Here is a 115,343-nt window from a genome sequence, read left to right as displayed (position 1 = left end):
AGTGGAAATTTGGGCCTTCTCTATTCCGTCGACATGCTCCATGAGATATTTAATCTTGTTGCCGTAATCCTGAGGAAGGCAGTATCCTGTTGTGTCAGGGATATTTACTACGGTGGCACCTGCTTTAATAACAGCCTCGATGACTCGTGCAAGATATTCGTTATCAGTACGTCCGGCATCCTCGGCGTAGAACTCCACATCTTCCACATACTTCTTGGCGTATTTGACTGCTGACACAGCCCAATCGAGAATCTCGTTGCGGTTTGAGTTGAACTTGTACTTTATGTGGCTGTCGCTTGTGCCCAGACCTGTGTGTATGCGCTTGCGCTTGGCATATTTCAGACTCTCGAAGGCTACGTCAATATCTTTTTCTTTGGCACGTGTCAGTGCACAAATAGTTGGCCATGTCACTGCCTTGCTGATTTCAACAACCGAGTTAAAGTCGCCCGGACTCGATATTGGGAATCCAGCCTCAATCACGTCTACACCCAACTGTTCAAGCTGTTTTGCAACCTGAATCTTCTCCACAGTATTCAGCTGACAGCCTGGTACCTGTTCGCCGTCGCGGAGTGTCGTGTCGAAAATGTAAAGTCTCTCACTCATATACTATATCTTTTAACTGATTAATCTTGTCGATGGATATTAAAAAAGCCTTTCACACTGCGGAAGTGAGAAAGGCTTCATATATCTTATACGTTAGATTAAATGCATACCCTATCACTTCCGCCTACTCTATGAAGTCGGATGCTAATAATAATATGCAAGTTCGTCAGATTATACATTTACTTTAATTTCTTTTATTTACGGGCACAAAATTAAACAATTAATATGAAACTGCCAAATAATCTATTACTTTTTTAATGATTATTCTTATAAAACTCTGATTTTAATTGAATATTTGTCTTAAATCAATAAATACCCACCATTGATTGATGGCAAATGGGCCTATATGCAGGAAGCCTGCTCCCTTGGCAGGGAACAGGCTCCTATGTTTGTTTGGAATAGTTGTTTTTGTTGTTAAGCCTCAGGCGTTGTCTTTGCGGCGTAATCCTCAGGAGAAAGCACAGAGACCTTGCTCTTGTTGAACTTACCCTTGTGGAAGTAAACGATACCGTCGGTAAGAGCGTACAGAGTGTCGTCCTTGCCCTGAGCCACATTCTCGCCTGCGAAGTGCTTGTTACCGCGCTGACGGACGATAATGTTGCCTGCGGAAATCTTCTGACCGCCCCAGATCTTCACACCTAAACGCTTTGAAGCTGACTCACGACCGTTGCGTGAACTTGTCTGACCTTTCTTATGTGCCATTTCGTGTCCTCCTTTTTTAAGCGTTAATTGATTTTACCTCTACCTGAGTGAAGTGGGTACGGTGACCGTTCTTCTTGCGTGAATCCTTACGGCGCTTCATCTTGAAGACGACGACCTTGTCACCCTTGACAAGAGGATTTACGACCTCAGCTACTACTTTCGCACCATCAACAGTCGGTGCGCCTACTGTTACGGTTCCATCGTTGTCGACGAGCAGAACCTTGTCAAACTCAACAGTCTTGCCTTCCTCGGCATCCTTGATATGGTTGACAAAGAGCTTCTTGCCCTCTTCAACCTTAAACTGTTGACCGTTAATTTCTACAATTGCGTACATTATTTATTTATTGTAAAACGGGTTTCACCGCCAGGCGTCAGGAGCATCACCTGCACTTTTACCAGCCTAAACGGCATAAATCGGATGCAAAGGTACTAATTTATATGGTAACGACAAAATAATAATCCGAATTTTTATCGCTTTAACATACGGTTCTTTCATTTAAATTTTGACTGACATGGCATGATTGTCGTTCTGTCTCCGCTTTATCGCAGAATCGCTTATTGCGGTAAAAATCTGATAGTCAAGGGTAAAGCATCCCCTACCCAAGCCGGATGTAGCTCAGAAGTTATTATATATCCCTCAAAATCAACCGCCAAGCTATTAATCCCTTATAGGGAAGAAAAAGTTGCATCCGAGATGATAAAAGTGCGTAATTATTTGGTTGTTAGCGAATTATTTTGTACCTTTTTAGTGTAACTGCCGAAAGCCATCCAGGCTATCTCCGAGGCGCGCGACAAAGGCGACCTCAGCGAGAACTTTGAGTACCATGCCGCCAAGCGCGAACATGGACAAATACTATGGCGTATACATTTCCTTCAGAAAATACTGTCGAACGCGCGCGTTATGCCAGCTTCACAGATGGAGACCGATACGGTGCAGTCGCTTACGAAGGTGGAACTCCTGAATGTTGCCAACAACAAGACCATGACTTACACTATTGTGAGTCCGCATGAGGCAAACACCAGGGAAAGGAAGATTTCCGTAAAGTCGCCTATCGCCAAGGCATTGTTGAACAGAAAGAAAGGCGAGGTCGTGGAGGTTCATGTCCCCGTGGGACTTATAAAGCTAAAGATAGTAAACATCAGTCGATAAAATACAAAAAAAAGAGCGGCGGTACCGATGCAAGGTGCCGCCGCCATTTTTTAATGTCTTATCTTATGATATATTTTTTGCCGTTGATGATGTAAACACCCGACTTCAGGATGAATGACGCGGCTTCAAGACTGCCCACACGAGCGGCGACACGGCCGTTGAGGTCGTAGACGGTCAGCACTCCCGTGGCCGATGACGTTACGTTGCTGAGGCCAGTGGCTATGCCCGTCTTGGTGTAGTAGCCTCCGTTGGTGAAGGCGAATGTAGACGTCTGGTTGTCGCCATTGCCGTTGTTGTTCCAGATGATGTTCGCCGGCATGTCGGTGAGGGTACCGGTGTATATCCACTCCCAGATGTCATAGCCGTCAGAAGACTTCACGTCCAGCTTCGTGGCCTTGTCGCCAGGCCATGCGACGGTGTTGTAACTGTTCTTGTCGGTCCATACCCAGGCGTGGATGTCGCTCCATCCACAGTTGTTCACGAAGTAAGCGTGGATTTTCTGGTTGTCGGATTTTGTGTAGGTGGCGGTCTTCACGTTCGACACCTTACCGTCTTTGAGGGCTCCGACCTTCAGTGTCGTGGTCTCGGTGAAGGTGAACGTCTTAGTATCGGCAAACGTGTTGCTGTTTGCTGTAGGCTCCGTGCCGTCGGTGGTGTACACTCCCGTGGCGTTCTTCACCGTGGCAGTGACGGAAATGTTGTCCTTGAATGATGTGGAGCCTTCAGAGAGAGCCACGCTGATAGCGTCTGGATTTGCTGACACCTCGTGGTCCCAAGTACCGTCTACATAGTATCCGTGGTTCTTGTATTCCAGGTCGGCACTCTGACTGCCGCCTGCCGGGATGAAGATGACCTTTGATGGCATCGACGACTCGGAACCGTCGTACGTCCATTTGTAAATCTTCTTTCCGCTGGCATTCACTCCCATATATTCCATGTTAGGCTTCTTGTCCCAAGCACCACCGGTGAAGTTGGCCTTGTCGTTCCATACCCAGATGGCAACGGAGGAGGCGTCGGTCTCATAGAACACGCTCTTCTCGTCGGCGGTGACGGAAGGAGTGTACACGCCGACCTTCTTATAGGTCTGGCTTCCCGTCTTCTCCGCAGAGCCATCCTTAGGAGTGGCACCCCAGGTAACGGTGTATGTGGTGCCGGTGTCGTCGCCCTTGCCGATGGTGAACGACGTGTTGCCGGTAACGTTGACCTTCTCTCCGCCGTTGATGCTGTACCATGCGCTGGTGCAGTTGACGAGTGAGACGTTGACGGTGAGGCTCTCGCTGGTGAACGATGTGCCTGCCGGTGAGAAACTAAGACCTGCCGAGCCTACTGCATCCTCCGGGCCAATCCACTTCTCTGCACCTCCATCAGTGGCGAGTCCGCTGTTGTCGGCAGAACCGGCGGTAGAGGTGTAGAGGAACGGACCGTCCTCGCCAATCTTTCCGGGGCCGTTGAGAACGTAGACACGTGCGTTGCCCTGGTTGGTAGGGCAGGAGACGGTGAGCGTACCATTGGTAACGGTCTTAGTGTCGCCCGTCACGCAGTCGGAATATGTGCCGTTGGGGATGTTTGAGAACGTCGCTGTGCCAGCCTGCTGGGCCACACAGACGTAGCTGTTCTCGCCGTTGGCGTTATATGCCTTTGACCAAGCCCATCCTGAGGTGCTGGACTGTTTGGCGTACTGTCCCTTGCGCAGTGCCGGCACAGCCTGGCGGATGCGGTTCAGACGCTCCAGATGTTTTGCCAAAGGATGGTTCAGGGTCTTCTCGACTTGTCCTGAGGCGGTGAACTGTCCGAAGTCGCTGGCGCTGACGTCGCCCTCTATGTTCTGTCCGAAGTAAGCACGACCGGTGTCGGAGAGAGGACCGTTAGGACCATTGTCGATTTTCTTTCCTGCCTGGAACTGTACCTCAGAGCCGTAGTAAAGACATGGTATACCGCGGAAGAGGAACATCCATGTGAGGTTCTCGGCCCACTGCTCCGTGCTGCCTGAGAAACGGATGCCGTCGTTGGGCTGTGGACCGTAGTCGTGGGAGTCGACATAAACGACATTCCATGTGGCATCGTTGTACTTATTGTCCTCGTCGGTCATTCCCCATACAGAGCCAACGTTAGAGAAGTTGTAGTGGACAGGGAAGTCGATTACGTTGAATCCTGACGACTGCGAGTAGTCAGGAGTGTGGTAGGCACCGTTGACGAGCCATGCGTTGTTGCTCGTGCCCTTCGATGCGTCATCATTAGTGCAAGTAACCATGTTGCCCAGTGGGGCTGCACCCTCCTTCACTGTCTGGCTTGCCCACCATGAGGCGTCATACTTCTTCCACTCGTCTTCGAGTGTGGAGCTGGACTTCCATGTGTAGTAATAAGGTGAGAGTATGGGCTGATCACGGTATGTCACACCACTGTAACGAGCGCAGACCTCACCGTACATATAGAAAGGTGATGGCTTGGTCTGACCTGCCAGAAGTCTTTTCGATGCGTATTTCTCACCGAGTTCCTTGAAACGTGGGATGAAGGCGGTGTTGAAAGTCAGCGGAGCAATATGCCCGGAAGTGTCGATACGGAAGCCGTCGACACCCATCTCGATGAACTTCTCATAGCACTCGATAAGGTATTCGTCGACAGCTGGGTTTTCGGTGTTGAGGTCCACGCAGTCGCCTGCTATCTGTCCCCACCACCGTGTGGGCTCATCCCAGTTCCATGCGGTTGCCACGTGGTGCCAATAGTTGTTTTTGTCGTGGTTCTGCCCGTCGGTATTCTTCATCAGTGCCAGCCGTGACTGGTACTGTGCACTACCGGCCATGCCGAGATAGTCGGAGGGAAGCACGTTGTAGTCGGGGAGCATGCAGTCGTTGATGGAGGCCTGGTTTCTGATGTCCTCGTCTCTTGTGAACTCATGCATGAGCTTTGCCTCACCGAAGTTGCCGGTGTGGTTGAGCACGATGTCGAGGATAATCTTTATGCCCTTGGCGTGTGCCGCCTTGATGAGCTCCTCAAACATTTGATTGCCTGTCTTGTTGGCATCCTCACCGGTGACGCCCTGGTAGCGGCAGTCGACCTTCGAGAAGTCGGAGGCGTGATAGCCGTGGTAGTCGTAGCCGGAGGCATTCTGCACCACGGGGGTTATCCAGATTGCGGTGAAGCCCAACGCCTTTATATAGTCGAGCTTGTTGATGAGGCCCCGGAAGTCACCGCGCCAGCACGGGTCCTTGGTGGAAATCTGCGCGGCCTGGTTGTCCCAGCATAGTACGTTGTTGCCTTCGTCGCCGTCGAAGAAGCGGGTGGTGATGACGAAATAGATACTCTCGTCGCGGAAGTCAGTGCGGTTCTGACTGAAGTTGCCGTTGTCGGCACTCACGTTCAGCGATGTGAGCCATGCCAACAGAGTCAGTAAAAGAGCGTGAAAAGTTTGCTTCATAAGAATGAATGTTGAGTTAGTTAAGTTGTTGTTATTGAATACTGTTCGCAAAGTTACGATGAAAAGAAAACTGATATAGGTCAATAATTGCAAATTTTTCTATTTTCTTAATGCAAACGTTTGCCTGTTAAAATCCCTTGCTATTGTCATGATAATTATCATTAAAAAGGTATTTCAGTATAAAAATCAGCAAAAAAGGGTACGGTTCTTTCATTTAAATTTTGACTGACATGGCATGATTATTGCTCAGCTCCCGTTTCTCCGCATAGATGCTATTTACGATAAAGGTCTGATAGCCAATGGATAAAGCATCCCCTACCCAAACCGGATGTAGCTTAGGAGTTATTATATATCCCTCAAAATTAACGACATCTACAGACTAAGAAGAGAAATAGCATAGGCCAAGCTGTTCTTGGCGTAAGATGCAATGGCAGAGAACTTGACTTTCAAGAGTTCTTTCTTCTTTCTGATTGCCTCTGGCAGGTGCTTTTTGGAGGCTATGGTGTAAATGATATAAACTAGTTTCTGGATAGAGTCCAAGTTTTTAGCAGACTTGGTTTCTTTTCTCTTTGTGCTGTCTTGGCTCATTCTTGCATCCAGCGTCCAATGCAGATTGTTCTCGATTCCTCAATACATATCTCTGCTGTCAGCGAACATATCTTCAACGGCCTACGAACATATCTTCAACGGCTCACGAATATATCTTCAACGGCCTACGAATATATCTTCAATGGCTCACGAATATATCTTCAATGGCTCACGAAGGTATCTTTAATGGCTCACGAAGGTATCTTCAGCGGAATAAGGACATAATATCGGTTAATAAGTAAGTGCGAGGGCATGGAAGCGCATCCTCTTCTGAGAAAGAAACCGAAAGTGCCAACTTACTCAGACCTCGTAGGAACATGGCCGTTTGATAGTATCGACGTGTCAGCTCTGTTTCGCAAAAATCTTAAATCGATTGGGAAAGTCATCTGAAGAGTGGAGGTGCAATTATTATGCTGTGTCTGCCAAAAAGCTTAAATGAAAGAGCCTTAATAGCTTTAACATGAATAAATGCTATATTAATAATGTATAGTGACGGATGTGACTCCAATCACTATGTCATTCGACAAAGTTCTGATAACTATCGACTTTAATTGCTTATGCTTGTCTGTGGGAATCTTTATGTGAACCAACTTGTCGTTGGGAAGCCAATTGTCTGGATTGACAAGAGATACTATTGAGTTGGAACCGTCGGAATAAACGATAGATATGGTGCCATTGATAATATGGCTTTGCATCCAGTTGGTTGTCCCGAACAGCGATAAATCCAGATATTTAGCTTTAGCACCTATGGGAATCTCGACACTGTCGGGATAATTGTCCCACAATGATGTGAATACTACGTTGGTAGTATCGGTTAAGGTCGGCTTGTAATCGGTTGAGCACCAGTCGCCTGCGCCTTGTACTGGAATTTCAAGAGTTGTCACATCAGGGCGCGGTGACATGTAGCGGTTGTTGTAAAGGTCACAAATACGTGCGTTGAATAATCCTCCCAAATTTACTTGTTTGGTAGGGTTCCGGCCGCAGGTATTCTTCTGTGGGACGACATTATGGGCAGTTTGATGCTCCACCTCATGGTTTTTCGCTACAAAAAGTTGCTGATAAGCCGTAGTATCGACAACTATTTGCAGATGCTGTGGGAAATGCTGCTCTATGTCGTACACCCCCCTACCCTTTTTATATTTGTACGAAATATACGGCAAACTTATTGATACAGAGTCCCAAGACGCGGGAAATCCAGGCCTAATGTAGCATTTCCCGTTTAGAGCATCGGGGATGATTCCGAACAATCCCTGAATGATGGCTCTGGAAGCAATTCCGATACAGTCGCCGAAATCGCGATAACACTCTCCTCGTTGCTCGTCCTCGGTAAGCAGTTGTCCGTAGTTTCCGGGGCTGTGACCGTAAACCATATTGTCGAGCATGGTGTTTCGGAGCAGCTCATAGCCACGTTCCTTGTCGCTGCACTCGAAGAAGGCGAGAGCCAAATGGTAGTTTTCTGCTGCCACTACGTTGTTTATGCTCCATGCATAAGGCTGCCAGTCGGATGTCCGATAAACGTAACCGCCCCACGATGTAGGCACCTTTAGCCCGTCAATAGCGCTGAAATCGAGCGGAAAGCGCAGTCCCTCGTCTATAGGAGTGTAATACGACCACAGAGCGGCATCGGTATGAACACGCCGAAGCCCCATTTTATCCTTATATTCAGCCCAATGATTCAGACTGTCAACCCACAGCTCACGCTTCATGGCCTGCGCTATAGCATTGGCTTCTGCGTCGAAAAAGGAACCGTCCTCGCCAATCATCTTGGCAATTTTAGCCGCCAGCCGGTTGGCCCTGTAATTATAGGCAGATGAATGAGTTACGGCTCCCCCGCTATAGTATAATGCATCGGAGGCCCAAATGCACGCATAAGCATCATAGAGGTGGTCGCCATCGGGGTCGAAATTGCGCTTTTCCCATTCCAGCGATGATTTTATGACCGGCCACATCCTACGCATTAGAGCCGTGTCGGCATCATATTCGAAATGCCAAAGTAGTTCGTCGATGTAGACAAGGTTCATATCGTAATGATTCAACTTACGGTTTGAAGTAATATAGCCGTTCGAGTACATCTGTGTGCCCCACTTCTTTTCGGCCCTGGCAAGATTTTTCGATGAGTCCTGAGTGGGGTGAGGATATATCGGCTGAACATCCTTTATCTGTTCGTCGGCATAATACTGAAAATGGCTTTTGGCTCTGTCCTGCCATCCGAGGATATCTCCAACATAAGCTCCGCGCCATCCCGGAAGCTCATTCCGCCACCCTACAGCACCATGAAGGAACGTACTGCCATTCCACAGTCCGTTGGCAGCATAAGGAAGAGCATTCAGCGCTGCGTTGACAAGAGGGTCTGGAGTAGATACAGTGACGCCTCGGTTAATGGAGTTAGCCTGTAATGCCTTTAGGAAATCATTGAGAGGTGTTATCGTAAGTGAATCAGTACCAATGAGTTTAATAACGAAAGGCTTGCAAGACATTTTCCCAAAATCGACTGTCTTTAACGCTGTCGATGGGTCGAAAGCATCGGCGGGGTCGACACCCATATCACCATTGCGGCTCATCTTTGGAACTTTGACATTGCTGACGACGGCTTTCAAGTTTGGAACATCGTCGGTGAAAGACGGAAAGAAAGCGAAGTAAGCTCCATCGGCAGAATCTTGAGACGGAACAACAATGATCCGCGCAGGCCAGGAACTCTCGTAAGTGCGCATACCGTCGACGTAGCGCGACTTCCACACCATCGAGTCGGCAGGTATGTCTCTGCCATTTGCATTTATGAAGAAACGTATATTGCGTTTGACCTTTTTCGTGTATATACCGAAAATGGGGCGGTCGGAAGTCTCTATTCTATAGCCAGAAGTTCCGCAATATAGAGCCCTCGTATACTTATTGGTGCCTGCAACCGACGTAAAACCGTCATTCTCAGCATAATACTGCATCACTGGTGCCACCTGAGCCGATAGCCTCAGTGGCACAACAGCTAACAGTATTAATGCTGACAGTACACCTTTAAGTAGTTCCCTCATCGCTGATAATCAATGGATTAGGATGGTTATTTGTCCTTGGCAGGAAGAATTTGATGAATGCCTTGCTCCCGATGAGTTATCTCCACCTCGATTCCATACTTGTGGTTGATATGCTCAGCAAGATGCTGGGCGGAGTAAACAGAGCGGTGCTGACCGCCGGTGCACCCGAAACAGAACATCAGCGACGTGAATCCGCGCTGGATGTACCGTTCCACATGATGGTCGGCAAGTTGATAAACGGGCTTTAGGAACTCGATAATCTCTCCGTCGTCCTCCAGAAAACGGATTACCGGCTCATCGAGGCCGGTGAGTTTCTTGTAGGGCTCATAGCGTCCAGGGTTGTGTGTGCTGCGACAATCGAAGACATATCCACCGCCATTGCCGCTCTTGTCCTCAGGAATTCCCTTGCGGTAAGAGAAGCTGTAGACATGTACAACGAGCGGACCCTTACCGTCGTATTTGGAGAATGTAGCAGGACCGTCGAGCGGATTACCTTTATATATATCGTTGACAGCCGTCTTCAGTCCGTCGGCACGCGATATGGCCGGTTCGTCGATGACCGTAAACTGCGGTAATTCGGTCAGACGGCGCAGGACATCCATGAGATAGGGATAAGGGAAAATCTTCGGGTCCATCTTGAGAATGTCGCGGAGGTTCTGAATGGCCGGTGGAATGGAGTCGAGAAAATGTTTCTTCCGCTCAAAATAACCGCGGAACCCGTAGGCACCAAGGACTTGCAGTGTGCGGAACAGCACAAACAGCGCCAGGCGTCCGGCAAAATGGCGTACACTTGGGACCTCAGTATAATGCGACAGACTCTGATAATACTCATAAACGAGTTCGCGGCGCAATTTGAACGAGTAGTGAGCACTCGCCTGCCATAGGAACGATGCTACGTCGTAATAATAGGGTCCTTTTCTTCCGCCCTGAAAATCAATGAAATACGGATTTCCATCCTTGTCGACCATGATATTACGAGCCTGAAAATCGCGATAGAGAAACGACTCGGTTGGCTCCGATGTGAGGTCACGCGCCAACATGCGGAAATTAGCCTCGAGTTTCAGCTCGTGAAAGTCGAGTTCAGTAGCCTTGAGAAAACAATATTTGAAGTAGTTGAGGTCGAAGAGCACACTGTCCATATCGAATTCTGGCTGTGGATAGCAGTTCGACCAGTCGAGTCCGCGTGCACCACGAATCTGGACGTTCGGCAGTTCGCGGATAGCCTTTTTCAGCAGCTCCTGCTCATGGAGATTATACCGACCTCCTGCCTCCCGTCCTCCGCGTATGGCATCGTAGAGCGATATCGTGCCGAGGTCGGTCTGCAGATATCGGGTCTCGTCGTCGCTGACAGCTATTATATGCGGTACTGGCAGCTGGCGCTTGGCGAAGTGACGCGACAGATAGATGAACGCGTGGTTCTCGTCACGGCTTGTGCCGATGACACCGATGACATGGCTGCCGTCCTCGCCCCAGAGTCGGAAGTATTTACGGTTACTGCCTTGGCCGGGAAGTTCCTCAACATCCTTGGGCTCGCAGCTGTAATGTCTTTTGTATAAGTCTATTAATTGTTTCATCGTTTACAAATAATGTTCATGGCAGCTCCTGAGTGTTATTTCCGGGCCGCTTTTTTATGGTCCAGGCCACTACGCCCCATATCACAAGAGGGTCGCTGACAAAGAGTTTTATTGGCTCGTAGTGCTTGTTGGCTGGGACAAGTAGTATGTATCCATCCTCCTTATGAGCAAGGTCAAGGTACTTGATGGTGAACTCACCGTCAATATAAGCCACGATAATGTCACCGTGGACGGCCTCTATGGAGCGGTCGACGACAACGATATCGCCATCGCATATCCCTGCGTCGATCATCGAGTCGCCTTTTACTCTGGCGTAGAAGGTGGATTCGGGATGCCGGATAATGTCATGATTGAAGTCGAGCGAATCGGACATATAGTCCTGGGCCGGACTCGGGAATCCTGCCTTTATGCCTCCGGTGATAAACGGAATGGCCAGTCGCGACTTAAAATCGCCGGTGATGATAACAAGGTTACTGCTCATCACGCATTTTCTTTTTCTCCTTTATCCTGTCGTCGAGGATACAGAGAAAGTAGTCGACGACAAACAGAAGAAGCATAATGCCAAGCGACATTAAGAACGAACCATCGGTGAGATAGTAAATCCCACCCATCAGAGCTAAGAAGAACAGCGTGTGCTTCCAGTCGAGTTTTATTTTCCTCATCACTTGAAATGATAAATTTTGGGTCCAAAGGCGTTCATTGAAAACCTTAATTCGGTACAAAAGTAATAAAAATAGCCATGACCTCAAAAAAAATATTGTTTAATTAATAATTTATAAATAAATTCATTATATTTGCATTCGTAAAAACTGTTCAATGCAATGATACCTCAAATAACAAACAACTAATAATGTTACTACTTATGGAGAATATCCCAATAGTTTTCTGGCTGGTACCCATTGCGTCGGTGTGCGCATTAGGTATGGCATGGTACTTCTTCAAGACCATGATGAAAGCCGATGAAGGAACACCGCGTATGATAGAGATTGCTGAGCACGTGCGCAAGGGTGCCATGGCATACTTGAAACAGCAGTATAAGGTAGTGCTCATCGTTTTCATTGTCCTCGCCGTGATATTTGCCATTATGGCTTACGGCTTCAACGCCCAGAATCCATGGGTGCCGTTTGCTTTTCTCACCGGTGGATTCTTCTCGGGGCTGGCCGGATTCTTCGGTATGAAGACGGCTACTTATGCCAGCGGGCGCACCGCCGAAGCTGCCCGCCACGGTCTTGACAAGGGTCTGAAGATAGCTTTCCGTTCCGGTTCCGTGATGGGACTTGTCGTTGTCGGACTGGGACTGCTTGATATAGCACTGTGGTTCCTTGTCCTCAATGCTTTCTACAGTGGGAAAATGCCTACAACAGAGATGCTTATCACCATCACGACGACAATGCTCACCTTCGGTATGGGTGCGTCGACGCAGGCCCTCTTTGCCCGTGTGGGCGGCGGTATTTATACCAAGGCAGCCGATGTGGGTGCCGACCTCGTAGGTAAGGTTGAGGAAAACATCCCTGAGGACGATCCCCGCAATCCCGCAACTATCGCGGATAATGTCGGTGACAACGTCGGTGACGTGGCCGGAATGGGTGCCGACCTCTACGAGAGCTACTGCGGAAGTATCCTCAGTACAGCCGCTTTGGGCGCTACAGCCTTCGCTTCGTCGACTGCCGAGGGCATGCAGCTCAGGGCCGTCATAGCTCCAATGATAATAGCTGCGGTCGGCGTGTTCCTCAGTCTGTTGGGAATATTCCTCGTCAGGACCAAGGACGGGGCGTCGATGAAAGACCTTCTCCACTCGCTTGGACTGGGCACAAACACGGCTGCCATCCTTATAGCTATCGTTACATTCCCTATACTGTACGCTCTCGGTATTGAGAACTGGGTGGGTGTGAGTTTCTCGGTGTTGTCTGGACTTGCCGCCGGTGTCATAATCGGTCAGGCTACAGAATACTATACATCGCAGAGCTATAAACCAACACGCGAGATATCGGCTGCATCGAAGACAGGTGCTGCCACGGTAATAATAAAAGGTATAGGCACAGGAATGATTTCAACATGTATTCCGGTGCTGACTATCTCGGTGGCTATCATGCTCAGCTACCTCTGCGCCAACGGTTTCGACATGTCGATGAGTGCAGTGTCAATTCAGCATGGCCTCTATGGCATCGGTATTGCGGCCGTGGGAATGCTGTCGACACTTGGTATCACCCTCGCTACCGACGCTTACGGTCCGATAGCCGACAATGCCGGTGGCAACGCAGAGATGAGTGAGCTCGGTGAGGAGGTGCGCAACCGCACCGATGCCCTCGACGCTCTGGGCAATACCACTGCTGCCACGGGTAAGGGATTTGCCATTGGCTCGGCGGCTCTCACCGCTTTGGCTCTGCTCGCGTCGTATATTGAGGAGATAAAGATTGCCATGCACCGTGTGGGCGAGACCATGACCAACGTAGCCGGCGATACTATCGACGCAGCTCAGGCCACCATACCCGACTTCATGAACTACTTCCAAGTGAACCTTATGAATCCGAAAGTGCTCGTCGGAGCATTCATCGGAGCCATGGCCGCATTCCTCTTCTGCGGTCTGACAATGGGGGCCGTGGGACGCGCAGCCGGGAAAATGGTTGAGGAAGTCCGCCGTCAGTTCCATGAGATAAAGGGAATCCTCGAAGGCAAGGCCACTCCCGACTATGGTCGTTGCGTGGAGATATCGACTCAGAGCGCACAGCACGAGATGATTATCCCGTCGCTCCTTGCCATCATTATCCCTATTCTCGTGGGTGTGATCCTTGGAGTCAGCGGTGTTCTCGGTCTCCTTGCCGGCGGTCTTGCAGCCGGGTTTACCCTTGCCGTCTTCATGGCAAACGCCGGGGGAGCATGGGACAACGCTAAGAAATATGTAGAGGAAGGCAACTTCGGCGGAAAAGGCTCTGAATGCCATAAGGCAACTATCGTGGGCGATACCGTCGGCGATCCCTTCAAGGATACCTCCGGGCCTTCGCTCAATATACTTATCAAACTGATGTCGATGGTCAGTATTGTAATGGCTGGCTTGACCGTTGCATTTATGTAGAACAGGTAAAACTCTTAAACAACCACCGGGGACAGCACACGAAACTGGCTGTCCCCGGGTTAACATTAGGAAAACAAATAATTATGTCAGAAACAGGACAAACAGGAAATCAGAATTTGACTAATCAGCAGAATCCACAAGGCAATGCCGGCAGCGGCATTGGACAAGGCTACGGTGACGGGCAGGTGCACCATCACCACCATCATCATGACGGCCCGACCGACGGTCATCACCACCATCATCATTCGTCGGGCTATTATGGCACGAGGGGGCACCGGCGGCGGATAATTATGAAGAATATACTATTGTTGATCGCAATTATCCTCGCAGCATTAGTTGTCTGCGTAGCGTTATTCGTAAGAGCCAACACATAAATAAGAGTTCAACACATTATTTATATTATGAACCAAATTACGTCTTAGCAGCAGTTTGAATCACCGCACGGATGCGGATTCAAGTAGTCACTGTGGCGGGAAGATGTCGGTTCCAGCTGTAGCGAGGGGCAGATTCATAGTTCTTGTAGACGAGCTCTTAAATTGGAGAGTTATCGGTTAAGAATGTGAAATATATTTACAGCAAATCAATACATGCCATTTGAGCCTCTAAAACGGTCCGTTTCAGCTTGCGAAACGGACCGTTTTGCATTACGAAATGGGCCGTTTCGCAACGCAAAACAATAGGTTTTGTAAGTCGATGATTGTCAGTTGGTTATGCGGGAGGGGCAAAAATGTTCTCGTGCTGAAATATATTGACAGTATGGCTTGGCGGTCATGCTACAGTTTTTCAAAGAAGTGTGGCAACAGGATTAACGTTGAAATGGTACACTCCGTTAGTAAAGACGAAGCCCATTGCGGCATCTGACTTCATGAGTTTGTACATGTCGATGGCAACATGGCCCATTGTGCGCCGCAGGTTTATCTCAACCATAGGATGAACAGCGTGATTATCGGTTATCAGCATGTCGACTCCCAACGGCCCTGTGTACTTGCCGGCGAGCTCAGAGCTAAGCTCTTTTTCCAACGTGTGGCTTAGAATGAGTAATTTCTTCTTAGGAAGCAACGGTGAAATTAACTTTGCCTTGTCTTCCTCGGAGGCTATAATATTGCCTTCGTAGAATCCTGAGCAGGTTGAGAAGAGGGATAGACCGCGATAGACAACGCGGTGACCGTCGGAGTAAAACTCCATTCCCAAATCGGCTATATTTTTATATCTCGGCTCAACCATGATTCCTCCTTGTTTCGCTATAGTATTGCGAATCCAGTTTTCCGTTGCGGTGTCGATGCTGTCAGCTATATAACGGACTCCACGGCCGCTGCTGCTCCATGGCTCTTTGACGACGATGGCTTGATGGCGTGACAGCAAGTCGTTAACTTCATCGACGGTTGAGGCATACCACGACTGGCCTACCATGGGGCCCACGGCACTGATGAGGCCGCGGTCGTCCATCAGTTCGCGGAGTAAGAATGATGAGAATCTGCGGTTGCTGAGCGCTCTGATGGTCGAAAGCTGGTCGGAGTCGGGCAACGACAGGGATTCGAGGCCGTTTCTGGTAAGCTGGAAAAGTAATGCACAGTCCCATCCCCACGGTTCGATTTGGATGTCATTCGGCAACTTGTGGAGGGCGTGCAATGTAACGAAATTTACGTTATCGCTGACGGTTGCTAATGGCTGTGAGGATATTGAGCTCATAGTACTGATGGCATCGGTAAGCAGTTGGCGGGCTTTAGCTACGTCACCGACAAGCACAAAGTCGCCTTTGTCGGCCCAGAGGGCTGGCAGAAAGCCACAATCCTCGCGCAGACGACGCCCGGCTCGTGGAGCAGTAAAATACTTGTCGTTGCGCGCTAAAGCAATGTCATGCTCGGGATTAAAGATGTGGAGTTTCATTCTTTCTACTGTAAGTTTTTTAAACGTTGGCAATACAGTGTGCAAAAATAATAAAAAAATATATTTTTTGCAATATAGAGTTTGCAAATAACAGAAGAATGTATTAACTTTGCACCTAAGAAAATAATATGAAGCGGTAAAACGCTCCAAAGAAATGCAATAAAGCTAAGACTAAAGCTAAAACAACAACATGGAAGCTTTCTTTCGAACTCATACTTATCTCGTAGAGCACACCAATGCACCTGTCCACCGCACCCTTATGGATGAGATAGACTGGAACGACCGTATGATAGGCATTCGCGGTTCGAGAGGGATTGGAAAGACCACTTTTCTGCTTCAGTATGCCAAGGAACACTTCGACCCACGCGACAGGCAATGTCTGTATGTAAATATGAATAACTTCTACTTCCAGGGTCATGGCATCTGCGATTTTGCCGGCGAGTTCTATAAAAGAGGTGGAAGAACGCTGCTCATCGACCAGGTGTTCAAACAGCCAAACTGGAGCAAGGACCTTCGACTCTGCTACGACTATTATCCCGGACTGAAGATAGTTTTCACCGGTTCGAGCGTGATGCGTATGCAGGACGACTTCCCGGAACTCAGTGGTATCGCTAAGATATACAGTCTGAGGGGATTCTCCTTCCGTGAGTATCTTAACCTTATGACAGGCAGTAACTTCAAGGCTTGTACGCTTGACGATATTCTTACCGACCATAAATATATCATCAAGCATATTTTGCCCGACCTGAGTCCGCTGAAATACTTCGATGATTATCTTCATCACGGATTCTATCCGTTCTTCCTTGAGAACAGAAATTTCTCGGAGAATCTGCTAAAGACGATGAATATGATGACGGAGGTGGATATCCTTCTCATCAAGCAGATAGAACTGAAATATCTTGCTAAGATTAAGAAACTCTTCTACGAACTCGCTATCGGGGGCCCGAAGGCTCCAAACATCAGCGAGCTTGCTAAGGATATAAATACCAGCCGGGCCACGGTGATGAACTATATCAAATATTTGGCTGAGGCAAGACTGGTCAACATTTTATATCCCGTTGGAGAGGAATTCCCTAAGAAACCCGCCAGGGTCATGCTTCACAACACCAACCTCCAGTATGTCATATATCCTCTTACGTTCACTGAGCAGGAGGTAATGGAGACATTCTTCGTCGGCACGCTGAGGAAAGAGCATCAGGTGAACGTTGGAGCAAAACCGGGATACTACATCATCGACAACAAGCATAAGTTCAGAATATGCGACGCAACAAACCATAAAGTGCGATATTCCAATGATGTTGTATATGCCAGATACCACACGGAGATAGGCGAAGGAAACAAAATCCCGCTGTGGTTGTTCGGATTCTTATATTAAAGTAAACAAAACGACGATTTAATATCGGACGAATTATTCAAAAACATTATAAACAATATTCATTTTAATAAGTAACAAAATGGCTAAAGAAAAAAAGTTTGTGACTTGTGATGGTAACACCGCAGCCGCTCATGTAAGCTACATGTTTACTGAGGTTGCAGCCATCTACCCTATCACACCGTCTTCTCCAATGGCTGAGCACGTCGATGAGTGGGCAGCCAAAGGCCGTAAGAATCTCTTCGGACAGACTGTATCTGTTCAGGAAATGGAATCTGAGGGTGGCGCTGCCGGTGCAGTGCACGGATCTCTGCAGGCTGGTGCTCTCACATCAACCTACACGGCATCACAGGGTCTGCTGCTTATGATCCCGAACATGTACAAGATTGCAGGTGAACTGCTTCCTTGCGTGTTCAACGTTTCAGCTCGTACACTGGCTTCTCACTCGCTGTGTATCTTCGGTGACCACCAGGATGTTATGGCTTGCCGTCAGACTGGCTTCGCTATGTTCTGCTCGGGCTCTGTTCAGGAGGTCATGGATCTTACCGCTGTTCCTTATCTCGCTACTCTCGAGACTGAGATTCCGTTCATCAATTTCTTCGACGGTTTCCGTACATCTCATGAGTATCACAAAGTTGAGGAAATGGACCAGGAGGATATCCGCCCACTGCTCAACATGGACTACGTAAAGCGTTTCCGCGACCGTGCACTCACTCCTGAGCGCCCTGTAACACGCGGTACTGCTGAGAATCCTGAGACTTTCTTCACTCATCGTGAGGCTTGCAACGAGTACTACGATAAGGTCCCGGCTGTTGTTGAGAAGTATCTTGGCGAGATTTCGAAGATTACTGGCCGTGAGTACCACCTGTTCAACTACTATGGTGCTGCCGACGCTGAGAACATCATCGTTCTCATGGGTTCGGCTACAGAGCCTGCACGCGAGGCTATCGACTACCTCAACAAGCAGGGTAAGAAGGTCGGTATGGTGGCTGTTCACCTCTATCGTCCGTTCTCTGTAGAGGCTATCCGTAAGGCTATTCCTGATACTGTTAAGCGCATCGCTGTTCTCGACCGCACAAAGGAGCCGGGAGCTGAGGGTGAGCCGCTCTATCTTGATGTTAAGAGTGCTCTCTACGACGATCCACGCAAACCTCTTATCGTTGGTGGTCGCTATGGCCTCGGTTCTAACGATACTACTCCTGCAAAGATTGTGGCTGTATTCAACAACCTCGAACTGCCGGAGCCAAAGAACCACTTCACTGTAGGTATCGTCGATGATGTGACATTCACTTCACTTCCTGAAGTTCCTGAGATTCCTATGGGCGGCGACTCGCTCTTCGAGGCAAAGTTCTACGGACTTGGATCTGACGGTACTGTAGGTGCAAACAAGAACTCTGTACAGATCATCGGTAACAATACCAATAAGTATTGCCAGGCTTACTTCTCTTACGACTCAAAGAAGTCGGGCGGTTTCACATGCTCGCACCTGCGTTTCGGCGACGATCCTATTCACTCAGCTTATCTCGTGAATACTCCTAACTTCGTTGCTTGTCACGTTCAGGCTTACCTCCACATGTATGATGTAACCCGTGGTCTGCGTGATAACGGTACATTCCTGCTGAATACTATCTTCGATGGTGAGGAACTGGTTAACTTCATTCCTAACCACGTAAAGAAGTACTTCGCTAAGCACAACATCAAGGTTTACTATATCAACGCAAGCAAGATCGGACGCGAGATTGGTCTTGGCAACCGCACAAATACTATCCTGCAGTCTGCATTCTTCCGCATCACGAAGGTCATCCCTGAGGATCTCGCCGTTGAGCAGATGAAGAAATTCATCGTGAAGTCTTATGGTAAGAAGGGTGAGGATATCGTCAACATGAACTATGCAGCCGTAGACCGTGGTGGCGAATACAAGGAGCTGACCGTTGATCCGGCATGGGCTAACCTGCCAGAGGATGAGGCTAAGTCTGACGACGCTCCTAAGTTCGTTAAGGAACTCGTTCGTCCTATGAACGCACAGGCCGGCGACCTTCTGAAGGTTTCTGACTTCGTTAAGAACGATACCGTTGATGGAACATGGCAGAACGGTACTGCTGCTTTTGAGAAGCGTGGCGTTGAGGCTATGGTTCCGGTATGGAATCCTGAGAACTGTATCCAGTGTAACAAGTGTGCATTCGTTTGCCCGCACGCTGCTATCCGTCCGTTCGTCCTCGACGACAAGGAGGCTGAGAGCTTCAAGGGTACTACTCTCGAGGTGAAAGCTCCTAAGGCTCTGAAGGGTATGCACTTCCGCATTGAGGTGTCTGTTCTCGACTGCCTTGGCTGCGGCAACTGTGCTGATGTCTGCATGGGCAAGAACCGTGAGACCGGCGAAAAGGCTCTGAAGATGGTTCCGTTCAATGTCGACGCTCCTGATATGGTTGAGGAGGCAAAGAACTGGGATTGGCTCGTTAAGAACGTGAAGTCAAAGCAGGATCTTGTGGATATCAAGCAGAGCCCGAAGAACTCACAGTTCGCTACACCTCTGTTCGAGTTCTCTGGAGCTTGCTCTGGTTGCGGTGAGACTCCGTACGTTAAGCTCATCTCTCAGCTCTTCGGTGACCGTGAGATGATTGCCAACGCAACAGGTTGTTCTTCAATCTATTCAGCTTCCGTTCCGTCAACTCCATACACAACAAACGAAAAAGGACAGGGTCCTGCATTCGACAACTCACTGTTTGAGGACTTCTGCGAATTCGGTCTCGGTATGGCCCTTGGAAACAAGAAGATGAAGAGCCGCATCACAATGCTCCTCAACGAGAAGATTGCTGACGACAAGACATCTGACGAATTCAAGGCTGCTGCACAGCAGTGGATTGATAATCAGAACGATGCAGAGGGTTCTAAGGCTGCTGCCGCAGTTCTGAAGCCGCTCATCGAGAAGGATGCTGCTGCCGGCTGCGATGTTGCTAAGGAACTGAAGACTCTTGATCACTATCTCGTTAAGCGTTCTCAGTGGATTATCGGTGGTGATGGTGCTTCTTACGATATCGGTTACGGCGGTCTCGACCACGTGCTCGCATCTGGTGAGGATGTCAATATCCTCGTTCTGGATACTGAGGTCTACTCTAACACTGGTGGCCAGTCGTCGAAGTCTACACCTCTTGGCGCTATCGCACAGTTCGCTGCTGCAGGTAAGCGCGTAAGTAAGAAGGATCTCGGTCTGATGGAGACAACCTATGGTTACATCTATGTAGCACAGGTTGCTATGGGTGCTGACAACGCTCAGACACTGAAAGCAATCCGCGAGGCAGAGGCTTATCCAGGGCCATCACTTGTCATCGCTTACGCTCCTTGTATCAACCACGGTATCAAGGGTAAGGAAGCTGACGGTAAGAAGCGTGGCATGAACCGCTCTCAGCACGAGGAAGAGTTAGCTGTACAGTGCGGATACTGGCATCTGTGGCGCTTCAATCCGGAGCTGGCCAAGGAAGGCAAGAACCCGTTCCAGCTTGATTCTAAGGCTCCTAAGTGGGAGAACTTCCGCGACTACCTCATGGGTGAGGTTCGTTTCGCTTCCCTCAAGAAGGTTCGTCCTGAAGAGGCTGAGGAACTCTACGCCGAGACTGAGAAGGCAGCTAAGCGCCGTTACCAGTCTTATATCCGTAAGAGTCAGGAAGACTGGAGCGAGTCTATCTAATCTCTGGTGATACTTTCGTGAGTCTGATGGTATAGAATTTGGATTCTTATAATTAGGGTTGTTATTCTAATTCAATTTGAATCAAGATTCAATCCAATAGATTCCACTAATACTCAAGGCCTCAGCTTTTTAGCTGGGGCCTTTATCTTAGGTAACATCTCGAATCGGTAAATTAGTCCAGTTGCCCTCTTCCTTATGTTAAAGGAATACAAATCTTTAATCAATCGTATGAAATATGAAAAATAAATTGTAAGTTTGCGGCATATAATAGCTATGACTTCGATTGATTGTAAGCAAGACAATAGTTTTTTGAGTCATAGACAACGAGTTGTTGTAAAGATGACAACGAGTTGTTAAGACGTAGATATACATTTGTTGAAACTAAGATAAGGAGATGTTAACCCAAGTTTGACGCTCTAATGTTTTTTTTCAGAATTTTTTCCAGTGTTTATAGGGGTTTGCGTGGTCAAACTGCTCAAAATCGCAATGTAGAACACAGCAATGTCGTAGGGATTGCTTATCTTTGCGGCATGAATTTTACGTCCCAAATACGTTACAACCCACAGACGTGTAAAGACGAGAAGTATTACCGTCTGAAGGAGTCCTATCGCGATGCCAGCGGTAGGGTATGTACTTTGATATTGCTCAATGTCGGGTTTATACATGACCTATCCCCAGAGCAGATAAGAGATGTTGCGCGTGGACTGACGTATCTGTACAATCACCAGAAGGATGTCCAACTTTGGGATGAGAAACTGCAAGGTTACTCGGAAGTGGTTCGTGACAGAGTGCATGCGTACTGGGCCAGACTTGTCGAGGAGGAAAAACTTGATATTGTGGGCAACGCCTACGAGAGAAGCAAGTCCAAGGCCAGGAAACGGATAGATGTTGACACTATGAGGCATACAGACGCAAGGGAAGTCGGCTGCGAATGGCTATGCCTGCAAACGATTCGTAAACTTGGTCTGGATACATTTCTCCGTTCTTTGGGATGGTCTGAGGACAAGGTGAAGGTCACTTTGGCCCATCTTATTACGAGGGCGGCCTATACTCCGTCCGAATTAAAGTCAATATCCATTATAAAAGAGAACTCTGCAGTGTGCGAACTCCTTGACCTTCCTATGGCCAAAATAACTCCAAGGAGGATATATCGAGTTGCCGATGACCTTTATTCCATAAAGGATAAGCTTGAGAAGTATCTTTGCCACAAGACCGACGACCTCTTCAAACCGACCAACCGCATTATGCTCTTCGATCTCACCAACTTTTATTTTGAGGGACGCAAGACCGGCAGCAAGAAGGCTGCCTTTGGCCGTTCAAAGGAGAAACGCAGCGACTGCAAGCTGCTTGTCCTCGCGCTATGCATCAATACTGACGGCTTCATACGTTACAGTGCGGTACTGGAAGGCAATACCGCCGATCCAAAGTCACTTCCCAACATGGTGGACGAGCTTATTGCTGAGAATCCGGCCAAATGTCCCGATAACGAGGGAGTGCTTGTAGTCATTGACGCAGGTATCTCAACTGAAGATAACCTCAAGACTATAAGGGACAAAGGATACAACTATCTTTGTGTATCCCGCAAAGCTCTTACCGAATACACCACCCCCGAGAATGCTCCCAAAGTCACAGTTTGCGATTGCTTGAAGCGCGAGATAACGCTTCAACGCGTAACAACGGCCAAGAATGACGACTGTTACCTCAAAATAGACTCTCCTGCAAAAGCGTTGAAGGAAGAATCCATGAACCGCAAATTCCGTGAGCGTTTTGAGGAAGGGTTGAAAAAAATCAGAAAGAGTACCCAATCAAAACACGGGATAAAAAACTACGGCAAGGTACAAAACAGGATCGGTGCCCTGCAAGGAAAATATCCCTCTATAAGCCGATATTACAATATAAAAGTTGAGGATGACGGACACGACAAAGTCGCTTCTATGACATGGGAGGTCAACATCCCGGACAAGGTGGAATACGGAACATACTTCCTCAGAACCAATGTGAAGAAATTAGATGAGGAAACGACCTGGAACTACTATAATCTTATACGTGAAATAGAATGCTCCAACCGGCAGCTCAAAACCGACCTCAGCCTCAGGCCCATATACCACCAGACTGACAATAGGGCAGACGCACACCTTTTCTTAGGGCTGCTGGCTTACTGGATAGTAAACACCGTGCGCCATCAGATGAAGGTTGCCCGGCGAAAGCAAGGCAAGGATGAGCATGGGCGGGAGCGTTCGACACCGTACTGGTCGGAGATCATGCGGATCATGAAGACTCAAAAAGCAGTTACTACCACAGCAGTAAATGCGCTTGGAGAGGCTGTCGAGACCAGACTGTGCAGTGTGCCTACAGATAGTGCAGCTGAAATCTACGAGTTGTTGAAAATCAGTAAAGTGCCATTTAAAAAAATAAAAATCTGTAGAACACAGTAGGACTTTTTAAAAACACTAAATTGCTGATACAGAACAACTAAGCAAAATACGATGTCAAAGTTGGGTTAATATGAAGAGATTATTATTCGCATTGGTTTTAGCGTGTGCTGCTCTCAACGTTAGTGCACAAAGCAACCGTACTGTTGAGACTCAGAAAGACCGCTATGGTCACGTTACAGGGACTGCTACGACGACAACGGACAGTCGTGGAAACAAGACTACAGTATACAAGGACCGCTATGGGCACATCACCGGGCAGAGCGAGTCACGGCAGCAATATAATGGCGAAACGGTCACTACCTTCAAGGATCCCTATGGTCATGTGACTGGATCGAGCGTTTCTAAGCCATCATATAATGGCACAAATACCACTTACAAGGACAGGTATGGGCATATTACCGGTAGTAGTTCTACAAAAACAAGTGGTAATAGTACTACAACGACCTACAAAGACCGGTACGGTCACATTACCGGTTCATCAACAACAAGATAAGATGATGCCATAAATTGTTGAGAGAAAGACAGTTGAAGGCCTCAAGTAGCACAGATGTCTACTTGAAGCGTTTGAATTGTTTCTGCTTCTCATCATAAATAAAGCCATGATTTTGGAGATAATTTCTCAACGCCTTAGGGTCGCGATTGTAGCAATAGCAAAGAGCATCGAGTGAATCGAACTCTTCATCGCGCAGAAACATGTTAATGGCCGAAACAAGTATTGCGGGGTCGTTTGGCAACTTTTCCATAATAATTGAGATTGGTTTATAATTTAAATTTTATTGTTATCCTTTACAATTCCTATCGTTATTCTTTTTAATCTAAGGAAATTCCCTCTGCAATATGCTGTTGATAATATATTGAGCAATAGCATATTGCAGAGGAAGCTCTTTTAAGTCATTGTGACAATCTTACGCTGCGAAATTCTAATATTATGAGTCCAAAGCTTAACAGGGATTCCGGCAGCATCATTTCAGTCACAAGAATAATCTACATCCTAATTTGATTCGGTATCTTCCTGAGTCTCAGCTACTTTACTGATAGTCATCATGTACTTCTTCAGATCTTTGCGCTGGCTGCTTGTTCCGATGTATATTTCATAATCACCCGGGATAAACCGCATTGTGTTTGTTGCCGAATCCCAGAGTTCGAGGTGCTCAGTGTCGGTGTAAGCGACATCAACAACCTTGCTTTCTCCTGGCTGCAGGAACACACGTTTATATCCCCGGAGAGTCTTAATAGGACCATTGGTATCGGCCGGACGACGTATATAAAGCTGAACTACCTCAGAACCAGCCACTTTACCGGTGTTGGTTACGCTGACCATGAGATGTCCATTCTTGAACTCTTGAGGCTTTACGTCGAATGTCGTGTAGCTAAGTCCATAGCCGAATGGGAACAGGGCATTTCCTTTAAAGTACCTATAAGTGCGGTTAGCCATACTATAGTCCTCAAAATCAGGCAGGTCGCTGTCATGACGGTAGAACGTTATGGGGAGCTTTCCGCCAGGATTATAGTCGCCATAGAGAACGTCTGCCACAGCTCTTCCGCCCTGTTCTCCGGGATACCAGGCCTGGAGTATTGCGTCGGCGTTGTCGGCTTCAGGTTCCAATCCTATGGCAGAGCCCGAGCAATTGACGTAGATTACAGTTTTGCCGGCATCATGCAGCATTTTGATCATATCCCTTTGAACTTGCGGAAGCTCAATGCTTGTGCGGTCACCGCCCCTGAATCCCGGCTCGTCGACTTTCATCTCCTCACCCTCAAGGCTTGGTGATATTCCACCGACGAAGATAACCTTATTTATATTACCGATTTGCGCGAGCAGCTCTTCTTTCGTTTGCATAGTCTTATGGACGATGTCAAACTGCATCACTGCAACGTCTTTCTTCTGGAAATAGTCAATCTGGATGTTGTATTTCTTTCCGGCAACGACATCAATCTCCCTATTGATGTTTTGGATACGTGCTCTTGACTTCCACTCGTTGGCCAATGTATCTCCATTGACGATAAGACGTACTCCGTCATCGCAATGAATTGAAAGTGAGACCTTTTGGCTTTCTTTAGGCGTGAAAGTACCTTTATACCTTGCGCTTATCGAATCGAGATTCACTCCGGGAGCAAAAACGGTAGCACCTCCGTTGCTGAGGTTGATAGCTGTCGTCATCGTCTGTGTCCTGACGGGCTTTCCTGTCATTGTCATATTGTTCCAATATTCGGCTGTCATTCCCTTTCTGCCGTTGGAAGTTATCTCGTCGAAAAGGCTTGTGCTTACTCCGTCGTCTCTTGTCAGACCACAGCCCTGGATATACTTGATATTGGGATTCTTCTCCCTGATACCCTTTAAGATAGTTATTGTCGATGTAGGATAACCTGAGTAGTTACCCCACTGCATTACGGAGTCGTTCGCATTAGGGCCCATAACGATGATGTCGTTATCGCCCTTTGCCAGCGGCAGTACATTATTCCAATTCTGAAGAAGGACCATCGACTCACGTGCAATATTCAGAGCCAGCTGCTTATGATTAGCGTTGGCAACCACCGACATTGGAATCTTTCTATAGGTATTGTCCTTTTCGTTGTCGAAATCGCCAACTTCAAAGCGGGCCTGCAACAGTCGCGTTACGCTTGCGTCAATCTGTTTCTCAGTGATTTTACCTGCCTTTATAGCTTCCGGCAGATTTTTATAGTTACTTCCACACTCCACATCAGTTCCGGCAATAACCGCTTTAGCCGATGCGTCCGCAGCATTAGCACTCACACCGTGGCGTCCTGGAACCCAAAAGTCGCTGATAGCCGAGCAGTCGGAGACGACCATTCCCTTGAATCCCCACTCGTTGCGAAGAATTTTCTGAAGATAATTACTGTTGCCACAGCACGGGTCGCCGTCGATTCTCTGGTACGCACACATTACTTCAGCCACTTTCCCCTTCTGGACCAAGGCTTTGAAAGCCGGTAGATATGTTTCCCAAAGGTCACGTTGCGAGAGATTCTCGAGATTCAGTGTATGTCGGCTCCATTCCGGTCCGCTGTGCACAGCGAAGTGCTTTGCGCATGCAAGGAGCTTCTTGTATTTGTATCCCTCACTTCCCTGCAATCCGCGGACCACCGCCAAGCCCATGCGTGTAGTGAGGAACGGGTCTTCACCGTATGTCTCCTGCCCACGGCCCCAACGCGGATCGCGGAAGATATTGATATTCGGGGTCCAGAAAGACAGTCCCTGGTATCTCTCGATATGTCCGGACCGTATAGCCTCGTTGTTCTTTGCTCTTGCCTCATCGCTGACTGCGGTAAACACTTTGTTGACTAACGACTCGTCGAACGATGCTGCCATACCGATGGTTACGGGAAAGACGGTAGCATATCCGTTACGTCCCACTCCGTGCAAAGCTTCCGACCACCACTGAAACTCGGGAATTCCCAGTCGCGGAATGGCCGGCGAACGGTCCATCATGAGACTTATCTTCTCGTCCAGAGTCAGTCTTTTGCAAAGATCGCGAGCCCTCTCTGATGTGGGGAGATATGTCACTTGATAAGGATAACGCTGTGCGGTAGCGTATGATGCGGCAAATAAAGTAAATAAGAAGATTGTAAAAAGTCTGATTTTTTTCATTGTTTAGTATTTTAGTTAAAAGAAAATATCCTCACCAGTCGCCATCCTTGACGGAGACAGATGAGGATTATACTTGTGTTAGGTCCCACAGAAGAACAATATTATCAGTTGGGCCGTAAAGATTCGTAAGAACATGCTCAGCGGGTAGACAGTAGAATATCCGATGGCAGAAGCCTCACCGTTGCATACGGAGTTGGCGTAAGCCAGTGCAGGAGGGTCAGTGTAAGTACCTGAAATCATTCCCATGATGGTGAAGTAGTTGAAGTTATACTTCTTGCGGGCGAACGGAGCTACAATCAATATCGGGATGATAGTGATGAGGAATCCCGTTCCCACATATTTCAGTCCGTCGCCGGACACTACAGTTTCCCAGAACCCGTCACCGGCTTTGATTCCCACCGATGCGAGGAAGAGTACCAATCCGAATTCTCTCAGCATCATGTTAGCTGATGTTGTCATATAAGTGTTTAATCCAATTCGATATCCCCATCTTCCAATGATGATGGCGATGATCAGCGGTCCGCCGGCAAGTCCAAGTTTCAATGGCACCGGCATTCCCGGGATAGCAAATGGCAGGCTTCCGAAGATGATACCCACAATGATGCCAATGAATATTGTGGCAATATTTGGCATATTGAGTTTGCGCTCCTGGTTACCCATAAGCTCAGCCACGCGGTTTACATTTTCCTCCGGTCCCACAACAGTAATGCGGTCGCCAACGTGGAAGTGGTGACTTCGGCTGGCAAAGAGGTCCATGCCCTGACGCGTGATTCGGGTTACGTTGACACCGTAAAGACTTGAGAAGTGAATCTTTCCGAGACTCTTACCGTTCATTGCAGTGTTGGTGACGAGAATCTTGCGGCTTACCATTGGCTGCGACTTCTCATCCTCAACCCAGTTGGCATCGATAGTTGGACCGATGAAAGCCTGAATAGCCTCGGCATCGCTCTCTGCGCAAGCTATAAGCACCTCGTCGCCCATCTCAAATTTAGTGTCCCGCTTCGGGAGGCTCAGCTGTCCGTCGTGCAATATACGTGTGCAGACGATATCGCGGTTGAGGAACCCCGAAATCTGCTGCAGTGTGCGCCCTGCGATATACGCATTGGCAACTTTCAGATACATCATATGCGGTTTCTCGTGCGGGTCGGCAGCCTCCATCTCTTGGATTTTCTCGTTCTCCTCATCGAAATCGACATGGCATAAGAACTTTACAGCAAGCGATGCTCCGATGATTCCGAGCACACCCAAGGGGTAAGCACATGCATAAGCCGATGCAAGGTTGAAGTTGACACCCTTCGGGAAGACGCTCTGCAGAGCCTCCTGAGCAGCTCCAAGTCCAGGTGTGTTCGTTACGGCACCATAGAGCGTACCGACCATCATTGGTAGATTTTTCGGGTCGGAGGTGTTGAAAAACAAGTAGTAACATCCGAACATCACGAGAATGTTCAATAAGATAGCAGCACATGCCATCAAGTTCAGTTTGATACCTCCGCGTCCGAAACTCTCAACGAAACCCGGTCCCACCTGCAGACCGATCATGAAGACGAACAGTATAAGTCCGAAATCCTGAAGGAAGTTCATTGTTGCGACAGGGGCCGTGAAACCGATGTGTCCAGCAAGAATTCCCACGAAGAGTACGAACGTTACACCTAAGGAAATACCACCGATTTTAATTTTGCCAAGAAGTATGCCGATAGCAATGACGAGCGAATAGAGCAATGCTATGTGGGCAACAGAATCTTGAGCCGTGAATAAGTCAATTAGCCAGTTCATTTGAATTTAAATTTTCGTAGTGCAAAGGTAATAATTTTATTCATATCTCTTGCAATGTTGGTCATTTTTTTATACTTTTGCAATCATAAAATAGAAGAATCAATGAAATACAGCGTCAAGTGCAGCCACTGTGGCAAGGCTTTCGTTGCCGAAACAGACGAATATGGTGTGTTCAAATATCGTTGTCCTTATTGCAAGGGCATCGTTACTTGTCGATTGAGCAAGCCCGACAATCTCACTGTCGAGGCCAGCAGCGTCATACCGGTTAGGGACGACCAGCTGTCGCTACCCTACTATTCGTCGATGCCCTTTGTGGATTCGAGGGTCATCCATCCGTCGGTAGAGGCCATTAAGAGTGCCGGACGGACTGTGGAGAACGTAGGAAAGAAGTCGAAAACCACACTGACAAAGGTTCTCGACCATATAGAAGTGTTCTTCGGTTGGTCGGGCTCGCGCATCTCGCGGTTCCGCAAGGAGTATGATGATGCCGATCTGTGGCTGTTCTTCGGTTTCAGCATTCTGTTTATTCTGTTCGTTTTCTTCGGTCTTTACATTTTGGCCGGCTTAACGAAGATTCTTGCAGCGAGCCACAGCGCAGCCTTCAAGTACTGGTTGGAATTCAGAAATTGGTTTGGAAACATATTCTGATATTCTCCCCCTTTAATCTTGATTCTTACATTAATAAAATGTATTGAAAATCCAAGATAACACGAACGGAGACTCTGAATTATCTTTACAGCATTATAATACATACCATTTCAGCTTGCAAAACGGTCCATTTCGCGAGCTGAAATGGACCGTTTTGCAAGCTGAAATGGACCGTTTTGCAACGCCAAATGGCATGTTCTTGTAAGTCGTTGGTTTTCAGTACATAACGAGATTGGTGTTGAGCGGAATGTGGTTTGAATTAATTTTACATCCCGTTGTTTGATTCTGCACTTCCCGTCATTTGCTTCTACCCATCATCCAAGATAACGGCGGATTGTCATTATCTGTTGGTGAAGTAGCGCATTATGGTGCTCATGAACGGTGTTATCTCACGTTTATGCACCCTATTATATTTGTCGACCGACTCAGTTGCGTAGAGAATGTAAAGTCTTTTCTGAGCCCGAGAGATTGCAACGTAGAACTTTCGTGCATCTTCATCATCCTGTTTCTTCGTTGAGTTGACGTAACTCGGGTACCGGCCATCGGCAGCGTCGAAGACGATAACGTTGTCAAATTCGAGTCCTTTGGCCTTATGAACCGTCGTGACGTAGATATTCTCCACGATACTCTTAGAGTTGCAGAAGTCGGCTTCTTTCAGGGTGTCGAGGTCAATGGAGTATCGCGACAGTTGGTCTATGAGCGGACTGTGGCGGAACTCATCCTCAACGACATCATTAGTGACGTAAGTGAGGAACAAGTCGAACTTGGTTATTGGCTGGATATATTCCTCGTCGACAAAAGATTTGTAAGCTTCTTTCAGCTCTTCTACTATCGGAGGCTCTGTACTCGTTGGCAAGTTGTAGAGCTTATCGTATGTCCGCTTGAATATTTCAGAATAGTTGCGCCGGAATTTATCGGTCAACGGAATCACTTTCGGGTGGTTGATGAAAGCTGTCTGAGCCTCAGCTATTTCCTTTGCACACTGATAGCTGAAAGCGAGGAGGCTCACCGTAGCCGCAGTATCGTCGATGGCCTGATGCGAGTTCTTTCCTTCGAGTCCGTAGACGGCGAGCAACGATTCCAACCGATAGCTCGTCAGATTCGGCTTTAGGAGACGCATCAGCTTTAGGGTATCGAACACTCGCAACGTCCTTTCGCTAAGGCTCTTGCCGCAATATCGCTTCATGTTATTGTCGAGGATATTGTAATCATAATTGACATTGTGGCCCACGATAGTGCAGTCGCCAACGAAGTCGAGGAACATCTTTATGGCCTCAGCGTGCGAGACCAGGCCGCCGTTAGCCTCCTTCTCCTTATAGAGGGCATACATTGGATTAACCTTGTCGCCGAGTTTTTCTGGAATGGTCTTGTCGGTTCTGACGTATAAGTCTAATGGCTCTCCAATCTGTTGACCCTTCCGCGTGCGGATAGCCGATATTTCTATGATATCATCGCTGAAGACATCAAGTCCCGTGGTCTCGGTATCGAATACTACAATGTCCTTGGATTCGTAATCACGGATGAACTCCATAACGTAAGTGCTTCTGTCATAGAGCAGAAAGTCGGTGGGAACAATAGATAGTTGTCTTAGTTTCCGAAGGAATCTGCGGGCCAAGGAGTTCGTCTGAAACACTTTCAACCCTTTTAAAATCCGCGCCCAACTGATGAAATTATTCTCATTGCTGACAACATTGACGTGCGCGAGAATCAGTTTCATCTCGTTGGTCGAGAAGAGGTCCTTTCCCGACACTTTGAAGTGCTTCAGTCCCTCGGCAGCCAATTCCTCACTGATTTTGTCGGCATCGCGATTCGAGTTGACGATGACGGCCGTTCGCTCCCGCGGATTGTTGTCGACGAACGATTTCGACAGTTCCGCCACCTTTACGATTTCCTTGTCGACGGTTGTCGTCGAAACGATGCACAAGTCATCTGGAGCCGCTTTCACTATGCGGTCGCTTGTGGGCAGAAAGTCGCGGTTTATTTTCAGGGTCTTCTCGGCATAATCGTTGAATACATCGAGGAGATAGCTCGGTGAGCGGTGGTTCTTTGTCAGATGATGGATATTCCCTTTACAGCGCATACGCAGTTCCATCAGCGTCTCCATCTTTGCTCCCATGAACGAGAATATGGCCTGCTGCTCGTCGCCAAGGTACATGACGGTGAAGTTGTCGTCGGCAGTAATCAAGTCGACTATTGCTAACTGCATCTCGTTAAGGTCCTGAACCTCATCGACTTGTATCCAGTGGTAGTAGCTCAGCTTTCTCTCGCTCTCGGGTTTTGCCTTATCCGCTTTGTAAACGTCGTAAGTCTTGAGCAGTAGGTCCTCGAAGTCGAGCATGTTGTTCTCCGTCTTGTACTTTTCATACATGCTTGCGTAATACATTTTCAATGCTACGTTGCGCACGAATTTCCGCGTGTCGGGGTTTAACCGTGGTGCGTTGGCATCGTCAATGTAGTTGTAAGCATGCTTATAGATTTCGAGCATCGACTGAGTGTTGAACTCATAGTTCTGCAATTCGCATATCTTCTTCAGTCCCTGTCGGTTTTCCTCTGTCAGCGCCTCAGGATGCAGCAGCACCTTCAGCGGGTGGTTGTGCTCAAGCTGGTACATGAGATGCTGGAAGAAGATTATCTCCTTGTAGACCCGAAAACGGCGCCAGTCGCCCATAACCGTCTCGTCGTCCTCATGCAAATAGTCGGCAATGATGCTCACCGCCTCCTCATCATCGATTATTGACGAGTCGGCACTGATCATCTCCGACTCAAAGAGGAATTTGGAACAGTAGCGATGGACGTTTCCAACCTGCAGTTCGTCGACCGACGGATCATTGATTCGTAGTCTTATCCGGTTCAGCATCTCCCTTGATGCACGGTTGGTGAACGTCATGCAAATCATGTCGTCGTAGCCGACACCATGGTTATGGGCATAGCAAATGCGCTCAGCGAGAGTGTGAGTCTTGCCACATCCCGGAGGGGCAAGCACGAGATGGTATCCCCCACGTACCGTTACGACCTTGTACTGGCTTTCGTCCAACAGGCCCTTATTCATCATTCTGTCCCCTTCGGGATATGTATTCTCTACTTCTGAGTGCATCGTTTGATGGATTAAATTTCACGGAGAATGTCGCGAGGGGGTGTCAGCATTCTCATATTTTTAATTACAGACACTTCCTAATGTCCTTCTTCTGTTCCGGAATCGGGTGGATTGCTCTTCCTCTGGGATTCGGCCATACGCGCAAAATGATGCGCAACTACCCGCAGATGATTACAACAAAATGCCGTAAAAACAGCAAAAACCGCCACAAACGGAACGGAAAGGGGCGAAGGCTTGTCTCAGCCCCACCCCATTCCGTCTATCGCTTGTTGCGGTTCCGTTGTCTTCCGCCATTCGACTGACCTCGACGGCCCTCATTGGCGGTGGCGTTTGAGGAGTTAAACTTATTGAATTTTGCTCCTTCGCTATGATATTTTCTGTCCTTATTGTTGCTGCGGCCCCTTCCGCTGCGCCAAGGCTGGTCCGGGGTACTGCCTATGGCTTTATCGTCGTAACGCACGTTCGGGTGACGTCCGGCCGTCGGTTTGCGGTCCTTGGCATTATGATGCGCGTTTGCGTTGGCCGACGGATGATAGTTGTTCTTTCCACCATAGAGTTTCTCTATGAGGTCAGGACGGCCAATGCGTCTGAGCTCATGCTCGATATTTCGGCGTTCCTCGGGTTTATACCAGAAGAAGAATTGCCGTTGGGCGAGCTTCTCCTGCGGAGTTTTGGCCGAGAATACGGGCTCGAGAGTATAAGGGTCGTAACCCGTATACCAGGCCTCGGTAGAAACGGTCATCGGCGTTGGCGTGAAGTCCTGCACCTGCTCAAGATGGAAGTCGAGGTCCTTTGTTATCACCGCTAATTCAGCCATGTCCACCTCGTGGCACCCTGGATGAGAAGATATGAAGTAAGGAATTATCTGCTCTTTCAGTCCCTCCTCACGGTTTATTCGGTCGAAGACGCGTTTAAACTCATAGAATTGCGAGAACGACGGCTTTCGCATCAGTTTCAGCACGCGGTCGGAGGTATGCTCCGGTGCCACTTTCAGTCGTCCGCTGACATGCTTGACGATGAGCTCGCGTGTGTAATCCTCTGCTGCCTTGTTACTTGCCTCGTCGTTGCCACGATGGAGGAGCAGGTCATATCTTATTCCGCTGCCGATGAAACTCTTCTTCACCTCCGGCAGAGCGTCGACGGCATGGTAGATGTCGAGCAGCTTGCTGTGGTCGGTGATAAGATTGGGGCAGACAGCCGGATTGATGCACGACGGGCGCTTGCACTTCTCGCAGGCCTTGAGGTTCCGTCCGTGCATTCCGTACATATTGGCTGATGGTCCGCCGAGATCTGAGATATATCCCTTGAAGTCGGGCATGTGGATAATCTGCTCCACTTCGCGAAGGATACTCTTCTTCGATCTGCAAACCACAAACTTCCCCTGATGGGCCGAGATGGTACAGAACGCGCATCCACCGAAGCATCCGCGATGCAGCGTCACGGAGAATTTTATCATCTCGTAGGCCGGTATCGTCTTGCCGCGGTATTTAGGATGCGGCAGTCGGGTGTAGGGAAGATCGTAGGCCGCGTCGAGTTCCTCGGTTGTCATTGGCGGGTAAGGAGGATTAACCACAACATACTCACCGTCAACGGCTTGGAGGATGCGCTGGGCATGCATCTTGTTGGATTCTTCCTCGATATGTCGGAAGTTTTCGGCCTCAAACTTTTTGTTCTCCAAGCACTCCTCATGGCTGTGGAGAACGATGTCGGCATCGGTAATTCCACCGGGGATATCCTCTTCCTTACTCAGATAAGCCGTCTGCGGAATATCCCTTAGTTGAATTATCTTCTTCCCTTCGGCCAAAGCCTCGCAAACAGCTACCGTATTCTTCTCGCCCATACCGTAGAGAATCATGTCGGCACCGCTGTCGCAGAGGATGCTCTTCCTGACCCTGTCCTGCCAATAGTCATAATGTGTCAATCGCCGCATCGAAGCTTCGATACCGCCCAATATTACTGGGACATCGGGAAAGAGCTGTTTCAGGATTTGGGTGTAGACAATCGAGGGATAATCCGGCCGCATGTCGTGGCGAGAGTCTGGGCTGTACGCATCGTCGTGTCTCTTTCGGCGGTTGGCAGTGTAGCGGTTAACCATCGAGTCCATAGCCCCCGGCGATACGGCGAAGCACAGCCTCGGCTTCCCCAGCTTCTTGAAGTCACGGTAGTCGCCGTGCCAGTCGGGTTGCGGGACTATGGCCACCTTGAATCCTTTCGATTCCAGCACACGGCCAATCACCGCGGCTCCGAAAGCCGGGTGGTCGACATAAGCGTCGCCGCTGAAGAGGATGACATCGAGCTGATCCCATCCGCGTAACTCCACCTCCTTCTTCGTTGTAGGGAGGAAGTCGGTGAGCAAGTATCCCCGTGTTCTGTTGTCGCTGTTGCCGTTTGCCATCAATCAGTCACCTCGTTAGGATCAGGGTTGTCGTCGGCAGGAGCATCGTTGCCGTTAGTCTTCAGCCATTCGCCATACAGACTTACAAGATTCTGGAGTCCAATGGCTTTCATATTCTGGTTGTAGATGACATCGAGACATAAGTCGAGCAAGTCGTTGTCCTTGACATTTGCCGACTCCAGGAGACCTCTGACATTGAGTTTCAACTTGTCGAGAACCTCCTCGTTTATTATTCCATTTGAATCGATGAGACCATCGAGAAGAGAGTATTTCCGGATGGTTTTCAGATGTTTCTCACTGATTTCTATGCTTCTTGTTCCTGAAGCGTTGGCTGTAATCTTTGTCATAGTATAATGATTTTTTTGATGTTATTTCAGTATGAATGCCATTATCCCGCGCAGAATAGCGCTTTTCGTTTTCGCGTCTTTGATGCACTCTATCGGGAATCCCATTGTAAAGGCCTTATAGTCAGAGCCGTCGTAGGCCACGGCCGCACTGGTGCCGTCGGCATACTTCATGGCGCAGTAGCCTCCGTCGGCAGCGTTGAGAACGTCGGCCGACACCGCAGCATAATGGCTCTCGTTCACTATCCGCCACACATTCATTGTCTGGCCCATCCCTGTGACTGTTGGATTAACCTGGTCGCGGTTCTGTCCGTTGTAGCTGACTTTGAGGACCCTGCCGAGGAATGCCGTCTCCTGGTCAGATGTCATGTCGCTGCCTATATAAGCACCGCTGACGAATATCCGGCCATGATTCCGAACATAGTCCTCGATCTTCCTCTGTAGCGTCGTGTTGAACGATTTATAATGAACCAGCGAGTGGCTGTCGTCCTCCTCCAGTCCGTTGATGAGGTCGACGGCATCGTAGTCGCTGAGTCGCACCGTTCCGTTCTCGACGGCATCAGCCGAACAACTGACGATATTGTAGCGCCCCGTTGTTGCCAGTGCCTGAGCGTGTTCCGTCGGGTAGTCGAAAGTATTGCCCATAATGAAGATTCCTACGAGCTCGTCACCGCCATAGCCGAGGGCTGCGCTGCCCTCCTTTCCCATCATCGTTCGGTCGTAATTGGTTTGGAATCCGTTCCATCCCGCATACTTGCCATAGGGCACACCGGGATCGGCGTTGAAGTCGAAACCCTGCTCCAGGTCGTTGTCGATGATTGCCGGTGACGAAAGTCTGTGGAAGTTGTTGACTATGAGGATGTTTTTCCGCGCCGACTTGTTGTAACATGCCGCGAGCTCCTCCGTAGGGAAACTCTCGCCACCATCGTTGGCGGCCGTAACGCGGAAACGGTATAAGCTGCCTGGCTCCATGTCGAGAGTGAAATTCGTAGCGTTGACCTTTGTGCCATTATCGAAGTCGCCATTGTTGATGGCCGTATAAACAATGTAGCAGCTTGGCTTTGCTGTTGGCTCCGTAGGATCATTGACCGGTTGCCACCGAAGTTGGATGCGGCCCTTCGATACTAACGAAAGACTGAAATGGTCGGGAGCCAACGGCTGAATGGTGTACGGCGTGGAGTGCAGCCGTGAGACGAATTTTACGATCTGCTTGTAGGCTGCTCGCGCCAGTGTGAACTTGAAGTTCGGGTCCTGTCCAAACTTCATGTCGTTGAAATTCTGATGCGAGAGAACTTCGAGGATAGCTGATGGCACCTCCGGTCTGCGGCATTCGTTGTAATTCTTGTCCCACACACCGCGCACCGTCCATGAAGTGTTAAATCGTGCACTGACATCGCTTTTTATCTGATCTATAAGTCCTTGGGCGAAGGTCTTAGAAACACTCCTCGACAGTCCAGAATTCAGACTCTTGTCGCCCTTGTAGTCTGTAGTGCAGATACTTAGCGTTCCTGTCAGCGATGCGTCCTTGGCATAGCCTGCATCGCTGTGTACGGCCAATGAGAGCTCTATAGGTACTTTCAGTCCCTCGTTGCTTGGCACGTAGACGCTTCCTCCGGCCAGCCAGTTGGTCATCAGCGACCGGCAGTTGATGTCGTCGTTGTAGTCGTTCTGCCCCTGATAGACACTGACGACCTCACGCGGTGCACCATACCATTGGGCGCTGTACCGTGCTCCTTCGAGGCATCGGGGCATTCCGCTTACCTCACCGCCCCTCTCGATATTTCCCATTCCACCGCCGAAGCGCACGGCATCGGTAGTGACGAAGCCTTTAGAGGAGCTGTGGTTGGACACTACAACCCTGTTGAACTCGGAGCTGCCCTTATCGAAATTAAATGTGCCGAGGTAGACCCATGTGCCGCCGCCCATCGTCTGATTGACGTGGAACGTCGTTGCCTGCCCCTTATGGTATACGGTGTATTCGGCATCGTCGACGCTCTTCTTCACCGTATTGTAGCTTACGTAGACGGCATACTGCCCCGACTCGGTGAAGTAAGGCTGATAGCTCGCCATCGTCACGCGTTTTCCCTTTGTCGTCTTCACCTTCCGCGCCGTGCCCTTGGTGAAGGGATTCTCGCCGTCGGCATAGGTACCCTCATGAAACGCAAAACCGGCTGCGGCCGTGGCCGACCACTTCTTGGCCCCATACTCCACATATCCCCTGTGGCTGCCGTCGTTGTCGACGATGACCTCATTCTTCTGCCAGTCGCGCTCGCGTGGCGAGAACACCACGGCACCGGCATTCTCAAGCATCGGGATGAGATAAGGTGTCACTATTGTCTGGGTGTATAAGTCCTCAGTCGTTCCGAAGAGATTCGGGCGCTGCCACTTCCATTGCCCCTTCGACGAGTCGTAATATCGGCCGTGGCTCGACCATATTGATATGTGACGGTCGTAGAGACCCTTGCTCGCCGTCAGCTGCCTCGACACGTTCTGCACCCATGGCTGTCCCTTGTAGTCGGTTGAGCCCCAAGAGGTTGTCACTGGCTTGACCGACCGCGATTCGCTTGCAATGTCCTGGAGGGTCCTGCCGTCCGAGATTACAACAATATCATATTTCCTGTATTCAGCCGGAAGTCCCTTGCGCAGCAGCTTATATAGTTTGTTTACCGTACGTGAGTCTATCTTCTCCTTCGAGACCGAATCGTCGAGTCTGACGGTCAGCGATTCCATGTCGGCATTAGTCTCATACGACATCAGCTTCGGTACCGACACACCGCTGCCCGTCGGCCATTCGATCTTCTTGATGGCCGTCTCCACAGCCGTCCCTATTCTGCTGTCACGGCTTTGGGCTGAAAGTCCGAGGGCTGCGGCACAGAAGAGAAAGAGTATAGTTGTACGTTTGTTCATAGTTTCCCAATAGTGAATTTTTCGGGGTGCTTGCCTTTGAAATCCTTAAAATACAGTTTTACGTCACGTATGTTTTTCTCGTCGTCGCCCTCCGGAGTCATCGCCATGGTGCATCGTATGAGCTTCTTCTCGTAGTCGACACCATACAGCAATATCGGGATTCCGGCTTTCTTGGCGATATAGTAGAACCCTAATTTCCAGTCGGGATTCAGCGAGCGGGTGCCCTCCGGTGTTATGCAGAGGGCAAATCTCCTTGCGCTGCGGGCCTCGTCGGCCAAGCGGTCAGTGAGACTCGTGTGCTTGCTCCTCCACACCGGGATGCCGCCCATCCGACGGAAGATACCGCCCAAGGGCCAAAAGAACCACTCCTTCTTCATGAGGAAGTTGATCTTCATGCCTTCGGAGCATGCGTAGAGCTGGCCGATGAGGAAGTCCCAGTTGCTCGTGTGAGGAGCAAGACAGATAATGAACTTGTCGGGGCGGACCACGGTGACATCCTTTGTCCACCCCATACATTTATATAAGAGCCATCCACAAAATTTCTGCAACATAGATGTAGAATTTATGCGATGGTTGATATCTGGTCGATGATGGCCGATGCTTGCTTGTTGAACTCGGCGATGAGGTCCTTGTAGTATGCCTTTGCGGGCATGCCGGGTTCGGGGTGGGAAACGCGGCAGATGAAGTTCTCGTTCATCTCGACGATAGAGGTGAGCAGCACTTCGCCATTCTCTTTCTGTTCCTTAGCACTATAGTACGTGGCACTTGCACACTCAGCGAACAGGTCAGCGCAGATATTCCGTATGGCCTTCTTTAATTCTCGTTTGTTTGACATAATATTGATGTTGAATTTAACTTTTCGCTTATTTGGATTCAAAGATAGGAAAAATCTTCTGAAACTCTTGTCAATATTTCGAAAAATTATCCTAAAACGTGAAATTAATTCTCTAAGCTTCGGTTTTGTCGAAGAAAAAAAGTACTTTTGCAGATAAATGAAGAAAGAATGATTATCAATAAAACTTAAATATTCATTGCAAAAGAAGAAACTATCATCAATCTAACTATAATACGCATGGAAAAAAGTATCTTAGAAAAAATCCGTTCCGAATACAAGCCTAAGCTTCCTCAAGCTCTCAAGGGAAACGTCAAGGCCGTTGAGGGGGAGCCCACTAACAGTGTTCGTGACCAGCAGATTATCAAGAGTCTGTTCCCAAACACCTACGGTATGCCTATCGTAAGATTCGAGCCCGGCGAGGAGACAACGCATCATGCCATCAACGTCGGTGTCATTCTCAGTGGCGGACAGGCCCCCGGCGGACATAATGTCATCTCAGGACTCTTCGACGAGATTAAGCGGCTGAACCCCGAAAACAGACTCTTCGGATTCCTCCTCGGACCCGGCGGACTCGTATCGCACGAGTACATGGAGATAACTTCCGAGATCATTGAGGACTACCGCAACACCGGAGGATTCGACATCATCGGGTCGGGAAGAACAAAACTCGAGACTGAGGAACAGTTTGAGAAAGGACTGCAGATTCTCAACAAGCTCGACATCAAGGCTCTCGTCATCATCGGCGGCGACGACTCGAACACCAACGCCGCTGTCCTGGCTGAATACTACAAGGACCATGGCGACGGCATACAGGTCATAGGCGTTCCGAAAACTATCGACGGCGACCTGAAGAACGACCAGATAGAAACGAGTTTCGGATTCGACACTGCAACAAAGACCTACAGCGAGCTCATAGGAAACATCGAGCGCGACTGTGCATCGGCGCAGAAATACTGGCACTTCGTGAAGCTCATGGGACGGTCGGCATCGCACATCGCACTCGAGTGTGCCCTGCAGTGCCATCCTAACGTATGTATCGTCTCAGAGGAGGTGCAGGCCAACGACGACTCGCTCAACGACATCGTCGACTACATTGCCGGTATCGTAGCCAACAGAGCCGCCCACGGAATGAACTACGGTGTGGTGCTGATACCGGAAGGACTCATCGAGTTCATACCGGCCATCGGACGACTCATCAGTGAGCTTAACGACCTCCTCGCAGAGCATGGAGATGAATACAAGCATCTCGATAAAGCCGAACAGCGAAGATACATCCTCGAGCACCTCAGCAAGGACAACGCCAACACCTTCGAGACCCTGCCATACGACGTGGCACGGCAGCTGAGCCTCGAGCGCGACCCACACGGAAACGTACAGGTGTCGAGCATCGAGACCGACAAGCTACTCTCGAGAATGGTGGCTGCCAAACTGCGCCTGTGGAAGGAGGAAGGAAAGTTCAAGGGACACTTCCACACCCAGCACCACTTCTTCGGCTACGAGGGACGTTGCGCTATTCCCTCGAACTTCGATGCCGACTACTGCTATGCCCTCGGAACAAGCGCAGCACAGCTCATTGCCAACGGAAAGACAGGATACATGGCTGTGGTGAAAAACACTACGGCACCGACTGACGAATGGAGAGCTGGAGGTGTACCAATAACAAGCATGCTGAACCTCGAACGCCGTAACGGACAACTCAAGCCGGTCATCAAGAAGGCTCTCGTCGACCTCAACGGACGTCCGTTCCAGGAGTATAAGCGCCACCGCGACGAGTGGGCTGCCATGACATGCTTTGTCTATCCCGGACCAATACAGTACTTCGGACCAGCGGAGGTGTGCGACACAACGACAATCACCCTCCAACTCGAACACCAATAATGGCACACGTCACTACGACAGTGCAAAAAAACTTCTTTTAACGACAAAAGAAAATGTCCAAACCCCAAATACCTCCGTTCTTTGGCAAGTGGCCCAAATGGGCCATCTGCCTTTCCGGCGTGGCGATAGTGGTCATCTACGTTTGGGCATTCTATTATTTCTTCGTAGGACCGACAGGATTCCGCTGGAGAGCCATATACGGCGATCCGCACTATCCTGACGGCTACGAGATACGGGGCATAGACATCAGCCACCATCAGGGCACCATCGACTGGGACAGGCTGCGCAACGCCATGATTAACGGTTCACCGGTGAGATTCGTAATCATAAAGGCTACGGAGGGTGACAAGCATCTCGACGAGAACTTCGAGCAGAACTTCAACCTCGCAAAGGAAAACGGATTCATTCGTGGTGCTTACCACTATTTCAGTCTCACTTCGTCGGCCCGCAAGCAGGCTTATTTCTTCATCTCCCATGCCAATCTGCAGCCAGGCGACCTGCCACCGGTGCTCGACATTGAGAGGAAACCGCAGGACAAGAGCATCGAGGACTTCCAGCTCGATGTGCTCACATGGCTCCACATCGTCGAGAACAAATACCACGTGAAGCCGATAATCTATACCTATTCGAAATTCAAGGATACCTATCTGTCCGACGAGCGATTTGACGGCTACCCCTATTGGATTGCCCACTACTACGTCGACAAGATGGAGTATCGCGGGCAATGGAAGTTCTGGCAACACACCGATGCGGCCACTCTGCCGGGAATAAAAGGATATGTCGACCTCGACATCTACAATGGCAGTTTCTACGACCTTGAACAGCTCCTCATACCATCGGAGAACAGCAACGACGACAGTGAGGAAATAGACACCGTAACCATCGATGACGACTCCGTTGAGTTCGATGGCGACTGAGTGCCACCATTGCAGGCTCAGGCAAAGCAGTACTTTCTGCATTATAATCCACTGATATCTAAACGCCAGCCTCATTCTGCAACTCATAGTGCCACGATTACAGGACTATTCAAAGCAGAATTGTCTGCATTATAACACATTGATATCTAAACGCTTGCCTCATTCTGCCACGCATCGGAGTGGCAGGTTTGTCCATACACTGTCAGCTGCATGATAATTGTAGGCCTTGGATAGCGATTAGACTGGTGAATAGGGTTTAAACTACCCCCTTTTCTGCATGGACGGGGATAAATCCCGCCCTATTATCTGTCAGCCTCCGTTCACGATGAAACTTCTCAGCTTCGTCTCTGTCCGCTGTCCGAGATGATTTTCCCCCATTTTCTTTGTTGCCTCAATTCGAAATATTCCATTCCCCATGTTCGTTTATCGGCCTCCATTCCGAAATATTCTATTCCCCCCATGTTCGTTTGTCTGCCTCCATTCCGAAATATTCCTTTCCCCATGTTCGTTTGTCTGCCTCCATTCCGAAATATTCCATTCCCCATGTTCGTTTGTCTGCCTCCATTCCGAAATATTCCATTCCCCGTTTTCATTTGTTGGCTTTCATTCGAAATATTCCATTCCCACATGTTCGTTTGTCGGCTGCTTTCGATGTTCCCACAAAGTTATTACATCTTTTTTGCTCCTCAAAATTTCAACCGTTTATTACCGTTAAAATCCGTTAACAGCTGCCCCGAAATCATCATTTTCCTCCTTATTGTCCTTATAGCAGCTGCCGGTCAAGCGGTTATCGTATTGCTGCCTATAATTTCCCATGGTTTCCTATCGAGTCCTATAGTAGCCAATCGAGTTTTATGGTTGCCCTATAGTTTCCTATGGTTCCCTATCGAGTCCTATGGCAGCCTATCGAGTCCTATGGCTTACCTATTCAGTTCTATGGTTGCCTATAGTTTCCTATGGTTTCCTATGCCTGCCTATGCTGGCAAAGGGAGCGGTAAATTTTACAAGGCCGCCCCCGTTTTAGGGCCTCCTATCACGGCAATGGGGTGAACGATTTGTTCACCCCTGATTCTATCTCCCCGTCTTTCTCTATAGCCCGGATGTCTCCGAACATCTCCCCCAAACGCAACAACGCAACAATGCAACATTTATAGCTATCGCATGTATACAAAAATCAGAATTGTTAAATAAGAAGAAATAATAAATAATGATATAAAATATTGATTATTAATTATATATACTATATTATAATATATAATAATATAATATATTTTTACTCTATAGTCTCATTTTGGCCCTCTTTGCTCCTATATCGAAACGGCCTTATGCGACGTTGCGACACTGCGACGTTGCGACGCAAACCCGACTGACAATCTCTTCAATGCCCAGCGTCGCAACGTCGCAGTGTCGCATAAGGTGCTTTCTGATGTCGGGAAAATGCAGAATGTAAATAAAGAAGAAAATATTTATTATATTCAAAAGTGAAGCAGTGAATAATGAGCAGGGATTAATAAGCAATGGGCACATCCGTCCTGCGCAAACAATAAACACGCGGCAGGCGAATATTTTTTTCGCCCCTCGCAAACCATAAAGATAGAAAAATGATGTTTATCGGCCACTGTTAACAGATTTTAACGACAATAAAGGGCGGAAATTTAGAACCGGCGTTTTTGTTTGCTACCTTTGCTGACAGAAGAATCCCCTGCTAAAAACTCCTCTCCCCTCCGCGCGGTCCCCCATCGCTACGACAATCATATATTCCAGCCGTTTCCCCCCTGCTAAACTATGCGCAAGGATAGTTTTCTATAGGGTGCTATAGACGCAATAGACGCTATGGACGCTATAGGCACTATAGAAACTATAGGAGTTATAGACACTATAGACGCTATAGGTGCTATAGAAACTATAAACGCTATAGATCCATGAAATATAATATCGCCAAGTGAGGCGACGGTAAAAAAAAGCCGCCACCCATACGTGAGCATGAATGGCGGTTTTGAGCTAAAAGATCAATGCTGTTATGAATTGGTGACGCGCTCAAGCCATTTGGTCATTGCGGCCATCACCAGCATGCTGATGCCACAGACAATGGCGAAGACGAGCCAGCACTCCCATAACGGCAGCTTATTGTACATAAGCGGACCAAGCCACAGGAAAGCGTTGCCAACGGCGGTGGCTCCGAGCCACAGTCCCTGGCAGAGCCCCTGCAGATGCTTAGGTGCTACCTTCGATACAAAGCTCAACCCCAATGGCGAGATGAACAGCTCGGCAACGGTAAGGAAGAAATAAGTGAGGATGAGCACCCACGGACCCTCTTTTAGTCCTTCCCTCACCGATGGAGCATACGACGTGAATGTCTCGGCTGACGGATAGTTGTTGGCTATTGAGACAACCATCAGCAGGAGATAGGCCAGTCCGGCGATTCCCATACCGAGAGCAATCTTCCGCGGAGTGGTGATAGGGTGGCCCTTCTTGGTGAAGTGGTTGAAAAGGAGCATTATCAGCGGTGTGAGGGCGATGACGAAGAACGGGTTCACGGCCTGCCATATCTCCGGCGGAATGGCATCGGTCTTGACGAAGTCGCGCGCGAAGAAGCTCAGGCTCTGTCCGTTCTGGTGGAACGAGAACCAGAAGAACACCGAGATGCCCAATACGGCGAAGAGGGCGTACATGCGCTGGCGTATCTCCTTGGCCATGGCCACACGCTCCTCCGGGGTGTAGTCGACATTAGCCACCGCCTCGTGGCGTCCTGGCATTGGGAACATGTGTTTCGACTTCATGAATATGGCGAGCGAAATGAGCATCATCACGACGCTGGCAATGAAGCTCAGATGGATTCCGGTGTTGAAGACATCGAGATACTGCGGACAGAAGTTTGCCAGGTCAGCCACATTGCCCCCCACCTGATGTGTAAGCTCCGTAAGACTGCTGAGGTCCTTCTGACCGATATTTCCGTTGGCGTTGATATACTCATGGCAGAGCCGCGGCAGGTCGGCATTGTAGAGCCATCCGTGGCTCTTGAGCCAGAAGGAGCGCAGCACCGGAGCGATGAACGGAGCGAGCAGCGCGCCGACATTGATGAAGACGTAGAAGATCTGGAATCCGGCATCGCGCTGTCCCTGTGCCCATTTCAGCTTTTCGGGACCCTCCTTGGCAGCCTCAGCCTCGAAGTCGTCGTACATCTGTCCGACAATGGCCTGCAGATTGCCCTTGAAGAGTCCGTTGCCGCATGAGATGAGGACGAGGGCGAAGATGGTGAAGGCCAGCAGATACGAGTTGTTCTGCGGTGTGGCCATGACGGGGACTGACAGACAGACATATCCTAACGACATGATGATGAGTCCGCTCTCGATAGTACGCTGATAGTTCTGCGTGCGGTCGGCGATGATACCTCCGACAAGACTCATGATGTAGATGGCAGCGAGGAAGAATCCCGAGATAAGGCTCGACGTCTCGTCGCTAACTCCGAACTTACTGCAAAGGAAGAGCGTTAGCACGGCAATCATGATATAATAGCCGAATCGCTCACCCATGTTGCTCAGGGCGGCCTGTAGAAGACCCTTAGGATGATTTTTGAACATTTTCGATATTGTTTTTTAGTTTGTGGTTATTTGCTTAAGTCGACAAGCCATGTGGCTTTTATTACGATGTTTCCGATGTTGCTCTTCGAGAAATAATCACGTTTCGACGAGCCGTAGATATTTCCCAGACCGTAGTAGTAGCGTGCCTCGAGCATCCACCGTCCGATGTGGCTGTTGGCATATTCGAGACCTGCTCCGGCGGCAATGCCGTAGTCGAATTTATTCTCTACTTTCATCGATTCCTGCTCTACGGTGGTATTCGACCGTCCCGACTGTGCATCGAGATTCGGTGAGTCGTAGTTGCGGTCGGTACTCTCGCTGAGGAGAATGCCTATCTGCGGTCCGGCCTGGATGAAGAAGTTGAACCCGTTGTTCTCGCGTCCCCATGCCAGATGTGCGAAGACGGGAATCTGAATGTAGTTCAGTGTGCGCGAGTATTTCTCCACGGAACCGTTGGTGTTGACTACGGGGTTGTCGTTGGCATCGCGGATGTCCTCTTTCCATCCTATGGCAGCGAAGTTCACCTCACCGGCAATGGAACAGATAGTGGAGAAATACTTTTCGCTGGTGTATCGCCACGACAGTCCTCCAGTGAGACCCACGTGCTGTCCCTGCGACACACTCGGGTCGAAGCCCACACTCGACAGTGCTGCTCCGGCGTTGGCTCCTATGGAGAAGGTGTTGCGGTACTTGCCGATCTGTGCCGTCGACGTCAGCGGAACGACAATCAGCAGCGTGGTAAGGGCAAGACGGATGGGATTCTTCATTCTGTTGTATGTGGTTGAAAGATTCATTTTTGTTTTTATGCACTAAATATATTTCACCATTGTCAATCTACCTCCTTCGACTCAGTATGTGAGGCTGTCCATGGTGCCGTCGGTCTTGAAACGGATTATCTGGAATATAGAGTTCTGGTATCCGCCTTTGCCCTCGCGCTTGAAGATGAGCCGGCTCTGCATCGGCTTGTAGCCGGTGTCCTGCTTGGCAATGCCGTTGAAGTCGGTACCGTATTTGCTGATGCCCCGGACGAAGAACATGGTGTGGTCGAAACCGAGCAGCGCCATCCGCGGCAGACAGTCGGGGTTCATGCCCTGTCCGTAGCGGGCTTTATACTCGTGCTCGAAGTTCTCCACCCTGTCCGATGTACGGCTGAAGTAGTAGGTAGTGGGTATGTGAACATTATACTTGAAGAAGTAGCTCTCGAGGTTGGGCTGATAGATGAACCACTCGTTGTAGCCGTAAGTGGAGATGCGCAGCGACGGGTATTCTTTCTTCAGCGAGTCGAGTTTGGCGCACAGTCTCTCGAGGGGCTTGTAAGCTCCAGAGTTCAGGACGATGACGTTGGCTGTCGTCGACGAGAAGTGCTTGGCGAAATCGCCGAGGGGAGTATTGAGGTTGGTTATCTCCGGTTTTATGCCTTTCCCTTCGAGCACCTCGCGGAGGGCTTTGGTGAACGCATATTTGCCGTCGGACGGTGTATTAGTGTTGACGAATATCGGGCGGTAACCCTGAGCGAACCGCTCAATGAATGCTCCTATGCTGCGGCCGGAGAGCGCTGCGTCGTCCTGATAAATCTGATAGACGTAGGGATTTGTGGTTACATCATCGGCCGATACCGAGAACGGCATAACCAATTTTATGGCGTTTTTGCGGCAGAAATCAGCGAGCGGACGCACCTGCGATGTGTATAACGGTCCGAAGATGATGTTCTGCTTGGCTATAGCCGGATTATGGGCCAGGACACTGGTGACGACCGAGTCCTTGTTGATGTTCCAGAGGTTGATTTCGGTCTTTATACCCTCCTTGCTGAGCGAGTCGAGCGCAGCCCTCACACCGCGGTAGTATTCCACCATTCGTGTGCCCTCACTGCTGTGGTCGAGGAACGGCAGCATGATGCCGATTCTGATTGTCGACAGCCTGTGAGCAGCGGGTTTGGCCGCGCTCTGCGGTGCAGTCTTTGCAGCGCTGCGAGCCGATGATTTGTCGGTGGCTGCTGTGGTCTTTGCAGGCAGAGTCTTCCCAGTGGCTGTAGAGCTCTGAGCATCATCCTTTGAATAGGGGATGAAGATTACGGCACCCTTCTTCAGCTCGTAGCCTTTCTCTCGCATCTCTGGATTGGCGTTGAGCAGTTCGTCGATAGTGATGTTATAATTGCGGGCAATGCCGAAAACCGTCTCATGACGTTTCACCTTGTGGATGTCGCGCCACTGAGTAGTGCCCTGGGCTGATGATTCCAGGGATGTGGCTATGAGCAAGGCAGCCAAGGCTATATGAATAATATGTCTCATTATTGAATTTGGTATTTAATGAATTCAATTGCAAAAATAATAAAAAGTAGGAAATATAACGACATAAGTCTCCTTTTTTTTGTAATTTTGCCGAAAACTACAGTAGCATGACAAGAGTAAGACTATTTATCATCATTATTTTGACGACAATAATAATCCCGTCGGTAGCTGTGGGACAGAGTATCAACCCCACAGGAACATACCTCGACGACAACGGCGACTCGGTGACGATGGCCCCCGGCGACAGCTATTCGGGTTCGGCGCCATTGGCTGTCCACTTCGCTGCCAACCCCACGGACCTCGACGGCTACAGTGCTTATTACGAGTGGCGGTTCTACTCGGAGAAGGATACCTCCACCCCACTCTACACGCGTTATGATGAGAACACCGACTTCACCTTCACCCAAGCGGGCTCATTCAGGATTTACCTCATCGCGAGGTTCACAAGGGCCGACGGCGACACTGTGGAATATACCGAGGACGACCTGGCACCGATAACGGTGTCGATAAGCGAGAGTGAACTCGTCATGCCAAACGCGTTCTCGCCAAACGGCGACGGCATCAACGATGTCTACAAGCCCAAGACCGGCTATAAGAGTATCGTAAAGTTCGACGCGTACATCTTCAATCGCTGGGGAGTGAAACTCTTCGAATGGCATGATCCATCGACGGGATGGGACGGAACATACAAGGGAACACCTGTAAAGGACGGTACCTACTTCTGCCTCGTTAAGGCTGAGGGCGCTGACGGAAGAAAATTCAACATTAAGAAGGACGTTAACCTCCTCAGAGGCTACACTGAGGGTACTACGGTTACTCAATAGCAACGACAATGGACAACAATATACAAGTTTATGGCGCACGCGTCCACAATCTGAAAAATGTGGACGTTCTTATTCCACGCAATTCGCTGACGGTATTTACCGGGCTGTCGGGGTCGGGCAAGAGCTCGTTAGCTTTCGACACTATCTATGCTGAGGGACAGCGCAGGTATATAGAGACTTTCTCGGCCTACGCACGCAACTTTCTCGGCGATATGGAGCGCCCTGACGTCGACAAGATTACCGGACTGAGTCCTGTCATCTCGATAGAACAGAAGACGACGAACAAGAATCCGCGGTCGACGGTGGGCACGCAGACGGAGATTTACGACTACCTCCGACTTCTCTATGCCCGCGCCGGAGAGGCTTACAGCTACACTACGGGCGAGAAGATGGTAAAATACACCGAAGAGAAAGTTGTCAGCATGATTCAGCACGACTATGCGGGGAAGAAGATACTCATCCTCGCACCGCTCGTCCGCAACCGTAAGGGCCACTATCGTGAGCTCTTCGAGCAGATGCGAAAGAAGGGCTATCTCTACATCCGCGTTGACGGCGAGGTTAAGGAGATTGTCCGCGGAATGAAAGTCGACAGATATAAGAACCACAATATTGAGGTTGTTGTCGACCGGCTGAAACTCGGTGAGATGGCTGAGGGCACCGTCGATGAGCGTCTGCGGCAGTCGGTGTCGACGGCAATGAAACAGGGCGAGGGTCTGGTGATGATTCTCGACAACGACACTAATGAGGCTAAATTCTTCTCGAAGCGGCTGATGGACCCGGTGTCGGGATTGTCATATAAAGATCCGGCTCCGAACATCTTCTCGTTCAACTCACCCGAAGGTGCGTGCCAACGGTGTCAGGGAATGGGACGAGTGAGCGTAATCGACATCGACAAGGTCATTCCCGACAAGAGCAAGAGCATCCATGATGGTGCAATCATTCCTTTAGGGAAATACAAGAATCAGCTCATCTTCTGGCAGATAGAAGCCATCCTGCAGAAGTATGGATTCACTATTAAGTCGCCGGTCGAGAAGCTGTCGGACGAGGCCCTCGATGAGGTCCTCTATGGATCACTCGAGAAGGTGCGCATCGATAAGGAAGTGGTCCACACATCGAGCGACTACTTCACTGATTTCGATGGAGTTGTAAAATATCTTCAGAGCATCTTGGAGGACGACGACAGTGCCAAGGGCAAGAAGTGGGCCGCGCAGTTCATTGCTGAGAAGGAATGCCCCGAGTGCCATGGTATGCGGTTGAATAAAGAGGCTCTGTCGTATAAGATTTGGGGCAAGAACATTGCTGAAGTAGCTAACCTCGATATTGCCGAGCTCAAGGACTGGCTCGACCACGTTGAGGAGCACATGGACGACAAGCAGAAGAAGATTGCTGCTGAGATTGTAAAGGAATTGCGGAAGCGCGTGGGCACCCTCCTCGATGTGGGACTCGACTATCTTTCGTTGAACCGTCCAAGTGGCTCATTATCAGGCGGTGAGAGTCAGCGAATAAGACTCACGACACAGATTGGCAGTCAGCTTGTCAACGTTCTTTATATCCTCGATGAGCCGAGTATCGGACTCCATCAGCGCGACAACGTCAAACTCATTAACTCGCTCAAGAAGCTGCGCGATCTCGGCAATACAGTCATTGTCGTGGAGCATGACGAGGATATGATGAGAGCCGCCGACTGGATTATTGATGTGGGACCGAAAGCCGGACGAAAAGGTGGAGAAATCGTATTCCAGGGCACTCCAGCTGATATGCTGAAGACTCACACGCTGACAGCTCAATATCTCAACGGCGAAAAGAAAATAGAAGTTCCGGCTCAGCGGCGTAAGGGCAACGGCAAGAGCATTACGCTCCACGGATGCCGTGGCAACAACTTGAAGAATATAGATGTAGAGTTTCCTCTCGGCGAACTCATCGTTGTCAGCGGTGTGTCGGGGTCGGGAAAGAGCACCCTCATCAACGATACCCTGCAACCGATTCTCTCGCAGCATTTCTATCGCAGTCTGAAAGCTCCGTTATCGTACGGCAGCATCGATGGAATCGACAATATTGATAAGGTTGTCAACGTAGACCAGAGTCCTATAGGGCGGACTCCGCGCAGCAATCCAGCTACATATACTGGCGTATTCACCGACATCCGTCAGCTTTTCGTAGAACTCCCTGAGGCTAAGATAAGAGGTTACAAGCCCGGTCGATTCTCGTTCAACGTCAAAGGCGGACGTTGTGAGGCCTGCGGAGGCAACGGCTACCGCACCATCGAGATGAATTTTCTGCCCGATGTGACCGTTCCTTGCGAGGTTTGTCAGGGCAAGCGCTATAACCGTGAGACTCTTGAAGTGAGATACAAGGGCAAATCCATCGCCGACGTACTCGATATGACGGTGAATATGGCTGTGGAATTCTTTGAGAATGTTCCGAATATTCTACAGAAGATAAAGACTCTCCAAGATGTCGGGTTGGGATATATCAGGCTCGGACAGAGCTCTACTACCCTTTCCGGCGGTGAGAGTCAGCGCGTGAAGCTTGCCACGGAATTATCGAAACGTGATACCGGTCGCACTCTCTACATCCTCGATGAGCCGACGACGGGACTCCACTTCGACGATATCCGCGTTCTCATGGAGATTCTTCAGAAGTTGGTCGACCGTGGCAACACGGTGATAATCATTGAGCATAACCTCGACGTAATAAAACTTGCCGACCATATTATCGATATGGGACCCGAAGGAGGAAGAGGCGGCGGACAAGTGGTTGTCAGCGGTACACCTGAAGAGGTTGCTGCAAGCGGTCTCGGATTTACATCGAAGTTCCTCAAGAAGTATGTTTAGATGTCTTGTGGTTTCAATAGAATATGATGCAGATGTTTTCGATTTCATCGGAATCAAGCTATGGAATTTCCCGATTTCATCGGAATCAAGCTATAGAATTTCCCGATTTCATCGAAATCAAGCTATGGAATTTTCCAATTTACATTGGAATAAAACTATAGAATTGGAATAAAACTATAGAAGTTTCAGAATTCATCGAGATTAATCTTCAGCGATTCTGATTTACAAAGAATTACGTATGGTTCCGGCCTTCCACACAACATCACGGAAGGTCGGAATCATAGTTTTAGTACAGAATCATTCCGTCGGCACAGTCCTCTTTAGAACCGTGAGCTCAAAGTCCTTACCGACACTTATCCCGTTAGAGCTCAGAATGTCGACAACGGTGTCGTAGGCCATAGCTGGATTATTGTTTTTGTCGCTCAGATGGCACAGCCACACGTGTTTCAGTCTGCTTGACGCAAACTCTGCAAGAGCCTCTCCACACGCTTTGTTGCTAAGATGACCGTTGGGCCCTAAGATGCGGCTCTGAAGAACCAATGGATAAGGGCCATTCTTGACCATCTCAACGTCGTGATTGGCCTCAATAACGAGGTAATCGGTGTCGCTGATTATCGGCCCCATCTCTTCCGTAATATGTCCGCAGTCGGTGATGATGGTAAACACCTCACCGTCAGCCACAATCTTGTAGCCCACGTTGTCGGAACTGTCGTGTGGCACATTGAAAGCCATTACCTCGAAACTGCCAATCTGCACCTTGTTGTTCTTCTCGATAGTCTTAGCAAGAATGGGCTCTATCTTCTTCTTCACCATCCAGTTTCTCGTCACTCCTTTGTGAACCAAATCTGTGGCCCACACCGGTATATGATAAGTGCCGCTCATCGACCCCACCGATTTTATGTGGTCGGCATGGTCGTGGGTGAGCAGAATGTTGTGAATGGTGCCGATGTTGATTCCGTAGTCGGCGAAGTGCTTCTTCAACTTTCTTATTCCTACGCCAACATCTATTAATAGAGCATCGTCGTCCGACGACAGCAGATAGCAGTTTCCGCTGCTGCCACTACCAAAAGAGATGAATTTCATTCCCGTTTAAATGATTAAAATAAGGCTGGCTCCTTGCGGAGTCAGCCCTACGATGCAAAGTGTGATGAAAAATCCCGCCAAAATGATTGTGAGTATGGCGGAATGGGATTAATCTTACTTATTGTTCTTCTCCATGTCAGCCTTCAGCTTAGCAAGAACGTCGAGATCGCCGAGGCTTGTACCAGCCTGTACGTTCTCAATCTTCGGAGTGTCGTTCTTGTGAGCCTTGTGCTCGTGACGTGGCTTATAGTCGTCCTTGACATCCTCGAATGTGCGAGAATGAGAGAGGATGATGCGACGAGTATCCTTAACGAACTCGATGACGACGAATGGCAGATGCTCGCCGAGCTGTGCCTGTGTGCCGTCCTGCTTAACGAGGTGCTTAGGAGTAGCGAAGCCCTCACCACCCTCATCGAGAGTGATAACTGCGCCCTTGTCCATCGACTCAGTGATTGTTCCCTCGTGAACAGAGCCCGGAGTATAGATGCTCTCGTACTTGTCCCAAGGATTCTCCTCGAGCTGCTTGTGGCCGAGGCTCAGACGACGGTTCTCCTTGTCGATCTCGAGAACGACAACGTCGATGTCGGCACCAACCTTTGTGAACTCTGATGGGTGCTTGATCTTCTTGGTCCAAGAGAGGTCGCTGATGTGGATAAGACCGTCAACACCTTCCTCGAGCTCTACGAAGATACCGAAGTTAGTGAAGTTGCGGACCTTAGCAACATGCTTAGAACCAACAGGATACTTAACCTCGATAGTCTTCCACGGATCCTCCTTGAGCTGCTTCAGACCGAGGCTCATCTTGCGCTCGTCGCGGTCGAGGCTCAGGATGACAGCCTCTACCTCGTCGCCAACCTTAAGGAACTCGTTGGCTGAACGCAGATGCTGGCTCCAAGACATCTCAGAGACGTGGATAAGTCCCTCAACACCCGGCTGAATCTCAACGAATGCGCCGTAGTCGGCCATGACAACAACCTTACCGTGAACGTGATCACCAACCTTGAGGTTTGGATCGAGGCTGTCCCATGGGTGCGGTGTGAGCTGCTTCATACCGAGAGCGATACGCTTCTTCTCCTCGTCGAAGTCAAGGATAACGACCTTAATCTTCTGGTCGAGCTCTACAACCTCATGAGGATCGCTTACGCGGCCCCAAGAGAGGTCTGTGATGTGGACGAGTCCGTCGACACCACCGAGGTCGACGAATACACCGTAAGAGGTAATATTCTTGACAGTACCCTCGAGGATCTGACCCTTCTCCAGGTGAGAGATAATTTCTTTGCGCTGTGCCTCGAGCTCGGCCTCGATGAGAGCCTTGTGAGAGACAACAACATTGCGGAACTCCTGGTTGATCTTGACAACCTTGAACTCCATAGTCTTGCCTACGAATACATCGTAGTCGCGTATTGGGTGGACGTCAATCTGTGAGCCCGGAAGGAATGCTTCGATGCCGAATACATCGACAATCATACCGCCCTTAGTACGGCTCTTGATGAAGCCCTGAATAACCTCGTCGTTCTCCAGAGCCTCGTTGATCTTCTCCCAGCTCTTCTGCAGACGAGCCTTGCGGTGAGAGAGAATCAGCTGACCCTTCTTGTCCTCCTGGCTCTCAACGTAGACCTCTACCTTGTCGCCCGGCTTCAGATCAGGGTTATAACGGAACTCTGCTGCAGGAATGATACCATCGCTCTTGTAGCCGATGTTGACGACTACCTCTTTCTTGTCGACGGAGATAACTGTTCCCTCGACAACCTGGTGCTCCTGAATCTTCTTCAGAGTCTCGTCGTAGGCCTTCTCCTGGTCTTCTTTGCTGGTTTCAACTTTACCGCCATTCTCGAACTCGTCCCAGTCGAAATCGGCTAAGGGCTGAACGTTCTTGACGTCTTCTAAATTTGCCATAAATGTTTAATAAAAAATTTTTAATTAATAAAGTTAGACTTTATATTGATAATTAATGATGTAAAGGCACTATTTGCCTTACGGGGCGCAAAGGTACTAATATTTTCTGAAACTCAACTACTTATTTTGTATTTTTTCTAAGAAAACTGCATTTTTCTCCGTTTGTTCCCCTTTTTCGGCCGTTCTTCATTAATTTCCTCATCATAAAGGACTTATATTGTCCGATGGCTGGAACATCCCGACGGATCCCTACATATTTATATTATCACTTATGGTAGCTGCTACCGAAACAACGACACATTCCGATGTTGTGCCATAGATTCGCGATGAAGTTTATCTGTGTTGATGATTAAATGTAAAGAATTATCCGGTCTTAATCGAATTTCATTTATTTCGGTTATGTGCTGATTCACAATGACTTACAAATTCGGCCTGTTTTGCGTTGCGAAACGGTCCGTTTTAGAGTGCGGAACGGTCCGTTTCATGAGCCGAAATGGACCGTTTCGCAATGCAAAATGGCATCAATCACAATGCTGTAATGAAAATTCATATCATTCACTTGGTTGCTGCGGAATGCCGCGGTCTCCGTTCACCCCAGCACTGTCGGCCGTAACCATTGTATTTAATCTCTATTTACCTACAGCATCAGCCCTTGTTATTGTCTTTCGACCTCGATTTTTTCGACACGATCAGCCGCTGCCATAGCCATGTTCTCTACTTTCGGCTTCTTTTATCCGTTGCCGCAGCTTTTGTTTTCTTGCTGCTGGTGCGCTTCTTAGCCGCTTTCTTCTTTATTCCGAAGAAGTCCAGGATGTTGCTGAAGTCCTTTTTCAGCACAAAGCCGACACCCTGTGTGTTGAGCGAGTTCCTCGTGAAGTATCTGTCGTTGGTCTGGTTATACACCCTAAGAGAGATATTTCCATTCGGTGTGAGCAAATATCTGAGGTCGAAATCGCCGATGAACGACGAGTTGTTCGTTGTCACTTTATCGCGATAACCGAACTGTCCTTGGAAGAACAGACGGTTGTTGAGCATGCGGCCGGAGAGCAGTCCCTCATATTCGGCGTCGCTGAACCCCTCGTCACCGGTGGAGATGTTGGCCCCGATATTCCAGTTGGTGTTGTGGACGACGCTCGACAGTATCGACGACAACTGCTGCGAGAGCGTTCCCGAAAGGACACTCTGCATCGCCAACGATGTCTGATTCTGCGATGCCTCACGCTCTACCTCAGCATTGTTGTTTCCCGGATTATAGAAGCGTCCGACGGCAAGCAGATAGAGAACTTGCTGGTTTAGGTCGTCCTCCGAGTTGATTACCGAGCGCACCATCTGCTGCACATCGGTGGAGAGCGTCGGGAAGTCGATGCCGAAGGTTATTGTCGGTTTCTGCGGTGTGCCGATAATATTCATCAGACAGTTCACGCGGATGTTTGACGATGTAAAGCTGCGTCCCATCTGCAAGTCGGAAAGACTCACGCCATTGACCGTATATTGCGCTTTGAGGTTCAACCGTGCGTCGAAAGGATTGCCACCGAAGACCACCGACGACCCCGGCTGAAACTCGAAAGCTTTCTTTACGAGGTTCTGAATGGTCATCGTATATTTGCCATATTCCACATTGTAGTTGCCGAACATCTGGAAAGCGCCCTTATTAAAATATGTGGCTCTCACGACACCATCGCCGTGGAAATCCATGTGGTCGCCAGTTGTCTCGTCCATCAGCACCCGCAGTGTGAAGTCGGGAGTGGTGTTGACAATAAGATTCATGACGAGATCGCCGGGAATATCGTCGTCGTCATCATCGTCAGTGCCCTTACGCCCCGGGGCACCGCTCAGCCCCTGCGATTCCACAGCAAAAGTGCTGTCGGTCTTCGGTGTCACATCATTCCAGTGGATGAACGAGTTGTCGTCGAGCGACCCGCTGTATCCAGCGTCGTACTCCATGAACGACTTGCCAACAGGGGTGATATTGGCGTTGATGGTTGTCTCCCCCGCCCTTCCAATGATATCGCAGTGGCCCTTGCCGTAGATGACACCGCGGAATGTCCTGTCGTCGAACTCCGGAAGATTGAGACACAGCAGGTTATCTGCATCGAGATGAATGTCGAACGTCATCTTGTGGAGCTCCTTGTGATGGATTGCTCCCGTGACAACTCCGATGTGGCCGTCGCGGTCGTAAACGGTGTCGTTGGCAAACTCAATCTCGTTTGGAACCATGTGTATGAGCGACTTACGCATGGTGTAGGTCGTATTCGTCTGCTTTATGGTTATATCGCCGTTGCCATAGACATCGCCCTCAAGATTGACATGCGACAGGTCGCCAAAGATGCGGCACCAGCCGTCGCCGGTGGCTTTCACATCCTTCATAACAGCTCCGGCAAAACCCTCGAGAAACTGCAGTCTGGTGCCGTGAACCATCATCGGGAGGTCGATGTAATTGTCCTTTATCGACACGTAGCCGTTGATGTCGGTATAACAGCCGGGACCATCGTCGGCCGTCGAGTTTATCGTTATCCGACCCGTCGAGCTGTCGTAGTTGGCTTTGGCATGGAGAGTGCCGAATTCACCGCCCTGGAACCGGAAATCGGCAACGTCGAAGTCGGCGTAGGCCTTGGGATTCTTGAAGAACGACTTCACATATCCCTTACCCGTCACGTTGCCGGTGAACGTAACTGAATTGAATCCCACGATGTCGAGGACATACTTCAAGTCGATATTTCGGAAGTCGACGAGTAGAGAGTCGTTCTCGTGGCCGCTCGTCTGACCATTGACCGTCACATACTGATTGCCGTTTGAAACCACGAAATGATCGATGTTCAGACGATTGTGCTGATAGTCGAAGTGCGACGGTTGAACCGACAGATGGATTGTGTCGAAGACCTCCTCCGACGGCAGTATGTCGACGCTGGCACCAAGTCCATTCGACGAGGTACTGAACAGTCGTGCCTTGGCATGGATATTACCATAATTGTGGGTACCGGCTTCCAGATCCCAGTTGGCGTTGATCCGCACATTATCGTCGAAAATATCGGCATTCAACGCTAATGCAAGAGGTGAACCGTTGTCGTTAACACGCTGACCTCTAACATGTAAGAGCAGACCACGACCGATGCCGCTCGCGGCATTGTCCGGTGCATCGGACAGATTCGACTTTGAGCCGAGATTAACTTCAACATCCTTTATGCGATTGCCATTGTAAACAACGTCGGGAGCCGAAAGATTGAAGTTGATGTCGTTGGCCGCATCGTTAACCGCTCCACGGAAATCGACCGGACCATTGACGTTCAGCTGAATACCGAACAACTGGCGAAGGAGCTGTGCGCTGGCCATTCTGCCATAGAATGAGTAGCTGTTGCCTGATGGCTTATGACCGGAACCGATAACGCTCGGCAGATCCCGGCCCACGACACTCGCGATACTGTTGGGAAGATTCTGATAGTCGAAGATGCCTTTTATATGAAATTCGCCGAAATCACCGATGATATCAGCACTGCGCTTGTTAAAATTATTGCTAACGGCAGTGTGCAGATTACTGATGTTGCAGTTCGTTCCACCACCGATGGCCGAGAAGTCGGTGACATCGAGTGTTCCGTTCAGATGATCGAGGTCAGCACCTGCAAGATAAGCTTTAGCCGTCAGCGAGAATGTTCTGTCGCCCAAGGCATTAGTCAGTTTCAGTCGGTTGGGATTGAAATTTCTTACTTCCACCGTAGCCTTAACATTATTACGGCTCACCATTCCGTCGACCGTCAGCTTGCCGTTAGGGTCGTTGATGGAGGCCTTACCCGCAAAAGCAGCGTTGGCGAGTGTGCCGTCGACGGCAATATTGCGGTAGCTGTAGCCCTTATAATCGAATCGGCCGACGAGTCCTTTGGCCGTGACCTCAAGAGCTGTGAACTTGAATGGCGACGGGATTCGGCCCTTGGCGCTGACGTCGGCAACCACCATTCCGAAGTCGTCGTTGTCGAGAATCCTCCCGAGGTTAATTCCCGGAGTCTTGACAGCGGCATCGAAAGCGGGTCCCGACATGTAGGCTTTGAACGTCACATTGCCAGCTGCCGACCGCAGAAGTCCCTCGGCGGCCAACCGTCGGCCTTGTCCCGAGGCTTTTCCCGACAGCGTGAAATCGCCGAGATTGACCAGTTCCTTCGGGAGGTTGATTTTATGGCGCTGTAGATTCCTCGCTACATATTTGATGCCATCGGCACTCGTCTTCAGTTGTGAGGCCACAAACGACCACCGTGGAGTGCGTCCGAGATTATCGACGCGGCCTTTACCACTAACGATAATGCTCTGATCGTCAGTGGATATTCTTAACCGCGTTAAATCAACGCTGCTGCCAGTACCCCTGACTTTAGCCTCGATGTTGAAGCGATTGGAGAATCCGCGGAGCGTGGGGTCGAGGAATCCCAAATCGGAGGGAGCCACGGTGCTGCGGTCGAGGGTGGCGCTGAACCTCAGCGACCGTCGGTCCACCGTCTTCCCCTTCATCTTGTAGTCGGCTCTTACCAACGGCAGGGAGATGTCGGTGCGTGGCAGCGAGAGCTTAAAGTCGGTGGCTACAGCCGAACGGCGGTCGACCTTCAGCCGGAATTCAAGATTGCGCAGGTCGAGTCCCGACTGCTCCTTGAACGACAGACGCTTTATGGCTGCATCGAGGCTGTTGTCGGTGATATGGTTGATTAGTATGTGTGCGCTTAAATTGCTTACTGTCAAGTGGTTGACATCGAGCGATTCAAGCTTTTTCTTCGAGTAGTCGTTCCATCTCACTTTACCATTTCTTATCACAAGCGATGATATGCACAGGTCGAGTGGAGTGTGCGTCGATGAATTCTTCGATTTCAGCGAGTCGACGACAAACTGGAAATTAGTTTGTCCGTCGGCCTTCTGCTTATACATATTGGCGTCGACACCGAAGAGCTGCGCCGACGAGATGGAAATGCGTTTTTCGAGGAGTGGGATGATATCCACCTTCGCCGCCAATCGTGTGGCGAAGAGCATGGGCTTGTGCTGTTGGTCATAAATATGGACATCATCGATGACGAGACGGTTGAGGAATCCGATATCCACGCGCCCTATCTCCACCCTCGTTCCGAGTTTTCCGGCCAGTGCCGAAGCAATCTCTGAGCCGACGATGCCCTGAACGTATGGAATATGAAGTAGAATGGTGACGAGTAGAAACAAACCCGCCACGGTCCATAATATATAATTAACTATCTTCTTAATTAGTCGCATTTAAAAGCCAACAAAGGCAGCGCAAATATTCGAAATTGCTGCATTGAGTTTGCAAAGCTACAAAACTTTTAATAAAATAGGAAAATATTAGGCCAAAAAGCACCATCATTACGTTTTTTTTTATATTTTTGCAGCAACTATTCGTTAGCAAGTAAGATTTATTATCAACTAATTGACCAAAAATATGGTAAATGTTATCAAGTTACACAAAGGCTTGGACATTCGACTGAAAGGAGCTGCAGAGGATTCGACGTTCTCTGCTGGCACCGTCAGCCATTATGCTTTGCAGCCCGGCTCTTTCGTTGGTCTCACCCCGAAAGTAGTTGTCAAGGTTGGCGACAAAGTGCTTGCCGGAGATCCTTTGTTTGTAAACAAGCAGTGTCCCGAGGTCCGTTTTGCCTCACCTGTTAGTGGAACGGTCACAGCCGTTGTCCGTGGCGACCGCCGCAAGGTTCTCGCGGTGGAGATTGACGCCGACGCTGAGCAGAAGTATCACGACTTTGGCAAGAGCGACCCCGCGGCCCTCGATGCCGAAGGAGTGAAGAAGGTGCTTCTCGAAGGCGGTTTATTCGGATTTATCAATCAGTTGCCTTATGCCGTGTCGACGACCCCCGATACTGCGCCTAAGGCAATTTTCGTTTCGGCACTCCGCGACATGCCCCTCTCGGCCGACTTCGAGATGGAGCTCAAGGAGCCGTCGGCAGCCTCCGACTTCCAGTGTGGTCTCACTGCTCTGTCGCGCATTGCTCCCGTCCACCTCGGTGTGGGCCGTCATCAGCAGGCCGGCGCTCTATTGAACGCCCGCGATGTCGACATCAACGTCTTCGACGGTCCTTGTCCTGCGGGCAACGTCGGAGTTCAGGTTAACAATATCGACCCCGTCAACAAGGGCGAAGTGGTGTGGACCGTCGACCCCACGGCCGTCATCTTCTTCGGCCATCTGTTCAACACCGGTAATGTCGATATGACCCGCACCATTGCCGTTGCCGGCAGCGAGATGAAGCAGACGGGATACGCCCGCGTAAAGGTTGGCGCAAAGATCGGCGAGGTGCTCGGCGATAATGTCAAGACCGACCGCCACGTGCGCCTCCTCGACGGCAATCCGCTCACTGGTTGCAAGACCACGGCCGACGGCTACCTCGGTGCCCACACCTCGGAGATTACGGCCATTCCTGAGGGCGACGACGTCAACGAGTTTGCTGGTTGGATAATGCCGCGGCTCAAGGATTTCTCCACGTCGCACAGCTATTTCAGCTGGCTCTTCGGCCGCAGCAGGAAGTACGATCTCGACGCCCGCATTAAGGGTGGTGAGCGCCACATGATAATGAGCGGTGAGTACGACCGTGTGCTGCCAATGGACATCTACGGCGAGTACCTCATCAAGGCCATCATCACCGGCGACATTGACAAGCAGGAGCAGCTTGGCATCTATGAGGTTAGTCCTGAGGACTTTGCGCTTGCCGAGTTCGTCGACAGCTCGAAGTTGCCCTTGCAACAGATTGTCCGTCAGGGTCTCGACACACTGAGAAAGGAAAATGCATAAAAAATCTCGAAAGTCAGAATACAGAAAATATGAGTCTTAGAAATTATCTTGATAAGATACGCCCGAAGTTCGAAGAGGGAGGAAAGCTCCACGCTTTCAAGAGTGTCTACGATGGATTCGACTCTTTCCTCTACGTTCCTTCGGAAACATCGAAGAGCGGTGCGTCCATCCACGATGCCATCGACTCGAAGCGTATCATGAGCATTGTGGTAATAGCAGTTTTGCCGGCGATGCTCTTCGGAATGTACAATATAGGATATCAGAACGCTGTCTACGCCGGCAAGCTTGCTGACGCTACATTCTGGGGAATGTTCTTCTACGGATTCCTCGCGCTGCTGCCAAATATCCTCGTGTCTTACATCGTGGGCCTCGGAATAGAATTTGCGTGGGCACAATGGAAGAAGGAGGAGATTCAGGAGGGCTATCTCGTGTCGGGAATACTCATCCCGCTCATTCTTCCGGTGACGATTCCTCTGTGGATGCTCGCTCTGGCAGTGGCCTTCTCGGTAATCTTCGCCAAGGAAATCTTCGGTGGAACGGGAATGAATATCTTCAACCCCGCTCTCGTGGCGCGCGCGTTCCTCTTCTTCAGTTATCCGAGCAAGATGACCGGCGACATCAGCGTGTGGGTATCGCAGAAGTCCATCTGCGGACTCGGATTCAATGTCGGTCAGATTCCCGACGGTCTCACCACGGCCACTCCTCTCGGACAGATGGCACAGGGAGCCGCTGTTCCGTTCAATACCGACTGGGTGACGGGCCTCATCCCCGGTTCCGTCGGCGAGACATCAATCATCGCCATAGCCATCGGAGCCGTCATTCTGCTCTGGTGCGGAATAGCAAGCTGGAAGACCATGCTCAGCGTCTTCGTCGGAGGTGGTGTCCTTGGAGCCATCTTCAATGCCACCGGCTCTCTGTCGCTGCCGTGGTATGACTATCTCACCCTCGGTGGATTCGCTTTCGGTGCCGTATTCATGGCCACCGACCCTGTGACGAGTGCACGCACCGAAACGGGAAAGTGGATTTACGGATTCCTCATCGGCGCCATGGCCGTCATCGTGCGTGTCCTCAACGCCGGCTATCCTGAGGGAATGATGCTTGCAATACTCTTGGGTAATATGTTCGCACCGCTGATCGACTACTGCGTCGTAGAGCGCAACATCAGCAAACGCGCTAACCGCTTAAAAAACAAATAAGGAGGAGAGCATATGAAAACTAACAGCAATTCATACACGATAATTTATTCTACCATTCTCGTAGTAATTGTGGCATTCCTCCTGGCTTTTGTCTTCCAAGCACTGAAACCGGCGCAGGATGCCAACGTAGCCCTCGACCAGCAGAAGCAGATTCTCTTTGCCCTCAATCAGGACCGAAAGATGAGCGACAGCGAGGCCAAGGCTAAATATAAGCAGCTCATCGTTGCCGACGACATTATCGATGCCGACGGCCACGTAGTCACCAAGGGCAGCCAGGGTGGCACCGAAGCGGGCTTCAAGCTCAACAGCAAGGATGCCAAGGAAGGACGGCTGGCCCTCTACCGCTGCAACGTCGACGGCAAGGTGAAATATGTCATACCCGTCTACGGCAACGGACTGTGGGGACCCATCAGCGGATATATAGCCATCAACGACGACAAGGCAACGGTCTTCGGCGCTTACTTCAATCATGAGAGCGAGACTGCCGGACTCGGTGCCGAAATCAAGGACAACCAGCAGTGGCAGGCTCAGTTCAAGGGCAAGCACCTCTTTGCCTCCGACCCGCAGAAGATTGCCCTCTCCGTTGTCAAGCATGGCACCGCGCAGGGCGATAATCAGGTTGACGGTGTCACAGGAGCAACCCTCACGTCGAACGGTGTCTCCGAGATGCTGAAGGCTGACAAGGGCGGACTCCAGCCATACGTTAAATTCCTTAATCAGAAGTAATCATGAGCTTATTTTCAAAACAGAATAAAAAGGTATTTACCGAGCCGCTGAACATCAACAACCCTATCATGGTTCAGGTCCTCGGTATCTGTTCCTCGCTGGCCGTCACCTCACAGCTGAAGCCGGCAATAGTCATGGGACTGGCCGTGACCATCATCACAGCCTTCTCAAACGTAATCATCTCGCTCATCCGCAACACCATACCGAACAGAATCCGAATCATCGTGCAGCTCGTCGTCGTGGCAGCTCTCGTTACCATCGTCAGCCAGATTCTCAAGGCCGTGGCCTACGACGTCAGCGTGCAGCTATCGGTCTACGTCGGACTGATCATCACCAACTGTATCCTCATGGGACGTCTCGAGGCCTTCGCCATGACCAACAAGCCGTGGCCGAGCTTCCTCGACGGTATCGGCAACGGACTCGGCTACGCCATGATTCTCGTCATCGTAGGAGCCTTCCGCGAATTCTTCGGCCGTGGATCCCTCCTCGGATTCCAGATAATCCCCAAGAGCGTCTGCGACGCAGGATGGAACAACGGAATGATGACCATGCCGGCAATGGCACTCATCCTCCTCGGATGCGTGATATGGATTCACCGGGCTTATTTTGTCAAGGATGATAAATAACAGCAAAAAACTGAAAAAGTAATATGGAACACATTATAAATCTTTTCATAAGGTCGATATTCGTCGACAACATGATCTTCTCATTCTTCCTCGGCATGTGCTCGTTCCTTGCCGTATCGAAGAACGTCAAGACATCGCTCGGACTCGGACTCGCCGTGACCTTCGTCCTCGTTATCACTGTCCCCGTCGACTATCTCCTTCAGACCAAAGTGTTGGGACCTAACTGCCTCATGGAGGGTGTCGACCTCTCATACCTTAGTTTCATCCTCTTCATTGCCGTCATCGCCGGTATAACACAGATTGTCGAGATGGCTGTCGAGAAGTATTCTCCATCGCTCTACGGTGCCCTCGGCATCTTCCTGCCCCTTATCGCCGTCAACTGCGCCATCATGGGTGCGTCGCTCTTCATGCAGCAGCGCATAGGACTCGACCCCGCAAGCACACAGTATATCGGCTCCGTATGGGATTCCATCGCCTATGCCTTCGGATCAGGACTCGGATGGACACTCGCCATCGTCTCCATGGGTGCCGTCAGAGAGAAAATGCAGTATTGCGATGTGCCAAAACCACTCCAGGGATTAGGCATCACCTTCATCACCGTAGGACTCATGGCCATGGCTATGATGTGCTTCTCGGGTATCAAACTTTAAAATCATAACACAGAAGAAAAGAATATGGGACAATTCATATTTGCAAGTATAGGGGTATTCCTCATTACTATTCTGCTGCTTGTCATCATACTTCTCATCTGTAAGAAGTATCTCTCCCCGAGCGGCAACGTCACCATTACCATCAACGGCGACAAGAAACTGAACGTGGCCCAGGGCGAATCGCTCATGGCAACACTCAACGAGAACGGTATCTACCTTCCATCGGCATGTGGCGGAAAAGCCAGCTGCGGACAGTGCAAGGTGCAGGTCCTCGAGGGCGGCGGCGAGATTCTCGACTCTGAGCGCCCACACTTCACACGCAAGCAGATAAAGGACCACTGGCGGCTCGGATGTCAGACAAAGGTCAAGGGCGACTTCAAAATCAAGATTCCAGAGAGCATCCTCGGCGTAAAGGAATGGGAGTGCACCGTCATCTCAAACAAAAACGTATCGAGCTTCATCAAGGAGTTCAAGGTGGCACTGCCTCCCGGCGAGCACATGGACTTCATGCCGGGATCATACGCTCAGATACGCATCCCTGCCTACGATACCATCGACTACGACAAGGACTTCGACAAGAACGACATCGGAGAGGAATACATCGGAGCATGGAAGAAGTTCGGACTCTTCACCCTCAAGGCCCACAACCCCGAGCCTACCGTTCGAGCCTACTCCATGGCCAACTATCCCGATGAGGGCGACATCATCATGCTCACCGTACGTATCGCGTCGACACCGTTCAAGCCGCGCCCACAGGTGGGATTCCAGGATGTGCCCACAGGAATAGGATCATCCTACATCTTCTCACTCAAACCCGGCGACAAGGTGATGATGAGCGGGCCTTACGGCGACTTCCATCCTAACCTCACATCGGGCAAGGAGATGATTTGGATTGGTGGTGGAGCAGGAATGGCACCGCTGCGCGCGCAGATTATGTATATGACCAAAACACTCAACTGCCGCGACCGCGAGCTCCACTTCTTCTATGGAGCACGAAGCCTTACAGAGGCCTTCTTCCTCGAGGACTTCTGGGAACTGGAGAAGGAATTCCCCAACTTCCATTTCCATCTGTCGCTCGACCGCCCCGACCCGAAGGCCGACGCTGCCGGTGTGAAGTACTACGCCGGGTTCGCCGTCAACTGCATCCGCGACACATATCTCAAGGACCACGATGCACCGGAGGACTGCGAGTACTACCTTTGCGGACCTCCAATGCTCATCAAGACCGTCACAGAATATCTCGACTCCCTCGGCGTTGAGCCCGAGTCGATAATGTACGACAACTTCGGGTAACAGTCCCGCATATCTTGTAATTATCTCATAATTATCCGAAAAATCATCTCATAATTATCCGAAAAAAATATTTCATAATTATCCGAAAAATCATCTCATAATTATCCGATAATTTATTCATCACCCCCATAACCCCGAAAGCCACTGACCAACCTCAGTGGCTTTCGCCGTTAGTAGAGGAGCGGTCAGTGGCTTTCATTGTCAGTGGCTTTCGCCGTTAGTAGAGGAGCGGTCAGTGGCTTTCATTGTCAGTGGCTTTCGCCGTTAGTAGAGGAGCGGTCGGTGGCTTTCATTGTCAGTGGCTTTCGTTGTTAGTGCTTTGTCCCTTGCAGGGGCTTTTCTTTCTCACATACAGCTGGTCAGACCGAGGGTCGTGGCGATGGCGGTGAGGATGGAGATAATCATGTTGATGACCATCTTCCAGGTGTCTTTCTTGTTGTCTAATGACATAGGATTCGTGGATTTTTAGTTAAACAATGTGGTTCTGAGGTGGGCGGCCGAGGGTTTTTTTTCTATAGCTTCTATAGCTTCTATAGCTTCTATAGAATCATTAGCCCCTCAGCCGCCCCTCGCTTAAACTCCCTCGTTAGGGCTTGTGCCGGAGCCGCCGCCGGTTGAGCTGCCGGAGCCGGAGGTGGATCCGCCGTGGGTAGAACCGCCGACGGCCGATCCCTCATCAGTTGAACCGTCATCGGCTGAGCTGCCGGTGCCCTTGCCGGGGTCGTAGACTTCGGCCTCCTGGAGCCTCGCGGCGTCGGAGAGCTCCTTGCGGGTGAATTTGCCGGTGGAGCGGGCACGGAGATGGGCCGACTGGATGTAGGCGGTGCTGAACTTATCGGCACTCGGGGCACCGGCGCAGGTGAGGCCCACGGAGAAGATGGCGAGGTCGGGAATCTTCACGGCGTTGCCCTCGAGGACGAGTTCGTGGATGCATTTCACCATATCGGTCAGCACGCCAAGGATGGCACCGCTCGAGTAGGGGGTGTGGTGGTTGGCCATGTGCTCAGCGAGCTGAGCGAGGTTGATGGTCTGGTTGACGACGGCGCGGGCATACCAAAGGCCTTTGGATGCGAGGCGCGGGTTGTTGTTTTGATAAATCATGTAGCGTAGCATAGGCGGAATATTTTTAGTTAGCAATTAGTAATTAGCAATGAGCAATTAGAATTAGCAATGAGCAATGAGCGATTAGCAATGAGCTATGCTGAGGCTGCTCGGTTCTGATCTCTTTTTGTTTACACTGCAAAGATACTATACAATTATTCCATTTCCAAATCCGGGGCTTCTATTGCAGTTAAAATCTGTTAACAACAAGCCATAAACCTCATTTTCCTGAATTTATGGTTTGCGAGGCGCATATTTATCGTATAAAAAGCGCATATTTATTGTTTGCGAGTCAATAAGCAGATTCCCATAATGGGAATGTGGTACGCAGCTGCGGGGCACCGCCGATAATAAGACATTTGCAGCATACATCCAAGTAGGGGTGGGGTTTATCCGAAGCTGCTGAAAAAGTACCTTTTTCAGAAATGTGCTATATAAATTCAATTCGCATTGCATATTCATACTGCCCATACAGCCCTGACGCCATGCCATTTTTGTACAAGTTTTGGCTTTCGACTAATGAAAAATTAACTGTGTTACGGGGCTTATAGAGCCTCTGTGGCTGTCTATAAGAAAGAAAGACTAAAATGGCTCCCGTTAGCCATTTTTTCGCGTTAATTTCAAAATTCGCATTAAATTATACGCAAAGATGGTCATGGCACCCTGTATTTTCATACTATAGATGCCATATGATAGAGTCTTGCGATAGCCGTATACGTTCTTTAGTATCGCGTTTACTTGTTCTACCTTAAATCGCTCCTTTATTCGTTCTCTAAATTCCGGGGTCTTGCAGAACTTCATTTGCTCTTCCTGTTCTGGGGTCTTTATCGGAATGGAGTAGTATCGCGTCTTTGAGCCTTGCTTGAGGCATTTGTCTTTGAGCTTGCAGCATTCGCACTTATCGGGGTCAAATCTAAACTGTAGTCTGTCATTGCCCTTACCTTTTTTCTTATATCTGATTATTGACTTGCCCACTGCTAAATGCCCGGCAGGACAAGTGTACATTCCAGCGTCCTTGTTGAGTTCAAAACCGTCATCCTTATTCTCATTGCTTTTGTACAGCATAGGATTCGGCCTTGCATAAAGGGTGAATTTCTCTTCCTTGGCAAGTTTCAGATTGTTGTCTCCTCCATAGGCCCCGTCGCCGAGCACGTCATCCACCTTCTTGTCTTCTTCGGTTGCGCCCAGATTGTTCTTGCTCTTTTGCACAAGGGTGCGCAGCTCTTTTCCATCAGCCTTCTCACCGGTAGTTATATTGGCCGCCGTGATTATCAACTCCGGGGTAGTCATAATTTCAGTCTTGTAGCCGAAGAAAGAATCTTCTGATTTATGACCGACACGGGCATCATTATCCTTTACCGATGTCGTAAAGTGGTCCTCGATGTCCTCTATCGTCTCCTCAAGAAGATTAACGTTCTCTACGACAATGGGTATGTCGCTCATGATTTTCTTTTCCCGAATAATGGATATAAGTTCGCGGCTGTACGCCATTTCAGCCTCAAGATTCTTGCCCGACGGCTTCTCCGGAAACATTTTCCGGTATGTGTCAGGCTCTTTAGTGTTGTCATATATGCTTGCTCTGAGCTTCCTGCTTCGAAGCTGGAGAATCTCGACGGGCGCAAATGGATTGTAGGTCGAGCACGTGTGCGTGGCGTCCACAATCAGGGTGCGGGATTTTATTACACCAAGGTCAACAGCCAGCGCAACACTCTTGGTAATCAGGAAATCAAGCAGATTCGAGTCGGCCAGACGCTGGCGACGGAAGACACTCAGCAGGCTGGGGTCTATTACAGGATCTTCAGGAGCGAGGTCAAGGAAATATTTGAATGCCATGTCAGACATACAACGTTCTATCAAACCTCTGTCCGACATGCCGTACAGGCATTTCAGGAACAAATATTTGAACATTCTGACAGGGTCTTCAGCAGCCCGCCCCATTTTGACATTGTATTTCTTTTCCACCTCTTCACGGACAAAATTGAAGTCAATTTTATCTTTCAGAATTCTGAGCTTATGAGTTTTTGGCACAACAACATCGTAAATTGTGCTATAAGAACTCAATTGGAGTTTGGTTTGTCGTGACAGCATATTCAAGTCATCTTAATACGTTGTAAAGATACTAATTTTCAGTCACATAGCCAAATTTTTCAGGGATTATTTTGAGGCCATAATTGCATAAATATAACATAGAGCACACAAATTGGGAGAGTTGCCGGACTTTTTCAGCAGCTTCGGTTTATCCCCACCCATCGCAGCTGCGGGGCATTTGCTTTGTTTCTTGTCCGCTATTGGCAGGACGTGGCTGCTCTATGCTCATTGCTCACTGCTCATTGCTCACTGCTAATTGCTCATTACCTCATGCGCTACACTGCTACACCGCTACACCGCTACATAAGGCCGATACAGACATGCAACGAGAAAAACACAAGAAATGAGACTATAGAGTAAAAATATATTATATTATTATATATTATATTATTATTTAATATATTAATTATTAGTGTTTTATATTATCTGCGTGAAATATCTAATTATTTTACAAAAACGTTGTTTCCGACATGCGATAGCTATAAATGTAGCGGTGTAGCGGTGTAGCAGTGTAGCGGATGAGGAAGGAAAGAAAAAGGGCGGGGAGTTGGTGAGTTCGGAAAAAGGTTGTATATTTGCAGGTCGAAAGAAAGCATCATCCAATATGGAAGAAAATCAGAAAAAAGTTATCATAGAGAAAGGAAAGGAGTATTTCCGCAGCATCATTATTCCGGCTCACTTGAAGAATGTCGAGAAGCTCCAACTGAAGAGTTTCAAAGTCAATCCGTTCCTTGTGAACTACTTGGCCTCGTTCCTCTGTGGCGACACGAGTTCGCTGTCTCTTGCCAAGGCTCTGATTTATCCGCGCATCCTCGGCACGAGCATCAACACCAGTTTCGGTCAGAACCTGCAGGTGTTCATCTCATCACTGGCAGAGGTTGCCGGCAAGGCATCGGGTATCGACGGCATCGACATTGAGTTCACCGACGCCATCGACGGGCGGACGAAATACTGCCAGTGTAAGGCGGGACCACAAACTATCAACGCCGACGACGTTGCCACCATCATGGGGCATTTCGGCCATCTGCAGTCCAAGGCGCGCCTCGACCGGCTGCCCTTGCAGATCAATGATCTCATCGTGGGTGTGCTCTACGGTGAGCCCTCAGAATTGTCGGGCAACTACAAGAATATCGACAAAACTTATCCCGTGTATTGCGGCAAGGAGTTCTGGACGCATGTAACGGGGGATGAAAACTTCTATTTTGAACTTCTAAAAGCTTTTTCTGATTGTGTTGACAATAATGAGATTCAAGGCGTAACGACTTTACAGATGATGGTTGACGGACTCGCTGAAGAAATGAAATTGGCTGTTCCTGCATAAAAGTTGGTGCTGTTTTCTCCCCCAGCAAGCTGCTCTTTTTTAATATACTTCTTCGCCTATTATACGCAACATGATGAATATCGATATTACAACTGGACGTAGTTTTGAAGATTTACAGGCTGACTTTTATCACTACCTTCGAGATAGTGAAGGTGGCAACCTTGCCCCCAAAACCAGTGGTGACTACATCTCGCGTATGCGATTTTTATCTAGACTATATACGCTTGACGATCAGATTACAAAGGAAAAAGTGGACGAAATCATGAAGCGGGAAAAAACAATTAGTTCAAATCGAGACAAATATAATACCCCGCATGCAATGTCTGATTTACATTCGGGATTAATGAAATTTTTGGCTTTTGTTCAATCTGATTATTATCAATCTATTTCCAATCGGGAAAAAGAAGAACTGAGGAAAGTGGAGCAATCTACTGTCCTATCTACCACAGAGAAAGCTGTTTTAGCAAAAGCCCGTATCGGGCAGGGACTTTTCCGAAAGAAACTTTTCGAGTATTGGCATGGGTGCTCCATCACTCAGTGCGATATACCATGGTTTCTTATTGCATCACATATTAAACCATGGTGCAATTCTGATAATGAAGAACGTATAGATGTATATAATGGCTTATTGCTTACTCCCGACTATGACAAGTTGTTTGATTCTGGCTATATTTCCTTTACTATTACTGGGAACATCCTTATTTCCCCGTTCCTTTCTCGTAAAGATAGAGACGAATTGAAACTCTCTCCCTCCATCCGTCTCCATCAGATTTCATCCCAGCATGGGAAATATTTATCCTATCACCAAGAGCATGTTTTCCTTGCCTGATCACGTCCATTCTGGCAGTTCTTTGCCATCGAGATATTGAACCAACTCAATGTCGAAGAGCCATATATCTTTGAAAAGTTGTCGGCTCGCATTTTTTTGTTCATCATTCAGAGTGGTTGACCATTTCAGCAGAAGGTCTATCTGTGAATGCAGATAATAGATTCTCTTGTTTATTTCTTCCATTTTTATTAATGATTAATTGTCAATAACATCCGCGAATGTACTACGTTTTTCTTGCCTTGCCAAATAATAAGCGATATCTTAACATCTTCGCGCATTTGTAAACATTCAAAAGCAATCGGCGTTTTTGATATTTTCTCTTTGTTCCTTTGCGAGCAAAGATTTTTTGCCTTGAACATCAAATATCAACAAAATATCAAGGGCTCTTTCATTTAAGCCGACATAGAAGACAATATGTCACAATGTAATCCGTTTAAATGAATGTGACGATAGGCACAAACGCCCGAAGGCGGTTTCTCAACCGCCAGGCTCTTAATACCTTTTGTCATATATTTTTATTTTTGAAGAGGGGGTTTATGGTATTTGTGCGATTAGTGCACTTTGTGCCCCCTCTTCTTTTTACACTGCAAAGATACAAAATAATTAGCTAATAACCAAACAATTACGCACTTTTATCATCTCGGATGCAACTTTTTCTTCCCTATAAGGGATTAAGAGTTTGGCGGTTGAAAAACCGCATTTGCTGAGCCGAGATTTGTTAAATTTTATCCACTCAGTACCAGATTATCGTAGGATGAACAAAGGCAACTGTAAACACAAGTTGTCCGACATGCTTCTGCTGGTTATTTTGGCCAGGGCATGCGGCTGCGAGACTCGCAAGGACATTGTGGCCTTTGGAACGATCCATTTGAGCTACTTGCAAGACCACCTCGGCATTCTTGCTAAGGGATGTCCGTCCGAGCCCACACTTTGCAGGATGGAAGGTGGAATCGACGACATTACTTTGGCCTCTTTGGTTTCGACATTATCACGAAAATACGTGTCGGAGCATGATGGAGCAAACAGACGGCACATTGCAATTGACGGCAAGTTCATGCTGGGTACGAAAATTGGCGACGGACGTTCTCCTGATGTTGTGACCGCTTTCAGCGTAACCGATCGGTTGCCGCTTGACACTGAAATGTGTGAGGTGAAAAGCAATGAGATAAAGGCAACGCCAAAAATCATTGAGCGGGCTGACTACATGAATGGATGTGTTATAACTGCGGATGCCATGTCGTGCCAAAGTTCTATCATCAAAGGCATCGTCGGGAAGGGAGCTGACTATCTTATTGCGCTGAAAGCCAACCAGAAAGCAGCAAGATGGTCGGTAGAGGACACAGTGCCTACGCTGCGTCCTAACGACGAATGGAAGTCGGAGTGGGAACTTGCCCACGGAAGGCTGTACCAACGCCGCTGCCGTGTGTATTCAGACATATCAGGCATCAAGGCACTTGAAAAATTCCTCAATGTCAAGGCTGTGGTTACAATAGACACACATACGATTGAAAAGAATAGCGGAACGGAACAAAACCAGACGAGGTACTATATAACCAGTTTGGAAGAAGGGGCACAGACGTTAGACCGAATCAGTCGCATGCATTGGGGAATCGAGAACAATCTGCATTGGACGCTGGATGCAAGAATGAGCCAGGACAGCACAAAGAGAAAAGAAACAAAGTCTGCCAGAAACTTGGACTCGATCCAGAAACTTGTTTATATCATCTACACCATAGCCTCAAAAAAACACCTGCCAGAGGCAATCAGAAAGAGAAAAGAACTCTTGAAAGTCAAGTTCTCAGCCATTGCATCTTACGCCAAGAACAGCTTGGCCTATGCTATTTCTCTTCTTAGTCTGTAGATGTCGTTAATTTTGAGGGATATATAATAACTCCTAAGCTACATCCGGCTTGGGTAGGGGATACTTTACCTATTGGCTATCAGACCTTTATCGTAAATAGAATTTATGCGGAGAAACGAGAGCTGAGCAATAATCATGCCATGTCAGTCAAAATTTAAATGAAAGAACCGTACAAAATATCTATTTTTTTCTTTATATTTGTTGTCAGTTTGATAAAAAACATGTATATTTGCATAAGGAATTCATTGCTCGGGGATAGAACGTGGACGAACAGCCTTGACGCTCACCTGCCGCCGCCCCGCAAGGTGATTCCATTAACGCAAAAATAAGAACCAAATAGAAAATCAGCTGTCATGGAAGGATATACAGCCTCGCAACCATACCAACCCAAATCTATCGGAATGCTTCTCACCATTGTGGGGACCCGGCACCACACGGCCCCTGAAAAGCTCGACGACTATCTTAAGGAAGCGCCTGGACATCAGATGATGCTCATGGCAGAGCCTCAGAACAAGTACGACCCGCTTGCCGTGAAGGTTCTTGACTGTCAGGACGGCATGCGTCTGATAGGATATATCAGCAGCCAAGAAACACGGAAGGCGCACTTCCTGATGAAACTGCACCACGACACACAAATCTTTCTACATGTCGTGGGACTTCTGCCGGGGTTCAATACCTCGCTCATGGCCTATCCCGTCATAAATGGTGAGGAACTGAAACTTTTCAAATGGTCTGACATTCCCAAGGATTTTATCCCATTGGACAACTTCTCCAAAGTGGTACGGTCCCTCGACACGATGCCGACGGAGAAAAAGGAGGCCTTGTATTACTGTCTTACCTACATGCGGGACAAATGCACTTGTATCATCCCCCAGCAAACGCTGACTGCTATCCTAAACAGCATCGAGCACGACAAATATTCCCTGAATGCCCATGCATGCGCCCCAACGTTGAAAGTGGACGGAGGAGTCAATCAAGTGGCTTTGGGTAACGGATTTCTTACAAACAACCAATAAACTGATGATTATGACCCAGGAAGAAATGCTTCGTGCACTGAGCGCCATACAGATCAACGGCAATATTTCGCAGCTATGCATGGGAGACGGCTACATGACGGTGAACAACTACCGGCAGCCCTCAAAAGAACAGGAACAAAACAATGACGGAGATTATTTTGATTCTACCGCATTCAGCAACGCTTTAAGGCGACTGGCGCAGCACATGGAGCAAACAAGGACCATCCACTGGAGCCACGTCTATCTGTATCTGCGCAGAAACATGAGCCTCGACGAGATGTCGGCCTCGGCTTTCGGAAGGTTCATCCAAGAGCATGGCGGGCCCAACGAGCAGAAAGTGAGAAAGGACGGCAATTACCAACCTTCATCAAGCGAATTACTGAGGGACAAGGCTGTCATCGAATCCATATCTGCTTTTTTCCCAGTCGATTAGAAGTTCTAAAGTAAGGTCTTAAATCTTACCAACATTTGACCATGTTCACCAACTCGGCGGACATGGTTTCTTTTTACTCTATCTTTGCACCGTAATCAGTTAGCTGCTGGTTGCGGTGCTTTTCGTTATGGCAATAGCCGTTCCGGGGGAGTACAAAATTTGGAGGTGGCCACCTTCTCTTTTCTTTGTTTTATTAATTTAAAATTTTAATTTATATGAGAGAATACAAAGTATTTAAGCTCCTTGCCCTTCGTCAGGGCACTTCGGAGCGCACGGGACAGGAGTGGAAGAGCCGCGAGGTCGTGCTCGAATCGACAGATGAAGTAATGTATCCCGACCTCATCGTGGCCACCCTGCGAGGTGACTGGGCCGAGAACCCCGACTTCAAGGAAGGCGACATCGTGGAGGCTGGACTGAGCTTCTTCGCACACGAGAAGGACGGAAGATGGTATAACAATGTACGAATCATAAAAATTGATAAGCGATGAACAACGAGTTGATAAACTTTCATCACGAGATGTTCGGGGATATCCGGGCAATAGAAAAAGACGGGGAACCGTGGTTCGTGGGAAAGGACGTGGCAATGGCACTTGGATATTCAAGAACCGCTGATGCTGTTGCAGCACATGTAGATGCCGAAGACAAAGGGGTCGGTAAAATACCGACCCCCGGTGGAGAGCAGGATGTTACCATCATCAACGAGTCGGGTCTCTACTCCCTTGTCCTCTCCTCGAAGCTCCCGCAGGCGAAGGTCTTCAAGCGTTGGGTCACCGCCGAGGTGCTGCCCTCCATCCGCCGCCACGGGGCTTATGCCACGGCACCAACAATAGAGAAGATCATCGCATCACCGGAGTTCGGCATCGCACTGCTGAAGAATCTCCAACAGGAGCAGAACATGCGACGCGAGGCTGAGCAGCGGGTGAGGAAGTTGCAGCCTTTGGCCGATTACACCGCCCTGATTCTCGCCTGCCCCGAGACGGTGAGCGTCTCGCAGGTGGCACAGGACTACGGTATGTCGGCAGTGGCCTTCAACCGCATCCTCAACCGCGCCGGCATACAGTACAGCGTCGGCGGACAGTGGGTGCTCTATGCGGCCTACAAGGACCGGGGACTGGTGCAGAGCTACACATTCAACTACCGCCACAACGACGGCACCGACGGCTGCAAGATGTACACACGATGGACGCAGCGCGGCCGGCTCTTTCTCTACGACATTCTTAAGAAAATAGGTATTATTCCGATGATTGAAAAAAAGACTGACAATGAAGATTAATCTGATATTATCCGATGACGACTACCGTCGCATCCTTGCCACACCGAAGCGTGTGCGTGGCACCATCTGTCAAAACTCGCCCGAGGAGTTCAGCTTCCGGGCCTACAGTGAGAGCAACGAATCTGAGCAGCTGCCCAAGCGGCAGTTCAAGACGAAGCACTCCACGACCACGGTCAACAGCAAGCGCATCCGGCTCTACATGAGCATTCCACGCGAGGAAACCACCGACCCTGCGGAGATCATCTACGACGAGGTGGACGATGCCGCAAGCTTCGTGGAACAGAATATGGAGGAATAAAGCGAAGGGGCGGGGTTCATCCCCGCCCTCACCCCAAGAACGTAGGGCGGGGGGCATCCCCATCCCACCCCAAGAAACAAATGGAAACGCCATGATTGGTTGCCATTCGGGGGTTAGGGCGGGGATAAACCACGCCCCTACATTAAAAACAATAAAAATATGTTTGATTACATCTCAAATATTCGTTCGCACCATACGGTGCCATGCACCACAGATATTTTTCATACTGTGATGCGCTCGACGATCGTCGGCCAGACCTGCGCCGAGATTGCCGACTGCCATGAACAGATGCTGCGGGGCGAGATGAGCCGCGAAAACTTCGAGACAAAGAAGACCGAGTTGAAGAAGCGGCTCCCTGCCTTCTGTTTTCACGCACATTTCAAGAACGGGCGGCGACTCAATGCTGAGGCTATAGCCTCGGGACTGTCGATACTTGACATCGACCACATCAAGGGTTCGCCCGAAGTCTTTTTCAATGAGAAAGTCAAGGATCGAGCCAAAGAGTTAGGCATCGTCCTTGCTCATAAGACACCCAGCGGCGAGGGCCTTCGCTTAGTGTTCATTATTCCGCAGGGCAAGGGACTCGTGGAGGCGCAGCAATGGCTCTCGAAGCAGATTGGCTTAGAGACTTTCGATGAGGCTTGCAAGGACCTGGCGCGCTGCTCGTTTGCAGTGCCAGAAGAATATGTGCTCTTTCTCGATGAGGAGAAGCTGTTCGGGGCTATAGAGCCTATAGAATCTATAGAGCCTATAGAAGCTATAGAAGCTATAGAAACTATAGAGCCTATAGAAACTATAGACACAACAGCCCCCGTGCCTGCCAAGCCGCTCTTCGTCTTCGACCTCTGCCGTGAACAGGCGGGACTGAAAGACGTGGACATCAACGCTCGCGGCTCCCGCCACAACTCACTGCTTGCCATCCTCAGTGTCGGTGCCGCGCGGCTCTTGTCAGAGGCTGAGGCCATGGCGGTGGTGGAGCAACGGATGCCTGAATTCTATAAAGAGTCCGACTGCCGCCAGCTCATCCACGACTTCTACGCCAAATATCACGACGACTCGAAGATCATGTCGGCCACCGTGCAGCGCATCAACGCAAGGGCCGAACAGATAGCCCAACTCTCGAAGAATCGGGCTGAGAAGGAGGAGGAACCGGAGGAGACCGTCGACACCGCGCCCGCCAATCCCACTAATGCCGAGAACGCCATTCCTCCCATCCCCGGTTTGAAGCAGAGTCTCACGGGAGTGCCGGAGAAGATGCGGATGCCGGCGCTCTGTGCCTTGCTCCCGATGGCTGCCGCCTATGCCGACGATGTCACCTTCCGATATTGCGACGGCCGTGAGCAGCGCTTGGGGCTGATGAGTATCGTCGTCGGTGAGCAGGCCTCGGGCAAGAGTGTCTGCAAGGACATCATCGACCTGTGGCGCGGACCCATGGACGAGGACGACGAGCAGGGACGACGCAAGGAGGACGAGTGGAAGAAGAAACGCAAGAACCGCCGTGCCAACGAGAAACTCGACCCCGAACCGGAGGTGCTGATAAGGGATGTGCCCATCACCATATCCTGCTCAACGCTCCTCAAAAGGCTCAAGAACGCCCAAGGCCACACCCTCTACTCGTTCTGTTCAGAGCTCGACACACTGCGCAAGACCAACGGCGCGGGCTCGTGGTCAAGTAAGTATGACATCTACCGTCTGGCCTTCGACCACGATGAATGGGGTCAGGACTACAACTCCGACCAGGCCGAGAGCGGAATGGTCAATGTGGGCTACAACTGGACCATCCTCGGAACATACGGAGCCCTTGGCAAGTGCTTCAAGGGTGAGAACATCGAGAACGGTCTTTCTTCGCGAGTCATCGTAGCCGAGATGCCCGACTCGGCTTTTGCCCCGATGCCCACCTTTCAAGACAGGAAAGACCGTGACGCTCAGGCCATCCTCAGCGCCGTGAACACCCTGCGCGCCAAGCATGGCTTTGTCGATACCCCACGGCTGCGCAAGGCCATCGCCCAGTGGGTCGAGAACAAGCGTCAGCAGGCCATGGAGCGCATCGACCGCGTGATGGACACCTACCGCCGCCGTGCCGCCGTCATCGGCATGCGCTGTGGCGTAGTGGCCTGTCTGCTCTCTGGTGAAAAAGAGACGAAGCACGTCATCGACTTCGCCCTGATGATGGCCGAATATGTCCTTCAGGAGCAGTGCCGCCTCTTCGGCGACGTCCTCCGCAAGCAGTATGCCGCCGACAGCGACAACACCCGCAAGAGCAAGAACCGCGCCGTCTTCGACCGCTTGGCCGACACGTTCACCTCACACGACATCCTCGCGCTGAAAAACGACATCTCCGAATCCACAGCCCGCACCATCATTTGCCGGTGGAAGGAAGCCGGATGGATAGACGCATTGCCAAGGCATAAGGGTGACAAGGGCATGAAATACAAGAAACTTTAGCGCTACACTGCTACACCGCTACACCGCTACATTTATAGGTATCGGAAGACCCCTCTCTAACTCTCCGGACCCTCTCTAACTCTCCCTAAAAGGGAGAGGACCGCGATACCCATCAAAACCATTCAATTGTTTAACCATTAAAAAAACCACACCCTTATACCCGCTCTCCTGGTAGGGCTCTCTCCTCCCTTTTAGGGAGGCCGGGAGGGTCTTTTGAGGGTATTCTATAATCATGATAGAACTTCAATTGAAACGCATTGCGAAGCGTCCGACCTACACCATCGGTCGCCTCTATACCCGCCGCCTTGAGAGCGGCAAGTTATCACCGTGGAAGTACTTCTGCGACACCCTTGAGCCCCATTGGATTGACTTCCACCACGGCGGCCGCAAGACCAAGGGCAAGACCGCCATCCCCGAAGGGCGCTACCCCGTGGTCGTGACCATGAGCCCACGGTTCAAGCGCTGGCTTCCCCTGCTCGTCGGCGTGCCCAAATACTCCGGCATCCGCATCCATAGCGGCAACACCTCCGCCGACACGAAAGGCTGCATCCTCGTAGGCCGCAACACCGAGGTGGGCCGTGTCACCGACAGCCACCGCACCCTCTACCGTCTGATGCAGATTATCAGTCACCGCGACGAGGGCGAGCCGGTATTCATCGAGGTGGAATGAATTGCCGTCACCATAATTTCCCTGCAATCCGTTGATAATAAGACGCTTGCATCACTCTGCTGCCGTAGGGACGGGGTTTATCCCCGTCCTGCCGGCATCGGGCAAGATTCTAAACAAATTTCCCCCAGCAGCGAAGATGAGGATGAAACGTTCTATATGTGTGAAATCAAAAATAACACCCTGCAGCTGCGAGGACGGGGGATGAATCCCGCCCCCGTTGGATAGGTGCAACAATGGTGTAGTGTGTGGGGGCGGTGGCGATTAGGTATCATCATTATTAGGTATTTTTCATTATAAAGGGTGAAATGCAACCCGATTGAAAAAAATTATAGTTACTTTTGCATTCGAAAAAGAATTATAGTAAATAATGAAGTTATCAGAGTTAAAAACCGGCGAGAGCGGAATTATCGTTAAGGTTAACGGCCACGGTGGTTTCCGCAAGCGCATCATCGAGATGGGATTCATCAAAGGTAAGAAAGTTGACGTCATGCTCAACGCCCCTCTGAAGGATCCAGTCAAATACAGGATAATGGGTTATGAGGTCAGCTTGCGCCACAGCGAGGCTGCGCTGATAGATGTCATATCGATAGAGGAAGCCCGCAAGATAGAGAAACCGGAGACCGTCAGTCCCGGTATGGAGATAGAAAAGCCTGACCCCGACGACCAGATGCTCACTCCCGACGAGATGGAGGATGCCGCATCGAAAAAGCGCAAGACAATCCGTGTGGCCCTTGTGGGCAATCCTAATTGCGGAAAGACATCACTGTTCAATTTTGCCTCGGGGGCTCATGAGCGCGTTGGCAACTACTCCGGTGTCACCGTTGACGCCAAGGCCGGCTACGCCGATTTTGAGGGTTATCATTTTGAGCTCGTCGACCTCCCCGGCACCTACAGTCTGTCGGCTTATAGTCCCGAGGAGCTCTACGTCAGGAAGCAGCTCGTCGACAAGACCCCCGATGTGGTGATAAACGTCATCGACTCGTCGAATCTTGAGCGCAATCTGTATCTCACCACACAGCTCATCGACATGCACCTGCGGATGGTCGTGGCACTGAATATGTTTGACGAGATTAAGCAGCGGGGCGACCGTTTTAACCTCGACAAGCTGTCGAAGCTCTTCGGCATTCCTATGGTGCCTACGGTGTTCAAGACCGGTGTGGGCGTTAAGGAACTCTTCCATACCGTCATTGAGACTTACGAGGGAACGGAGGACAAGAGTCTGAACTTCCGTCACATCCACATCAACCACGGCCATGAGATAGAGCACGGCATCAAGAACATGCAGGAGCATCTGAAGCAAGAGCTCGACGTGCGTCAGAAGTTCTCGACGCGCTATCTTGCCATAAAGCTCCTTGAGCACGATAAGGACGTTGAGGACTACATCCGGCAGTTTCCCGACGCTCAGGAGATTCTCGAGCACCGCGACGAGGCCGCTGCCCGCGTGAAGGAGGAGACTCTTCAGGACAGTGAGACGGCCATCATGGACGCGAAGTATGGATTCATCCGCGGAGCATTGGAGGAGGCCGGCTACAAGGAGGGTACGAACCAGGAGACATACCACGCCACGCATGTTCTCGACAATATTCTGACGAATAAGTTCTTCGGTTTTCCCATCTTCCTCTGTGTTCTGGCACTGATGTTCATCTGCACTTTCTGGCTTGGCTCCTATCCTCAGGACTGGCTCGACACGTTCTTCGGGTGGGTCGGCGAGAAACTCACGGTAGTTCTGCCCGAGGGTCCCGTACAGGCGATGCTCGTCGACGGAGTCATCGGCGGTGTGGGGTCGGTAGCCTCGTTCCTGCCTCAGATTCTCATTCTCTATCTCTTTATCTCGTTCATGGAGGATTCCGGCTATATGTCGCGCGCTGCATTCATGATGGACAAACTGATGCACAATATGGGACTCCACGGCAAGTCGTTTATCCCGCTGATTATGGGTTTCGGCTGCAATGTTCCGGCCATCATGTCGACCCGCACTATAGAGAGCCGCCGCTCACGATTAGTGACGATGCTGATACTGCCGCTGATGAGCTGCGAGGCCCGTATACCTATATATATCATGATTATCGGCACGTTCTTCTCGCGCACGGCATCGCCGTTCATCATGATGTCGCTCTATCTTGTCGGCATTGTTGTGGCGGTCATCATGAGCAAACTCTTCACGAAGTTCATGTTCAAGGGCGAGGATACACCGTTCGTCATGGAGCTTCCTCCCTACCGTTTCCCGACGCTGAAAGCTTTAGGCCGCCACACGTGGGAGAAGGGCAAGCAATATCTGAAGAAGATGGGCGGCATCATTCTCGTGGCGTCGATCATTGTGTGGGCGCTGAGCTATTTTCCCCACCCTCAGGGCTTGGACGACCAGCAACAGCAGGAACAGAGCTATCTGTCGTCGATTGGCAAGGCAGTGGAGCCCGTATTCATGCCGCAGGGTTTCAACTGGAAACTCGACGTAGGATTGCTTGCCGGTGTCGGTGCCAAGGAGATTGTGGCCTCGACGATGGGTGTGCTCTATAGCAACGACGACAGCTTCCAGGACGACAACGGATATAACGATGAGGGCGGAAAATACGAAAGGATGCACAAGGCTATCTGTGCCGACCTTGCCGAACTCCATCACACCACTCCTCAGGCTGTGGAGCCCACGGCTAAGCTGACGGCCTACAGCTATCTGCTGTTCGTGTTGCTCTACTTCCCCTGCATAGCTACGATAGCTGCGATAAAGGGTGAGACGGGCAAATGGAAGTGGGCCATCTTCGCTGCTACATACACCACGGCATTGGCATGGATAATCAGTGCCGCCGTGTTCCAGGTAGGGAGTCTGTTTATATAAGCGAATTTACTTTACGAAGTTGTGAGGGCAAGGATTAATCCCTGCCCTTTTCTATAGGGGGCTATAGGCTATCATAGGGGGCTATAGGGGATGATATGGGCTTATAGGCTATCATAGGGGGCTATAAGAGATGATAGGGAGCTATAGGCGGTCATAGGGAGCTATAGGAGAAGATATCAGATGTAATATTCTGCTTCGTCGACGAGGCCGGCTCTGAGGGCATATTTTGTGGCCTCATGGACGTTGTTGACACCGAGCTTGCGGAAGATGTTCTTACGGTGGGTGTTGACGGTGTGAAAACTCGAGAACCGTTTGGCGGCAATCTCCTTTGTTGTCATTCCCAAGGCGATATCCTTCAGAATCTCAGTCTCCGTCTTTGTCAGTCGTACCGCTTCCTCGGCGAGCCGGTCACCGGTGAGCACCATGTCGGCCGCATGCTGGCAGATGTATCTCTTGCCGCTCATGGCATCCTTGATGCACTCGCGGATCTCGGTCAGCGACGAGTCCTTGAGGAGGATGCTCGCCCGCGGTATCGACACGATAATCTGCCGCACGAACGACACACTGAGGTCGTCGCTGAAGAATACGAAGACGGCATCCTTGAACTTCTGACTCAATATTATGACATCGGCTGCCTCGTTAAGATCGAAGAGCGTGAAGTCGATGACGACAAGCGACTGCGGAGTTTCCTTCAGCCGGTACATGAGCTCAATTCTGTCGGTGACCATTGTGATGTCCTTGTATTTCATCTTCTGCAGAACGTAGATGAGTCCGACGCGTGTGATGTCCTGATTATCTGCCAATATTATGTTCATGAGCCTAAAATACTAAGTTAAAACCAAATCTTATTCCATTGACTTTCACTCCAGGATAAGCGGTGTAGGTGAGCCGTCGCACATAGTCAATCTCAAACATCTTGAAGATATTGTGGACTCCGAAGACGAGCTCGAGGTATGGCTCACTGCCCATGACGTGGGTGGACTGAGGGAAGCGGAAGAGCGTAGGGTCGGCGGCGTTGCGGCTGAGTGTGGGGTTGTTCTTATCGGTGAGATGTCCCCACAATCCCTTGAAGGCTACGTACTCGCGCCATTTCAGCTTCTTGATAAGCGGAATGCGGTTGAAGATTTTTCCCTCAAGGTCCCACGCGAGGTTGAACTGCGCGTAGCGGTCGTTGAGGAACTCCATGTCCTTCATCATGTTGAACGATCCCTGATGCTCGAAGTATGACGTGTTGACCCGTGGCATGATAAGGAGCGGGAACGGCACCTTGTTCCACTCGGCACCGGCGTAGAGACGTGTGTCGAAGTGTCCCCAGCTGCCGAGCCAGAACCTCTTATAGACGCTGAATTCGGTGTGTTGGTAGTTGTAGTTGCCGCCGAGGAAATGATTCAATCCGAAATCATGGCTGAGACAGAACCTCGGCGCGTCGAAGTTCACCTCTACCCTATTCTGTTTTGAGTTGATAAACTGCTGTCCGGGGCGGAAGTCGATGGCAAAGCTCACCTGCGACATTCTAATCTTCGGAACATACTCTCCGGCCATGTTCTTGAAATAGAGTTCTCCTGTGGGCTCGTTCGACTCTGTCTGCACCGACAGCGAGGTGCCGAGGCCGTAGTTTGTCTCCCATGTGAAGTTGAGTCGCTGCCGATTGTAGAAGAACATCTGATGGACGGAGTTGGGTCGCAGGGCCATGAAGATGTTATCCTTGTTATGTTTAAGGAAGCGGTCTGACCACGCCATCACGTCGCTTGTCGACTCAAAGCTCAGGGCTCTCGTCGGCCACTCGAGTGGATAATATTCGGGTTTGTTGAACGAGTATGTCACGGTGGCCCCGTAGTAGCTTCGGTGCGATTTGGTGCCGTAAGCGTAGTAGCCCTCCATGAACCAGTGAGGATTGAGTTTTGCCGTTGTGCGGGCCGATGCACGGAAGCGCAGTCCATCGACGAAGTTTCGGGACACCAGGGTGTTGACTGGTCCCAAGTCGACTTTGCTCGGTGTTTCGGCAGAGCCTGTCTCTACGAAGTTCTCTATCAGTGCGCGTGCACAAAACATCAGCAGCTTATAGTGTTTCGACTTCGACATGCGCTTGATGAAAGAGTCCATGTTGTTCTCGCTCTTCGTCAGTCCTACGGTGCGGTGCTGAGTCCAGAAGTCGCTGTCCTGAATCTTTGCGTTCGGTGCGTAAACGATAGAGGCCTTACCCCTGAGGAGCTTGTCGCTGATGGGATCGAAGCTGTAGTTGCTCATCTTTGTGGTGCGGATGACAATCCCACGCGAGAAGAGGTCGGTCATCTTCAGCTCGGCAATCATATTGTCGGTGGTCAGCGCCCAGTCGCCGTTGCCGAGTTTGGTGTATTCCTGCTCAATTTTCATGGCGTCGATAAAGTTCACACCGGTATTTGCCGGCAGCTGCATGTCGCAGCGCTTGACGTGTAGGGTGCTGTCGTCGAGGACGTAGAGTTCGCCCCGGAATCCGAAATCCTGCTGATTGGCCGGCATAAACTGTAGCCGTATGCAGCGGTCCTGATTAACGTATACCGTGTCGTCGATATAGAAATGGTAAAAGCTGATGGCTGTGGAGCCTATTGGCGACGGGAACCGCTTCTGTAGGAGGTCCACTTGGTCGTCGTAGAGGTCGATGTCGCAGAAGAGGTCCTTGACTACGGTGTTCATCGCTTTTCCAGTCTGTAGGAGTTTCGATATTCCCTTCGTTGTCTGACCGAGGACGATGTCTTTCTCGTCCTTTGGTTCCTTGCGGTACAGATGTCGGGTGACGGTCTCGTCGACGGAGAACGGCAGGACGAGTTTGTTGTTGAACTGGCATACTTCCACCTGGTCGAGGAGCCACGGCGAATTCTTAAACAACTTTCCCTCGAGCTCGTCGGGTGTGATGTTGTTTACGCCCATGGTTATCTTCTGATATTTGTCGTACTGATAGAAGTCGTGACGGCTGAGGTCGGTGCGCTGCTTGGCTGCGATGACTCGGCGCATGAGCTCTACGGCGGGGTTGTTCTTTCGCACGTAACGGGTTCGGCGCTTGGCTTTTACGACGACCTCCTGCAGCTTTCGGGTGTCGGCAAGGAGCGTCACGTGGACGGTGTCGGGTGTGTTGGCGTTGACCTTCAGATGTCGCACCTTATAGCCCACGGCACTGATATCGAGAGTTTCGCCGTCGATTCTCTGTATCGTAAACTCGCCACGGCTGTCGGCAGTAGCATAAACTGATTTCCGGCCTTTGTAAACAGCGTTGGCAAGAGGAATGCTGTCGGCAGTCTGGGCCTCGGTGACAAAGACGTGAAGCTCCTGGGCGCTCGCATTCTCTATGAGCACCGACAGCAAAACCGTTATTATCAGCCGCAACGAATTCTTAATCATAGGCAAAAACGTATTTAGAGGAGCTCGTCCAAGGAAGAGATGATAATGTCGGGGAGTTGCTCGTCGTGGGCCGTGTCATCCCACTGCTCACCCTTTATCCATGCAGTGTGGAGCCCTATGTTCTTAGCCGGAACAATATCCTTCTCAAAGCTGTCGCCGACGGCCAATATATCCTCCGGCGGGAGCCCCAGGGCCTCGGTGCCCAACTTGTAGATGGCTGGGTCGGGCTTGCGGACGCCGACCACTGCCGATTCGACGACGGTCTTGAAAATTCCGTTGAGTCCCATCTCGTCGAGGACTACATTAAGATTGCCATAGAAATTGCTCACCAGCACGAGTGGAGCCCTCTCCTTCAACTTCAGAAGAACCTCGCGGTTGCGGGCCGTAATCTCCTTCACCCGTCCGTAGACATCATCGAGGATGGCACACTGCTCGCTGGCGAGGTTGAAATTGCCCGAGCCGATGATGCCCTTGTCCTGAAGATACTCGAACTCGATACGCAGTTTTATGGCCAGCGTCTGTCGGAAGGTGTAATCAGTCTGAATGATTGGGGTCTTACCCAGTGTGCGCTCAGCGTAGACGTAAGCAGCACGGAACTGGCTCTCGCTGACCGGCATGTGGCGGCGCTCATAGCCATGCCACAGCATTCGGCCCCAGTGACAGCCGTTAGTGTCGATGGTTCCACCGTAATCGAAAAGATATCCTTTTGGTTTCATTATTCTCTTAGTTAAAGTTTTTCAATTTCTGCTATTATGTGCTTACACAGTTTCTCGTGCTCCCTGTGCATGTAGATATACAGACACTCGCCCACGGTAATCTCGAGGATTGGGTAGAGCCATGGGATGCCGAGCAAACAAGTGATGTATATGGTAATGGCACGGGAGTTGAACGTCAGGATGTTGGTATATTTCATCAGTGGCCGACTCCCTGTTATGAACTCCTTCTTCAGTGGCTCCGGCAACTTCTCCAACGTTCCGAACTTTTCCGTTGCCTTTGCCCTCAACCGTTGGAAAGCCGGTGTGCGCCGCTCCTGACTCTTGCAGTAGTGCTGATAGTTGGAATGGAACTGATAATCCCAGAATGCTCCTTTCTTGCCCTTGACAGCCATGGCCTTAGTGTGTTCCGACTCGTAGGAGTCGAGCTCTGAGCCCTCCTTTCCTTTCAACAAGAGGAGATGAATCTGACGGTAATAGTCGGCCAATGAACTCTGGGGCGAGTGGCAGAGAATGCCGGAAACAGCGCAGAGAACGAAAATCCATATTCCCCACCGCAGTTCCGTTCCCGGCATGGGAACATTGAAGAGTCGGATAATTATGGCAAGATAAATAGCCACGAACCACACATCGCCCGCGAATCCGTCGAGGCACCGCCCTTTCATGCTCTTTTGATTCGTCAGTCGAGCGAGCTGGCCGTCGGTGGAATCGCAGAAATTGGCAAAGGCGAGGAGAATGACACCAATAATATTATGAGTCAAATCGGGGAAAGCGAACATCACTCCTGCCGCTACTCCCAAGAATATAGAGAGGATGGTTATCGTGTTTGGGGTGACTCCGAGCTTATACCAGATGCGGGCGAAGAAGAGACCGATGGGTCGGGTGAAGTACTTATCCAACCACTCCTCGGTATCGTCCGACTTGAAGGATTCATGAAGCAGGGTTTTGAATGATTTTGTTTCTATATCGTTAGACATTTTTTTGATTTTATTTTATTAATGATTTTATAGCCTCCGCAGCCTCTTCGCGGCACCTCGAGAAACTTGGCCAGTCGTTGAAGTCGATGATCACGAACCGGCCGTCACTGCTGATGACAGCATCGCCGCCATAGACTGGGGTGTGGGCCAAGCGCGATGTGAGTTCCGCCGACTGCCGGAGTAGCTCCTGCGGATAATCGTAATGCTGGGCACGACCGTTGATGAGCTCATCGCCGAACTTTGTTTTCCCATCGTCGGAGGGATAGAATGTTCGGAAGAATCCCGTTCCCTCAACGCCGTAGAATTTCACGAGGTCGCCCTTGACATGAGCCTGGACAACGAATTCGTTGATGCCCCGGCGTTTGAACGCATCGATCCTCGTCAGCAACTCATCGTGGTCACGGCAGAATACCACATCGTCGTGGCTTTGGGCTGCCTCGTCGCCACGCTTCAGCCAATAGCCGTCGGAGCCTTCGCGGGGCGGCACCGGCACGTCGTTCTCACGCATAATAGCATCGATAACCGTGCGGCGGCACGACTGCACTCCTACCGTAGGGTTGATAACCCTTGTTCCCTCGCGCTCAAGCTCATGCAGAAATTGCAGGGTTGCAGCGTCGCGGGCCATGGAGAAGACTACATCCGGTTTATCTTTTAACGACAATTTTGCCCGAATATTGTCATCCTCCGATATAATCTTTCCACCCAAAGGCGCGACTACAGCCTCGAGAATGGCCCTGTCGTTGTCGACCGAATTCGGTGAGAAACGTTCGGCACGTTGTATTCCTATTATCCTCAGCATCACAACAATAGATTAAATGAGAATCACTTGCCGAGGAAAGCCTCAGCCTTGGCAATGTCGGTCTTATGGTCGATGTCGAGGACCTTGGAGAACGGCCATGCCCTGAGCCGCAAGTTGTCGGCTACCAGCGACCGCTGAAAGTTGCGCATGCGGCTCATTCCTTTTGCCATACAGTGGTTTAGGGTGGAGATTGATTGATGAGTGAGACCATAAATTCCACCGGAGATGTACTTAGCACCATCATTCTGATTATCGCCCTGGGGTTCATCATAGAATCCCGTGATATTCATGGCCGCGTCGGTGCCGACGTATAATGGTTTTTCGTCGTCAATATAGTCGGTCACCCCCATAAGTCCATCATAGCCATCGGCTGTCGACCGCTGAAAAGTTCGGACATAATCGCTGAACTCTTCCTCGCGGAATATCGTGTCGACGGTGGTGAGGATAAAAGGACCGTTGCCCAAATGTTTGCTTAATTCATAAAAGCTGTGCATTGAGCTTGGCGTAGTCTTTATTGTGAAGTCGAGGGGGAGCTCACGGCCGTTGAGCCCCTCTGATTTCAATATGGAAAGGTGCTCGCTGACTTGTGTCGTCAAATCGTTACAAATAACGTGTATCGCCGAGGCACCGTTGTCCATGAATATTCTGATAAGTCTGTCGATGAGTGCCTCGCCATGAACCTTGACTAATGGTTTCGGTAATCCCACTCCTTCATGAGCCAAGCGCGACCCTTCGCCGGCAGCAATGATTGCATATTCCATTATTTCTTTTCGTTTGTTTGCGATTGCAAAGTTACTATAAACAATAAACAATACAAAGAAAAACATGAAGTTATTGAACCGAGATGAATAAATCGCGCATTCGGTTTGATGAAAAATCGATCGTCGGAGGTGAGAATGCAAGCTAAAGCACTTCAATGACATAAGACTCAAGTTGTGATTGAGCCATAAGTATGTAAATATCTTTCGCATTGTTATGTCTCTCCCCTACTCTCTTGTAACTCGCTCATTCTCAGTCGTTTTCTAAGAGATGCCATTTTGCGTTCCAATTCGGTCCATTTCATCGTCTCGTTCGGTCCGTTTCGCGTTGCAAAATGGTCCGTTTCGCAACGCCAAAAGGCCCATATTCCACGACTGTAAAGATTATTCATTATCACTTACTCCATAATCTGATATTCGATGAAAGATTGGTGATGACATCAAAGATAAACAGTTTCTACATTCATTCACTTTGTCAAACATCCACAGAATCACTCGTTTCTTCTGGTTTTTTGCGTTCCATTTGCGGCCGCATTGCTAAAATCTACTAATCCAGAACTTATTTTGGCCCAAGGGGGATTGTCCGTGGCGGGCAGATGCCGCTGCCTAACCAAAGACAGTAACACATCTATAGAAAAAGAAGGGTATATCCCTTATTCCCTTCAGGCATGACCTAAAGGCTTTCATCTTGGAGTTGAGCGATTCTGCAGAAGCATTAGTGTCTCTGTTGATAAAGTAATTGAGTATCTCGTCCTCGTAGTGCTGGATAGACTGTTTTACGGATTTGATCTCTCTAAGGGTAGATTTGGTGACCTTCTTGTACCATCCTTCAAGCGCTTTCTTCGCAGTTGCCTTGGTGTTAGACTTCGTACGGAAGATTGCTCTGAGATCGTTTATCAGCCAATACGCCTCCTTCAGTTTCGGGAAGAGCCGGAACAGAATTCTTGCCCTCTTCTTCTGGTTTATGCTCCAGTCGCCATAGCTTCTGCCCAGTTGCTTCTTGCACCGGGTCAGAGCTTCTACCAAGGTCTCTCCATTGCTCAGCCTCTTGGGCTCAAACCTTGTATTCAGCCGCATTGGCTTGCGGCCTCGGCGCTTACCCTTGCATCGCTTCTTACCTTGCTTTTTCCTGCTGTTACGATAGTACTTGCGTTGCTTGGCGAGTTGTTCCAGGTGTTTCTTGAACTCTGCCTTCTGGCGGTTTACATCCTTGACAGCTTCCCGCTTGTATTTCATGCGCAGTTCCTCGATCCCTTCACCACCTCGTTTCATGACATGGAAGCAGTCGCGTACCACCATGGCATTAGGGAAGGCCATTCTCACGATAGAGCGCATGCTGTCGCTCAGGTCCATGGAGACCAGCCCTACCGCTTCCCGATCCTTTTGCGGCATCTTTCTCAGGGCTTTGGCAACTGTCTCGGGGTCGGTGCCCTTGACAATAGCAACGATGGCGCCCTTCTTGCCATGCGCATCCTTGTTGTGGAGAATCGTGTACACCTCATGCCCGAACTCAGACTCGTCAATACCGAGCCTCGGGCCGAGGTTCTTGGCGATAAGTATTCCATCATCGACATTCTCTTTCTTAACCCAAGTGGGAAAATCGCTCAAAGTATCCTTGTAGGCACGCGCAAAAGTGTTGCCCTGGATCATGTAAGTCCAGCTCAGGCTCTTGGCCGTCACTGGCTCATTGTCCATCCGCTCTCTTTAAAAAAAGCGCCAGCTCCTTGGAGTATGACGTACCTTCGCAGACTATCTTCGCTGCCTCTTCCAGAGGAAATGAGACACTCTTACCATCAGCTGTAAGCCAGCGCCGACGACGCACATGAAGTATCGTCTTACGGTTGCGAACAGGGAAGTCGTATATCATCCTCTCTTCACCGAAGCCGTTTGACTTGACGCCATCAAAGCCCTCTGGACGATTGTCCTTCTCATCAAGATATATGTGAAGCTCGGTCTTGTAAAGCTTCCCGTGATCTTTGGCTGGCTGCTCGTTGAAGTCCACCACGTCAAAGTAGTTAGTCACGCCCTCGGGGAGGATATATATCGCTAAACCTTTGTAGAAGTCTATCTTTTCTTGTTCCATGACCGCAAAGGTAAGCAAAAAAAATAGTTTTAGCACGCTATCATATCAAGTTCTTTGGTTAGGCAGCGGCATCCGCCTGCCACGGACAATCCCCCTTGGGCCCTTATTTTTCTTAAAGTATTTTCGTTTATATTGCAAGAAGTTTGTAATTTTGTAGTCTAAAAGAAGCGAGAAAGGAAGAATATATTAATGGAGAAAGAATCTTACAGAATAGGTCTTGATGTAGGCTCTACGACAGCAAAGATTGCATTACTCGACTCTGACGGCAATCTTGTCTACTCATGCTACGAGCGTCATCATGCCAAGGTTGGCGAACTTGTGAACAGATATTTCAAGGAGATTGAGGATAAATTCGGCAACATCACTTGCAGCATTTGCGTCACGGGAAGTGTCGGAATGGCCACAGCTGATGAACTTCGCGCTGAATTTGTTCAGGAAGTCGTAGCCTCAACCGTCTATGCCCGCAACGTGCATCCGGAGGCCAAGGCACTGATAGATATCGGTGGGGAGGACGCGAAAGTTGTTTTCTTCAATGGCAAACAGACTGAGTTGCGTATGAACGGCAACTGCGCCGGAGGTACCGGAGCATTCATCGATCAGATGTCGGTGCTCATGGGAGTGAGTAACCAGCAGATGAACGACCTGGCTCTGAAAGCCACTCACGTCTACCCTATGGCAGCGCGTTGCGGTGTATTCGCCAAGACTGATATTCAGAACCTTATGTCGCGGAATATTCCAGAAACCGACATCGCAGCAAGCATCTTCCATTCCATTGCCGTTCAGACTGTGACCACTCTCAGCCACGGCTGCGATTATGAGCCGCCAATATTGCTCTGCGGGGGTCCGCTGACGTTTATGGCTGCCCTGCGCAATGCTTTTGCCAAATATCTCAATCTCGATGCTCAGAAGGACTTTATCGTCAACGAGCACAGCAATCTCATTCCTGCCATGGGATGCGCCATAAGAGCCGGTCAGCAGCAACAGTCCTCAACAGACGGGGAAAAGAATACAGACTCGCACAATATCCACCTCTCGGAGCTTATGCAACGGCTTAATACTCACGGCACCCTGAACTGGCACAGCAATCTCAAGCCTCTCTTTGCGAATGAGGATGAGCATCAGCAGTGGCGCGAGGAAAAACTGAAATGTGCCACACCAACGGCAAAGATGAAAGCCGGAGCCACTGAGCGGGTGTTCATTGGTATCGACTCCGGTTCTACGACGACGAAGATAATAGCGTCAAGACCCGACGGTACCATTGTCTTTGCCGATTACTCTATGAATCAGGGTAATCCCATCGGGGCTGTAGAGGCCGGACTGAAGAGACTGAAGCAGACCGCTGCCGACAACAACACTACCCTCGAGACAGCAGGCAGCTGCTCAACGGGTTACGGTGAGGAACTCATAAAGAGTGCCTTCAACCTCGACGAGGGAATAATCGAAACCATGGCCCACTATCAGGCCGCACGACGCCTCGATCCTGACGTGTCCTTCATCCTCGATATTGGAGGACAGGACATGAAAGCAATATTCGTCGATCATGGAGCCGTAGTCAGGATGGAACTCAATGAGGCTTGTTCTTCTGGGTGTGGAACGTTCTTGCAGACTTTCGCCAACAATCTCGACTATAAGATTGAGGACTTTGCTAATATCGCTTGCACTGCCGATGCACCGTGCGATCTCGGTACACGCTGCACCGTATTCATGAATTCGAAAGTCAAGCAGGTAATGCGTGAGGGTGCCAGCGTTGCTGACATCAGCGCGGGACTCTCCTATTCAGTAGTGAAGAACTGTCTTTATAAGGTACTGAAACTCAGAGGCAACGACAATCTCGGCAACAACATTGTGGTTCAGGGCGGAACAATGCGCAATGATGCTGTGGTGAGGGCCTTTGAGCTTATGACCGGACACAGTGTGGCACGTTCCGATATGCCCGAGCTGATGGGTGCTTACGGATGCGCTCTCCACGCTATAAGCAGATATAACGCAAATGCCTCAGCCACAGACAATAAGCAGAACGACGGCTTGGAGTTGCGCTCCGTCGACGACTTATTGGCTGGCGCAGCTTATACTACTCGGCAAGTGCAGTGCCACGGATGTGAGAACCACTGCTACGTTAGTCAGTATAAGTTTGCCGGAGGAAACCGTTTTTACAGCGGTAATAAATGTGAACGGATATTTAATAACTATGGAAAGAATCATAAGACCGGTCAGAACGCATACACCATAAAATATAATCTTCTCTTCGACAGGGCCAAGGAGAAAGTCGACAATCCGCGTGGCATCATCGGCATTCCGCGGGTCCTCGGTTTGTATGAGGATTTCCCCTTCTGGCACACTCTCTTCACGTCGTTAGGCTTTCAGGTATTGCTTTCGTCGCCAAGCACTTACAGCAACTATGAGAGTCAGCTCCACGCGGTGATGTCGGATAATATTTGTTTCCCTGCAAAGCTCGTCCATTCTCATATCGCTGAGCTCGATCGTGAACTTTCAGATTTCAGAAAGGAAGACAATACGACTCTCACGAGGATTTTCTTCCCCTATGTGGTTTATGAGAAGAAAGACGACGACAGAACCGATGGTTCATACAACTGCCCCATTGTCTCAGCCTACAGCGACGTAATCAGGAGCAGTATGACCCTTTCGACGCAGATGGACTCTCCTGTAATAACCTTTGCCGACGAGAGACTGCTGTGGAAAGGATTGGAGAAATATCTTGCTACGTTAGGTGTCGGCCATCGCGAGGGCAAAATAGCTCTGAAACTGGCTCTCGCCGACCAGCGCGTTTATGAGAACGAAATTAAGCGTATCGACGAAAAGATACTTGCCGACTCGCGTAAGGAGAAGGCTCTGACAATACTCCTCGCTGGACGACCTTATCACGCCGACCCTCTCATTCAGCATAAGCTCTCCGACATGATTGCGGGACTCGGTGTCAACGTTATCACCGATGATATTGTCCGGGGCGACTATGCAACGGGGCGCGGCGAGACTTATCTCGTTGAACAATGGGCTTATCCTAATAGAATTATCAAAGCCGGACAGTGGGCCGCTGAACAGCCCAACGACCTGCACTTTGTCGAGATGACAAGTTTCGGCTGTGGACCCGACGCGTTCATTCAGGATGAGGTCAGGGATATTATGCAGCGCCACGGCAAGCCTTTCACGCTCCTGAAAATCGACGATGTGTCAAATGTCGGAAGTCTGAGGCTGCGCGTCCGCAGTCTTATCGACTCGCTGAAGATCAACAACAGACGGGGAGCGGCGAAGGATTTCCCACGGAATAAGGTCTTTACCAAAGCCGACAAGCACCGTAAAATTCTTGCTCCGTTCTTCACCGAATTCCTCTCGCCGCTGCTCCCGTCGCTGTTGAAACTTGCTGGCTACGACGTGGAGATTCTGCCCCCAAGCGACAGCAACAGTGCACAGGAGGGACTCACCTACGCCAATAATGAAGTTTGCTACCCTGCAACGCTGATTGTGGGCGATATGGTTAAGGCTCTGAAATCGGGAAAATATGACCCCGATAAGATTGCACTTGTCATGACACAGACCGGCGGACAGTGTCGGGCCACAAACTACACCGGACTCATAAAGCGGGCCATGATAGCCAATGGCTTAGAGAATGTACCTATCATTGCTCTCGGCGTTACGACTGAGGGCGAGAACAACGAGCAGGATGGTTTTGAATATCCTTGGCTCAAGTTAGCAACGATAACAACGAACACGCTGCTCTTCAGCGATGTGCTGTCGAAACTGTATTATGCGACGAGAGTCAGGGAAACAGAACCCGGCATAGCTAAGAAGCTCAAGGAAAAATACACTCAGTTGGCTTGCCCACTCATCGAGGCCAACGATGCCAAGGGACTCGTGGAACTTGCGGAGAAAGCAGCCCGAGAATTCGATTCCTTCGCGTCGGCAAAAATATGTCCGAGGGTTGGCATCGTCGGTGAGATCTTCTTAAAGTTCAACTACTACTCTCATCAGTATATCGAGGACAAACTGATAAACAAGGGCATAGAAGTCGTTCCACCACTCATTTCCCCATTCTTCCTCCAGGAGTTTGTCAATGTGGAAGCAAGTAAACGGTTGTGTATCAGCGACTCATCGGTTCCCGACTTCGTACTGCATACCCTTTATTCGCTCATCTCAAGATGGGAGAAAAAGTATAACAAAGCATGCTCCTCATTCCGCTATTGGCGGCCTTTCACCAACATCTACGACGAGGCTAAGGGTGCTGAGGGCATCGTGTCGATGGCAGCGCAATTCGGCGAAGGATGGCTCCTGCCGGCTGATGTCAGTGAATTCTATCGTGACGGAATCCACAATGTCATTAGTCTGCAACCGTTCGGATGTATCGCTAACCACATTATATCAAAGGGAATAGAGAAGAAACTTCACGATTTGTACCCCGACCTGAATTTCCTCAGCCTCGACTTCGACTCCGGAGTCAGTGAGGTCAACGTCTACAATCGTCTCTTGCTTTTCCTCGATAATATCAGTGCTTAGTCAAGGTTAATCAGACACTTATAACAGAAAGGCTCCTGCTATGGTTACAATCGTCTTGTAATGACATAACAGGAGCCTTTTTATTTCGTTTCGCATCGCTACATAAATAAGACGACAAGCGAAAAATTAATCGATATTATAAATGAATAAGTAAAGATGGTGGAGATTACAATTCACATAAACCGCTGATAATCAATGAGAGCGGAATACGGGAGTCGAACCCGCCTTGCGGGCTTGGGAAGCCCGAGCACTACCGATATGCTAATTCCGCAACTTCTCATTGAGCCGATACCCGGACTCGAACCGGGGACCCACGCATTACGAATGCGTTGCTCTACCAACTGAGCCATATCGGCGACATCAGCAAACCCCTTCTGGAATTGCGGTTGCAAAAGTAATACAAAATTTGGAAACTACAAAATATTATTCGATGAAAATAAAAAAATAAATAATTTATTCGCTTTTACTCTACCATAATTGGAAGATTTTTTGTAAGTTTGCGCTGTGAAACGAATGATAACGATACTTGGACCGACAGCCTGTGGCAAGACAGAACTTGCCGCACGACTCGCTTACGACTTAGATGCTGAGATAATTTCGGCCGACAGCCGTCAGGTTTACCGTGGTATGGACATCGGCACAGGAAAGGATCTGGACGATTACACCGTCAACGGCAAGCAAATACCCTATCACCTTATTGATATATGCAAACCGGGTGAAAAATATAATCTCTTTTGTTTTCAACAGGATTTTCACGATGCTTATAACGACATCATAAGCCGTGGGAAGCTGCCAATACTCTGTGGGGGAACGGGACTATACATCGAGTCGGTGCTGCGTGGATACAGTCTGTCGCCGGTGCCGCAGAATCCGGAACTGAGGCAATCGCTTGAGGGAAAATCACTTGAGGAGCTCACCATGATTCTCAAGGAGCTAAAGGCTAAAACAGGTTCAACGATGCACAACACAACTGATGTTGATTCCTGCCAGAGGGCAATAAGAGCCATAGAGATTGAAACTCACAATCTGCACACACCTATGGACCGACGAATGATGCCACCGGTCGACTCGCTCGTCGTCGGTATCAATATCGACAGAAATCTTAGACGTGAGAGAATAACCAAACGGCTGAAACAACGACTTGACAATGGCATGGTAGATGAGATTCGGGGGATTCTTGCATCAGGAGTAAGCCCCGACGACCTGATTTATTATGGCCTTGAATATAAGTACGTTACGCTCTACGTCATTGGGAAACTATCTTACGACGAAATGTTTCGCCAGCTCGAAATAGCCATACATCAGTTTGCCAAACGGCAGATGACGTGGTTCAGGGGTATGGAGCGCCGAGGAACGAAAATCCATTGGATTGACTCCCAACTAAATATAGAAGAAAAAATTAAACTTATCAAACAGCTATGGCAGTAGAATCAACACGATGGGGAATATTATACTGCCCCAAGGGCGGTATATTGGAGAATCCGAAAAAGAAATGGCTGAAGATTGAGAAAAGTCTGAAGCACTATGACATTGACTACGATAAGATAGTCAGCGAGAGTATGGGTAGTGTGGATCGCCTTGTGAAGATGATGATAAACAATGGTTACAAGACAATTGTCATCGTCGGAGGCGACTCTGCCCTCAACGATGCCGTCAACTGTCTGATGCAAACCGACAAGAGAATCCGTGACGAGATAGCAATAGGGATAATCCCAAACGGATTGATGAATGACTTCGCTCACTTTTGGGAAATAGATGAAGATAATATCGACGCTACCATACGCGGACTAAAAGAGCGGAAAATACGTCGAGTCGACCTCGGTTGCATAAGATACAAGAACAAGAAAGGCCAGAACTGCCACCGCTATTTTATCAACTGCGTCAACGTCGGGCTCATTGCTGCCATTATGAACCTGCGCCGCCAAACCCATCACATATTTGGCTCTCGCTCTCTGTCGTTCATTTTCTCTTTCATCCTCTTGATATTCCAGCGTCTTGATTATAAGATGACCATAAAAATTAACAGCGAGGAGATAAAAAGAAGAGTTATGACCGTATGTATTGGCAACGCCCTTGGCTATGGTCAGACTCCGAATGCAGTGCCCTATAATGGATTCTTCGATGTGAGCGTTGTCTATCATCCGGGAATAACACAGTTGTTTGAGGGAATTTATCTTTTTGTCAAAGGCAAATTTCTCAATCATAATGCTGTGCATCCCTACCGCACAAAGGAAGTGAAACTCACTGCCGCCTCTGCCCTCGTAGGTATCGACGGAAGAATCATGAGCTCTTCACCGGTTGGTGAGTTCCGTGTCGTCATAGAGCCGGAAGCTATTAACTTCATAATGCCGTAGACTATTGACATTGGAATATCGACTTCGCAATGTCATAATCTATTGGCATTGGTATTATCTTTACAATGCCATGGACCATGAGTACCCGCGCCGGTGCCTACTCTTTTCCGGAGACGTAAGCAAGTGATGCGGGTTGGATTATACGGATTCTCTTGCCGTCGGTATCAATAAAACCTTCTTCACGGAAAGAGGTCAGAGTACGGATGGCGTTACTCGTCGACATATTTGCGAGATCAGCAATATCGCGCCTTGTAATCTTGCCATGAATCCAACCATCATTGTCTGTTCCAAAACTCTTCGATAGGAAGAGAACAGTTTCAGCAAGACGCCCGCGGAGATGCTTCTGCGACATACTCACGATACGGTCATCCGACATTCCCAGTCCATGGGCAAGCTCCTTGAAGAAGTAGTCCATGACCGTAGCATTATCGTCGATAAGTTTGCTTATGACATCAACTGGCAACATAGCCACAAGAGCATCCTGCATTGCCACACAATTTGTCGAGTAATTCTCATGAGCAAAATATGCCCTGTAGCCGAAGAACTGCTCCTCACGGAAAATCCGAATAATCTTAGGCCGTCCATCGTCAGAATTACGGAAAATCTTTACACGCCCCTTCAATACAAAGTAGATATAAAGAGGTGTGTTTCCGATATGGTAAATGTAGTCATTTTTACCGAGCAACTTTGTGCCAATATTCTGCTTGATGAGATCAGCACTGGCATCTGTCAGTGGATTCCAAAGATTAATCAGAATATCCAATGGGTTATACCCTTTGTCAAAAAATTCACTCATAACCTCATTTATTATTATCGAACTCAAGTGCAAAGTTAACAAATAAAAAACAATTGACAAATAAAATTACCGATTATTTTACTATTTTACATTTTTATTTATCGAACCAAGAAAAATATTGAGTATTTTATTGGTGAATAAAATAATTTTCGTAACTTTGGGGAGTCAAAACAACGCACCTAACCAGTGCGAGTTCTGCTGATAAAAAATAGTTAAACCTTAATCATATGAGTTATCTAAGATTCGAAAAAGCTTTGATGACGAATCTGCAGGAAAGCCTAACGAGGGAGTTGCTTCGCACAAACAGGTCGGGAGCCTATTCGTGCTCAACGATTGTGGACTGCAACACCCGTAAATATCATGGTCTTCTCGTTGTTCCGGTTCCTGAACTCGACAATGAGAACCATGTGCTTCTGTCCTCGCTCGACTGCACCGTCATCCAGCATGGTGCAGAGTTCAATCTTGGCATTCACAAGTACCAAGGGAATGTCTACAGCCCTAACGGACACAAATATATCCGTGAGCTCGACATTGAGAAAGTACCATCAACAATCTACCGCGTTGGTGGAGTAGTCCTGAAAAAGGAAGTCGTATTCCAACACTATGAGAATCGAATCCTACTACGCTACACCCTCTTGGATGCACACAGCCAAACGACTCTGCGCTTTCGTCCTTTTCTTGCCTTCCGCAGCGTGCGACAGTTTACGCACGAGAATTCCACTGCAAGCCGCGACTACGAAGAAGTGGAAAACGGAATCAAAACATGCATGTATGCTGGCTACCCCACCCTTTACATGCAGTTCTCAAAGAAAAATCAGTTCATTTTCAGTCCTTATTGGTACCGCGGCATAGAGTATCCCAAGGAGCAGGAACGTGGTTATGCCTCCAACGAGGACCTCTACGTGCCCGGCTACTTCGATATGAACATGCGCAAGGGTGAGAGTGTGGTCTTTGCCGCTTCAACGAAGAAGTCGGCCACTTCATCTTTGAAGAAGCTCTTCGACAAGGAGGTTGAGGACCGCCACCCGCGCAACAACTTCCTCAACTGCCTTATCACGGCCGCCCACCAGTTCCATAACCGTCGCGGCGAGGAGAGATACATCCTCGCCGGATACCCGTGGTTCAAGTGCCGCGCACGCGATACTTTTATTGCCGCTCCCGGACTTACTCTGTCTATTGAGGAAGTCGAATACTTCGAGAAGGTGATGAAGACCGGCATCCACGCTCTGAAGCAGTTCTATACCGGAAATGAATCAACTGAACCAATATACGAGATTGACAAACCCGACGTACCCTTATGGTGTTTGTGGGCTATACAACAATATGAAGATAAAGTAGGTAAGGAGAAATGTGCTAAGATGTACGGGGCCTTCTTGAAGGAGACCATGAAGTTCATCGAAAGCAACAAACATCCTTACATGACCGTAGAGGATAATGGACTTCTGTTTGTCGACGGTGGTAAGGAGAAAGCTATGACTTGGATGAACTCCACGGCCAATGGTCATCCCGTAGTGCCCCGTACCGGATATATAGTCGAATTCAATGCTCTGTGGTACAATGCATTACGGTTCTGTGCCGAGATGTCACCATCGGACAGCAAGGACGCGCAACACTATGAAGCTCTTGCTGAGAAGGTGAAGGAATCCTTCGTCAAGACTTTCTGGAATCAATATGGATACCTCTTCGACTACGTTGATGCAGGAGAGGACGAGCAGGACTGGAGTGTAAGACCGAACATGATCTTTGCAGCTGCCCTCGAATATTCTCCACTCGACCAGAGTCAGAAGAAGAGCATCATCGACATCTGCACACGCGAACTGTTAACGCCAAAGGGTCTGCGCAGTCTCTCGCCGAAGAGCAGCGGCTACAATCCAATGTATGTCGGACCACAGGCACAGCGCGATTATGCATACCATCAGGGCACCGCTTGGCCTTGGCTCGGAGGATTCTATCTCGAGGCCTGTCTTAAACTCTTCGGACGTTCGCGACTGAGTTTCGTCGAGCGGCAGATGATTGGCTACGAAGACGAGATGTTCCAAGGGTGTGTCGGAACAATCCCTGAACTTTTTGACGGCAATCCACCTTTCACAGGGCGTGGTGCCATGTCATTTGCGATGAATGTGGCAGAAATCCTACGGACAATGGAGCTGCTCGAAAAAATGAACTATAACACGGAGGGCACAAAATGAAAGTACTAATGTTCGGATGGGAATACCCACCACACGTCTATGGCGGACTTGCTACAGCCAATTTCGGAATATCCGAAGGACTACATGCACAGGGCGACGTTGACATAACATTGTGTCTTCCCAAGCCCTTCGGCGATGAGGACCACACCTTCGCCAATATTATAGCCATGAACTGCGTTCCAATAGCATGGCGCGATGTCAATTGGGACTATGTCAACGGCAGGGTCGGCAATATCATGAACCCCGACCTCTACTTCAAGTTGCGCGACCATATCTACGCCGACTTTAACTATATGAATGTCAATGATCTCGGAGCGATGGAGTTTGCCGGAGGCTATCCCGGAAATCTTCATGAGGAGATTAACAACTACTCCATCATTGCCGGAGTCGTTGCGCGCACCGTCGATTTCGACATCATCCATGCCCACGACTGGCTCACTTATCCCGCGGGGATCCACGCTAAGCAAGTCAGCGGAAAGCCACTGTGCATCCACGTCCATGCCACCGATTACGACCGCAGCCGTGGTCACGTCAACCCGACGGTTTATTCCATTGAGAAGGACGGTATGGACAACGCCGACTGCATCATGTGCGTTTCCGACTTGACCCGCAATACCGTTATCAATCAGTATCATCAGGATCCGCGAAAGGTGTTCACCGTCCACAACGCTGTCTACCCCCTGAGCGCCGAGAACGAAGCCATTCCTCGCGTCGATCACACGAACAAGGATAAGATTGTCACCTTCCTCGGACGAATAACGATGCAGAAGGGACCGGAGTATTTCGTCGAGGCCGCCAATATGGTTCTCCACCGCACACGACACGTGCGTTTCTGTATGGCTGGATCCGGCGACATGATGAACGCAATGATAAATCTCGTAGCCGAACGGCGCATCGCCGACCGCTTCCACTTCCCCGGATTCATGCGCGGAAAAGAAGTCTACGAATGTCTGAAGGATTCCGATGTCTATGTCATGCCATCAGTGAGTGAGCCTTTCGGCATCTCACCGTTGGAGGCCATGCAATGCGGCACACCAACGATAATATCAAAGCAGAGTGGATGCGCCGAAATCCTCAACAACTGTATAAAAGTCGACTACTGGGACATCCACGCCCTTGCCGATGCCATATACAGCATCTGCCATAACGACAGCCTCTTCGATTATCTGTCAACCGAGGGAAAGAATGAGGTTGCTCAGATTACGTGGGAGAAGGTAGGACGATGGATTCGTGAGCTATACTTGCGGACGTTGGGATGGAAATGACCCATGCGGTCACAAGACATTCATGACCACAAACTCTCTCGCAGCGCACTAAGCGTCAATATCATTCATAACAAAGAAAACAAAAATTATCATTATCTATAACAATGAAAACGATCTGCTTATATTTCGAGATACATCAGATAATCCATCTGAAACGCTATCGTTTCTTCGACATTGGCACCGATCACTACTACTATGATGACTATGAGAACGAACGTAGCATCAACTACATAGCAGAGCACAGCTACTTGCCGGCCCTCGACACCCTTCTCCAGATGATAAAGGAAAACGGCGATTACTTCAAGGTCGCATTCTCAATCTCCGGAGTTGGAATGGAGCAACTCGAAGTTCATGCCCCGCAAGTTCTTGACAAGCTCCAGCAGCTCAATAACACCGGGTGTGTGGAGTTCCTTGCCGAGCCCTATTCGCATGGACTCTCCTCACTGGCAAATGCCGAATCCTTTGCTGCCGACGTGAAGAAACAGTCGGATAAGATGACAGAGTATTTCGGTCGAAGGCCTACGGTACTCCGCAACTCATCGCTCATCTACAGCGACGACATCGGACTGCAGGCTGCTCAAATGGGATTCCAGGGAATGCTCACCGAGGGAGCCAAGCACGTCCTCGGATGGAAGAGTCCCCACTACGTTTACAGCTGCTCTGAGGCACCGAACCTCAAGCTCCTTCTACGCGATGTCAAGCTCAGCGATGACATCTCATTGCGGTTCAACAATCACGAATGGAATGAGTTCCCACTCTTTGCCGATAAATATGTCGACGAGATTGCTGCACTGCCAAAGGAGGAAGAGGTCATCAACATCTTCATGGAGCTTTCTGCATTAGGCATCGCACAGCCACTGTCGAGCAATATCCTCGATTTTCTCCATGCTATACCGGCATGCGCCAAGCAACGCGGCATAACGTTCTCTACTCCATCCGAAATCTGTGAAAACCGCAAGAGTGTGGCACTGCTCGACGTTCCCGATACACTCAGCTGGGTTGACGAGGAACGCGACATCAGCTGCTGGCTCGGAAATCCAATGCAGCGGGAGGCTTTCGACAAGCTCTACTCTATCGCCGACCGAGTGCGCATAGCCAACGACCCGCGCATCAACCAGGACTGGGACTACCTTCAGGCCAGCAATAACTTCCGATTCATGACGACAAAGCCAAGCAACGTTGCGCTCGACCGCGGAATATACTCCTCGCCGTTCGATGCGTTCACCAACTACATGAACATCCTTGGCGACTTCATGAATCGTGTCAACGACCTCTATCCTGACGACATCGACAACGACGAGCTCAACTCGCTTCTGACAACCATCAAGAATCAGGGCGACGACCTGCAAATGAAGGAGAAAGAGATAGAGCGACTGCAAACGAAAATCAGTAAACTCCAGGAGGAGGAAGAAAGTCTGCGCGCTACTATTGCCAAACAGAAAACGAAAGCTGCCGGAACTCGCACAACAGCCAAGCTCCGTACAGCCAAGAAAGCCGAGCCCAAAGGCAAAGCGTAGATTGTGAGATTACGATATTAAAAGGAGCTATCAGTTGGTCGCAATATTCAGCCGCCGACTGATAGCTTAAATATAATGTAGGATAACAACACTAATTAAAGCAATAAACAAAATGAGAAAGATTTCGTTAATAGTAGCAGCTGCCCTGGCACTTACCATGGCAAGCTGCGGAAACAAATCGGACAGTGCGAATTCAGCCACCGACTCTACTATGACCGACTCAGCAGCGGTCAGTGACTCTACAGCCGGTGCTGCCGACGACTCTACCCTCACTACCGTAGAAGCCGGTGACGCAAAGGCTGCACCTATGAGCGCAGCAGCCCTGACAAAGGAGATTCAGGCCAAAATTGCGTCGAAAGACGCGCAGGGTCTGACCACTCTCCTCATCAATGCAAGGGCAAAGATTACGGAGCTCGCCAAGAGCAATCCCGCTCAGGCAAAGGCTTATGTCTCACAGCTGCAGCAGTACGTCGCTCAGCACGCCGCTGAGATAAAGGCCATGGCCAAAGGCAATGCTACCATCAATCAGGCTGTCGACGAGGTTAAGAATCTGGATCCCGAGAAAGTTGTCAATGCGGTTGTAGCATCAGCCAAGGCCGACGCTAAGAATGCCGGTGAGGCCATTACGTCGACTGCCAAGGGCGCAGCTCAGGAGGCTGTCAACAAGAAGGTCGACGAAGCTTCTTCAGCAGTGAAGAGTGCCCGTGAGACCGCCGACAAGAAAGTCAACGACGCAGTGAACAAGGCTAACAAGAAGGCTAATGATGCCGTAAATAAAGCCAACAAGAAAGCCAATGACGCAGTGAATAAAGCAACTCAGAAAGCCCTCAACGGCTTAGGACTGTAACGAGTGCGTTGTAAATAAAAAAATACTGCTATCATGTTTCCACATCATCAACGACAAATGAAAACATGGTAGCAGTTTTTCTTTTTAGCTGTCACAATCACTTCAGCTCCAACTCCTTTTGCAGACGGACAATCTCATCACGATATTGCGCAGCCTGGAGGAAGTCGAGATTCTTCGCAGCCTCCTTCATCAATTCAGTAGTGTTGGCAATGCTCTTCTCAAGCTGCTGACGCGTCATGCGTTTCACTATTGGATCGGCTGCAAAGGCTGCCGACTCCTCCGGAGCCTGATAGCCCATCTGAATCTTTGCCGTCGGCCGCTGATGCATCGAAGTCTGGTATGAAGTCTCCGACGAAGTGCCCTGCGTAGGCAGCGTATTATGAATTTCCTTTACTATCTGTTGCGGAGTAATATGATGCTCCTCATTATATTTTAGCTGCTTGCTGCGTCGACGCTCAGTCTCGTCGATAGTCTTCTGCATGCTGTCGGTAATCGTGTCGGCATACATTATAACCTTGCCGTTGACATTTCGCGCCGCACGGCCCGCAGTCTGCGTCAGACTGCGGTGTGATCGCAGAAAGCCCTCTTTGTCGGCATCGAGGATGGCCACCAACGACACCTCCGGCAGGTCAAGACCCTCACGAAGCAGATTCACACCTACAAGGACGTCATAAACTCCGGCACGCAAGTCGTTGATAATCTTCACACGGTCGAGACCGGCCACATCACTGTGGATATATGCCGTTGCCACCTCGTGGTCGAGCAGATACTCGGTAAGCTCCTCAGCCATACGCTTCGTAAGCGTCGTCACCAGTACGCGCTCGTGGCGTTCACGGCGTTGCTGAATCTCCTCCATCAGGTCATCAATCTGATTCTCCGACGGACGCACCTCTATCTCAGGATCAAGGAGTCCCGTAGGACGGATGAGCTGCTCCACGACGACACCCTCAGCCTCACGGAGCTCATAGTCGGCAGGTGTGGCACTGACATATATCACCTGATTGATGAGACTGTGGAATTCGTCAAATTTCAGCGGACGGTTGTCGAAAGCGGCAGGCAGACGGAAACCATACTCTACGAGGTTCTTCTTCCTCGCCCTGTCACCACCGTACATCGCGCTTATCTGCGGCACACTGACATGGCTCTCGTCGATAACCATGAGGTAGTCTTTAGGGAAGAAATCCAACAGACAGTAGGGCCGCTCTCCGGCCTTACGGCCGTCGAAGTAGCGGCTGTAGTTCTCTATGCCCGAGCAGTGGCCGAGCTCCTTTATCATCTCGATATCATATTCCACACGCTCCTTGATGCGCTGGGCCTTGATGGCATCACCAATCTCCTTGAAGTAGTCGACTTGCTTTACGAGGTCGTCCTGAATGTCGCGGATGGCCGTCTCGGTCTGCTCCTTCGACGTAACGAAGAGGTTGGCAGGATAAATCTCATATTCCTCGAACGATTCAATCCTATGAAAATCGACTGAGTCGACCTCCTCTATGCTGTCAATCTCATCGTCCCACCAACTGACCCTCAGCACATTGTCGCTGTAGGCCATTGCTATGTCGACCGTCTCACCCTTCACGCGGAAATTGCCACGTTTCAGGTCAATATCATTACGGACATAAAGGGCATCGACGAGACGGCGCAGAAACTCATTGCGGTCTATCTGCTGTCCCCTCTTCAACTTTATGACACTCGACTGCATGGCCACGGGACCGCCCATACCATAAATACACGACACCGACGACACCACGATGACATCCTTCCGCCCCGACAGAAGAGCCGAGACGGCCGAGAGCCGCAGACGGTCGATCTCGTCGTTGATGGCAAGGTCCTTTTCTATATAAGTATCGGTAGAGGGCAGATAAGCCTCCGGCTGATAGTAGTCGTAGTACGATACGTAGTATTCAACGGCATTATCGGGGAAGAAACCTTTCATCTCCTCAAAGAGCTGCGCGGCCAAAGTCTTGTTGTGGCTGAGGATAAGCGTCGGCTTGTTGACATTGGCAATGACATTGGCCACGGTGAACGTCTTTCCAGAGCCTGTCACACCAAGAAGCACCTGACTCTTGTCGCCATTGAGGATACCGTCGGTAAGTTCCTTGATAGCTTCCGGCTGGTCGCCCGTCGGTTTATATTGTGATGTAAGTTGAAAGTCCATAGCGTACAAAGGTAACACTTTTCTTCGTTGAGACCAAGAAAAACGCGAAAAAATGCCCCGATAAGTCAGAGAAATGTTATTTGAACAAAAAAAACAACGCTAAGTTTTTGAGGTTCACCCAATAATGTGTAACTTTGCACTTCAAAGCCCAATATATGGATAATAAAAGACATCTCAAGATAATTCTTCCAGTTGCATTGTCGATGCTGCTCACCGGTTGTGCCCATGAGTACAACCAGGTCTTCAAGACATCCGACTACGACTACAAGTATGAGTTCGCCAAGGAGAGCTTTGCCCGTGGCAAGTACACCTATGCCGTTACTCTTCTTCAGGATCTTGTGACGATGAAGAAAGGCACCTCCGATGCTCAGGAGTGCCTCTATATGCTCGCCATGGCCGAATATGGAGAACGCGACTACGAGGCTGCAGCCGAGACTTTCAAGAAGTACTACCAGAGCTATCCACGCGGCTTCTATGCCGAGATGGCATCATTCTATGTCGGGCAGAGTCTCTACATGAGCACACCGGAACCGCGCCTCGACCAGAGTCAGACAGTGGCTGCCATCGCTGCGTTCCAGGAGTACCGCGACATCTTCCCCGACGGAAAGTTGAAAGCCGTTGCCGAGCAGCGACTCATGGAACTGCAGGACAAGCTCGTCGAGAAAGAGTATCTCAGTGCCAAACTGTACTACAATCTCGGCTCCTACTTCGGCAACTGCACCAGCGGCGGCAACAATTATGAGGCATGTGTGGTCACGTCGGAAAACGCACTCAACGAGTACCCCTACACATCACTCCGCGAGGACTTCTCCATTCTTATCATGAAGAGTAAGTTCGAGCTGGCCCAGATGAGTGTCGAGGCGAAGAAAATTCAGCGCTATCAGGATGCCGAGGACGAGTGCTATGGCTTCATCAACCAGTATCCCGACAGCAAGGAGCGTGCAACAGCAGAGAAATATATAGCGAAATGTAAGGAGTTCACTAAGGAATAATATGGATTACAAGAAATCAAAAGCACCGGTAAACACCGTTACCCGCGATCTTCCCGACCTGTGGAAAGATACCGGCAACATTTATGAGACAGTGGCAATCATCGCAAAGCGCGCTAATCAGATTGCCGTAGAAATTAAAGCTGACTTGAGCAAGAAACTTGCCGAGTTCGCTTCGTACAACGACACTCTCGAGGAGGTCTTCGAGAACCGTGAGCAGATAGAAATCAGCCGTTACTACGAGAAACTGCCGAAACCTACCCTGCTCGCCACTCAGGAATACATTGAGGGCCACATCTACTGGCGCGACCCGTCGCAGGAGCAGCCTAAAGAGGAGGCATAACCATGTGGCAACGCAAGCAGACCGTATATCTCATTGCATCACTGGCAGCAATCATCATCTGTCTGCTCTCACCGATAGGCAGTGTCGAGGAGCCGACCGGAATGGGCGCAAGCCATCTGCTGACAAACTTAGGTTTCACCAAACTTAACGTCGACAGAGGGATGCCAGCATGGCCGTTGTTCATCTTTGTCAACATTGCCGGCATCATCTCCATCGTCGACATCTTCCTCTTCAAGAACCGGAAGTTGCAGATGCGGATGTGCACTTACGCCATGATTGCCGACATGCTGTGGTATGTCTACTACGCCATCTTCTACATGCAGTTCGACCTGACCATCCACGTCAGCTTCGCCGCTTGTCTGCCATTGGTATCATGCATACTGCTCTGGCTCGCCAAGAAAGGCATCAAGGCCGACGATGATCTCGTCAGAAGTATGGACCGCATAAGATAAGACATCATCTCATTAATCACCGAATATAGGCAGGAGTCGTCACCAAGATGGCCCCTGCCTTTTATTGTGTAGCGCTTTAGTGAACTTAGGGCTTTTGGGGCCAAGCAGCTATAGAAAAGGACCTACAGGAGCTATAGAAGCTATAGGAGCTAAAGGAGCTATAGAAACTATAGAAACTATAGAAACTATAGAAACTATAGAAACTATAGAAGCTACAGGAGCTATAGAAACTATAGAAGCTATAGGAGCTATAGAAGCTACAGGAGCTATAGAGAAATCGAATCTATTTATATGCCATAGCCATCACGGCCGGGATCGTTTGGCAGGGATGCTGCCGGAATATATGATTGTCGTAGCGGTGGGGGACCGCCCGGAGGAAGTGTGATATTTGCGAGGATTCTTTCTGTCGGCAAAGGTAGCAAACAAAAACGCCGATACCAAATTTTCGCCCTTTATTGCCGTTAAAATCTGTTAACAGCCATCGAAAAACATCATTTCCCTATCTTTATCGTTTGCGAGGGGCGTATTTATCGTATAAAAAGCGCATATTTATTGTTTGTGAGTCATTAAGCAGATTCCCATAATGGGAATGTTGTAATAGGCGACAAAGCTGATTTCTTCTTGTAATATTGTCGACATGCGATAGCTATACAATGAGCAATGAGCAGTGAGCAATGAGCAGTGAGGTAGCGGTGCGACGCAATGAGTAATGAGCAGTGAGCAATGAGCAGTGAGGTAGCGGTGTAGCGGTGCGACGCAATGAGTAACGAGCAGTGAGCAATGAGCAGTGAGCAATGAGCAATGAGGTAGCGGTGTAGCGGATGAGGGGAGGAAAAGAAAAGCGGCGGGGAGTTGGTGAGTTCGGAAAAGGTTGTATATTTGCAAGTCGAAAATAAGAATGCTGATGAAAACAGAAATAGCGAAAACTCCTAACTCCTAAACTCCCCCTCCTTACTCACTGCTCATTGCTCACTGCTCATTGCTCATTGCTTTGCTCATGCGCCACACCGCCACACCGCCACACCGCCACATAAGGCCGGTTCTGACATTCGGCGAGGAAAAGGCAGAAAATGAGACTATAGAGTAAAAATATATTATATTATTATATATTATTATATTATTTATATTATTAATAATCAACATTTTATATCTGCTATAACAATGGTATATTATTTTACTTTTTACACTTCACCGACATCGGATAGGTATAAACGTGGCGGTGTGGCGGATGAGGGGAGGAAAAGAAAAGCGGCGGGGAGTTGGTGAGTTCGGAAAAGGTTGTATATTTGCAAGTCGAAAATAAGAATGCTGATGAAAACAGAAAATAGCGAAAACTCCTAACTCCCCCCTCCTTGCTCATTACTCATTACTCATTGCTCACTGCTCATTGCTTTGCTCACTGCTCATTGCTTTGCTCACTGCTCATGCGCTACACTGCTACACCGCTACACCGCTACATAAGGCCGATACAGACATGCGACGAGGAAAACACAGAAAATGAGACTATAGAGTAAAAATATATTATAATACTATATATTATATTATTATTTAATATATTTATAATTAGTATTTTATGTTATTTGTTTGTTTATCTTCTTTTTTTACAAATGCGCTTATTCAGACATGCGATAGCTATAAATGTAGCGGTGTAGCGGTGTAGCGGTGCAACGCAATGAGTAATGAGCAGTGAGCAATGAGCAGTGAGGTAGCGGTGTAGCGGTGCGACGCAATGAGCAATGAGCAGTGAGGTAGTGGTGTAGCGGATGAGGGGAGGAAAAGAAAAGGGCGGAGAGTTGGAGGGTTTGGAAAAGTTTGTATATTTGCAAGTCGAAAATAAGAATGCTGATGAAAACAGAAATAGCGAAAACTACTAACTCCTAAACTCCCCCTCCTTGCTCACTGCTCCTTGCTCACTGCTAATTGCTCATTGCTCATGCGCTACACCGCTACATAAGGCCGATTCTGACATGCGGCTTGGGAAATGGCAAAAGCCACTAACCATCCCTAATTTCTCTACAAACAGCTGATAATAAGATATCTGCAGCACACATCCAATGTAGGGGTGGGGTTCATCCCCACCCTCGCTGCTGCGTGGTATTTGCTTTGTATCTTGTCCGCTGTTGGTAGGATGGGGATAACCCCCACCCTCGCTGCTGCAGGGCATTTGCTATGAATGCTCTGAAAGCACATGTCGATGAGTAAGATAAAGCTGGGTGGCAAATCAACACCCAGTTTGGGAATAAAATACCGTCGCGTTTCACGACGGTATTCAAGGAAACCCAAACAAAACCATTATCAACGAGTCGGGTCTCTACTCCGTCGTCCTCTCCTCCAAGCTCCCGCAGGCGAAGGTCTTCAAGCGTTGGGTCACCGCCGAAGTGCTGCCCTCCATCCGTCGCCACGGGGCTTATGCCACGGCACCGACCTTGGAGCGCATCATCGCACAACCGGAGTTTGGCCTCGCACATAATCTATTAACTCAAAAATAAAAAAAAATGAACAACGAGTTGATAAACTTTCATCACGAGATGTTCGGTGATATCCGGGCTATAGAGAAAGACGGGGATCCGTGGCTCGTGGGAAAGGACGTGGCTGAGGCATTGGGATACAACAACACAAGAGACGCTCTTTACAAACATGTGGACGAAGAGGACAAGAGGGAAGGCGTCGCGTTTCGCGACACTATCGGTAGAGAACAGAAAATGACCATCATCAACGAGTCGGGTCTTTACTCCCTCGTCCTTTCCTCGAAGCTCCCTTCTGCCAAGAAGTTCAAGCACTGGGTCACCGCCGAGATGCTGCCCTCCATCCGTCGCCACGGGGCTTATGCCACGGCACCGATGATAGAGAAGATCATCGCGTCTCCGGAGTTCGGCATCGCACTGCTCCTAACGTTCCAAAACGGAACCTTTGGAAGCCAGGACATAAGACAGAAGGGAGAAAAGAGCAGGAAATACAAGAAGACTAAAGATCAACCGTCGCAGTGTCGCAGTGTCGCACCGTCGCATTTATAGGTATCGGAACCATCTCTAACTCCCTCCCCCAAGGGGAGAGGATCGCAACACCCATCAAAACCATAACTGTTCAGCGTAAGATATCGGTGACTATTTTATCTCAAGAATTTGAGAATAAGAGAATAATTCTATAGACAGGAATTAAAAGAATGATCAGAATGATAGAAACGTTATTGAGACGGGGAGGATGGGGTAACGAAATGGAACCCCATGTCGACCTGGGTGAACGATTCGTTCAGTCAGATTGCCGGGGTAAAATGGGATGACGAAACGGGGGACAGCCTTCAGCATAGGAAAGGGGGTTCTAAAATGGGACGGCCTTGTAAACGGCGATTTACGACCCTCGTCGGATATAGACAGGCATAGGAAGTCATAGGAGCCATAGGACTCGATAGGAACCATAGGACTCGATAGGAACCATAGTACTCGATAGGAACCATGGGACTCGATAGGAAGTCATAGGACTCCATGGGACTCGATAGGAACCATAGGACTCCATGGGATTCGATAGGAGCCATAGGACTCGATGGAAACTATAGGAGACTATAGACCACTATAGGCAACCATAAAACTCGATAGGCTGGCATAGTCTCGACAGACAGCCATGGGAAATTATAGGCAGCAATAGGAAATCGGTTTACCGACAGCCGCTATAATGGCAATAAGGAGGAAAATGCTGATTTTGGGCAGCTGTTAACGGATTTTAACGGCAATAAACGGCTGAAATTTGGAGGAGCAAAATGGATGTTATAACTTTGTGGAGTCGTTAGGGGGCATGACAACTTGGGGGAAAAGCGAAAACACGACGGTCACTTTACTGCGCTGAGCAGAGGAGGTAAGGGGAAACGAATCAATGAGACTTTTGAGGTTAGTTACGCATCGGTCTTTGAGTTATAAGGTAGGTTGCACCTCAGGAATGAAAAGAAATATGCTGATAATTAGTGTGTTGCATACATCCAAAGATTGCGGCCATACACCATCATAAAAAATGTTTTTTCTCACATGAGATATGTGAGACGTGTGAATTTGGCCACAGTGTCGCAGTGTCGCATAAGGCCGATTACGTTGTTTCAGCCGTCTGGACATGAAAAGGGGGACATGCCTCGACGGCGCATCCCCCTCAAAAGTTTATAGTTAGATAAGTTGTTTATGCCTCGATAGCTGCAACACCCGGGAGAGTCTTGCCCTCGATAGCCTCGAGGAGAGCACCGCCACCGGTAGAGATGTAGCTGACCTGATCGGCAAGACCGAACTTGTTGATGCATGCAACAGAGTCGCCGCCACCGATGAGTGAGAAGGCACCTTCCTTAGTAGCCTCAGCGATAGCCTCGGCAATGGCACGTGAGCCGCCGGTGAAGTTGTCGAACTCGAAGACACCGGCAGGACCATTCCACAGGATTGTCTTTGAACCCTTAATAGCGTCAGCGAAGAGCTTTCTTGTTGCAGGACCTGCATCCATGCCCTCCCATCCGTCAGGAATATCGTTTGAAGGAGCAACCTTTGTGTTGGCATCGTTGGAGAAGTCGTCGGCGATAACAGAATCGGTACCGAGAACGAGGTTCACATTGTTCTCCTTAGCCTTCTTGATGACGTCGAGAGCGATGTCGAGTTTGTCGTTCTCGCAGATTGACTTACCAATCTTACCGCCCTTGGCCTTAGCAAAGGTGTATGTCATGCCACCGCAGAGAATGAGGTTGTCGACCTTAGTGAGGAGGTTCTCGATGATTCCAATCTTTGTGGAGACCTTACTGCCACCCATGATAGCAGTGAATGGGCGCTTGATGTTGTTGAGGACATTGTCGACGGCCTTAACCTCTTTCTCCATGAGCAGACCGAGCATGCGGTGGTCCTTGTCGAAGAACTGGTCGATGACAGCCGTAGAAGCGTGCTTGCGGTGAGCTGTGCCGAAAGCGTCCATGACGTAAACATCGGCGTAAGAAGCGAGCTTCTTTGCGAATTCTACCTGACGCTTCTTCATCTCCTCCTTAGCCTCGCCATACTTGGGATCATCCTTGTCGATACCTACCGGCTTGCCCTCTTCCTCAGGATAGAAACGAAGGTTCTCGAGCAGAAGAGCCTCACCGGGTTTCAGCGCTGCTGCTTCCTTGTCAGCATTGGCGCAGTCGGGAGCGAACTTAACCTCTACACCGAGGTTGCGGCTGACGTTAGGAACAATCTGACTGAGGCTGAGCTTTGCGTTGACCTTGCCCTTAGGCTTGCCCATGTGGCTCATCATGATGACCGAACCACCATCGTTGAGGATTTTCTTCAGTGTGGGAAGAGCACCCTTGATACGGGTTTCGTCTGTAACATGTCCGTTCTCATCGAGTGGCACGTTGAAATCGACGCGGACGATTGCCTTGTGACCGGCAAAGTTGAAATCATTGATTTTCATTGTTCTCTGTATTTATAGTTTTAAAAGATTTCGTGATGCAAAAATACAAAAAAGGAATGAGATATTACGTGTCGACGAATCATTATTAAACTTTTTTATAGAGTTACGGCCTTATGGTTGGGACTAAATGCACCGGAAGTCAACAACAGACCTCATTGGAGCGTGATTATTGGCACCGGGAAAGCCTTGCCTCGCTAATCAGTCATAGCAATAAAAGTGAAAAGGCAGGACAAATATTTGCCCTGCCCATGATGCCTTGATTGTAGTCTAAGGCTTAGAAGTTGATCGTTGCATCGTGGAGTCCTACGGCACGCGCCTTTAGGCTCACGGCTGCACCCTCATTTGGTGCTACGATAACCATGCACTTGCCGAACATGGCACGGCGGTTGTCGGCCTTGAAGCGTTCAAGCGACGACTCGCTGCCATTGTCGACACCGGCGATAGTGGCTCCGTCGACGCTGAAGAATATCTGATTGTCGGCATCTGGACATACATTTCCATCCTTGTCAACGACCTCAGCATTGACGAATACGAGATGCTGGCGGCTAACTTTGCTGCCGTCGGCCATCGGTCGGTCGATACCTTTGTCGAGTTTGCGGCCATCGTAGTCGACGACGAGACGGATGTGGTCGGGAGCTCCGGCCGTCTTGATGACCTCAGAGCGCACTACCCTACCATTCTTGCGGGCTACCACCTTCACCTCTCCTGGTTCGTATTTCACACGCCATCCAACATGGAACTCCGTTGAGTCTAGACAAAGACGATTGTGCAGCCGGTACCATTCCTCCTGTGGCTCAGGAGCGCTCTTACGGCGGACACCCTGACTCTTGCCGTTGACGTAGAGCTCCACCTCGTCAGCATTGTTGTAGTAGCACCACATATCGACGGTCTGTCCCGGGAGCCAGTTCCAGTGGGGGAAGAGATGGAGAACGTCCTTCTTCGTCCATTCGCTCTGATACATATAGTAAACATCCTTCGGGAATCCAGCCAAATCTATGATACCGAAGTAGGAGCTGCGTGCTGGGAATCCGTAAGGTGTCGGCTCGCCGATGTAGTCGAAACCGGTCCAGATGAACTGTCCGAAACAATACGGAGTGTGCTTCACCGCGTTCCATGTCTCCTCGTGAGTGGCGCTCCATGGTGCATGAGTATTATCGTAGGCCGAGCACATCATAGAGGGGTCGGTGTAAGGCAGATCCCACCGCGACGGAGCCATGAGAATGGTGTCGGAGGGCTGTGGATAGTAGCCACGGGTCATCAGAGCCGATACACTCTCGGACATGAAGAATGGCTTTCCGGGGAAGTTCTTCGGCACGTCCTTTATCCATTGATGATGGTAGTTGAAGCCGATGAGGTCGATAGCGCCACTCTTGAAGAGCAGATTGCCGGGGTCGGGCTCATTGCATCCGGCGGTGACAGGACGGAAGGAGGTCTTCCACTCCTTACCCTCGGGCAGCGGGTCGTTGTCGCGGATGATTTGTGCTAAGTGTTTTGTGAGTATCGAGTTAGGATGGAGTCCGTCGGTATTGACGACCTTATGTCCGGCATTGAGAATCATGTTAGCCTGTTCGAGGGTGAGCTCATCAGAGCCCGTCGATGTCCACTGCTCAAGCACCTCGTTGCCGATGCTCCACGCAATGACCGACGGATGATTACGGTCGCGCTTGACAAGGTCGGAGAGGTCGCGCTCATGCCATTCGTCGAAGAAGCGGGCATAGTCGTTCTTTGTTTTCTTCCGGCGCCACATGTCGAAGCTTTCGTCGAGGACTACGATGCCCATAGTGTCGCACATGTCGAGCAGCTCAGGTGCAGGAGGGTTATGAGTGCACCGCAGGGCGTTGACACCCATTTCCTTCAGCCGTGTCAGCTTGCGGTGCATGGCATCCTCGTTGAAGGCGGCACCGAGAGCTCCGAGGTCGTGATGCTCACAGACACCATTGAGTTTGAAGTTGCGCCCGTTGA

84 protein-coding genes and 2 tRNA genes (2 of these 86 only partly in view) are annotated in these 115,343 nt (G+C 49.6%); 43 read left to right on the top strand and 43 right to left on the bottom strand.

What is annotated here, in order from left to right:
• The 3 genes from LDN30_RS06770 to rplU all read right to left on the bottom strand — a co-directional run.
• On the bottom strand, positions 1–603 hold the start of the coding sequence (locus LDN30_RS06770; protein WP_223925992.1) for a 2-isopropylmalate synthase. It extends 897 nt beyond the left edge of the window; 603 of the gene's 1,500 nt are visible here — the first part of the coding sequence; the start codon lies at positions 601–603; its stop codon lies off the left edge, out of view.
• Between the two features lie 414 nt (positions 604–1,017).
• Positions 1,018–1,305 carry a 50S ribosomal protein L27 gene (gene rpmA, locus LDN30_RS06765; RefSeq protein ID WP_223925991.1) on the bottom strand — a complete coding sequence of 96 codons (288 nt, stop codon included), beginning with the start codon at positions 1,303–1,305 and terminating at the stop codon, positions 1,018–1,020.
• A 16-nt stretch (positions 1,306–1,321) separates the two neighbouring features.
• On the bottom strand, positions 1,322–1,639 hold the full coding sequence (gene rplU, locus LDN30_RS06760) for a 50S ribosomal protein L21 (RefSeq protein ID WP_223925990.1): 318 nt from the start codon (positions 1,637–1,639) through the stop codon (positions 1,322–1,324).
• Between the two features lie 420 nt (positions 1,640–2,059).
• Here rplU and LDN30_RS16525 point away from each other — a divergent pair, with 420 nt between their 5' ends.
• Entirely contained in the window at positions 2,060–2,455 is a 396-nt protein-coding gene (locus LDN30_RS16525) for a GreA/GreB family elongation factor (RefSeq protein ID WP_373316533.1), read from the top strand.
• Positions 2,456–2,513: 58 nt separating this feature from the next.
• Here LDN30_RS16525 and LDN30_RS06745 read toward each other — a convergent pair whose 3' ends face one another.
• Together LDN30_RS06745 and LDN30_RS06740 are read right to left on the bottom strand one after the other, a co-directional pair.
• Positions 2,514–5,870: an alpha-amylase family glycosyl hydrolase gene (locus LDN30_RS06745; protein ID WP_223929073.1), complete on the bottom strand. Its 3,357-nt coding sequence runs from the start codon at positions 5,868–5,870 to the stop codon at positions 2,514–2,516.
• 372 nt (positions 5,871–6,242) lie between these two features.
• The gene (locus tag LDN30_RS06740; protein WP_223925987.1) at positions 6,243–6,458 is read right to left on the bottom strand and encodes a hypothetical protein; all 216 of its coding nucleotides are present in this window, start codon (positions 6,456–6,458) and stop codon (positions 6,243–6,245) included.
• An 18-nt stretch (positions 6,459–6,476) separates the two neighbouring features.
• On the opposite strand from LDN30_RS06740, the gene LDN30_RS06735 reads away from it, so the two are divergent.
• On the top strand, positions 6,477–6,683 hold the full coding sequence (locus tag LDN30_RS06735) for a hypothetical protein (RefSeq protein WP_223929072.1): 207 nt from the start codon (positions 6,477–6,479) through the stop codon (positions 6,681–6,683).
• Between the two features lie 251 nt (positions 6,684–6,934).
• On the opposite strand, the gene LDN30_RS06730 is transcribed toward LDN30_RS06735, so the two are convergent.
• Genes LDN30_RS06730 through LDN30_RS06715 form a run of 4 tightly spaced genes read right to left on the bottom strand, consistent with a single transcriptional unit; the run spans position 6,935 to position 11,720 of the window.
• On the bottom strand, positions 6,935–9,484 hold the full coding sequence (locus tag LDN30_RS06730; protein WP_223929071.1) for a glucosidase family protein: 2,550 nt from the start codon (positions 9,482–9,484) through the stop codon (positions 6,935–6,937).
• A 26-nt stretch (positions 9,485–9,510) separates the two neighbouring features.
• Complete coding sequence (locus LDN30_RS06725) at positions 9,511–11,058, bottom strand: RapZ C-terminal domain-containing protein (protein WP_223929070.1); 1,548 nt, start codon at positions 11,056–11,058, stop codon at positions 9,511–9,513.
• A gap of 16 nt (positions 11,059–11,074) precedes the next feature.
• The gene (locus tag LDN30_RS06720) at positions 11,075–11,539 is read right to left on the bottom strand and encodes a LexA family protein (protein ID WP_223925984.1); all 465 of its coding nucleotides are present in this window, start codon (positions 11,537–11,539) and stop codon (positions 11,075–11,077) included.
• Positions 11,529–11,720 carry a transporter gene (locus LDN30_RS06715; RefSeq protein ID WP_223925983.1) on the bottom strand — a complete coding sequence of 64 codons (192 nt, stop codon included), beginning with the start codon at positions 11,718–11,720 and terminating at the stop codon, positions 11,529–11,531. The genes LDN30_RS06720 and LDN30_RS06715 overlap by 11 nt, the downstream gene beginning before the upstream one ends.
• Before the next feature lie 200 nt (positions 11,721–11,920).
• On the opposite strand from LDN30_RS06715, the gene LDN30_RS06710 reads away from it, so the two are divergent.
• Entirely contained in the window at positions 11,921–14,131 is a 2,211-nt protein-coding gene (locus LDN30_RS06710; RefSeq protein WP_223929438.1) for a sodium-translocating pyrophosphatase, read from the top strand.
• 144 nt (positions 14,132–14,275) lie between these two features.
• Entirely contained in the window at positions 14,276–14,419 is a 144-nt protein-coding gene (locus LDN30_RS06705) for a hypothetical protein (RefSeq protein WP_223929069.1), read from the top strand.
• A 495-nt stretch (positions 14,420–14,914) separates the two neighbouring features.
• On the opposite strand, the gene LDN30_RS06700 is transcribed toward LDN30_RS06705, so the two are convergent.
• Positions 14,915–16,018, bottom strand: a complete 1,104-nt coding sequence (locus LDN30_RS06700; RefSeq protein ID WP_223929068.1) for a hypothetical protein — start codon at positions 16,016–16,018, stop codon at positions 14,915–14,917.
• A gap of 190 nt (positions 16,019–16,208) precedes the next feature.
• Between LDN30_RS06700 and LDN30_RS06695 the strand changes: the two genes are divergently transcribed.
• The 4 genes from LDN30_RS06695 (at position 16,209) to LDN30_RS06680 (ending at position 24,003) form a co-directional block, all read left to right on the top strand.
• On the top strand, positions 16,209–17,393 hold the full coding sequence (locus tag LDN30_RS06695; RefSeq protein WP_223925979.1) for an AAA family ATPase: 1,185 nt from the start codon (positions 16,209–16,211) through the stop codon (positions 17,391–17,393).
• Positions 17,394–17,472: 79 nt separating this feature from the next.
• Positions 17,473–21,075 carry a pyruvate:ferredoxin (flavodoxin) oxidoreductase gene (nifJ, locus tag LDN30_RS06690; RefSeq protein ID WP_223925978.1) on the top strand — a complete coding sequence of 1,201 codons (3,603 nt, stop codon included), beginning with the start codon at positions 17,473–17,475 and terminating at the stop codon, positions 21,073–21,075.
• Between the two features lie 530 nt (positions 21,076–21,605).
• The gene (locus tag LDN30_RS06685) at positions 21,606–23,510 is read left to right on the top strand and encodes an IS1634 family transposase (RefSeq protein ID WP_223925324.1); all 1,905 of its coding nucleotides are present in this window, start codon (positions 21,606–21,608) and stop codon (positions 23,508–23,510) included.
• Between the two features lie 70 nt (positions 23,511–23,580).
• Complete coding sequence (locus LDN30_RS06680) at positions 23,581–24,003, top strand: hypothetical protein (RefSeq protein ID WP_223925977.1); 423 nt, start codon at positions 23,581–23,583, stop codon at positions 24,001–24,003.
• A gap of 58 nt (positions 24,004–24,061) precedes the next feature.
• On the opposite strand, the gene LDN30_RS06675 is transcribed toward LDN30_RS06680, so the two are convergent.
• From LDN30_RS06675 to LDN30_RS06665, 3 genes are all read right to left on the bottom strand, one after another.
• A complete protein-coding gene (locus LDN30_RS06675; protein ID WP_223925976.1) occupies positions 24,062–24,253 on the bottom strand; it encodes a DUF4250 domain-containing protein in 192 nt (63 codons plus the stop codon).
• Positions 24,254–24,501: 248 nt separating this feature from the next.
• Positions 24,502–27,117, bottom strand: coding sequence for a xylan 1,4-beta-xylosidase (xyl3A, locus tag LDN30_RS06670; RefSeq protein ID WP_223929067.1), 2,616 nt, complete (start codon positions 27,115–27,117; stop codon positions 24,502–24,504).
• A gap of 78 nt (positions 27,118–27,195) precedes the next feature.
• Entirely contained in the window at positions 27,196–28,890 is a 1,695-nt protein-coding gene (locus LDN30_RS06665) for a putative transporter (protein WP_223929066.1), read from the bottom strand.
• Positions 28,891–28,992: 102 nt separating this feature from the next.
• Here LDN30_RS06665 and LDN30_RS06660 point away from each other — a divergent pair, with 102 nt between their 5' ends.
• The gene (locus LDN30_RS06660; protein WP_223929065.1) at positions 28,993–29,538 is read left to right on the top strand and encodes an Rpo12/RPC10 RNA polymerase subunit family protein; all 546 of its coding nucleotides are present in this window, start codon (positions 28,993–28,995) and stop codon (positions 29,536–29,538) included.
• Between the two features lie 340 nt (positions 29,539–29,878).
• Here the strand turns inward: LDN30_RS06660 and LDN30_RS06655 are convergent, their stop codons facing one another.
• The 6 genes from LDN30_RS06655 to LDN30_RS06630 all read right to left on the bottom strand — a co-directional run bounded on the left by LDN30_RS06655 (position 29,879) and on the right by LDN30_RS06630 (position 39,113).
• Complete coding sequence (locus LDN30_RS06655) at positions 29,879–32,590, bottom strand: 3'-5' exonuclease (RefSeq protein ID WP_223929064.1); 2,712 nt, start codon at positions 32,588–32,590, stop codon at positions 29,879–29,881.
• 301 nt (positions 32,591–32,891) lie between these two features.
• Positions 32,892–35,027 (bottom strand): YgiQ family radical SAM protein, encoded by a 2,136-nt coding sequence (locus tag LDN30_RS06650; RefSeq protein ID WP_223929063.1) that lies wholly within the window; start codon positions 35,025–35,027, stop codon positions 32,892–32,894.
• Entirely contained in the window at positions 35,027–35,374 is a 348-nt protein-coding gene (locus tag LDN30_RS06645) for a DUF8442 family protein (RefSeq protein ID WP_223925971.1), read from the bottom strand. The genes LDN30_RS06650 and LDN30_RS06645 overlap by 1 nt, the downstream gene beginning before the upstream one ends.
• A gap of 21 nt (positions 35,375–35,395) precedes the next feature.
• Positions 35,396–38,278, bottom strand: a complete 2,883-nt coding sequence (locus LDN30_RS06640; RefSeq protein WP_223929062.1) for a golvesin C-terminal-like domain-containing protein — start codon at positions 38,276–38,278, stop codon at positions 35,396–35,398.
• A complete protein-coding gene (locus LDN30_RS06635) occupies positions 38,275–38,829 on the bottom strand; it encodes a 1-acyl-sn-glycerol-3-phosphate acyltransferase (protein ID WP_223929061.1) in 555 nt (184 codons plus the stop codon). Before LDN30_RS06635 ends, LDN30_RS06640 begins: the two co-directional genes overlap by 4 nt.
• Before the next feature lie 11 nt (positions 38,830–38,840).
• On the bottom strand, positions 38,841–39,113 hold the full coding sequence (locus LDN30_RS06630) for a hypothetical protein (RefSeq protein ID WP_223925968.1): 273 nt from the start codon (positions 39,111–39,113) through the stop codon (positions 38,841–38,843).
• Positions 39,114–39,350: 237 nt separating this feature from the next.
• Between LDN30_RS06630 and LDN30_RS06625 the strand changes: the two genes are divergently transcribed.
• Positions 39,351–40,991: a diphosphate--fructose-6-phosphate 1-phosphotransferase gene (locus LDN30_RS06625; protein WP_223929060.1), complete on the top strand. Its 1,641-nt coding sequence runs from the start codon at positions 39,351–39,353 to the stop codon at positions 40,989–40,991.
• Between the two features lie 53 nt (positions 40,992–41,044).
• Entirely contained in the window at positions 41,045–41,908 is an 864-nt protein-coding gene (locus LDN30_RS06620) for a glycoside hydrolase family 25 protein (RefSeq protein ID WP_223925966.1), read from the top strand.
• Between the two features lie 2,018 nt (positions 41,909–43,926).
• Here LDN30_RS06620 and LDN30_RS06615 read toward each other — a convergent pair.
• The 3 genes from LDN30_RS06615 to LDN30_RS06605 form a co-directional block, all read right to left on the bottom strand.
• Complete coding sequence (locus tag LDN30_RS06615) at positions 43,927–45,489, bottom strand: peptide MFS transporter (protein ID WP_223929059.1); 1,563 nt, start codon at positions 45,487–45,489, stop codon at positions 43,927–43,929.
• A gap of 26 nt (positions 45,490–45,515) precedes the next feature.
• Positions 45,516–46,256, bottom strand: coding sequence for a porin family protein (locus tag LDN30_RS06610; protein ID WP_223929437.1), 741 nt, complete (start codon positions 46,254–46,256; stop codon positions 45,516–45,518).
• 81 nt (positions 46,257–46,337) lie between these two features.
• Entirely contained in the window at positions 46,338–47,777 is a 1,440-nt protein-coding gene (locus tag LDN30_RS06605; protein WP_223929058.1) for an amino acid ABC transporter substrate-binding protein, read from the bottom strand.
• A gap of 107 nt (positions 47,778–47,884) precedes the next feature.
• Between LDN30_RS06605 and LDN30_RS06600 the strand changes: the two genes are divergently transcribed.
• Complete coding sequence (locus LDN30_RS06600; RefSeq protein WP_223929057.1) at positions 47,885–48,601, top strand: T9SS type B sorting domain-containing protein; 717 nt, start codon at positions 47,885–47,887, stop codon at positions 48,599–48,601.
• A gap of 8 nt (positions 48,602–48,609) precedes the next feature.
• Positions 48,610–51,435, top strand: a complete 2,826-nt coding sequence (uvrA, locus tag LDN30_RS06595) for an excinuclease ABC subunit UvrA (RefSeq protein WP_223925962.1) — start codon at positions 48,610–48,612, stop codon at positions 51,433–51,435.
• A 297-nt stretch (positions 51,436–51,732) separates the two neighbouring features.
• On the opposite strand, the gene LDN30_RS06590 is transcribed toward uvrA, so the two are convergent.
• The 3 genes from LDN30_RS06590 to LDN30_RS06580 all read right to left on the bottom strand — a co-directional run bounded on the left by LDN30_RS06590 (position 51,733) and on the right by LDN30_RS06580 (position 59,649).
• On the bottom strand, positions 51,733–52,518 hold the full coding sequence (locus LDN30_RS06590; RefSeq protein WP_223929056.1) for an MBL fold metallo-hydrolase: 786 nt from the start codon (positions 52,516–52,518) through the stop codon (positions 51,733–51,735).
• Positions 52,519–52,632: 114 nt separating this feature from the next.
• Entirely contained in the window at positions 52,633–54,414 is a 1,782-nt protein-coding gene (rpsA, locus tag LDN30_RS06585; RefSeq protein WP_223925960.1) for a 30S ribosomal protein S1, read from the bottom strand.
• A 714-nt stretch (positions 54,415–55,128) separates the two neighbouring features.
• Complete coding sequence (locus LDN30_RS06580) at positions 55,129–59,649, bottom strand: translocation/assembly module TamB domain-containing protein (protein WP_223929055.1); 4,521 nt, start codon at positions 59,647–59,649, stop codon at positions 55,129–55,131.
• 184 nt (positions 59,650–59,833) lie between these two features.
• Between LDN30_RS06580 and LDN30_RS06575 the strand changes: the two genes are divergently transcribed.
• The 6 genes from LDN30_RS06575 to nqrF are packed head-to-tail and all read left to right on the top strand — an operon-like array spanning position 59,834 to position 65,683.
• Positions 59,834–61,192 (top strand): Na(+)-translocating NADH-quinone reductase subunit A, encoded by a 1,359-nt coding sequence (locus LDN30_RS06575; RefSeq protein ID WP_223929054.1) that lies wholly within the window; start codon positions 59,834–59,836, stop codon positions 61,190–61,192.
• Between the two features lie 29 nt (positions 61,193–61,221).
• Entirely contained in the window at positions 61,222–62,388 is a 1,167-nt protein-coding gene (locus LDN30_RS06570) for an NADH:ubiquinone reductase (Na(+)-transporting) subunit B (protein WP_223929053.1), read from the top strand.
• A 12-nt stretch (positions 62,389–62,400) separates the two neighbouring features.
• Positions 62,401–63,114, top strand: coding sequence for an NADH:ubiquinone reductase (Na(+)-transporting) subunit C (gene nqrC, locus LDN30_RS06565; protein ID WP_223925956.1), 714 nt, complete (start codon positions 62,401–62,403; stop codon positions 63,112–63,114).
• Positions 63,115–63,116: 2 nt separating this feature from the next.
• On the top strand, positions 63,117–63,740 hold the full coding sequence (locus LDN30_RS06560) for an NADH:ubiquinone reductase (Na(+)-transporting) subunit D (RefSeq protein WP_223925955.1): 624 nt from the start codon (positions 63,117–63,119) through the stop codon (positions 63,738–63,740).
• Between the two features lie 23 nt (positions 63,741–63,763).
• Complete coding sequence (gene nqrE / locus LDN30_RS06555) at positions 63,764–64,390, top strand: NADH:ubiquinone reductase (Na(+)-transporting) subunit E (protein WP_223929052.1); 627 nt, start codon at positions 63,764–63,766, stop codon at positions 64,388–64,390.
• 24 nt (positions 64,391–64,414) lie between these two features.
• Positions 64,415–65,683, top strand: coding sequence for an NADH:ubiquinone reductase (Na(+)-transporting) subunit F (gene nqrF / locus LDN30_RS06550; RefSeq protein WP_223925953.1), 1,269 nt, complete (start codon positions 64,415–64,417; stop codon positions 65,681–65,683).
• 345 nt (positions 65,684–66,028) lie between these two features.
• Here the strand turns inward: nqrF and LDN30_RS06545 are convergent, their stop codons facing one another.
• The 3 genes from LDN30_RS06545 to LDN30_RS06535 all read right to left on the bottom strand — a co-directional run bounded on the left by LDN30_RS06545 (position 66,029) and on the right by LDN30_RS06535 (position 68,872).
• The gene (locus LDN30_RS06545; protein ID WP_223925952.1) at positions 66,029–66,133 is read right to left on the bottom strand and encodes a smalltalk protein; all 105 of its coding nucleotides are present in this window, start codon (positions 66,131–66,133) and stop codon (positions 66,029–66,031) included.
• Positions 66,134–66,256: 123 nt separating this feature from the next.
• Entirely contained in the window at positions 66,257–66,796 is a 540-nt protein-coding gene (locus LDN30_RS06540) for an HU family DNA-binding protein (RefSeq protein WP_223929051.1), read from the bottom strand.
• Between the two features lie 585 nt (positions 66,797–67,381).
• Complete coding sequence (locus tag LDN30_RS06535; protein WP_223927435.1) at positions 67,382–68,872, bottom strand: IS1182 family transposase; 1,491 nt, start codon at positions 68,870–68,872, stop codon at positions 67,382–67,384.
• Between the two features lie 604 nt (positions 68,873–69,476).
• Here LDN30_RS06535 and LDN30_RS06530 point away from each other — a divergent pair.
• Together LDN30_RS06530 and LDN30_RS06525 are read left to right on the top strand one after the other, a co-directional pair.
• Positions 69,477–70,193, top strand: coding sequence for a PmeII family type II restriction endonuclease (locus LDN30_RS06530; protein ID WP_223929050.1), 717 nt, complete (start codon positions 69,477–69,479; stop codon positions 70,191–70,193).
• A 70-nt stretch (positions 70,194–70,263) separates the two neighbouring features.
• Entirely contained in the window at positions 70,264–71,022 is a 759-nt protein-coding gene (locus LDN30_RS06525; protein WP_223929049.1) for an HNH endonuclease, read from the top strand.
• Here the strand turns inward: LDN30_RS06525 and LDN30_RS06520 are convergent, their stop codons facing one another.
• On the bottom strand, positions 71,023–71,205 hold the full coding sequence (locus LDN30_RS06520; protein WP_223929048.1) for a hypothetical protein: 183 nt from the start codon (positions 71,203–71,205) through the stop codon (positions 71,023–71,025). It lies immediately after the preceding gene.
• 496 nt (positions 71,206–71,701) lie between these two features.
• Between LDN30_RS06520 and LDN30_RS06515 the strand changes: the two genes are divergently transcribed.
• From LDN30_RS06515 to feoB, 9 genes are all read left to right on the top strand, one after another.
• The gene (locus tag LDN30_RS06515) at positions 71,702–72,883 is read left to right on the top strand and encodes an ISAs1 family transposase (RefSeq protein ID WP_306421490.1); all 1,182 of its coding nucleotides are present in this window, start codon (positions 71,702–71,704) and stop codon (positions 72,881–72,883) included.
• Positions 72,884–73,236: 353 nt separating this feature from the next.
• Positions 73,237–73,899, top strand: a complete 663-nt coding sequence (locus LDN30_RS06510) for an HIRAN domain-containing protein (protein ID WP_223929047.1) — start codon at positions 73,237–73,239, stop codon at positions 73,897–73,899.
• A 10-nt stretch (positions 73,900–73,909) separates the two neighbouring features.
• Positions 73,910–74,332: a hypothetical protein gene (locus LDN30_RS06505; protein ID WP_223929046.1), complete on the top strand. Its 423-nt coding sequence runs from the start codon at positions 73,910–73,912 to the stop codon at positions 74,330–74,332.
• A 215-nt stretch (positions 74,333–74,547) separates the two neighbouring features.
• Positions 74,548–74,820: a DUF3127 domain-containing protein gene (locus tag LDN30_RS06500; RefSeq protein ID WP_223929045.1), complete on the top strand. Its 273-nt coding sequence runs from the start codon at positions 74,548–74,550 to the stop codon at positions 74,818–74,820.
• A complete protein-coding gene (locus LDN30_RS06495) occupies positions 74,817–75,605 on the top strand; it encodes a phage antirepressor (protein ID WP_223929044.1) in 789 nt (262 codons plus the stop codon). The genes LDN30_RS06500 and LDN30_RS06495 overlap by 4 nt, the downstream gene beginning before the upstream one ends.
• Entirely contained in the window at positions 75,595–75,903 is a 309-nt protein-coding gene (locus LDN30_RS06490) for a hypothetical protein (protein ID WP_223925944.1), read from the top strand. Before LDN30_RS06495 ends, LDN30_RS06490 begins: the two co-directional genes overlap by 11 nt.
• Positions 75,904–76,134: 231 nt before the next feature.
• A complete protein-coding gene (locus LDN30_RS06485) occupies positions 76,135–78,348 on the top strand; it encodes a BT4734/BF3469 family protein (protein ID WP_223926941.1) in 2,214 nt (737 codons plus the stop codon).
• A 232-nt stretch (positions 78,349–78,580) separates the two neighbouring features.
• Complete coding sequence (locus tag LDN30_RS06480) at positions 78,581–79,018, top strand: DUF5675 family protein (RefSeq protein ID WP_306421508.1); 438 nt, start codon at positions 78,581–78,583, stop codon at positions 79,016–79,018.
• 367 nt (positions 79,019–79,385) lie between these two features.
• Positions 79,386–81,851 (top strand): ferrous iron transport protein B, encoded by a 2,466-nt coding sequence (gene feoB, locus LDN30_RS06475; RefSeq protein ID WP_223929043.1) that lies wholly within the window; start codon positions 79,386–79,388, stop codon positions 81,849–81,851.
• 176 nt (positions 81,852–82,027) lie between these two features.
• Here the strand turns inward: feoB and LDN30_RS06470 are convergent, their stop codons facing one another.
• The 8 genes from LDN30_RS06470 to LDN30_RS06435 all read right to left on the bottom strand — a co-directional run bounded on the left by LDN30_RS06470 (position 82,028) and on the right by LDN30_RS06435 (position 90,556).
• Positions 82,028–82,666, bottom strand: a complete 639-nt coding sequence (locus LDN30_RS06470) for a response regulator transcription factor (protein WP_223925942.1) — start codon at positions 82,664–82,666, stop codon at positions 82,028–82,030.
• Positions 82,667–82,670: 4 nt separating this feature from the next.
• Positions 82,671–85,226, bottom strand: coding sequence for a DUF5686 family protein (locus LDN30_RS06465; RefSeq protein WP_223929042.1), 2,556 nt, complete (start codon positions 85,224–85,226; stop codon positions 82,671–82,673).
• 14 nt (positions 85,227–85,240) lie between these two features.
• A complete protein-coding gene (locus LDN30_RS06460; protein ID WP_223929041.1) occupies positions 85,241–85,942 on the bottom strand; it encodes an HAD family hydrolase in 702 nt (233 codons plus the stop codon).
• Between the two features lie 11 nt (positions 85,943–85,953).
• Entirely contained in the window at positions 85,954–86,916 is a 963-nt protein-coding gene (locus tag LDN30_RS06455; RefSeq protein ID WP_223929040.1) for a CDP-alcohol phosphatidyltransferase family protein, read from the bottom strand.
• Between the two features lie 10 nt (positions 86,917–86,926).
• Positions 86,927–87,715, bottom strand: a complete 789-nt coding sequence (locus LDN30_RS06450; RefSeq protein WP_306421507.1) for an ATP-grasp domain-containing protein — start codon at positions 87,713–87,715, stop codon at positions 86,927–86,929.
• A gap of 23 nt (positions 87,716–87,738) precedes the next feature.
• Positions 87,739–88,476, bottom strand: a complete 738-nt coding sequence (locus tag LDN30_RS06445; protein ID WP_223929039.1) for a nucleotidyltransferase family protein — start codon at positions 88,474–88,476, stop codon at positions 87,739–87,741.
• A gap of 603 nt (positions 88,477–89,079) precedes the next feature.
• Positions 89,080–90,168: a transposase gene (locus LDN30_RS06440; protein WP_223927145.1), complete on the bottom strand. Its 1,089-nt coding sequence runs from the start codon at positions 90,166–90,168 to the stop codon at positions 89,080–89,082.
• Positions 90,158–90,556, bottom strand: coding sequence for an ISAon1 family transposase N-terminal region protein (locus LDN30_RS06435; RefSeq protein WP_223926852.1), 399 nt, complete (start codon positions 90,554–90,556; stop codon positions 90,158–90,160). Before LDN30_RS06435 ends, LDN30_RS06440 begins: the two co-directional genes overlap by 11 nt.
• Before the next feature lie 189 nt (positions 90,557–90,745).
• Between LDN30_RS06435 and LDN30_RS06430 the strand changes: the two genes are divergently transcribed.
• The gene (locus tag LDN30_RS06430; RefSeq protein WP_223929038.1) at positions 90,746–95,065 is read left to right on the top strand and encodes an acyl-CoA dehydratase activase-related protein; all 4,320 of its coding nucleotides are present in this window, start codon (positions 90,746–90,748) and stop codon (positions 95,063–95,065) included.
• 200 nt (positions 95,066–95,265) lie between these two features.
• Here the strand turns inward: LDN30_RS06430 and LDN30_RS06425 are convergent.
• A tRNA-Gly gene (locus LDN30_RS06425) sits at positions 95,266–95,336 on the bottom strand.
• A gap of 12 nt (positions 95,337–95,348) precedes the next feature.
• Positions 95,349–95,421: transfer RNA gene (locus tag LDN30_RS06420), tRNA-Thr, on the bottom strand.
• Positions 95,422–95,578: 157 nt separating this feature from the next.
• Between LDN30_RS06420 and miaA the strand changes: the two genes are divergently transcribed.
• Both miaA and LDN30_RS06410 read left to right on the top strand, forming a co-directional pair.
• Entirely contained in the window at positions 95,579–96,493 is a 915-nt protein-coding gene (gene miaA, locus LDN30_RS06415; RefSeq protein WP_223929037.1) for a tRNA (adenosine(37)-N6)-dimethylallyltransferase MiaA, read from the top strand.
• Positions 96,484–97,419, top strand: a complete 936-nt coding sequence (locus LDN30_RS06410; protein ID WP_223925935.1) for a diacylglycerol/lipid kinase family protein — start codon at positions 96,484–96,486, stop codon at positions 97,417–97,419. The genes miaA and LDN30_RS06410 overlap by 10 nt, the downstream gene beginning before the upstream one ends.
• Before the next feature lie 97 nt (positions 97,420–97,516).
• Here the strand turns inward: LDN30_RS06410 and LDN30_RS06405 are convergent, their stop codons facing one another.
• Positions 97,517–98,215: a Crp/Fnr family transcriptional regulator gene (locus LDN30_RS06405; RefSeq protein ID WP_223929036.1), complete on the bottom strand. Its 699-nt coding sequence runs from the start codon at positions 98,213–98,215 to the stop codon at positions 97,517–97,519.
• A 227-nt stretch (positions 98,216–98,442) separates the two neighbouring features.
• Between LDN30_RS06405 and LDN30_RS06400 the strand changes: the two genes are divergently transcribed.
• The 4 genes from LDN30_RS06400 (at position 98,443) to LDN30_RS06385 (ending at position 104,033) form a co-directional block, all read left to right on the top strand.
• Positions 98,443–100,404 carry a glycogen debranching enzyme N-terminal domain-containing protein gene (locus LDN30_RS06400; protein ID WP_223929035.1) on the top strand — a complete coding sequence of 654 codons (1,962 nt, stop codon included), beginning with the start codon at positions 98,443–98,445 and terminating at the stop codon, positions 100,402–100,404.
• Complete coding sequence (locus tag LDN30_RS06395) at positions 100,401–101,669, top strand: glycosyltransferase family 4 protein (protein WP_223929034.1); 1,269 nt, start codon at positions 100,401–100,403, stop codon at positions 101,667–101,669. The genes LDN30_RS06400 and LDN30_RS06395 overlap by 4 nt, the downstream gene beginning before the upstream one ends.
• A 104-nt stretch (positions 101,670–101,773) precedes the next feature.
• Positions 101,774–103,186: a glycoside hydrolase family 57 protein gene (locus LDN30_RS06390; RefSeq protein WP_223925931.1), complete on the top strand. Its 1,413-nt coding sequence runs from the start codon at positions 101,774–101,776 to the stop codon at positions 103,184–103,186.
• 112 nt (positions 103,187–103,298) lie between these two features.
• Entirely contained in the window at positions 103,299–104,033 is a 735-nt protein-coding gene (locus LDN30_RS06385) for a hypothetical protein (protein ID WP_223929033.1), read from the top strand.
• A 97-nt stretch (positions 104,034–104,130) separates the two neighbouring features.
• Here the strand turns inward: LDN30_RS06385 and uvrB are convergent, their stop codons facing one another.
• Positions 104,131–106,188 carry an excinuclease ABC subunit UvrB gene (uvrB, locus tag LDN30_RS06380; RefSeq protein ID WP_223929032.1) on the bottom strand — a complete coding sequence of 686 codons (2,058 nt, stop codon included), beginning with the start codon at positions 106,186–106,188 and terminating at the stop codon, positions 104,131–104,133.
• Between the two features lie 155 nt (positions 106,189–106,343).
• Between uvrB and LDN30_RS06375 the strand changes: the two genes are divergently transcribed.
• From LDN30_RS06375 to LDN30_RS06350, 6 genes are all read left to right on the top strand, one after another.
• Positions 106,344–107,180 (top strand): outer membrane protein assembly factor BamD, encoded by an 837-nt coding sequence (locus tag LDN30_RS06375; RefSeq protein WP_223925928.1) that lies wholly within the window; start codon positions 106,344–106,346, stop codon positions 107,178–107,180.
• A 1-nt stretch (position 107,181) separates the two neighbouring features.
• Complete coding sequence (locus tag LDN30_RS06370) at positions 107,182–107,520, top strand: DNA-directed RNA polymerase subunit omega (RefSeq protein ID WP_223925927.1); 339 nt, start codon at positions 107,182–107,184, stop codon at positions 107,518–107,520.
• A 2-nt stretch (positions 107,521–107,522) separates the two neighbouring features.
• Positions 107,523–107,972 carry a DUF4293 domain-containing protein gene (locus LDN30_RS06365; protein ID WP_223929031.1) on the top strand — a complete coding sequence of 150 codons (450 nt, stop codon included), beginning with the start codon at positions 107,523–107,525 and terminating at the stop codon, positions 107,970–107,972.
• A 94-nt stretch (positions 107,973–108,066) separates the two neighbouring features.
• Positions 108,067–108,357 (top strand): hypothetical protein, encoded by a 291-nt coding sequence (locus LDN30_RS06360; protein ID WP_223929030.1) that lies wholly within the window; start codon positions 108,067–108,069, stop codon positions 108,355–108,357.
• Positions 108,358–110,239: 1,882 nt separating this feature from the next.
• Positions 110,240–110,461 carry a BRO-N domain-containing protein gene (locus LDN30_RS16590; RefSeq protein WP_223929435.1) on the top strand — a complete coding sequence of 74 codons (222 nt, stop codon included), beginning with the start codon at positions 110,240–110,242 and terminating at the stop codon, positions 110,459–110,461.
• A 6-nt stretch (positions 110,462–110,467) separates the two neighbouring features.
• Positions 110,468–110,986, top strand: coding sequence for a BRO-N domain-containing protein (locus LDN30_RS06350; RefSeq protein ID WP_223925924.1), 519 nt, complete (start codon positions 110,468–110,470; stop codon positions 110,984–110,986).
• A 1,147-nt stretch (positions 110,987–112,133) separates the two neighbouring features.
• On the opposite strand, the gene LDN30_RS06345 is transcribed toward LDN30_RS06350, so the two are convergent.
• On the bottom strand, positions 112,134–113,381 hold the full coding sequence (locus LDN30_RS06345) for a phosphoglycerate kinase (protein WP_223929029.1): 1,248 nt from the start codon (positions 113,379–113,381) through the stop codon (positions 112,134–112,136).
• Positions 113,382–113,655: 274 nt separating this feature from the next.
• Positions 113,656–115,343: the 3' portion of a glycoside hydrolase family 2 TIM barrel-domain containing protein gene (locus LDN30_RS06340; protein WP_223929028.1), read on the bottom strand. The gene runs 868 nt beyond the window's last position; 1,688 of the gene's 2,556 nt are visible here — the last part of the coding sequence; its start codon lies off the right edge, out of view — the gene reads right to left on this strand; the stop codon is at positions 113,656–113,658.

It is taken from the genome of Prevotella lacticifex (assembly GCF_019973375.1).
Lineage (GTDB): Bacteria > Bacteroidota > Bacteroidia > Bacteroidales > Bacteroidaceae > Prevotella > Prevotella lacticifex.
The sequence above is the reverse complement of the archived record's forward strand: the minus strand, read 5'-3'. Positions and strand labels throughout refer to the sequence as shown.

Bases quoted from the DNA above. Each gene is read 5' to 3' on its own strand.
- rpmA (WP_223925991.1), bottom strand. From the start codon at position 1,305: ATGGCACATAAGAAAGGTCAGACAAGTTCACGCAACGGTCGTGAGTCA.
- rplU (WP_223925990.1), bottom strand. From the start codon at position 1,639: ATGTACGCAATTGTAGAAATTAACGGTCAACAGTTTAAGGTTGAAGAG.
- LDN30_RS06745 (WP_223929073.1), bottom strand. From the start codon at position 5,870: ATGAAGCAAACTTTTCACGCTCTTTTACTGACTCTGTTGGCATGGCTC.
- LDN30_RS06740 (WP_223925987.1), bottom strand. From the start codon at position 6,458: ATGAGCCAAGACAGCACAAAGAGAAAAGAAACCAAGTCTGCTAAAAAC.
- LDN30_RS06735 (WP_223929072.1), top strand. From the start codon at position 6,477: ATGCAGATTGTTCTCGATTCCTCAATACATATCTCTGCTGTCAGCGAA.
- LDN30_RS06730 (WP_223929071.1), bottom strand. From the start codon at position 9,484: ATGAGGGAACTACTTAAAGGTGTACTGTCAGCATTAATACTGTTAGCT.
- LDN30_RS06725 (WP_223929070.1), bottom strand. From the start codon at position 11,058: ATGAAACAATTAATAGACTTATACAAAAGACATTACAGCTGCGAGCCC.
- LDN30_RS06720 (WP_223925984.1), bottom strand. From the start codon at position 11,539: ATGAGCAGTAACCTTGTTATCATCACCGGCGATTTTAAGTCGCGACTG.
- LDN30_RS06715 (WP_223925983.1), bottom strand. From the start codon at position 11,720: ATGAGGAAAATAAAACTCGACTGGAAGCACACGCTGTTCTTCTTAGCT.
- LDN30_RS06710 (WP_223929438.1), top strand. From the start codon at position 11,921: ATGGAGAATATCCCAATAGTTTTCTGGCTGGTACCCATTGCGTCGGTG.
- LDN30_RS06705 (WP_223929069.1), top strand. From the start codon at position 14,276: ATGCCGGCAGCGGCATTGGACAAGGCTACGGTGACGGGCAGGTGCACC.
- LDN30_RS06700 (WP_223929068.1), bottom strand. From the start codon at position 16,018: ATGAAACTCCACATCTTTAATCCCGAGCATGACATTGCTTTAGCGCGC.
- LDN30_RS06695 (WP_223925979.1), top strand. From the start codon at position 16,209: ATGGAAGCTTTCTTTCGAACTCATACTTATCTCGTAGAGCACACCAAT.
- nifJ (WP_223925978.1), top strand. From the start codon at position 17,473: ATGGCTAAAGAAAAAAAGTTTGTGACTTGTGATGGTAACACCGCAGCC.
- LDN30_RS06685 (WP_223925324.1), top strand. From the start codon at position 21,606: ATGAATTTTACGTCCCAAATACGTTACAACCCACAGACGTGTAAAGAC.
- LDN30_RS06680 (WP_223925977.1), top strand. From the start codon at position 23,581: ATGAAGAGATTATTATTCGCATTGGTTTTAGCGTGTGCTGCTCTCAAC.
- LDN30_RS06675 (WP_223925976.1), bottom strand. From the start codon at position 24,253: ATGGAAAAGTTGCCAAACGACCCCGCAATACTTGTTTCGGCCATTAAC.
- xyl3A (WP_223929067.1), bottom strand. From the start codon at position 27,117: ATGAAAAAAATCAGACTTTTTACAATCTTCTTATTTACTTTATTTGCC.
- LDN30_RS06665 (WP_223929066.1), bottom strand. From the start codon at position 28,890: ATGAACTGGCTAATTGACTTATTCACGGCTCAAGATTCTGTTGCCCAC.
- LDN30_RS06660 (WP_223929065.1), top strand. From the start codon at position 28,993: ATGAAATACAGCGTCAAGTGCAGCCACTGTGGCAAGGCTTTCGTTGCC.
- LDN30_RS06655 (WP_223929064.1), bottom strand. From the start codon at position 32,590: ATGATGAATAAGGGCCTGTTGGACGAAAGCCAGTACAAGGTCGTAACG.
- LDN30_RS06650 (WP_223929063.1), bottom strand. From the start codon at position 35,027: ATGGCAAACGGCAACAGCGACAACAGAACACGGGGATACTTGCTCACC.
- LDN30_RS06645 (WP_223925971.1), bottom strand. From the start codon at position 35,374: ATGACAAAGATTACAGCCAACGCTTCAGGAACAAGAAGCATAGAAATC.
- LDN30_RS06640 (WP_223929062.1), bottom strand. From the start codon at position 38,278: ATGAACAAACGTACAACTATACTCTTTCTCTTCTGTGCCGCAGCCCTC.
- LDN30_RS06635 (WP_223929061.1), bottom strand. From the start codon at position 38,829: ATGTTGCAGAAATTTTGTGGATGGCTCTTATATAAATGTATGGGGTGG.
- LDN30_RS06630 (WP_223925968.1), bottom strand. From the start codon at position 39,113: ATGTCAAACAAACGAGAATTAAAGAAGGCCATACGGAATATCTGCGCT.
- LDN30_RS06625 (WP_223929060.1), top strand. From the start codon at position 39,351: ATGGAAAAAAGTATCTTAGAAAAAATCCGTTCCGAATACAAGCCTAAG.
- LDN30_RS06620 (WP_223925966.1), top strand. From the start codon at position 41,045: ATGTCCAAACCCCAAATACCTCCGTTCTTTGGCAAGTGGCCCAAATGG.
- LDN30_RS06615 (WP_223929059.1), bottom strand. From the start codon at position 45,489: ATGTTCAAAAATCATCCTAAGGGTCTTCTACAGGCCGCCCTGAGCAAC.
- LDN30_RS06610 (WP_223929437.1), bottom strand. From the start codon at position 46,256: ATGAAGAATCCCATCCGTCTTGCCCTTACCACGCTGCTGATTGTCGTT.
- LDN30_RS06605 (WP_223929058.1), bottom strand. From the start codon at position 47,777: ATGAGACATATTATTCATATAGCCTTGGCTGCCTTGCTCATAGCCACA.
- LDN30_RS06600 (WP_223929057.1), top strand. From the start codon at position 47,885: ATGACAAGAGTAAGACTATTTATCATCATTATTTTGACGACAATAATA.
- uvrA (WP_223925962.1), top strand. From the start codon at position 48,610: ATGGACAACAATATACAAGTTTATGGCGCACGCGTCCACAATCTGAAA.
- LDN30_RS06590 (WP_223929056.1), bottom strand. From the start codon at position 52,518: ATGAAATTCATCTCTTTTGGTAGTGGCAGCAGCGGAAACTGCTATCTG.
- rpsA (WP_223925960.1), bottom strand. From the start codon at position 54,414: ATGGCAAATTTAGAAGACGTCAAGAACGTTCAGCCCTTAGCCGATTTC.
- LDN30_RS06580 (WP_223929055.1), bottom strand. From the start codon at position 59,649: ATGCGACTAATTAAGAAGATAGTTAATTATATATTATGGACCGTGGCG.
- LDN30_RS06575 (WP_223929054.1), top strand. From the start codon at position 59,834: ATGGTAAATGTTATCAAGTTACACAAAGGCTTGGACATTCGACTGAAA.
- LDN30_RS06570 (WP_223929053.1), top strand. From the start codon at position 61,222: ATGAGTCTTAGAAATTATCTTGATAAGATACGCCCGAAGTTCGAAGAG.
- nqrC (WP_223925956.1), top strand. From the start codon at position 62,401: ATGAAAACTAACAGCAATTCATACACGATAATTTATTCTACCATTCTC.
- LDN30_RS06560 (WP_223925955.1), top strand. From the start codon at position 63,117: ATGAGCTTATTTTCAAAACAGAATAAAAAGGTATTTACCGAGCCGCTG.
- nqrE (WP_223929052.1), top strand. From the start codon at position 63,764: ATGGAACACATTATAAATCTTTTCATAAGGTCGATATTCGTCGACAAC.
- nqrF (WP_223925953.1), top strand. From the start codon at position 64,415: ATGGGACAATTCATATTTGCAAGTATAGGGGTATTCCTCATTACTATT.
- LDN30_RS06545 (WP_223925952.1), bottom strand. From the start codon at position 66,133: ATGTCATTAGACAACAAGAAAGACACCTGGAAGATGGTCATCAACATG.
- LDN30_RS06540 (WP_223929051.1), bottom strand. From the start codon at position 66,796: ATGCTACGCTACATGATTTATCAAAACAACAACCCGCGCCTCGCATCC.
- LDN30_RS06535 (WP_223927435.1), bottom strand. From the start codon at position 68,872: ATGCTGTCACGACAAACCAAACTCCAATTGAGTTCTTATAGCACAATT.
- LDN30_RS06530 (WP_223929050.1), top strand. From the start codon at position 69,477: ATGGAAGAAAATCAGAAAAAAGTTATCATAGAGAAAGGAAAGGAGTAT.
- LDN30_RS06525 (WP_223929049.1), top strand. From the start codon at position 70,264: ATGATGAATATCGATATTACAACTGGACGTAGTTTTGAAGATTTACAG.
- LDN30_RS06520 (WP_223929048.1), bottom strand. From the start codon at position 71,205: ATGGAAGAAATAAACAAGAGAATCTATTATCTGCATTCACAGATAGAC.
- LDN30_RS06510 (WP_223929047.1), top strand. From the start codon at position 73,237: ATGGAAGGATATACAGCCTCGCAACCATACCAACCCAAATCTATCGGA.
- LDN30_RS06505 (WP_223929046.1), top strand. From the start codon at position 73,910: ATGACCCAGGAAGAAATGCTTCGTGCACTGAGCGCCATACAGATCAAC.
- LDN30_RS06500 (WP_223929045.1), top strand. From the start codon at position 74,548: ATGAGAGAATACAAAGTATTTAAGCTCCTTGCCCTTCGTCAGGGCACT.
- LDN30_RS06495 (WP_223929044.1), top strand. From the start codon at position 74,817: ATGAACAACGAGTTGATAAACTTTCATCACGAGATGTTCGGGGATATC.
- LDN30_RS06490 (WP_223925944.1), top strand. From the start codon at position 75,595: ATGAAGATTAATCTGATATTATCCGATGACGACTACCGTCGCATCCTT.
- LDN30_RS06485 (WP_223926941.1), top strand. From the start codon at position 76,135: ATGCGCTCGACGATCGTCGGCCAGACCTGCGCCGAGATTGCCGACTGC.
- LDN30_RS06480 (WP_306421508.1), top strand. From the start codon at position 78,581: ATGATAGAACTTCAATTGAAACGCATTGCGAAGCGTCCGACCTACACC.
- feoB (WP_223929043.1), top strand. From the start codon at position 79,386: ATGAAGTTATCAGAGTTAAAAACCGGCGAGAGCGGAATTATCGTTAAG.
- LDN30_RS06470 (WP_223925942.1), bottom strand. From the start codon at position 82,666: ATGAACATAATATTGGCAGATAATCAGGACATCACACGCGTCGGACTC.
- LDN30_RS06465 (WP_223929042.1), bottom strand. From the start codon at position 85,226: ATGATTAAGAATTCGTTGCGGCTGATAATAACGGTTTTGCTGTCGGTG.
- LDN30_RS06460 (WP_223929041.1), bottom strand. From the start codon at position 85,942: ATGAAACCAAAAGGATATCTTTTCGATTACGGTGGAACCATCGACACT.
- LDN30_RS06455 (WP_223929040.1), bottom strand. From the start codon at position 86,916: ATGTCTAACGATATAGAAACAAAATCATTCAAAACCCTGCTTCATGAA.
- LDN30_RS06450 (WP_306421507.1), bottom strand. From the start codon at position 87,715: ATGCTGAGGATAATAGGAATACAACGTGCCGAACGTTTCTCACCGAAT.
- LDN30_RS06445 (WP_223929039.1), bottom strand. From the start codon at position 88,476: ATGGAATATGCAATCATTGCTGCCGGCGAAGGGTCGCGCTTGGCTCAT.
- LDN30_RS06440 (WP_223927145.1), bottom strand. From the start codon at position 90,168: ATGGACAATGAGCCAGTGACGGCCAAGAGCCTGAGCTGGACTTACATG.
- LDN30_RS06435 (WP_223926852.1), bottom strand. From the start codon at position 90,556: ATGGAACAAGAAAAGATAGACTTCTACAAAGGTTTAGCGATATATATC.
- LDN30_RS06430 (WP_223929038.1), top strand. From the start codon at position 90,746: ATGGAGAAAGAATCTTACAGAATAGGTCTTGATGTAGGCTCTACGACA.
- miaA (WP_223929037.1), top strand. From the start codon at position 95,579: ATGATAACGATACTTGGACCGACAGCCTGTGGCAAGACAGAACTTGCC.
- LDN30_RS06410 (WP_223925935.1), top strand. From the start codon at position 96,484: ATGGCAGTAGAATCAACACGATGGGGAATATTATACTGCCCCAAGGGC.
- LDN30_RS06405 (WP_223929036.1), bottom strand. From the start codon at position 98,215: ATGAGTGAATTTTTTGACAAAGGGTATAACCCATTGGATATTCTGATT.
- LDN30_RS06400 (WP_223929035.1), top strand. From the start codon at position 98,443: ATGAGTTATCTAAGATTCGAAAAAGCTTTGATGACGAATCTGCAGGAA.
- LDN30_RS06395 (WP_223929034.1), top strand. From the start codon at position 100,401: ATGAAAGTACTAATGTTCGGATGGGAATACCCACCACACGTCTATGGC.
- LDN30_RS06390 (WP_223925931.1), top strand. From the start codon at position 101,774: ATGAAAACGATCTGCTTATATTTCGAGATACATCAGATAATCCATCTG.
- LDN30_RS06385 (WP_223929033.1), top strand. From the start codon at position 103,299: ATGAGAAAGATTTCGTTAATAGTAGCAGCTGCCCTGGCACTTACCATG.
- uvrB (WP_223929032.1), bottom strand. From the start codon at position 106,188: ATGGACTTTCAACTTACATCACAATATAAACCGACGGGCGACCAGCCG.
- LDN30_RS06375 (WP_223925928.1), top strand. From the start codon at position 106,344: ATGGATAATAAAAGACATCTCAAGATAATTCTTCCAGTTGCATTGTCG.
- LDN30_RS06370 (WP_223925927.1), top strand. From the start codon at position 107,182: ATGGATTACAAGAAATCAAAAGCACCGGTAAACACCGTTACCCGCGAT.
- LDN30_RS06365 (WP_223929031.1), top strand. From the start codon at position 107,523: ATGTGGCAACGCAAGCAGACCGTATATCTCATTGCATCACTGGCAGCA.
- LDN30_RS06350 (WP_223925924.1), top strand. From the start codon at position 110,468: ATGAACAACGAGTTGATAAACTTTCATCACGAGATGTTCGGTGATATC.
- LDN30_RS06345 (WP_223929029.1), bottom strand. From the start codon at position 113,381: ATGAAAATCAATGATTTCAACTTTGCCGGTCACAAGGCAATCGTCCGC.